Consider the following 115056-nt stretch of genomic DNA (forward strand, 5'->3'; position numbering starts at 1 on the left):
TGAATGAAGAAGTCCACGCGGATGGCGCCACAGGCCACCTCGACGCCATTGTCGTTCTGGTCGATTACCCCAGCGTCGACGAGCGCCTGGATGTCGTCCTGGACGACATGGGTGCCACGCCTGACCATTCTGGCAATCTGGCCGATGCTAAGCGCTCCCCTGCCTGCCATCGACTCAAGTATCCGGACGCGGTTTTCCGTGAGGAGCCTTGCCAGGTCGGCTGCCTCCTCGAAGACCACGTAGTCACCCTGCTTCTCGCCCTTGGCGGCGGAAATGAAGCGTGTTCGTGATGCATCACGAGATGACACGGTCAGGGTCACGACACGATCGATCACGGCGAATCCCTCATTGCTTCACGGCATCTGTCAGGGCGAGTCGAGCGTTCGGCGATATGTGACTCAGGGTTCCGGGCTCCAGAGGAGGGTGCCAAAGCGGACGACTGCGAGAGCTACCTCTTGCGCAGATCATCAAGGCGGCTCACGAGGTCTTCGGCCCTCAGGTGCGTATAGCGCCTGAGCATCTGCATCGACTTGTGCCCGCTGATGGCGGCCACCTCCTGGTCGCTGAGTCCCCCTTCCACGAGTCGGCTCACTGCTTCGTGGCGTAGATCGTGGAATCTCAGGTCACCGAGGCCCAGCTGAACCTTTATGCCCAGCCATGCCTTGTTGAAGTTGTACGGTCTCCGTCTGCCGTCTCTTCCCGGCTCACCAAAAAATACGAGATCGCAGTCATCCGGTCTCACCGGATTCGCCAGTGCCGCTGCGAGGACGTCCTTGGCTTTCTGGGTGAGCGGAACGGTGCGCGCGTTGTCGTTCTTGGTTTTGCTGAGGCGGACAATGCGGCGCGTGATGTCGATCTGGCGCATGGTCAGGCCGGTGATCTCGGACGATCGCATGCCTGTCTCGATGGCTAGCTCGAAGATCCATCGGAGCATCGGGTTGGAGTACGCCGACACGGCGGAGCGCAGCCGCTTCTCTTCGCTGCTGGAGAGTCTGCGGTCACGCCCTTCTCCCGCACTTGGCTTCCTGACGCTGGCCACGGGATTCTGGACGAGGCCGATCCTCCACTCGCGGATCACCGTGTTGAAGAGGTGGCTGGCCAGCGCCAGTTCGAGCCTGACCGTGTTGGGCTTCTTTCCCGCCGCAATGCGGTGGTCGCGGTACTTGGCCACGAGTTCGGGACTGACCGCAGCGAGGGAGTACTTGCCGAAGAAGGTGCGGAGAGGCACCGCCTTGAGCCGTTCGGCGCGCTGCGTCGATTCCTTCTTGGTTGGCGTAACTTCGGCGAGATAGCGATCGAGCGCCGCTCCAAAATTCGTCCGTTCCGAGGGGCCGCGCTCGATGAAGACGCCGCGGACCATCTCGTCCTCGACGCGGCGCGACCAGTCCTCGGCATCGCGCTTCGTGCGGAAACTCTTCGCCGCCGTGGGCCATCCCTGCTTGCGGATGACTGCCTTCCAAGTCCCAGAGGGGGTCTTTACGAGGGTTGCCATGAAGCTGCCGCATCCCGGTGATGTACCGAAATTGTACCACAAGGCAAGGGACTTGCAGGCGATTTGGCCTTAAATCCTTGTGGCATATGGTGGGCCCACCAGGACTCGAACCTGGAACCAAGGGATTATGAGTCCCCTGCTCTAACCGTTGAGCTATAGGCCCGTGCGTGCCCCGCGTTGCGCGGGGTATGCATCTTAGCGGCAGGTGGCGGAGGCGTCGACTTGGCGAGTCAATGCGGTGGGCATATCGCCCCTCCTTTGGCACTTGTGGGCATGCAGCCCTGACCAAGGACACGGGTATGGGTAGGATGGGTGGGCTTGCCTGCATGGGACTCTCGCGTATGCCGCGTCGCCGAGTTGTTCGAGCTGTTCTTGTCCTGGCCTGTCTCATGCTCTGGCCCGCGTGGGCCTGGGCGCTGGGAGAAACGCCTTATGTGAGCACGTCGCCGGCCGGTGGCGCGTTTGTGCTTGCCCGGCATGGCGCGGCGACACCGCTGCTGGTCAGCGAGGCGGATTGGCCGGGGGTGGTGCGCGCGGTCGGCGACCTGGGCCAGGACATCGGCCGGGTGACGGGGCAGGCGGCGACGGTGGAGCACGGGGCCAACGCGGCGCAGGGCGAGGTCGTGCTGGTCGGTACCCTCGGCAGGAGTCCGCTGATCGACGACCTGGTGCGCCGGCACAAGCTGGACGTGAGCGGCATCGCGGGCCAGTGGGAAGCGGCGGTGACCACCATCGTGGAGGATCCAGTGCCGGGCATCCGCCGCGCGCTGGTGATCGCCGGCGCGGACAAGCGCGGCACGATCTACGGCGTCTACGATCTTTCCGAGCAGATCGGCGTATCGCCCTGGTACTGGTGGGCGGACGTGCGCGTGCCACACCAGGATGCGCTGTACGTGCTGCCCGGCCGCCATGTGCAGCCGGTGCCGGCGGTGAAGTACCGGGGCATCTTCTTCAACGACGAGGCGCCGGCGCTGTCGGGCTGGACCAAGGAGAAGTTCGGCGGCATGAACCACGCCTTCTACACGAAGGTGTTCGAACTGCTGCTGCGCCTGAAGGCGAACTTCCTGTGGCCGGCGATGTGGGACAACGCCTTCGGTACGGACGATCCGTTGAACCAGCAGCTGGCCGACGAATACGGCATCGTGATGGGCACCTCGCACGAGGAGCCGATGATGCGCGCCGAGAAGGAATGGACGTCCGGCCACCACGGCGCCTGGGACTACGCCACCAATGCCAGGGAGATCGGCGCCTTCTGGCGCGAGGGCATGGAGCGCAGCAAGCACTACGAGCAGGTGGTGACGCTGGGCATGCGCGGCGAGGGCGACACACCAATGTCGGCCGAGGCCAACACGCAGCTGCTGGAGCGCGTCGTGGCGGACCAGCGCGAGATCCTGAAGCAAGTGGTGAACCCGGACATCACCCGTGTGCCGCAGGTGTGGGCGCTCTACAAGGAGGTGCAGGGCTACTACGAGCAGGGCATGCGCGTGCCCGACGACGTGACCCTGCTGTGGTCCGACGACAACTGGGGCAACCTGCGCCGCCTGCCCACGGCGGAGGAACGCAAGCGCGCGGGCGGCGCGGGCATCTACTACCACTTCGACTACGTGGGCGGGCCGCGCTCCTACAAGTGGCTGAACACCATGCCGATCACCAAGGCACAGGAGCAGCTGCACCTGGCGCTGGCCTACGGCGCGGACCGGTTGTGGGTGGTGAACGTGGGCGACGGCAAGCCGATGGAGTTCCCCATCGAGTTTTTCCTGGACTACGCGCGCACGCCGCAGCGCTGGGACAAGGACCACCTGGACGAGTTCACGCGCCTGTGGGCCACGCGCGAGTTCGGCCCGGCGCATGCCGGCGAGATCGCGACGGCGATCGAGCAATACACCAAGTACAACGGATGGCGGAAGCCGGAGCTGGTCGATCCATCCACTTTCAGCCTGGACAACTACCACGAGGCGGATCGCGTGGAAGCGGCATGGCGCACCCTGGCCCAGCGCGTCGACGCGCTGGCCGACAAGCTCCCTGCCGACGAGCGGACCGCATACTTTGAACTGGTGCAGTACCCGGTGGACGCCAGCGCCAACCTGGTACGGACCTGCATCACCGCCGCCCGCAACGCGGCGGATGCGCGCCTGGGCCATCCGAAGGCCAATGCCGAGGCGGACGAGGTGCGCGCGCTGTTCGCCAGGGACGCGGCGCTGGGCGACGCCTACAACCACCTGCTGGACGGCAAGTGGGACCACATGATGGACCAGACCCATTTCGGCTATGTCAGCTGGCGCGATCCGCCGGTGAACGTGATGCCGGCGGTGAGCTGGATCCAGGTGCCGCAGGCAGGATCGCTGGGTGTCCGCGCGGAGGATGAAGAACCCACGCCGAAAGGTGACATTCCGCTGGGCACCATCGATTCGGTCGCCAACGAAACCCGCACCCTCACCTTGTTCGATCGTGGCCGCACGCCGGTGGCCTATACGATCGCGGCCGACGCGCCATGGCTGCTGCCCACGCGCCAGGAGGGCACGCTGGGCGCCACCGAACAAACCGTGGTGTTGCGCGTGGACTGGAGCAAGCTGCCCGCCGGCACGGAAAGCGCCACGGGAACGGTGAGCGTCCGCTCGGGCGACGGGAAACCGATCCGCTACACGCTGCGCGCGCTCAGGCTGCCGGTGACCCGCGAGAACGCCACGGGCTTCGTGGAGAGCAATGGCTACGTGGCCATCGAGGCCGCCGACACCACGACGCGCACCGCGGATGGCAAGGAGGCCGATGCCCCGCATTGGGTCGAGCTGCCGGACTATGGCAAGACCCGCTCGGCCATGACGGTGTATCCGGTGACGATGGCGAGCGACACCGCTTCGGCAGCCTCCCTGCAATACCGCATGTATCTCTATGACGATGGCGACCTGCAGCTGCAGGCCACGCTGGCGCCCACGCAGAACTTCGTTCCAGGGCGAGGACTGCGCTTCGCCGTTTCCGTGGACGACGGCCCGCGCACGGTGGTCGATACGCTGGCGCGCAACAGCAAGGAGGACTGGGCGCGCAGTGTGGAGGATGGCGTGCGCCGCGTGACGCTGCCGCTAGCCATCGCCCGGCCCGGATACCACACGCTGAAGATCTGGGCGGTCGATCCCGGCGTGGTGCTGGAGCGGCTGGTGGTCAGCCGTGGGGAGCCCAGGCCCAGCGACCTGGGACCGCCGGAGAGTTTTCATCCCGGGCATGTCGCTGGGCGTTGAGGTGGACGCAAGCGGCGTGCGCCGGCCTATCGCGTAAACAGCGAGAGCGGCACCGCCTCGCCCATGGCGCGGTAGCCAGCCGGCGAGGGATGCAGGTGGTCACCGCAGTCGTCGCCGGGGCGCAGGCGGTCGGGGTGCCGCGGATCGCGCACCACGGCGTCGAAGTCCACCACCGCGTCGAAGTGGCCCGGCGCGCGGATCCACTGGTTGATGGCCGTGCGGTCGGCTTCGGTCAGCGCATCGGGATGGTAGTAGTCCGAACCGCCGAACGGCGTGATGGTCGCGCCGGTCACCTGCAGGCCGTGCGCGTGCGCGCGCAGGATGATCTGCTGGTAGGCGCCGATGATCCGCCGCACCAGGCGCTCATGCTCGGCGACGGGCGCGTGGTCCATGCGCGCCAGCAGGCCCAGGTCGTTGACGCCCTCGAACACGATCAGCCAGCGTGCACCGGCAGGTGCGAGCACGTCGCGGTCGAAGCGCGCCAGTGCGTTCGGTCCCAGTCCATCGGTCAACAGGTGGTTGCCGCCGATGCCCTTGTTCACCACGCCGACGTTGCGCGTGGCGGGCGACGCCAGCAATCGCGCGGCCAGCACGTCGGTCCAGCGATCGTTGCCGTTGGTGGTGGCGCCGTGCCCGTCGGTGATCGAGTCGCCCAGCGCCACCACGGCGGCCGTGTCCGCCGGGGCCTGCACGTCGATCTCGGCAAGGTGGTACCAGTGCTCCACCTTGCGCGGCGCGACCAGGTTGGCCGCGCCGGTGGCGTCGCCATGCACGTAGTAGGAGGTGGCGCGCGAGCCCGGGTGCCCGGTCTGCACCGCCGGCGCCTCGTCCAGGTGGAAACTGACCGCCAGGTTGGACAAGGCCGGCAACGGATAGTCGACCGGGTCGGAGCTGTACTCCGCACCGGGCGGGACGATCACGTCCGGCGCGCCGTCGAAGCTCAACGCCTTGTCGCTGGCCGGGTCGATCGCCGGCGAGTCCGCCGCCAGCGGCCGTGCGATATGCGCGGAAGTGACGTGCAGCGGCGTGGTGCCGAAAGCGTTGGATACTTTCACGCGCAACGTCTTGCCGCCGATCGACACGTGCACGATCTGGCGCAGCGTGGCATCGCGCAGGTCGGCGGTCGGCAAGGCGTTGTGCGGTTCCGGTACCTGCTGTGCCGCACCCCAGGTGGCCACCCAGGCCGGCGGCGCGTCGGCCGCATGCACCGCCGAACCGCCCCAGGCCGCCGCAAGGCACAGACATCCAAACATCCGCCAAGCCTTTTTCATGCAGGTAGATCCGTTGTCGTTGGTGGAAGGCCGCAAAGACGCGGGCGAGCATACCAGCCGGGCCCGCTCCGGCCGCCTTGCAGTGCCGCATGCGCTCTTGCTCGCCTTCTTCTGTCAGCGAATGCCGCTTCGATAGCGGCGCTTGATGCGTATCAAGACCTTGCCTTCGCGAAAGCGAGACGGTCGGGAAAGTCTTCAAGACCCACCGCGTGGCGGGCAACAAAGACGCTTTCGCAAGTTCCTGGAAAAGACCCCGCATGGTGGACAAGCACTACCACGACATCGACGTCCTCGAGGCCGCCAGGCAACGCATCCGCCTGGTGTTCGAGCATTTCGAGCGCGTGTGCGTGGCATTCTCCGGCGGCAAGGACAGCTCGGTCACCCTGCACCTGGCATTGGAAGTAGCGCGCGAGCTGGGGCGCGGGCCGGTGCACGCCTTGTTCATCGACCTGGAAGGGCAGTACCGGCCGACCATCGCGCACGTCGCGGAGATGTTCGACCGCCCGGACGTGCGGCCGTGGTGGATCTGCCTGCCGATCAACCTGCGCAATGCGTCGAGCCTGCGGGAGCCGTACTGGTGCGCGTGGGAGCCGGGGCGCGAGGCGGACTGGGTGCGGCCGATGCCGGCGCATCCGTCGGTCGTCCGCGACCCGGGCTTCTTTCCGTTCTATCGCTACCGCATGGAGTTCGAGGAGTTCGTGCCCGCCTTCAACGAGTGGCTGGCGCAGGACGCGAGCACGGCCTTCCTGGTCGGCATCCGCTCGGACGAATCGCTCAACCGCTATCTCGCGGTCAAGCGCCGCGCGCGGGTGAAGAAGTGCGCGTGGACACCACCAGGCGCGGAGGCGGCGGTGACCTGGAGCGCGCGCGACATGGCCGGCGGCCGGGCGGTGACCTTCTTCCCCATCTACGACTGGAAGTTCGAGGATCTGTGGCGCTACACCGGCGAGCACGGCCACGCCTACAACCGCCTGTACGACCTGATGCATCGCGCCGGCGTGCCGTTCTCGCAGATGCGCATCTGCCAGCCCTACGGCGACGACCAGCGCAAGGGCCTGGACCTGTTCCACAAGCTGGAACCGGACACCTGGTTCCGCGTGGTCGCACGCGTGGCCGGCGCCAACTACGCGGCGCGCTACTGCCGCCAGCGGCTGCTCGGCTATCGCGGCGGGCTGGGCCTGCCGCCTACCTTCGGCACCTGGCGGCAGTACAGCCAGTTCCTGCTGCACAGCATGCCGCTGCCGCTGCGCAGGGTTTACCTGCGCCGCATCGAGCGCTTCATCCAATGGTGGTCGCGGCACGATTATCCGCTGGGCAAGTGGCCGGACGCGGGCATTCCGGCGCTGGAGAACCGCAAGGCGCAACCTTCCTGGCGGCGCGTGGCGCTGTCCCTGCTCAAGCTGGACATGGCGCGCTCGCTGTCGTTCGGCTTCGCCCGCCGCGATCTCGATGCCCTGGCGGGCAGCGAGGAGCACACGGCATGATCCGCCTGGAAGATTGCGAGTTCGTCGCGTGGCGCTCGATCGACGACGAGGCGGCGTTCTTCGCCCAGATGGGCCGCTTCTTCGCCAGCGCCACGGTGCGGCGCGAATGCGGCGGCTATCCGCTGAACGACGGACCACGCTACCGCTGGCTGGTCGTGCGGCACAAGGGCGCGGCGCGCGTGCTGGGCTTCGTCAGCATGGAGATGCAGGCCGACCTGGTGCGCATCCGCGAAGGCTACGTGCGCGCCGAGGCCCGAGGCTGCGGCCTGTTCCGCGAATTGCGGCGCCGGGCGCTGGAGGACATCGACCGGCTGGGACTGGACTGCGCGATGCGGGTGCCACAGGCATGCGTGCCATTCCTGGAGCCACACGGATTTCACGTATGCAGCACCCGGGGACGCTGGGTGAGCTTGGAGAGGAAAGCGCATGCCGCAACCAGCCAGCCTGATGGAACGCGCCGAGGCACTGTTCCGCGAACTGGATCCCCTGCCCTTGCCGCAACGGGTGGAAGCCCTCAACCATCTTCGCCGGCTGCTGCATGAGCACAGCCCGTTCGCCGGCGAGCCGGTGGATTGCGTGCAATGGGTGCCGGGCGAGCAGGTCCAGGGCAACGACTACAACCCCAACACGGTGGCGCCACCGGAGATGAAGCTGCTGGCGCTGTCCATCGAGGCCGACGGCTTTACCCAGCCCATCGTGGCGCATCCCGAGCCTGCCGGGCGCTACGTGGTGGTGGATGGCTTCCACCGCCAGCGCGTGGCGCGCAAGCCCGGCCCCATCCGCCAGCGCCTGCACGGCTACCTGCCGGTGGCACTGGTCCGCGGCGAACGCGGCGACATGGCGGACCGCATCGCCGCCACCATCCGCCATAACCGCGCGCGCGGCGTGCACGGCGTGCTGCCGATGACCGATATCGTGGTCGCGCTGCTGCAGGCGGGTTGGAGCGAAGGCGAGGTGGCCCGGCAACTGGGCATGGACGACGACGAGGTGCTGCGCTTCAAGCAGGTATCGGGGCTGCCCGAGCTGTTCCGCGACCATCCGTATTCGAAGTCGTGGGATTGAGGGCCGGGAGCACCCCTCCCCTGCATGCAGGGGAGGGAGCGAACCCCGCCGCGATGGAATATCCTGAAGCCTCTCTGGGAAAATCATGGTCGATACGTGCGCGAACTGATCGAACGCTACCTCGCCGCCTACAACCGCATCGACGTGGAGGGCATGCTCGCCACCATGCATCGCGAGGTGGTGTTCGAGAACTACACGGCCGGCGTGCTCAGCGTGCGCACGCAGGGCCTCGCGGAACTGCAGCTGCTGGCGGAGCGCTCGCGCTACCTGTTCGCGGCGCGGCGGCAGGTGATCGTGGCCTATGAGGAACGCGACGGCCTGGCCACCGCGCACATCCTGTTCGACGGCACCTTCGCGGTGGACCTGCTCAACGGCGTGCGCGCGGGACAGTCGATCACCCTGAACGGGCGCAGCGAGTTCCGCCAGCGCGACGGGCTGCTGTCCTATATCGGCGATTACAGCGAATAGCCCGCCGCGCGCGCCTCGGCGCGCAGGCCGTCGTGCTCGGCGCGGCGCAGCAGGGCGTGGCGCCACTGTTGCTGCTGCGACGGCGTGCCTTCCACCAGCCATTGCGGCTTGCCGGCCACCAGCGCGGCCACCGGCACGCCGTCCTCGTAGAGCACGCGCGTGCCGGCCACGGCCGGCAGCTTGCCGCCGGGCAGCACGGTGCCCACCAGGTTGAGCGGGTCCGAGCCGCTGACGCCGACCAGTTCGCCATGGGCTTCCTGCTGGCGCACGGCGCGCAGCCGGGCAACCGCCTCGGGCAAGGCGAACTGCTCGCCCACCAGGCCTTCCACGAAGCGGCCGCCGCGGATCTCGCCACGCGCTTCCAGGCGATGGTAGACGCGCAGCAGTTCGCGCCAGCTCGGCAGCCACGACGCCTCGCGTTCCAGCAGTTTCCAGAACACCACGCCGTAGCGGCGCAGCAGGGTGCGGGCGACGTGTTCGATGGGATCGCCATCCGTGGGCGGGATACCGGCAGGTTCTCTCTTTTTGCCGCCTTCAGGCGGCTCATTGGCCCCGGCGGGAAGATCGGTACGCGGGCGCACCAGCGACCAGCGGCCGGCGTCCTCGATGCCGGTGAGCATGTGGCGGCGCAGGCGGCGATGGCGATGGGCGTCGCGCTTGGCGGCGGGCACCAGCAGGGCGCGCAGGCCGGCGAAGCTGTCGGCGGTGATGCGACCGGCGGCGACCAGTTCGCCGAGCGCATCCTCCAGCTCGGTGCGCAGCAGATGGGTGGCATCAAGCAATTCGTCGAAGAACAGCGCGCCGTGGTCGCGCAGGGTATCGAGCACGGCCTGGGCGCGAGAGGACACCAGGATTTCCTGCGTGCCTGCATCACGGGCGGCGAGGCCGGTCCACAGCAGCTGGCTGCGGCGCGGCAGCAGCACGATGGGCGTGGCGCGCACCGGGCCGCCGCCGCCACCGCTGCCGGTACGCAGGCGGCTCCAGCTGACGCGGCCGGCACGACATAGCTCGTCCAGCCAGCTGATGGCGTAGTCGTCGATGCGCGTGGGCAGCAGTTCGGTCTCCCAGGCGCCGGCGGCCGTCTCGTAGCCTTCCAGTTGGGCAAGCACCGCCGGCAGCGCGTCCGGGCCGCTGAGGCGCGCGCCGGGCGCCACGTGCTGCCAGTCGAACAGGAAGCGCATCAGGTCGCGGCGGCTGACCGGCTCGATCTCGCGGCGCAGGCGGCCGATGGTGTAGCGGTGGATGCGCGCGAGCAGGTGGCGTTCGCACCATTCCAGCTCGCTGATGCCTGGGGTGAAGTGGCCCTGCATCACGTAGCCTTCGGATTGCAGGCGCAGCAAGGCCTGGTCGATGTCGCCAATGGAAACGCCAAGCGCGGCGGCCAGCGCCGGCACGGTGACGGGACCCAGGCCGGTCAGGCGGCCGCGCACCAGTTCGAGCAGGGCGTCCTCGCGGGTCCAGGGCTGCGCGGCGTATTCGGCGGGCGCGGCGATGGGTGGATGCAACGTGGCATCCGGATGAACGGCCTGCCATTTCGGGAGGGATTCGGCGGTGGTCCAGAAGGACGACTGGGGCGAGGTTACCCCCTCACCCCAACCCTCTCCCCTGTGGGGAGAGGGAGTAAAGCGGGTGGCGCGATGGTTCTTCGCGAGCGACTTCAGCCAGCCGTTCCAGCCTTCGTTGGCGTCGGCCTCGGCCTGGGTGACGCCGCCGAGGATGCCCAGCGCCTCGTGCATTTCGTCGGCGCTGCGTACCTCCGGCCATGCTTCCCCGCGCACGGCGTCGATGGCCTCGGGATCGAGCCGGCCCAGGTCGTCCGTGCTTTCCGGATCGGACCAGCGGCGCGACTGCACGGCCTGGGTGCGGCGTTCCTCCAGCGGCGCGTCGTCCAGGTAGGCGTACGGCGCGGCGTTGAGCACTTCGCCGGCCAGCGGGCTGGGCGCGGCGAGGTCGCGCGCCACCACGGTGATCGAGCCCTCTTCCAGGCCGCGCAGGACGTGCAGCAGACCATCCGTATCCATCGCCTCGCGCAGGCAGTCGTGCAAGGTCTGGTTGACCAGCGGATGGTCGGGAATCTCACGCTCGCCCACGATGTTCTCCAGGCAGGCGACCTGGTCGGGGAACACGGTGGCGAGCAGGTCCTCGCTCTTCATGCGCTGTAGCTGCGGCGGCACCTTGCGTCCGCCCTGGAAGCGCGGCAGGGCCAGCGCGGTGGTGGCGTTCCAGCGCCAGCGCACCGGGAACAGCGGCGCATCGAGCAGGGCCTGCACCAGCACGTGCTCGGCGGAATTCGAATGCAGGTACCGGGCCACCTCCTCCAGCGGGAAGCTGTGGCTGGTGGACAGCGACAGCACGATGGCGTCCTCGGTCGCCGCCGCCTGCAGCTCGAAGTTGAACTGGCGGCAGAAGCGCTTGCGCAGCGCCAGGCCCCAGGCGCGGTTGATGCGGCTGCCCCAGGGCGTGTGGATGATGAGCTGGGTGCCGCCGGTTTCGTCGAAGAACCGCTCGAACACCAGCGTGGACTGCGTGGGCAGCACGCCCAGCGCGGCCTTGGCCGCCCCAAGGTAGCCGGCCAGTTGCTGCGCCGCCGCCTCGCCCAGGCCCAGCGTGTGTTCGAGCCAGTGCAGCAGGGCCGGCATGCCGCCTTCGTCCAGGCGCGTGGCGATTTCCTCGCGCAGGCGCGAGACGCCGTGGGAAAGCTCGTTGCTGCGGCCCGGCGCCTCGCCCAGCCAGAACGGGATGTTCGGCGGCACGCCGTGGGCATCTTCCACGCGCACGCGGTCGCGCTCCACGCGCAGGATGCGGTAGCTGGCATTGCCCAGTTGGAACACGTCGCCGGCCAGGCTCTCCACCGCGAAGTCCTCGTTGACCGTGCCGATGATGGTGGCCTGCGGCTCGAGCACCACCAGGTAGTCGGCGGTGTCGGGAATGGCGCCGCCCGAGGTGATGGCGGTGAGCCGGGCGCCACGCCGTGCGCGCAACTCGCCGTGTACGGCATCGCGGTGGATATACGCCGCGCGAGCGCCGCGCCGGGTGGTGAAGCCCTCGGCCAGCATGCGCACGGTGGCGTCGAACGCGTCGCGCGGGAGGTCGCGGTAGGGATGGGCGCGGCGGACCAGGTCGTACAGCGCGTCCTCGCTCCACTCCTGGCAGGCCACCTCGGCCACGATCTGCTGCGCCAGCACGTCCAGCGGCTGCGGCGGCTGCACCAGCGTATCCAGCTCGCCGCGGCGCACGCAGTCCAGCAGCGCGGTGCATTCGACCAGGTCGTCGCGCGTGGTGGGGAACAGCCGCGCCTTGGGCGTGCCGCCCACCGCATGGCCGGAACGGCCGGCGCGCTGCAGGAAGGCGGCGATGGAGCGCGGCGAGGCGATCTGGCATACCAGGTCGACGTCGCCGATGTCGATGCCCAGTTCCAGCGAGGCGGTGGCCACCAGCACCTTCAGCTCGCCCCGCTTGAGGCGCTGCTCGGCATCCAGGCGCTGCTCCTTGGCGAGGCTGCCGTGGTGGGCCGCCACCACCGCCTTGCCCAGGCGCTCGGACAGGTGGCGCGACACGCGCTCGGACAGGCGCCGCGTATTGACGAACACCAGGGTGGTGCGATGCGCCTGCACCAGTTCGGCGAGGCGGTCGTAGACCAGCGCCCAGCAGTCGTTGGACATCACCGCTTCCAGCGGCACCGGCGGCACCTCGATGGCGAGGTCGCGCTCGCGGCTGTGGCCGACGTCGACGATGCGGATCGCGTCGAGGCTGGCGTGGGAACCCACGAGAAATTTCGCCACCTCCTCGATCGGCTTCTGCGTGGCCGACAGGCCGATGCGCAGCAGGCGGCGCTGGCACAGCGCTTCCAGCCGTTCCAGCGACAGCGCCAGGTGCGCGCCGCGCTTGCTGGAGGCGAGCGCGTGGATCTCGTCGACGATCACCGTGCGCGTGCCCGACAGCATCGCGCGGCCCGACTCCGAACCCAGCAGGATGTAGAGCGACTCGGGCGTGGTGACCAGGATGTGCGGCGGCTGCTTGCGCATCCATGCCCGCTCGGCCTGCGGCGTGTCGCCGGTGCGCACGGCGGTGCGGATGTCCACGTCCGGCAGGCCCAGCTTGGCCAGTTCGGCGCGGATGCCTTCCAGCGGCGCTTCCAGGTTGATGCGGATGTCGTTGGACAGCGCCTTCAGCGGCGAGACGTAGACCACCGTGGTGGTGTCCGGCAGCTGGCCGCCGTTGGCCACGCCCTCGCGCACCAGCCCGTCGATGGCCGAGAGGAAGGCGGTCAGCGTCTTGCCCGAGCCGGTGGGCGCGGCCACCAGGGTCGGATGGCCGGCGCGGATGGCCGGCCACGCGGCGGCCTGCGGCGCCGTGGGCGCCGCGAAGGCGCCCTGGAACCAGGCGGCGACGGCGGGATGGAAATCGTGCAGTGGCATGGACTTGAGTGTGGCGCAGCGGCCTCTCACCCGGTGCGATATGGGGACGGGGCGGCCGGATGGCAACGCCGCGGAACCGCCGTGGCGCCGTTTCTGCCGCACCGCAACCCACGTCCGCGTGGCGTTCATGCAGAATGCGGCCTTTCACCTCGAGGGGCGCGAAGTGAACCAACTCGGCGAGCACGGCATCGAGCGCTCCCGCACCCTGGCCATGGCCGACGGCCAGGCCTTGTTCGTCCGCGACTGGCCGCATCCCCGCCCGCACGACGCCGTGCTGGTCGTGCACGGCCTGGGCGAGCACAGTGGGCGCTACCAGCGGCTGGCCGCCTGGTTCCATGCGCGCGGCTATTCGGTGCGGGCCTATGACCAGCGCGGCCACGGCCGCACGCCCGGCGCGCGCGGGGCGCTGTCCCATCCCGACGACCTGCTGGAAGACCTCGCCACGGTCTACCACGACTACGCCGCCGGCCTGCCCCGGCCCCCGCTGCTGCTGGGGCACAGCATGGGCGGGCTGGTGGCGGCGCGCGGCGTGCTGGACCGGCGCATCCAGCCGCCGGCGATGGTGCTGTCCTCGCCGGCCCTGCGTACCTGGGAGCCGCGCTGGCGCCAGCGCCTGGCCGCCGCGCTGGCGACGCTGCTGCCCAACCTGCCGCTGCCCAACGGCCTGCCGTTCGACAAGCTCTCGCACGATCCGCAGGTGGAGCCGGCCTACCGCGCCGACCCGCTGCGGCACGGGCGCATCACGCCCCGGCTGGCCGACTTCATCTTCCGCGCCGGCGAGGCGGCCATCGCCGACGCGGGCCGGCTGGCCACGCCCACGCTGCTGCTGGTGGCTGGCGCGGATCGCCTGGTGGACCCGTCGGGCAGCCGGGATTTCGCCGCCGGCGCCTGGGTCGGCAACCACCTCACCACGCGCTACTTCGACGCGCTGTACCACGAACTCTTCAACGAGGCCGAGCCTTCGCGCGGGCAGGTCCTCAAGCAATTGGGCGACTGGTTGCAGAGGCGCGCCTGAGCGTACCGTTTTTCACGCTTTGCATTCATCCGGCGAGCCAGCATGGCTGGGCGTTCTTACACGTCCGATGGGGATTGCCATGTCGAACAAGCCGAGGTCGCCCTCCCGGCGAGACTTCTTGCGACAGTCGATGGTGGCCGTGCCGGCCGTCACCCTCCTGGGTTCCTCGGCACTCGCGCCGGAGCCGGGCCACGCGGCGCCAGGCACCGGGGCCAAGACCTACGCGCCACGCTATTTCAACGCGGCGGAATGGGACTTCCTGCAGGCCGCCGTCGACCGGCTGATTCCGCCCAGTGAAGACGGCCCGAGCGCGGTGGAAGCGGGCGTGCCCGAATTCATCGACCGCCAGATGGACGCGGCCTATGGCCACGGCGGCTACTGGTACATGCAGGGCCCGTTCGTGCCCGAGTCACCGGCAACCCTGGGCTACCAGTTGCGCTACACGCCACGCGAGTTCTACCGCAAGGCCATCGCCGCCATCGACGACTGGTGCAGGCGACAGCACGGCAAGTCGTTCAGCGCGCTCACCCATGAGCAGCAGGATGACATCCTCGGCCAGATGGAGAAGGGACAGATCAAGCTGGAGGACGTGCCGACCGACACGTTCTTCTCCCAGCTCATCACCAATACCAAGGAAGGCTATTTCTCCGATCCGATGTACGGCGGCAACAAGCAGATGGGTGCCTGGAAGATGATCGGCTTTCCCGGCGCGCGCGCCGACTTCGCCGACTGGATCGAGCAACCCGGCAAGGCCTATCCGTTCGGCCCCGTGTCCATCGAAGGGGAACAGTCATGATCCGCATGAAACCGGTGGACGTGGTGATCGTCGGCTTCGGATGGACCGGTGCGATCATGGGCGCCGAGCTGACCGAGGCGGGCCTGAACGTGCTGGCGCTGGAACGCGGCAACTACCGCGACACCTCGCCGGATTTCATCTATCCGCGCAACGCCGACGAGCTGGCCTTCGGCATCCGCGGCGACCTGTTCCAGCCGCTGGCGCGCGAGACCATCACCGTCCGCCACGGCTTGAACGACACGGCCGTGCCCTATCGCCAGTATGGCTCGTTCCTGTTCGGCAACAACGTCGGCGGCGCGGGCGTGCACTGGAACGGGCAGCACTACCGGCCCTCGCCGGAGGACCTTGAGCTGGAAAGCCACATCGCCCAGCGCTACGGCCGCAAGTTCATGCCGGAGGACATGCAGATCCAGGACTATGGCGTCACCTACGACGAGCTGGAACCGTTCCTGGAGCACTTCGAGTACGTGTGCGGCACCTCCGGCAAGGCGGGCAACCTCAACGGCAGCCTGCAGGAGGGCGGCAACCCCTTCGAGGGCCCGCGCAAGCGCGAGTATCCCAACCCGCCGGTGCGCAGCAACTACGGCGCCGGGCTGTTCGCCGACGCGGCGCGCGCGCTGGGCTACAAGCCGTTCCCGCAGCCCTCGGCCAATGCCTCGCAGGTCTATACCAATCCGTACGGGGTGCGCCTGGGCCCGTGCAACCTGTGCGGGTATTGCGAGCGCTTCTCCTGCTACATGTATTCGAAGGCCTCGCCGCAGACCACCATCCTGCCGGTGCTGCTGCGCCGGCCCAATTTTTCGCTGCGCACGCAAAGCCACGTCACCCGCGTGAACCTGGACAGCACGCGCAAGCGCGCCACCGGCGTCACCTACATCGACGCGCAGGGCCAGGAGGTGGAGCAGCCGGCCGACCTTGTCATCGTGGCCGCCTTCCAGATGCACAACGTGCGGCTGATGCTGCTCTCGGGCATCGGCGCGCCCTACGACCCGGTGACCGGCAAGGGCGTGATCGGCAAGAACTACGCCTACCAGATGATGAGCAGCATCTCGGTGTTCTACGACCGGGACGTGGCCATCAACCCGTTCATCGGCGCCGGCTCGGGCGGCAACGTCATCATCGACGAGTTCAACTCCGACCATTTCGACCACGGCCCGCACGGCTTCGTGGGCGGCGGCTACATCCTGGGCGGGCAGACCGGCGGCCGCCCGATCCAGCAGCTGCTGCTGCCGCCGGGCACGCCGGCCTGGGGCGAGAAGTGGAAGCGCGCGGCGAAGGAGAGCTACCTGCACACCACCGGCGTGCAGACGCACGGCTCGGTGATGGCCTACCGCGACCGCTACCTCGACCTGGACCCGACCTACAAGGACGCCTTCGGCCTGCCGCTGCTGCGCATGACCTTCGACTGGCACGACAACGAATACAAGATGACGAAGTTCCTGACCGACCGTGCGCAGGAAATCGCCAACCAGATGAAGCCGCGGCAGACGTCCGCCACGGTGCGCCAGCCGGGCAGCCACTACGACGTGCGCCAGTACCAGACCACGCACACCACCGGCGGCGTGATCCAGGGTGCCTCGCCCGAGACCAGCGCGCTCAACCGCTACCAGCAAAGCTGGGACGTGCCCAACGTGTTCGTCACCGGCGCCTCGGCGTTCCCGCAGAACATCGGCTACAACCCCACCGGTCTCATCGGCGGCCTCACCTATTGGTCGGCCAAGGCCATTCGTGAGACCTACCTGAAACATCCCGGCCCCCTGGTGCAGGCATGAATACGGTAGCCCAGCCCCGCCGACGCGGTGGCGGCGCATTGCGCGCCCTGGTGATCCTGGTCGTCGTCCTGGTCGTGATCGTGGTGCTGGCCTGGCTGGCCGCCCAGCTGTTCCCCGGAGGCGGGGGCGATGCCTCCGCCACCGCGCCGGCGCCCACCGACGAGCAGATCAAGCAAGGCGAATACCTGGCGCACGTCGCCGACTGCGCCGCCTGCCATACCGCGCCGGGCGGCAAGCCGTTCGCGGGCGGCCTGCCGATCGGCTCGCCGATCGGCACCATCTACAGCTCCAATATCACGCCCGACCCCGTCACCGGCATCGGCAAGTACACCTATGGGCAATTCGAGCGCGCCGTGCGCCGTGGCATCAACGCGGCCGGGCACACGCTGTACCCGGCCATGCCCTATCCCTCCTACGCCAAGGTCAGCGACCAGGACATCCAGGCGCTGTATGCGTACTTCATGCACGGCGTGGCGCCGGTGACCCAGCCCAACCGCGCCGATGACATCGGCTGGCCGCTGTCGATGCGCTGGCCGCTCACCTACTGGCGCTGGCTGTTCGCACCGAAGGTGACGCCGATCGAGACCACCTCCACCGGCGACGTGGCGCTGGCACGCGGCCAGTACCTGGTCGAGGGGCTGGGCCATTGCGGCGCCTGCCATACGCCGCGCGCGGCCACGTTGCAGGAGACGGCGCTGGGCACCGGCGACGGCACCGCCTACCTCAGCGGCGGCGAGGGCGACAACTGGATCGCTCCCAGCCTGCGCGGCGAGCCGGCGACCGGCCTGGGCAGCATGGACGAGGAAGAGCTGGCCACCCTGCTCAAGTCCGGCCGTTCCGCGCGCAGCGCGATCTTCGGCGGCATGAGCGACGTGGTGCTGCACAGCACCCGCTACATGAGCGATCAGGACCTGGCGGCCATCGCGCACTTCCTCAAGTCGCTGCCGCCCGCGCGGCAGGAAGCACCGCTGGTCTACGACATGGCCACGCGCAAGGCCCTCTACGAAGGCAAGGCCGACAGTGCGGGCGCCCTGCTCTACATCAACAACTGCGCGGCCTGCCATCGCACCGACGGGCACGGCTACAACGCGGTGTTCCCGGCGCTGGCCGGCAATCCGGCGGTCAATGGCGACAACGCCGATTCCGTCATCCGCCTGGTGCTGCACGGCGGCACCATGCCCGCCGGCCGCGATGCGCCCACGCAGTTCACCATGCCCGCGTTCCGCGGGCGCCTGAGCGACCAGCAGGTCGCCGAGGTCATCACCTTCGTGCGTTCGAGCTGGGGCAACCGCGGCGGCGCGGTGAACGCGCAGCAGGTGGCCCGGCTGCGCAGCCTGCCGCCAGGTGGCCAGCCACTGATGAGCGGCTTCGACCCACGCGCGGGCGAGCCGCCGCGTTAGCTGCAGGCGCCCCTCCCCTGCAACGCAGGGGAGGGAGCAAGGGGGCACGGTATCTGGTTGCCGCGTTCCCGCCAGGGTGCCGCCTACGACCGAAGGAAGTCCCCGTGGGACGCGGCGGGCGTTTCGACGCCCTGCCGGCGACGCGAAGCTAGTCCCCGTGGGGCCGCCGAGTCACGTTTCTCTTGCTGGCCCAAGAGAAAAGTGTGTTGCTCTCAACGCCCGGCCACCGCGCCTTCGGTTGGCTGCACGGCGCTGCCGGTCCAGCCGCCACCCAGGGCCCGGAACAATGACACCGCCGCACGCGCATCGTCGGCATGCACGCGGGCCAGCTGGTCACGCGAGGCGAGCAACTGGCGGTCCTCCTCCAGCACGTCGAGCAGGCTGGCCGCGCCGCCCTTGTAGGCGTCCTGCGCGGCATCGCGCGCCTGCTGGTGCGCGGCCACCTCGTCGCGCAGCTCGCGATGCTGGGTCTCCAGCTCGGCCAATGACACCATGGCGTTCTCCACGTCCTCGGTGGCGCGCAGCATGGACTGGCGGTACTGCGCCAGCGCCTCGGCGTTGGCGCCACGGGCCTGCGCTACCTCGGCATCCACGCGGCCGAAGTCGAACAGGCGCCAGTGCAGGCCCAGCACGGCCTGCGGCTGGAACGCGGCGGACGAGAACAGCGAGCCGCTATGCAGGCTCTCGACGCCCAGCAGCCCGCCCAGCGATACCTTGGGGTAATACTCGGCCATCGCCACGCCGATGCGCGCATTGGAGGCGGCCAGCCGGCGCTCCGCCGCGATCACGTCGGGACGGCGGCGCAGCAGCGCCTGCGGGCCGCCATCGGCGCCAACCGCCGGCACGCTGAAGTCCGCGCCCGGCGCCTGCAGCTCGGCGGCGTAGGCGCCCGGCGTGACACCCATCAGCACGTCCAGGCGATGGAGCTGCTGGGCCAGCGCGATGCGCAGCGGCGGCAACGTGGCCCTGGCCTGCAGCCACAGCGCCCGGGCCTGGGCCAGTTCGCGCGCCGTGGCCAGGCCGCCCGCCAGACGCAGCCCGACCAGGTCCACCAGCTGCGCCTCGGTGTCGATCTGCTGCTGCGCCAGGCGCAGGCGCTCCTGCGCGCCACGCACCTGGAAGTAGCTGTCAGCCGCCTCGGCCGCCACCATCACACGCACGCCATCCTGGCTGGCCTCCGCCGCCTCGGCTTCCGCGCGCGCCGCCTCGGCGCCGCGATGCAGGCCACCGGCCAGGTCCAGTTCCCAGCTGGCGCCCGCGCCGAGGGTTTCCAGCGTCTGCGTGCGCCGGTAGCCGGGCAGGTTGCTGGCAATCTCGCCCAGCGTGCCTTTCGTGGACTGGTATTCGCGTGCCGCCTGGCCGTCCAGGCTGCCCTGCGGCGCCAGCCGCGCGCCGGCTTCGCGCGCGGCGGCACGGGCCTGCTCCACGCGCGCCAGCGCGGCGGCCAGGTCGAGGTTCTGCGCCAGCGCACGGCCGACGATGCGGTCCAACTCGGGGTCATCGAAGCCCGACCACCACGCATCCAGCGGCGGCTCGGGCCGGCCGGCCTCGCGCGCGGCCAGCATCGGCTGGTGTGCGTAGCCCGCGTTCACCGGGATCGCCGGGCGCACGTAGTCCGGTCCGGCCGCGCAGCCGGCCAGGGCGCCGAGCGCAAGCGACAGGACGAAACGATGGGCGGAACATGGATGGCGACAGGAGGATGGCATGGCGTTCATGGCGTGGTCCTGGGCCGCGAAGCACGGCAGGCGGACGAAGCGGGAGGGCGCATTCAGTGCGCATCGGCGGATGGCGCCTTGGGCGGCGTGACCTTGCGCATCAGCGGCACCAGCGCGGTGGCGATCACGAAGCACAGCATGATGGCGAGGAAGGCATCGGCGTAGGACAGTGTCTGCGCCTCGCGGTAGGCCAGCAGCCACAACTGGTGCAGCGCCCCGTCGCCCGCCTCTGCCGCGTTGGAGCCAAGCTCGGCGAGACGGCCGCCGGCCTGCGCCAGATAGCCGTCCATCGCCTCGTTGCCGGCATTGAGGTGCTCGGCCATGCGGTAGAAATGCAGGTTGGTGCGGTCGTTGAGTATCGTGGCGCATACCGCGATGCCGATCGCGCCGCCGAGGTTGCGCATCAGGTTGAACAGGCCCGAGGCCAGCCGCAGCCGCGCCGGCGCCAGGCCGCCCAGGGTCAGGGTCACCGTGGGCGGCACCGCCAACTGCTGCGCCATGCCGCGCAGCGCCTGCGGCAGCAGCAGCTCGTGGCCGCCCCAGTCGTGTGTGATCGGCGTGAAATCCCACATCGAGATGGCGAACAGCGCCAGCCCCGCCATCAGGATCCAGCGCAGGTCCACGCGCTGCGCCAGGTAGGAATACAAGGGAATGGTGAGGATCTGGAACACGCCGGTGGAGAACACCGCCTCGCCGATCTGCAGCGCGCTGTAGCCGCGCACGCGCCCGAGGAACAGCGGCGTGAGGTAGATGGTGGCGAACAGGCCGATGCCGGTGACGAAGGAGAACAGGCAGCCCAGCGCGAAATTGGGATCGCGCAGCGCGCGCAGGTCAACCACCGGATGCTCGTAGGTAAGGCCACGGACCACGAAGCCCACGCCCGCCAGGCCGGACAGCCAGGCGGTGGCGAGAATGGTCTGGTCGCTGAACCAGTTCCAGCGCGGGCCTTCTTCCAGCGTGTATTCCAGGCAGCCCAGGAACACCGCCAGCAGCACGATGCCGAGGTAATCCGCACGGCGCAGCAGCGAGAGGTCGGGCGCGTCGATGTTCACCAGCATCGGCACCGCGATGGTGACGAACAGCCCCGGCACCAGGTTGATGAAGAACAGCCAATGCCAGGACGAGTGGTCGGTGATCCAGCCGCCCAGCGTGGGCCCGAGCGTGGGCGCCAGCGAGGCCAGCGCGCCGATGGTGGCCGCGGCGATCACGCGCTGCTTGTCGTGGAAGAACACGAACGCGGTGGTGAACACCATCGGGATCATCGAGCCGCCCAGGAAACCCTGCAGGGCGCGGAACACGATCATGCTCTGGATATCCCAGGCCGCGCCGCACAGCAGGCTGGTGAGGGTGAAACCCAGCGCCGAGGCGGCGAACAGCCAGCGCGTGGACATCACCCGCGACAGCCAGCCGGACAGCGGGATCACCACGATCTCGGCGATCAGGTAGGCCGTCTGCACCCAGGCCGTCTCGTCCGCGCCCGCCGACAGGCCGCCGCCGATGTCGCGCAGCGAGGCCGAGACGATCTGGATGTCCAGCAGCGCGATGAACATGCCCACGCACATGCTGGCGAAGGCGAACACCTTCTGCGCCGTGCCCAGCGTGGCCGGGTTCACCGGCGCGGCGGCGAGGTTCACGGCGAGGCTTCCGCGCGGGCGCCGCGCGTATCCACGTCGGCCACCACCGATAGGCCCGGGCGCAGCACGCCCAGCGCGCCGTCGCGGTTATCCAGCGCCACGCGCACCGGCACGCGCTGCACGATCTTGGTGAAGTTGCCGGTAGCGTTCTCCGGCGGCAGCACGCTGAACTGCGCTCCGGTGGCCGGCGCGAGGCTGGCCAGGTGGCCATGGAACACGCGTCCCGGCATCACGTCGGCGCGGATCGCCACCGGCTGGCCGGCGCGCATGCGCGCGAGCTGGTCCTCCTTGAAGTTGGCGTCGACCCACAGGCCACGCGCGGGCACCACCGACAGCAGTTGCGTGCCGGCCGCCGCATAGGCGCCCACGCGGGCGCGGCGGTTGCCGACCACGCCGTCCACCGGCGCGCGCAGTTCGGTGTAGCCCTCGTTGAGGCGGGCAAGATCCAGTTCGGCCTGGGCCTGTTCCAGCGCGGCGCGCGCCTGCAGCTTTTGCGTGGCGATCACGTCGATCTGGCGCTGCGCCGCCTTCAGCGCGGCCTGCGCCCTCGCCGAGGCGGCCCGCGCGGTCTTGAAGTCGGCGTCGGCGCGCTGCGCGCTCTCGATCGACACCGCCGCGCGGCGGGACAGGTCGCGGTAGCGCGACTTGTCCTCGCGCGAGCGCTGGGTTTCCGCCTCCGCCGCCAGCACGCCGGCCTGGGCCTGGCCAATCACCTCCTGCTGCAGCCGTTCGGTGGCGTCGAGGTTGGCCAGCAGCGCCCGCTGCGCGGCGACCGCGCCCTCGGCCTTGGCCACGGCGGCGCGGTAGTCGCGGTCGTCGATCTTCACCAGCAGGTCGCCGGCATGCACGACCTGGTTGTCGGTGACGGCAAGCCGGGCGATGTAGCCGGAGACCTTGGGAGCGATCACAGTGATGTCGCCCCCCACGTAGGCGTCGTCGGTGTCCTCGATGAAACGGCCCACGCTCCACCAGTGGACGCCGTACCCGACGATGGCAAGCGCCGCCACGATGGTGGACAGGATCATCAGTTTGCGCCGGCCGCGCGGCGCGGGCCTGGGGAGCGCGGGCGCGCGCTCGGCGGCGGGATGGCTCATGGCTTTATCTGCTTGGCCCACTGGGCTTTAAATTATAATCATAATATAAATGACGATGCCAAGTCGCAAGCGACGCCTCCTGGCGCCGGCACCGGATGCTCTTAGTGCGCCTCCACCAGCAGGGCGAGCGCGGCCTTGCGGCCAGCGGCCAGGATCTCGTCGCTGACCGCCTCGTCGTCCACCGCGCGCGACAAGGCCAGCGCGCCGGCCATGGTGGAGAACATCGCCATGGCGGTAGCGCGACGCTGCCGGGGCTTGAGCGTCCTGGGCAGGGCATCGGCCAACAGGGCGGTGATCCGTTCGACGCCACGGCCGAATTCCGCGCGCACCGGCTCGGCGCTGCGCGCGATCTCGGGCGACAACGCGGCAGCCACGCAGCCCAGCGCGGCATTGCGGCGATGCGCCGGGCTGAGGTAGCTGTCGACCAGCGCCTCGATGCCGCCGCCTTCGGGATCGCGCAGCACCTTCTCCAGCCGCTCATAGGTGCCCTGCCAGGCCTTGGCGACCGCTTCGCGGGCCAGGTCGTCCTTGGACTCGAAGTGGTTGTAGAAGCCGCCCTGGGTCAGGCCGAGGTCGCCCATCAGGTTGGCCACGCCGACCGCGGCGATGCCTTCGCCGCGGAAGCGCCGCGAGGCGGTATCGATGATCTTCTGCCGCGTGGCTTCCTTGTGTCCCTTGCCGTAGCGCATGGCCTGCATTCCCGCCGGCATCGGCCGGCTATTGAAATTTCCGGCGCCGATCATATCAAATTATAGCCGTCATATAAAACGACAGCGCTCCTTCCTTCCGTTTCATTCATCGAGGCCACACTGCATGCATATCCAAGGTTCCGTCGCGCTGGTCACCGGCGCCAATCGCGGGCTCGGGCTCGCCTACGCCAAGGCCCTGCTCGCCGCCGGCGCACGCAAGGTCTACGCCGGCGCGCGCGATCCGGCCACCGTCACCCTGCCGGGCGTCATTGCGGTCAAGCTAGACGTCACGCGGCCGCAGGACATCACGGCCGCGGCCGCCCAATGTGCCGACGTCGATATCGTCGTCAACAATGCCGGCATCGCCGATACCACGCCGCTGCTCGATCCCGCCCACGGCGTCGCCGCGCTGCGCCGGCTGCTGGATACCAACCTGCACGGCGTCCATGCGATGGCGCTGGCGTTCGCGCCGGTGCTCAAGGCCAACGGCGGCGGCGCGCTGGTGAACATGCTTTCCGCATTGAGCTGGGTGAGCCTGGGGTCCTTGGACGCCTATTCGGTATCCAAGGCCGCCGCCTGGGCGCTGACCAATGGCCTTCGCAATGAATTGCGCGCGCAGGGCACGCAGGTGCTGGCGGTGCATGCCGGCTACATCGACACCGACATGGCCAGCCACGTCGACGCGCCCAAAAGCAGCCCCGACGACATCGCCCGCCGCACGCTGGAGGCGCTGGCCAGGGGCGAATCCGAGGTGCTGGCCGACCAGGCCTCGCAACAGGTGAAGGCGGGCTTCGCCGCGACCCCGTCGTACTACCTCGGCGCCGCCTGACGCGCCGTTCCGCCGGGCGTCCCGCACGCGGGGCGCCCGGACGATGCGGCTGCGAATGGACGCCAAGGCGGCCGCTGCCGCGGCGCACCACTGGACGAAAAAGCCCGGGGGAGTCACCCTTACCGTCTCCCCAAGCCAGGATCGTCCATGAGAACGCCAGCCCGTGCCGCCCCGACTTTGCTTGCTGATCTCGGCGGCACCAATGTGCGATTCGCCCTGGCCGACCCGAGTCGTACCGCGCCGCTGCTGGAAGACAGCGTGCGGCGCTATCGCGTCAAGGACTACGAATCGCTGGCCGAGGCCATCCGCCAGTATTTCCAGGACACCGGCCATACCGCGCCGCGCGCGGTGATCGCCGCCGCCGGCCGCGTGAGCGAGGGCGAGACGGTCAAGGTCACCAACAATCCCTGGCTGGTCGCCGCGCACGCCTTGCAGGCGGAACTCGGCATGGAAGCGGTGCATCTGGTAAACGATTTCGCCGCGCAGGCGATGGCGGTGCCGCTGCTCACCCACGACCAGCTTTCCCCGGTGGGCCCGCAGGCCATGCCGGTGCTGGGCCTGCGCGAGCCGCAGACCTTCGTGGTGATGGGCCCGGGCACGGGCCTGGGCGTGGCCGGCCTGCTGCGCCGCGAAAGCCACTGGATCGTGCTGGAGACCGAAGGCGGTCACGCCGGCTTCGCCGCGCACACGGCCGAGGACGTGGAGATCCTGCATCGCCTCAACGCGCGCTTCGGCCGCGTTTCCAACGAGCGCATGATCTGCGGCAACGGCCTGGTGAACCTCTACCTCGCGCTGGCCGACATCGCCGGCCAGAAGGCTGAGGAATACACGCCCGAGGACATCACCGCGCGCGCCGAGGCGGGCAGCGACCCGCTGTGCGTACGCACGGTGGAGACGCTGGCCGGCATCTTCGGCAGCGTGGCGGGCGACCTGGTGCTGAGCCTGGGCGGCTGGGACGGTGTCTACCTCACCGGCGGCGTGCTGCCGATCCTGCTGCCGTGGCTCAAGCGCGGCGGCTTCCGCGAGCGCTTCGAGGCCAAAGGCCGTTTCCGCGAGACGATGGAGCAGGTGCCTACGGTGGCGATGATGCATCCGGAACCCGGCCTGCTCGGCGCCGCCGCGCTGGCGGTGCTGGATGCGGGCAAGCCGCTGGTGCCGGGGCAATAAGCCCTCCCTGTAGGAGCGCACCCAGTGCGCGACCGCCGTACACCACGGTCGCGCACTGGGTGCGCTCCTGCAAGTCCCTGAAAAGGCGTTGCGCATTCGTCATCGCGGATCGGCGACACTAGACGTCCATACTGTATTGGAGCCCTCCCCATGCCCCGCACCGATACTGCCTTCCTGTTCGATCTCGACGGCACCCTGGTCGACAGCGTCTACCAGCACGTGCTGGCCTGGAAGGAAGCGCTGGACCGCGAGGGCGTGGAACTGTCCGTGTGGCGCATCCACCGCAAGATCGGCATGAGCGGCGGCCTGTTCGCCAACATCCTGTTGCGCGAGACGGGCCTGGAGATCACCGAGGAACGCCTGGTGCGGCTGCGCGACTGGCACGCCGAGGCCTACAACCGCCAGGCCACGCAGGGCGCGGTGCGTCCCCTGCCCGGCGCGCGCGAGCTGCTGGCCTTCCTCACCGACGAGGAGATCCCTTGGGCCATCGCCACCAGCGGCCGCATGACCACCGCCGCGCACAACCTGGAAGCACTGGGCGTGGACCCGTCCAAGGTGCCGGTGGTAACGCGCGACCAGGTGCGCCACGCCAAGCCCGATCCCGACCTGTTCATCACCGCCGCGCAGCGCCTGGGCATGGACATCCACTATTGCCTGGTGATCGGCGACAGCATCTGGGACATGCTGGCCGCGCAGCGCGCCCGTTCGCTTGGCGTGGGCCTGCTCTCCGGCGGCTATGGCCAGGAGGAGCTGGAAGATGCCGGCGCGTTCCGCGTCTACGAGGATCCGGCGGACCTGCTGCGGCATATCGACGAGGTGGCCGCCAGGCGCTGATGGCAACGGATTACGGCTTCCTTCCCGCCCGCTTCACCCGTTCCTAACCTTGCCATGTCAGGTGGGATTCATCGCCGCCGGAGCGCCAGCGGTTAGGCTCGGAAGCCGATGCTCGCTCTTCACTTGACCTGCGCAAACAAGCTCCCGGCGCGGGCCACGTGGAGACCGCAAACAGGCTCTCAGACCGGAGGCCGCCATGCGCCGCACCATCGCCATGCTTCCGCTCGCCCTGCTGGTGGCGTGCTCGCCCTCCGCGCCGCCGCCCGAGCAGAAGCCGCCCAAGCCGCAGGCCGAGCAGAGCACCCCGGACAACGCCACGCTGGGCTCGCCCGGATGGTATGCGTGGGTGGACCAGCGCTTGCACGTCAGCGACGACGGCCACGGGCCGGATCGCGGTTCCACCGAATGGAACCATGCCGTGCAGCGGAAGCTGGGCCAGGAGGCACCGCAGTCGCCGCCGGGCTCGCCGCAATGGCAACAAGCGGTGGATGCCCTGCTGCGCACACGGCCGGCGTTGTAGCGGCGAGCATTCTGTGGGATGCGCACCCTGTGCGCGATGGTTCCTTGCGAGGCCTGTCGCGCACAGGGTGCGCTCCCACGGCTCAACCCGGCGCCAGCAGTTCGTCCAGGTCTTCCTGGTCGAAGCTGAGCCGCTCACGCGTGCCGCCGCCTTCCAGCACCGCCTCGGCCAGCTCGGCCTTGCGAGCCTTCAGTTCCTCGATGCGCTCCTCCACCGTGCCGGCGGTGATCAGGCGGAACACGAACACCGGCTTGTCCTGGCCGATGCGGTGCGCGCGGTCGGAAGCCTGCGCCTCGGCGGCGGGGTTCCACCACGGGTCGTAGTGGATCACCGTATCGGCCGCGGTGAGGTTGAGGCCCACGCCGCCCGCCTTCAGCGACAGCAGGAACAGCGGCACCTCGCCTTCCTGGAACTGGCGCACCGGCTCGGCGCGGTCGCGCGTCTCGCCGGTGAGCGTCACGTAGGGAATGCGCTGGCGGTCCAGCTCGTTCGCGATCAGCTTGAGCATCTCGGTGAACTGCGAGAACAGCAGCACCTTGCGCCCTTCCGCCAGCAGCGCGGGCAGCATGTCCATCAGCAGCTCGAACTTGGCCGAGTCGCGCACGCCGCGCGCGGCCTCCAGCTTCACCAGGCGCGGATCGCAGCAGACCTGGCGCAGCTTGAGCAGCGCGTCGAGCACAACGATGCCGCTGTGCGCGATGCCGCGCTGGGCGATCACTTCGCGCAGTTCCTCCGCCAGCGACAGGCGCAGGCTCTCGTACAACTCGCGCTGGCGGCCTTCCAGCACCACGCGGCGGGTGATCTCGGTCTTGGGCGGCAGCTCGCTGGCCACCTGCGACTTGGTGCGGCGCAGAATGAACGGCGCCAGGCGGCGGTTGAGGCGGTCCTGGCAGTCGGTGTCGCGATGGCGCTCGATCGGGATGCGGTAATGGCGGCGGAACGCACCCTCGTCGCCAAGCAGGCCCGGCACGGCCAGGTCGACCTGCGACCACAGCTCGCCCAGGTGGTTTTCCAGCGGCGTGCCGGTGAGGCAGATGCAGCGTGGCGCGCGCAGGCTCAGCACGGCGCGGCGCGCCTGCGTGCGCGGGTTCTTCACCTGCTGCGCCTCGTCCAGCACGATCAGCGCGAACGGCTGCTTGCGCAGGCTGACCACGTCGCGCGGCAGCAGCGCGTAGCTGGTCAGCACGATGTCCTGCGCGCCCAGCTGCGAGAAGTCGCCGCCGCGTTGCGGCCCGTGCAGCGCCAGCACGCGCAGCGCGGGGGCGAAGCGGGCGATCTCGGCCTGCCAGTTCGGGATCAGGCTGGTGGGCACCACCACCAGCGCGGGCTGGGTGAGCGCGCCGCATTCCTTCAGCGCCAGCAGGTGGGTGATGAGTTGCAGCGTCTTGCCCAGGCCCATGTCGTCGGCGAGTACGCCGCCCACGCCGGCCTCGGCCAAGGCGTTCAACCAACGCAGACCTTCGCGCTGGTAGGGGCGAAGCTCGACAGTGAGTCCCTGCGGCACGGCATCGCTGGCGCGTTCGGCAGCGTCGCGCAGGCGCGCGGTGAAGCCGCGCAGCGCCTCCGGCGCCACCAGTTCGCCACCGGTGGGCAGCGCCTCGGCCAGTTCCTCCAGGCGCCCGGCCTGCACGCGCGGCAGGTGCAGCTTCCGGCGCGGGCGTTCCAGGTATTCGGCCAGCGGCGCCAGCAGGCCGCGCAGTTCCTTCAGGCGCACCGGCACGCGGCGGCGCTCGTCCACCGGGGCGTACCACACCGCATCCTCCGGCTCGTTCGGCACCGGACTCAGGTTCAGCTGGTGATCGGCCAACGCCTGCGCCACCGCGGGCAGCAGGTTGTGGCGCTTGCCTTCCAGCTCGATGCCGATCTCCAGGTCGAAGGCGTGGTCGTCGGTGTCCTCCACCGCGTTGCCGTACCAGCGCACCGGGCCTTCCAGCACCTCGAACGGAAAGCTGGGCGCGTAGTCGAGCAGGAAGCCCTCGGCCTCCAGCTTGGGCCGCAGCGCCAGCCAGCGCGCGGGCGTGTTCACTTCCAGCGCGCCCGCGTAGCCCTTGCCGGGGAACAGCCAGGCATCGTCCGGCAGGGTATCGGCCAGGTCCCAGGGCAGGCCCTCGGTGTCCACGCCGGGGGTGAGTCCGGCGCGCTCGAGCTGCTCCATCGCGGAGAGCTCCTCCGCCCGGCGGCGGGTGATCTCCACCAGGTGGCCATTGCGCACGCGCCGCACCAGCGGCTCGCCGCCGCGGCTGGGCAGGCGCTCGCCGGCGTAGTCGAAGGCCAGGCGCGCATAGGCCAGCGGCGGCGTGCCGGCGGCCAGCCGCGCATGGCGGGTCAGCGCATGCAGGGTCAGCACCGGCTTGGGCACCAGCTCGGCGCGGCGCAGTTCGCCCAACACCTGCGGCAGCGGCAGGCGGTGCGACAGGCGGCTTGCCGGCAACGCCTCGCGCAGGCTCTGGGTGTATTCGTGCTTGAGCGGCGGCAGGTCCAGCCACTGCGATTCTTCCGGCGGCGCCTCCAGGTGGCCCAGCTCGGCGCGCTCGGCATCCAGGTACCACAGGCCGTCGATGCGCAGCAGGCGGTGGTTGGCCGGCAGCGAGGGCAGTAGGCGCTGGCTGCCATCCTGTTCGAGCTGCCATTGCCAGTTGAGCTGGTGCGCCTTGCCGCGCGACAGGCGCAGGCCGGCCAAGCCACCCAGGAAGCACGGTGTGGTGTCCAGGATCTCCGCCAGCAGGGCGTCGCCCACGTGGCCGGCCAGGCGTGCATAGCTGCGGCTTTTGCGCAGGCTCTGCGGCAGGCCCAGCACGGTGGCGGCCAATCGCTGCTCGTGCGGTGCCAGCGGCAGCTGCGACAGGTGCTTGCTGTCCAGCGGCGCCGGCCGCGCATAGCGGCCCTGCTCGGCCACGGTGAGCAGTACCGGAGCCACGTCCAGATGCGCGTAGGGCGCGCCCTCTTCGGGCATCACCTCGAGGAAGAAGCCCAGCACCGCCGTCTCCTGCGGCGCCGCCGCGACCGGCGAGGCCAGCAGTCGGCGCCACACGCCGGGCAACGGCTCGGCACCGCTGTCGCCGCGCTGCGGGGGCGGATGGTCGTGCCGTTTATCGTCCGGTGACTGCATGCGCATTCGGTCCGTAGGGGCGACCAAAAGATTCAGCTTAGCAAGGCTCTTGCACGCGTGCGCGTCTCAACGCCCGGTTTTTTCATACCGGACGTTGAAACAAAGGACGACGCATTTCGGCGTGGACCGCCGACAGTGGCTGGGTTATTCAGCCGACGTGAACAGGCCCTTGGGATATTCGGGCTTCTGCTCGCGGCTCATCAGCCGCTTGAGCCCCTCGGCCGGCGTCACCTCGCCGTGCAGCACGGCGCGCACGCCGCTGCTGATGGGCAGGTCGAGCCCATGCTTGGCGGCCAGGCGCACCACCTCGTCGGCGGTGAGCACGCTTTCCACCACCTGGCCGATCTCGCGCACGGCCTCGTCGATGGCCTGCCCGCGCCCCAGCGCCAAGCCCAGCCGGCGGTTGCGCGAGAGGTCGCCGGTGCAGGTCAGCACCAGGTCGCCCAGGCCGGCCAGCCCCATCAGCGTTTCCGGCCGGGCGCCCAGCGCCACGCCCAGGCGCAGCATCTCGTTCATGCCGCGGGTAATCAGGCCGGCGCGGGCGTTGAGGCCCAGCGCCATGCCGTCGGCCACGCCGGTGGCGACCGCCAGCACGTTCTTCATGGCGCCGCCCAGCTCCGCGCCCAGCACGTCGCGGCCCGAGTAGGCGCGGAAGTTCGGCGCGTGCAACAGGGTGGCCAATTCGTGCGCGAAGGCATCGTCGTCGGAGTGCACGGTGACCGCGCTGGGCATGCCGGCCGCCACTTCCCTGGCGAAGGACGGACCGGTGACCACCGCCGCCGGGCGGCCCGGGAAGCGGTCGGCCACCAGTTCGTGCAGGAAGCGGCCGGTGCCCGGCTCGAAACCCTTGGTGGCCCAGGCGATGCGCGCGCCGGGTTCCAGCCACGGGGCGATCTCCTCCAGGAGGGAGGCGAAGGCGTGGCTGGGCACCACGATCAGCACGATCTGCGCGCCGCGCAGGGCGGCGGCGAGATCCGGCTCGTAGGACAGCTCGGGCGGCAGCTCGACGTCGGGCAGGTAGCGCTGGTTGCGATGGGACTGGGCCATCGCCGCGAGCGCGACGGGATCGCGCCCCCACAGCCGGGTCGGCACCTGGTTGCGGGCCGCCAGGGCCGCCAGCGCGGTGCCCCACGAGCCGGCCCCGAGGACGGCCAGGGTCGGACGCTCAGCCATGAGCAGACTCGTCTTGGATCAGCTGTTGAGCGTGGGCACGGCGCTGCCGCCGAGCATGCGGCGCTGCTGCTCGGCGTAGAGCGCGTCGAAGTTGATCGGCTGCAGCAGGAACGGCGGGAACCCGCCCTCCAGCACCAGCGAGGACAGCATCTGGCGTGCATAGGGGAACAGCAGGTTCGGGCAGTAGCTGTTGAGGATGCCCGCCTGGTCTTCCTCGCTGAACCCGGCGATGCCGAACACGCCGGCCTGGTGCACCTCGGCCAGGTAGGCGGTGCGCTCGCCCAGGGTGCAGGTCAGGGTGAGGCTGAGCACCACCTCGAACAGGTCGTTGCCCATGTCCATCGACTTCTGGCCCAGGTTCAGCTGGACCTGCGGCTGCTGTTCGGTCTCCCCCACTTCCTGGAAGATCTGGGGGGCGTTGGGGGCCTCGTAGGAGACGTCCTTCACGTAGATCTTCTGCAGCACCAGCTGCGGCTGGCTGGCCTGGCCGTTGGTGGCGACATCTGCCATGGGGTATTCCTCGTCAAGTATGCGGTGCGTGAAAACGCAAAGGACTGGGATTGTTCCATACATCCCCGCAGGCTGCCATGCGCCGCAGCGCCCGGATGGGCCAAATCTTGCGCACAGCCCTGTTTTTCTGGGAGAATAACCGGCTCGACCATGCCGACCCGGGGTTCCGGGCACGTCCGCGACGCGATGCGGGCCTCACGGCGGACGCGAAAAGCTCCATCTCCAGCATCGCGTGGCGCCCGGCGCCGCTGGGCCGATGTCGCCCTGGCCAACGGGCGGTCAACGAAATTACGGAGGTCATCATGGCCCGCATTTGCCAAGTCACCGGAAAGGGTGTGCAGACCGGCAACAACGTCTCGCATGCCAACAACAAGACCCGCCGCCGCTGGTTGCCGAACCTGCACGAGCGCCGCTTCTGGGTCCCGAGCGAGAACCGCTGGGTGAAGCTGCGCGTTTCCAACCACGCCCTGCGCACGATCGACAAGAATGGCATCGAGGCCGTGATCGCCGACCTGCGCGCCCGCGGCGAAAAGATCTGAGGATTGAGCCATGGCCAATAGCAAGCAAGACAAGATCCGCCTGATCTCCTCGGCCGGTACCGGCCACTTCTACACCACGCAGAAGAACAAGAAGAACACGCCGGAAAAGTTCGAGTTCAAGAAGTACGATCCGGTGGTTCGCAAGCACGTGATCTACAAGGAAGGCAAGATCAAGTGACCTCGCCCTACCCACAAAAAACCCGCCGCAAGGCGGGTTTTTTGTTACTCCCCAGCCGCCGACTCCGGTCCGATGTTGTCCAATGCGGTGAGGGACTGTGCGCCAACGTCGATGCCAGGGCACCGCGCGTGGGCGACAAGCAACAATACGTACCAGTTAAATCGCGCGATTGATCCACTCGTTCGCTATAACGAATGCTTCCGAGCCGGGCAAGCTCACCAGGCGATGAACGAGCCCACATCCGTCGGCAAATTCACTTGCACGCCGACGATGCGATAAACGCCAGAACATACTCGGTGGAAGCTTCCGTAAAAAGCCCGCCTTGCGGCGGGCTTCTCGTTTCAATGCGTCACGGCGCTCAGGCCGTCGCGACCGCATACCCTTTCAGGCGCTGCGCGAATTCCTGCAGCGCGCGGATGCCGCTCTGCTCGGCCTCGGCGATCCACTGCTGAAGGCCCTTGAGCGCCTGGTCGGCGCCGCGCTGCTCCATCAGGGCGGCGAGACGGGCGCGGAAGTCGCACACGGTGCTGAGGGTCGGACGCTTGGCCAGCACCGCCTGCATGCGGTCGCGGCCTTCGTTGTCCAACCAACGGCCACCATCGGCCAGCGCGCGGCGCAGGCGGCGCGGCACCGACTTGATGTTCTCGCCGGCGTGCTGCGCTTCGTCGCGCAAGGTCGGCATGATCACGTTGCGATAGTAGTCGGTCATCGCGGCGAAGCGATGGGTCAGCACGCCCTTGAGCGTCTCGGCGTCCGGCAGGTGCACGTTCGGGCGCACGTCCAGCGAGGGCGCCACGCGCAGCACCTTGGCCAGGCCCAGCGCGCGCAGGGCGCAGATGGCGGCCCAGCCGATGTCGAACTCCCACTTGCGCAAGGCGAACTTGGCCGAACTGGGGAAGGCATGATGGTTGTTGTGCAGCTCCTCGCCGCCGATCCAGAAACCCCAGGGGATGAGGTTGGTCGCGGTGTCGGCGCTCTCGAAGTTGCGGTAGCCCCACCAGTGGCCCACGCCGTTGACGAAGCCGGCGGCCCAGAACGGGATCCAGATCATCTGCACCGCCCACAGCGCGGCGCCGATGACGCCGAACAGGGCAAGGTTGATGACGAGCATCAGCGACGGACCCCAGTACGGATGGCCGGCATAGAGCTTGCGCTCGATCCAGTCGTCCGGGGTGCCGCGGCCGTACTTCTCCAGGTCTTCCTTCACGTAGCTGGCGTCGCGGTACAGCGAAACGCCGTCCCAGAACACCTTCTTGATGCCGTAGATCTGCGGGCTGTGCGGATCTTCCTCGGTCTCGACCTTGGCGTGGTGCTTGCGATGCACCGCCACCCACTCCTTGGTGACCATGCCGGTGGTGAGCCAGCCCCAGAAGCGGAAGAAATGCGAGATCGACCAGTGCAGGTCGACGCCGCGATGGGTCTGGCAGCGATGCAGGTACAGCGTCACCGTGAAGATGGTGAGCTGAGTCATCACCAGCAGGTAGATGAGCATGCCCACCCAACTGGCGTGCGTGAGGCCGTTGGACAGGAAATTGAGTACTGCGTCGAGCATGGTGAAACACCCAGGGATATGGAAAGTCAGTCTAAGCGAGGGGTTTCCGTACCCGCCAGCATGGACGGCGCAAGATATTGTCGCACCTCCCGGGCGCGGCAAAGTTAATGTGCTGTGTCACGCAGATGAAGCCCTCACCCGTTGTATGAAGGTGAGGGCGCCGTGACAATCATGCAATGAGCGCGCCTACCGCGGTACTGGAACTGGTTCACATCACCCGCCATCGGGCCGGCCGCCCGGCCGTGGCCGATCTCAGCCTGCGGCTGGACGCGGGACAGGTGCTGGGCCTGCTGGGCGTCAACGGCGCCGGCAAGTCCACCACCCTGGCCATGGTCGCCGGCGCGCTGGTGCCCGACGGCGGCGGCATCCGCCTGCAGGGCCGGGACTTCATCGAGCATCCGGAGCTGGCGCGGCGCGTGGTCGGCTGGCTGCCCGAACGTGCCCCGCTGTGGCCGGAACTGACCGTGCGCGAGCACCTGGACGCCCACGGCCGCCTGCGCGGCCTGCGCGCCGCCGAACTGGCCCAGGCCCGCGCCCGCATCGTGGAGCGGCTGGAGCTGGGCCCGCTGGCGCGGCGCCTGGCCGGCGTGCTGTCGCAGGGCCAGCGCCAGCGCCTGGGCCTGGCCTGCGCATTGCTGCACCAGCCCGCGCTGCTGGTGCTGGACGAGCCGGCCAACGCGCTGGACCCGGTGCAGGTGGCCTCGCTGCGCGCGCTGATCCGCGAGCAGGCGGCGGCGGGCACCGCGATCATCCTTTCCACCCATCTGCTGGCCGAGGTGACGGCCGCCTGCGACCGCGTGGCGATCCTGCACGAGGGCCGGCTGCGTCACGACGCCCCGGTCCAGAGCGAGGACCACAAGCAGTTGGAACAGGTCTTCTTCGACATCGCCATGCGCGGCGACGGGAACCCCGCCAGGATGCAGGCCGCATGAGCGTGTTCGCCGTGACGCGGCTGGAGCTGCGCCGCCTGCTGGTCCGTCCGCTGGCCTGGGTGCTCGCCGCCCTGACGGTGGCCCAGCTGGCCGGGCGCTTCATGCTGCTGCTGCAGATCTTCCTCACCAACCAGATCCGCCTGGCCGCGCAGCCCGGCGGCCCCGGCTACACCGACCTGGTGGCCATCCCGATGCTGAGCAGCATCCTTACCAGCGGCCTGCTGCCCATGCTGCCGTTCGGGCTGGCCGAGCTGGCCCTGGTGGTGGTGCCGCTGCTGACCATGTCCACGCTGGCCAGCGAGCGCGGCAACGGCACGCTGCCGCTGTGGTTCGCCGCCGGCCTGCCGGCCTCGCGCATCGTGCTGGGCAAATACCTCGCGCTGCTGCTGTGGCTGGTGCCATGGCTGCTGGTGACGCTGGCCATGCCGCTGAGCCTGGCGCACGGCCTCGCGCTGGACTGGGGCAAGCTGGCCAGCGCCAGCCTGGGCCTGCTGCTGATGCTGGCCGCGCTGGTCGCCATCGGCGTGGCCTGTTCGGCCTACGCCTCGCACCCGGCCATCGCCGCCACCGCCAGCCTGATGCTGGGCCTGGCCCTGGTCAGCGCGAACGTCGGCGCGCTGGTGGCCGGCATCGACAACGGCATCGTCAACTGGCTGTCGATGAGCACGCACCTGGACACGCTGATCCGCGGACTGGTGTCCAGCGCGGACGTCGCCTGGTTCGTGCTGGTGATCGCGGTGGCGCTGGCCTTGGCCACCCAGCGGCTGGCCGCCGAACGGGAGCGCGGCTGATGACGCGCCTGTTCCGACGCCTGAACGGCTGGCTGTTCGCGCTGCTGCTGCTGGCCTGCGCGGGCGCCCTCGGCTACTTCGCCACGCGCTACGACCGCGTCGCCGACTGGACCTACGGCGGCCGCGCCTCGCTCTCGGCCGAGAGCCGCGCCGTGCTGGCCGCGCTGGACGGCCCGGTGGAGATCGTCAGCTACGCCAACCCCCAGGGCGACCTGCGCAACACCATCGCCTCCTTCCTGCAGCGCTACCAACGGCTGAAACCCGACCTCACGCTGCGCTTCGTCGACCCGGAACAGGACCCGGCCGCGATGCGCGAGCTGGGCGTCACGGTGGACGGCATGATGATCGTCCACTACCGCGGGCATGAGCAGCGCCTCACCGAGCTGTCCGAGCGCGGCCTCACCAACGCCTTCGAGCGCCTGCTGCGCGGCGGCGACCGCATCGTCGCCTTCGTCACCGGCGACGGCGAGCGCCATCCGGCCGACAAGGGCAACGCCGACCTGGGCGCCTTCATGGCGCAGATGGAAGGCAGCGGGCTGCGCGCCGTGCCGCTGAACTTCGCCCAGGCCACCGCCGTGCCGCTGCACACCGACCTGGTGGTGCTGGCCAGCCCCCGGCGCGCCCTGCCCGAGGGCGCGGTGAAGGCGCTGGCCGACTACCTGGCCAACGGCGGCAACCTGCTGTGGCTGGCCGAGCCGGGCAACGACGACCTCGGCCTCAAGCCGCTGGCCGATGCGCTGGGCATCGGCGTGCTGCCCGGCGTGCTGGTGGACGGCCAGGGCGCGGCGCTGGGCCTGCACGACCCGCGCGTGATCGCGCTGGGCGACTACCCGCCGCACGCCATCACGCGAGGCTTCACGCTGACCACGCAGTTCCCGCAGGTCGCCGCGCTGGCGCTGGCCTCGCGCAGCGACTGGCATGCCACGCCGTTCCTGCGCTCGGGCGCGCAGAGCTGGACCGAGTTCAAGCCGATCGACAACGCCCAGGCCTCCACCATCCGCTACGACGCCGGCGCGGGCGAGCTGAAGGGCCCGCTGGACTTCGGCTTCGCGCTGTCGCGCCTGTCGCCCAGCCCGGACAAGGCCGAGCAGCGCGCGGTGGTGATCGGCGACGGCGACTTCCTGTCCAACGGCTACCTCGGCAACGGCGGCAACCGCGTGCTGGGCGAGCGCATCTTCGACTGGCTGCTGGGCGACGACGTGCTGGTGAACCTGCCGCCGGCGCGCGGCGCGCCGGACCGCGTGCTGCGCATTTCACAGGCCCAGCTCAGCATCGCCTCGCTGGGCTTCCTGGTGGCGCTGCCGCTGCTGCTGCTGGGCCTGGGCGGCTGGGTCGCCTGGCGCCGGCGCCGCGCGTGAAGCGGGCGATGCGCCAGCGCCTATGGCTGGCCGGCGCCGCCGTGGCGCTGGTGGCCGCGGCCGCCTGGCAATGGCGGCGTGACGCCGATGCAGCGCCCGGCACGTTGCTGCGCATGGCGCCCTCGGCCGTGACCGAGGTGACCCTGCAGCTCGGCAACGGCCCGGCCGAGCACTACGCCAGGCGCGATGGTCACTGGTGGCGTACCGACGGCACCGCCGTCCGCGCCGACGATGGCCGCCTGGGCGAACTGGCCGACACCGCCGCCGCCGAGGTCCTGGGCTGGCGAGCGGCCGGCGACTTCGAACCGGCCCGGATCGGCCTGGTGCCGCCGCTGGCCGTGCTCAGCTTGAACGGCCAGCGGCTGGATTTCGGCGAGACCGCGGTCACCGGGCCGCAACGCTACGTGCGCGTTGGCGATCGCGTCGCGCTGATCTCGGTGCGCTACACGCCCAGGCCGGCGACGAACGAGGCCCAGGCGGTGCCCCACGGCAAGTGACCGGCCTTGCACTGGCACGGCCGCTCCCCATATCGATGGGACCCTCTTCCGGACTGGAGCGACGACATGGCTAAGCAGGCGATCGGTGTGATCGGCATGGCGGTGATGGGCAGCAACCTCGCCCGCAATATCGAGAGCCGCGGCCACGCGGTGTCCATCTTCAACCGCCACCGCGAGCGCACCGACGAAGTGGTGGCGGAGAACCCCGGCAAGCGGCTGGTGCCCACCTACACCCTGCAGGAGTTCGTCGATTCGCTGGAAAAGCCGCGCCGCATCCTGCTGATGGTCAAGGCCGGCGATCCCACCGACGCCACCCTCGCGCAGCTCAAGCCGCTGCTGGACAAGGGCGACATCGTCATCGACGGCGGCAACACCTTCTTCAAGGACACCATGCGCCGCGAGAGCGAGATGAGCGCGGCGGGTCTGCACTTCATCGGCACCGGCGTCTCCGGCGGCGAGGAAGGCGCGCTGCACGGCCCCTCGATCATGCCCGGCGGCCCGCGCGAGGCCTACGACCTGGTCGCGCCCATCCTCACCGAGATCGCCGCGCGCGCGCCGGACGGCGAGCCCTGCGTGGCCTACATGGGCCCGAACGGCGCCGGCCACTACGTGAAGATGGTGCACAACGGCATCGAGTACGGCGACATGCAGCTGATCGCCGAGAGCTACGCGGTGCTGCACCGCGTGCTCGGCCTGTCCAACGAGGAACTGGCCGAGGTCTACGCCGACTGGAACAAGGGCGAACTGGACAGCTACCTCATCAGCATCACCGCCGACATCTTCACCAAGAAGGACCAGGAAACCGGCAAGGCAATGGTCGACATCATCCTCGACCGCGCCGCGCAGAAGGGCACCGGCAAGTGGACCAGCCAGAGCGCGCTGGACCTGGGCGTGCCGCTGCCGCTGATCACCGAATCGGTGTTCGCGCGCCTGCTGTCGGCGCTGAAGGACGAGCGCGCGGCGGCCAGCAAGGTGCTCAAGGGCCCCGAGGGCGGCCGCTTCGCCGGCGACCGCAAGGCCTTCGTCGAATCCGTGCGCCGCGCGCTGTACCTCAGCAAGATCGTCTCCTACGCGCAGGGCTTCGCGCAGTTGCGCGCCGCTTCCGACGAATACCAGTGGAACCTTCCCTACGGCACCATCGCGCGCATCTTCCGCGCCGGCTGCATCATCCGCGCGCGCTTCCTGCAGAAGATCACCGATGCCTACGCGCACGACGCGCAGCTGAACAACCTGTTGCTCGATCCGTACTTCCGCGACATCGCCGCGCAGTACCAGGACGCGCTGCGCGACGTGGTGGCCGCGGCGGTGAAGGCCGGCGTGCCGGTGCCGTGCTTCTCCTCCGCCATCGCCTACTACGACGGCTACCGCGCCGAGCAGTTGCCCGCCAACCTGCTGCAGGCGCAGCGCGACTACTTCGGCGCGCACACCTTCGAACGCGTGGACAAGCCCGGCAGCTTCCACAACGACTGGAGCTGACACAACACCGTCCCCTTGTGGGAGCGCACCCTGTGCGCGACAACCCAGCGAAACGGCGAGATCCGACGACGCCGTCGCGCACAGGGTGCGCTCCCACATTGAACCGCAGAACCGAGGCGCCTCGTGCCCGAACTTCCCGAAGTCGAAACCACCCGGCGCGGCATCGCCCCACACCTGCTCGGCCGGCGTGTCACCGGCGTAACGCTGCGCCGCCCCGACCTGCGCTGGCCGATCCCGCCGGAAGTCGGCGAACTGCTGCCCGGGCAACGCATCCTCGACGTGGAGCGGCGCGCCAAGTACCTGCTGCTGCATACGCAGGCGGGCAGCGCGCTGCTGCACCTGGGCATGACCGGCGTGCTGCGGGTGCTGCCGCCGGACGCGCTGGTGGGCAAGCACGACCACGTGGACATCGCCCTGGAACCCACCGCCACCGAGGGACCGCGCGTGCTGCGCTTCACCGACGCGCGTCGCTTCGGCTGCCTGCTGTGGCAGGCGCCGGGCGAGACGCATGAACTGCTTGCCTCGCTAGGCCCCGAGCCGCTCACCGACGATTTCGACGGCGATCTGCTATGGCGCCTGTCGCGCGGACGCACGGCCGCGGTGAAGCTGTTCCTGATGGACAACGCGGTGGTGGTCGGCGTGGGCAACATCTACGCCAGCGAGGCGCTGTTCGCGGCCGGCATCGATCCGCGCCGGCCGGCGGGCGAGGTGTCGCGGGCACGCTATGCACGGTTGGCGGCGGAGGTGAAGCGCATCCTGGCCTGGGCGATCGAGCGGGGTGGCACGACCCTGCGCGATTTCATCAATCCGGATGGGGCGCCGGGGTATTTCTTTCGCGAGTTGCAGGTGTATGGGCGGGAGGGGGAGGCCTGTCATGCGTGTGGCGCGCAGGTGCGGCAGACGGTGTTGGGGCAGCGGTCGACGTTCTGGTGTGGGCGTTGCCAGCGGTAACGCCCACGCCCCCCCTGTAGGAGCGCACCCTGTGCGCGACCGCCTTTCGCCCCGGTCCGCTCTTGCTCGTCATCCCGGCGAAGGCCGGGATCCCGCGGCCCCTTACCAAGCCAGCTCACTCCGGCCAACGAAACTCCACATACGTATTGTTGAACTGCGGGTCCTCATACCCACCGCCCAGCCGCGCCACCAGCGTCCCCGGCAATCCATCGGCGTCCAGTTCCTGGCCGTCGCTGAAATGCGCCCCCAGCGCCTCCAGTTCCACCAGGCGTTCGCACAGCAGGCCGGCGCGGTCGCTGTCGGCTTCGGGCACATCGCGCAGGCTGATGTCCGGGCGGCCGAACTTGCGCAGGCCGCGGGTGTGGATCCAGTAGCGGCCCTTTTGCTCTTCCGCATCGCGCAGGATCAACAGGTGGTTGCGGATCGGCGCGCCCTCGCGCACCACGAAGCGGCGACGCCATTCGTCGGCGTCATGGAGGCTGAGCGACTGCGGATCGAGGATGGCGACGCCGCCCACGTCCAGCAGCGCGGCCAGCACGCCGAGGGTGTCGCGCAGGTAGCCGGTGTCGGCGCTGTCCGGAAGGCGGCCGCGGATCACCAGCACCTCGGGCGCGTCCAGGGCCTTCCTGTAGGCCTCCGGTGCGTCGTCCTTGAACATGCGGCCCAGGCCGCCCTTGAGCGGATAGCCTTCCCACTGGCGCAGCGCGCTGTGGTGGTGGCTGGTCAGTTCCACGCCCTCGGGCAGGCCTTCGCTGCCGTAGTCCAGGGAGGGCGCGCGGCCCGGCTGGAACTTGCCGAACACGTAGAATTGCAGCAGCACTTCCTCGTTGCTGGGCTGCCAATGCGGGCGCTGCCAGGCGGGAAAGGGAATCTTGGACATGCGGTTCCTTGGGGTGGTTGCGAGGGACGCGCCGTCACTCGCCCAACGGCAGCACGGGCTGTTGCAGCTCGATCCTGCCGCGGCCTTCCGTGATGTTCTTGAACTCGGCGCGACTCACCGAGACATAGCGGTCGTTGCCGCCGATCTCAACCTGCGGGCCCTCGGTCACCGCGCGGCCATGCTCGTCCACGCGCACCACCATGGTGGCCTTGCGGCCGCTATGGCAGATGGTCTTGATCTCTTCCAGGTCGTCGGCCCAGGCCAGCAGATAGCGGCTGCCTTCGAACAATTCGCCACGAAAATCGGTGCGCAGCCCATAGGCCAGCACCGGCACGTTCAACTTGTCCACCACGTCGCTGAGCTGCCAGACCTGCGACTTGCCCAGGAATTGCGCCTCGTCGACGAACACGCAATGCAACGGCCCGCGCACGGCCACGTCGGCCTGCACCAGTTCGAACAGGTCCTCGTCCCTACCGAAGCGGCGCGCGTTCGCCTTCAGGCCGATGCGCGAGGCCACCACGCCCTCGCCGAAGCGATCGTCCAGCATCGGGGTGAGGATGAGCGTGCGCATGCCGCGCTCGTGGTAGTTGTAGGCGCTCTGCAGCAGGGTGGTGGTCTTGCCGGCGTTCATCGCCGAGTAATAGAAGTACAGCTTGGCCATAGCGGATCCCGGGAACAGGCGTCCATGGTAGCGCCTGCCGCCGCGGAACCGCCCCCCACGAGCGTCGCGACGCGATCCGGGTCAGCCTGGTGGCGGAATGTCGTGTGGCGCGGCACCGGCGGGCATCGGCACGATCTCGGGATCGCCCACCTTCACATCGCCGCGCAGGGACGACTTGATCGTCCATTCCAGGTCCTTCAACTTGGCATAGGTCTGGACGTCCGTCAGGTTGGCGCTGTAGACCTGGTCAAACCGGTAGACACCGAACAGGCTCTTGTCGAGCACCGAAGACCCTCCCCGATCACCGAAGAACCCTGGGCCGCTCACGGTGCCGGTCGGCCCCGGCACCAGCACGTTGCCAATGCCGACATAGCCGGTATGGCTCCCGGTGACCTGGCTGCGGGCCCGGGCCAGCTTCATGTCGAGGCGGTGCAGGCCCTTCTCGTCGGCATACTCGTCGTAGATCGACTTGCCGATACGCAAGGCTTCGGCGCGCTCCTGCGCGCTGAGCCGGCTCCAGTAGGCTTCGCGCTGAAGGGCCAGGTCGCGGTAACCGCGGTCGGCGGCCAGGTCCATCCAGGCATAGGCACGCGGCCGATCCACCGCCGTGCCGTCGCCGTTCCAGTACATCGCCGCCAGCAGCGCCTGGGCGGGCTTGTCGGCATAGCGCGCGGCCTCGAGGAAGAAACCGAGCGCCCGTGTCTTGTCGCCGCCACGATAGGCCTCGATGCCCAGGTCGCGGTAGCGCAGGTCGAGGTGTTCCCATGCCACGCTGGGAATCGACAGCAACTCATCCTGCGCCTCGATCTGCGTTCGCTGCGCGGGACTGATCGATGCCGCCGAGGGCGGCGCGTCCTGGGCCGAGGTCGCAAGGCTCGCCAATGCCAGCAGGCTCGTGGCGATCATCCCCTGAATCGCGTGCATGTCCGTCTCTTTTCCCGTGAAACGACAAAGCGCTTGGGCCACCATAGCACAAGGGCGGATGGAGGGCCGGAGGCCCTCTGCTACCATCGTGCGCCGCCTCCGCCCCTTGCGCACGCCCATGCTCAATCCCCAACAATTGGCCGCCGTCGAACACTGCGACGGTCCGCTGCTGGTACTGGCCGGCGCCGGGTCGGGCAAGACCAGCGTGATCACTCAGAAGATCGCGCACCTGATCGCCCGCCGGAAGCTGGCGCCCTCGAAGATCGCCGCCATCACCTTCACCAACAAGGCGGCCAAGGAAATGCGCGAGCGCGTGGCCAAGCTGCTCAGCAGCGAGGACGCCGCCGCGCTCACCGTGTGCACCTTCCATGCGCTGGGGCTCAAGTTCCTGCAGATCGAGCACGAGCGCGCGGGCCTGCGCAAGGGTTTCTCGGTGCTCGACGCGGACGACAGCGAGGGCATCATCAAGGAACTGGCGCCCAAGGGCATCAAGCCCGACGTGCTGTTCGGCATCCGCAACCTGATCAGCCGCGCCAAGAACGGCGGCCTGTCGCCGGAAGAGGCGCTGGCCGCCGCGCGCAGCCCGCGCGAGCTGGACGCGGCCACGATCTATCAGCTCTACCAGCAGCGCCTGGCCGCGTTCAACGCGGTGGACTTCGACGACCTGATCCGCCTGCCGGTGCGCATCCTGGAAGTCGACGAGGCGTGCCGCACGGCCTGGCGCGAGCGCCTGCGCTACCTGCTGGTTGACGAGTACCAGGACACCAACGACGCGCAGTACCGCCTGCTGCGCGCCCTGGCGGGCGAGCGCGGCCGCTTCACCTGCGTGGGCGACGACGACCAGTCGATCTACGCCTGGCGCGGCGCCAACCCCGAGAACATCGAGCAGCTCGGCAAGGACTGGCCGTCCCTGCGCGTGATCAAGCTGGAGCAGAACTACCGCTGCGGCAAGCGCATCCTGCGCGCGGCCAACGCGCTGATCGCGCACAACCCGCACGTGCACGTGAAGAAGCTGTGGAGCGAGCATCCGGAAGGAGCGCCGATCCGCGTACTCGAATGCAGGGACAACGAGCACGAGGCCGAGCGCGTGGCCGCCATCGCCACGACGCTGGCCGAGAAGCACAAGGCGCGCTGGCACGACATCGCCATCCTCTACCGTGGCAATTTCCAGGCGCGACCGCTGGAAAAGGCGCTGCGCCTGGCGCGCGTGCCCTACCACTTGTCCGGCGCGTTGAGCTTCCTCGACCGCGCCGAGGTGAAGGACCTGCTGTGCTACCTGCGCCTGCTGACCAATCCCAGCGATGACGCCGCGTTCCTGCGCGTGGTCAACGTGCCCAAGCGCGAGATCGGCGCCACCACGCTGGAGAAGCTGGGCCAGATCGCGCAGACCCGCCACGCGCCCTTGCTGGAGGCGGCGCGCAGCGATGCCGTGCTGCGCCAGCTGACCCCACGCCCCGCCGCCGCGCTGGCCTCCTTCACCACGCTGATGGACGAATTGCGCAGCGCCTCGCTGCACCAGAGCGCGGCCGACCTGGTCGACACCGTGCTGCAGCGCACCGGCTATGCCGGGCACATCGCCGCCAGCACCACCGATCCCGCGCTGCGCGAGCGCCGCCTGGGCAACCTGCGCGAGCTGGCCGACTGGTTCCGCGCCATGCAGCGCAGCGACAGCACCACCGGCGACCTGGCCGCCCAGCTGGCCTTGCTCACCCATGCCGACCGCGACGAGCCCGGCAACGCCGTGCGCATGATGACGATGCACGCGGCCAAGGGCCTGGAGTTCCGCTTCGTCTTCATCGTCGGCTGCGAGGAAGGCACATTGCCGCACGACGGCGCCATCGACGAGGGACGCATCGATGAGGAACGCCGCCTGATGTACGTGGGCATCACCCGAGCCAAGGAGATGCTCACCCTGTCGTGGTCGTCCAAGAGCAAGCGCTACGGCGAGGTGCACAGCAACCAGCCCAGCCGCTTCCTGCACGAGCTGCCGCAGGACGACCTGCACTGGCAAGGCAAGGACCCGGACGCGGACAAGGAAGTGGTGCGCGAGACGGCCGAATCGCACCTGGCGAAGATCGCCGCCATGCTGGCGGGCTGAGCGCGATGAGCGAACACGCCTTTTCCGAAGAACAGCGCGCCGGGCTCTATCGCGCCATCCACGAGCGGCGCGATGTGCGCTCGCAGTTCCTGCCCGATCCCATTCCCGTGGACGTGCTGGCCCGGCTGCTGCGCGCCGCGCACCATGCGCCCTCGGTCGGCTTCATGCAGCCGTGGGACTTCATCCTTATCGACCGCCCGTCCACCAGGCAGGCGGTGAAGGCGCTGTACGAACGCGCCAACACGCAGGCCGCGGACCGCTTCGAGGGCGAGCGCGCGGCGCTGTACCGGCGACTGAAGCTCGAAGGCATCCTCGACAGCCCCATCAACCTGTGCATCACCTGCGACCGTACGCGCGGTGGACCGCACGTGCTGGGGCGCAACACCATGCTGGACGCCGACCTGTTCAGCACCTGCCTGGCGGTGCAGAACCTGTGGCTCGCCGCGCGCGCCGAGGGCATCGGCGTGGGCTGGGTCAGCATCGTCGACCCCGGCGAACTGGCCGGGCTGCTGGGCCTGCCCGCCCACGTGGTGCCGGTGGCCTACCTGTGCCTGGGCTACGTCAGCCAGTTCCTCGCCCGTCCCGAACTGGAAACCGCCGGCTGGCGCGCACGCCTGCCGCTGGCGGAGCTGATGCACGGCAACCATTGGGACGAGCCGCTGGCCGACGGCCCGCTGCTGGACGCCGTGCGCGCCACCGGCGCCGAGCCGCCTGGCTGAACGATCAGATCAGCCGCTCGGCCTCCAGCTCGCTCTTGAGGTAGGCGTAGTAGATCGGCCCCGCGATCAATCCCGGCAGGCCGAAGGCCGCCTCCATCACCAGCATCGCCACCAGCAGCTCCCAGGCGCGGGCGCGGATCTGCCCGCCGACGATGCGCGCGTTGAGGAAGTATTCGAGCTTGTGGATCAGGATCAGGAAGCCCAGCGCGGCCACGCCCACGCCCAGCGAGATCGACAGGCCGGCGATGGTGATGGCGGTGTTGGAGATGAGGTTGCCGATCACCGGCAGCAGGCCGACCACGAAGGTAACCACCACCAGGGTCTTGGCCAGCGGCACGTGGATGTCCATCAGCGGCAGCACGCCAAGCAGGAAAATCGCGGTGAACACCGTGTTGAGCAGCGAGATCTTGATCTGCGCGAACACGATGTTGTGGAACGCCTCGGCCAGGCGCTGCGCGCGCAGGCCCAGCGCGGTGGCCAGCGGGCCCACCTGGTGCGCCGGGCGTGCCCGGCTCAGCGCCACGATGGCGCCCAGCACCATGCCGATCAGGATGTGCACGAATACCCGCGCCGCCTCCTTGCCGATGGTCTGCAGGCTGACCGAATGCCTGCGGGTCAGCTCCATCGCCATCATGCGCAGGTCGTCCACCGTGTCGGGCAGCCAGCCCACCACGGCGGCGGGCAGTTGCTCGCGAGCCTTCTCCACCAGCGGCATCAGCTGTTCCTGCCACAGCACCTCGGGGTTGCCGATCTCGTTGCGCAGGAAGCTCACCGCGCTGAGGATCAGCAGCACCAGCAGCCCTACCACGATGGCCGCGAGCACGGCCACCACCAGCACGCGCGCGCGGTCGCTGGGCACGCGCTTGCCCAGCAACGGCGCGGTGGACTGCACCAGTTCATAGACCAGCAGGCCGGCGAACAGGGCCGGCAGCAGGTGCAGCCCCAGCACCAGCGCCAGCGTGGCGCCGGCCAGCACATAGCTGGTCAGGCGGACGGCGAACGACGGCGGGCGGATCGGCGAATGGGATTCCATGCAAGTTCATGCGTCCAGTCAGGGCAGCCCGAGTCTGTCAGCAGACCGTGACACCTACCAGCCCCGAGCGCAGGATCGACACGGCCCTGTCGTAAACTTGTCCGATCCTGATCGTTCTGTCTCATACGGGAATCCCTTCATGTCCGTTCGCCTGCCGGCGGCTCTTGCCGCCCTGGTCCTGCTTGCCGGTTGCTCCACCCAGCCCGCCAAGGCGCCCGCCGCCCCCACCGCTCAGACGCCGCCGCCCGCCGCCGCAGCGGCGCCAGCCACGCCGGCCGACGACAACCTCAACGCGGTGGCCTGGACCCAGACCGCGATCGAGCACGACCTGATCTACCTGCAGACCTACCGCGACGCCGAGTCGCGCCTGCTGGCCGCCCTGGCGGACCCCACCTGGGACGCCCTGCCCAAAGACGACCGCGTCGCCCCCATCCAGGGCCTGAAGCCTGCGGTGGTGCTGGACATCGACGAGACCGTGCTGGACAACTCGCCCTACCAGGCCCGCCTGGTGAAGAGCGGCGGCGAATACAACGAGGCCGACTGGGCTGCCTGGTGCAACGAGCAGCGCGCCCGCGCCCTGCCCGGCGTGGTGGAGTTCACCCAGTTCGCCGCCAAGCACGGCATCGCGGTGATCTATATCTCCAACCGCGCCAAGGACCTGGACCAGGTCACCCTGGCCAACCTGCGCAAGGAAGGCCTGCCGGTGTCGGGACCGGATGCCTTCCTGGGCCTGGGCACCTTCGTCGAGGATTGCGAGCAGGTCGGCACCGAGAAGGGCTGCCGCCGCCAGCTGATCAGCCGCAAATACCGCGTCCTGATGCAATTTGGCGACCAGATCGGCGATTTTGCCAGCGTATTGGCCAATAATGCCGAGGGTCGCGAGAAGGCCATGGCGCCTTACATGGGCTGGATCGGCACCCGCTGGTTCGTGCTGCCCAACCCCACCTATGGTGCCTGGGAGCCGGCCTTGTTCAATAATGACTGGACGGCCCCGCGCGAGGAGCGCCGCCGGCAGAAGATTCAATCGCTGCGTTACAACTAATTCAATCAATAAGTTGCGTGCTTATATCTAAAGTATTGCCTTAACTTTAACGGGGAAGTAAGATCTTCCCCGCCAACACCTGCTGACCTTGATAATTCCGCAGGCAAGGCCATTTCCCTTCCGGCACTGCCGGATTACCCCGCGAGGCCAACGCCCGCGGGGTTTTCTTTTGCGCTGACACACAGCCTGGTCGTCCGGCTCTTGTTCACGCCAAGCTCACGCCCTTACCCTCCCGGTGGCCGCCCCGGCCCCTAAGGGCCACGGGCATTACCTGTCGAGACCCCATGCGTCGCTCCTCCGTCTTCTACGCCGTCGGCGCGTTCGTCGCCCTGCTCGTACTGGCCACGATCGCCGCCCTGCTCATCAACGCGCATCCGCGCCCATCCCCACCCGTCGTGGCGGGCGGCGACACGCCGGAAGCCTCGGTGCAGCAATCGGCGGCCCTGGTCAAGGCGGGCGACTTCGCCGGCTTCTGGAAGCACGCCCTGCCGCCGGCCGATTACGACACCCTGCGCGCCGACTGGACGCGCCCGCGCCCCGACGAGCACCCGATCTCCCCCGAGGACCGCGCCGAGTTCATCAGGAACATGCAGCAGCTGACCGAGCCGGACGCGGAGAACAAGCTCTATGCGCTGGCCAAGCCCAGACTGATCCAGCTGCAGCAGCAGTATCACGACCAGTTGCCGGTGATGATCGGCATCGCGCAGGCGATCGCGGCCACCGGCGTGGCGCAGAGCAAGGAGCTCACCAATACCCAGAAGCAGCAGGTCACCGAGGTCATCAACGTGCTGGCACCGTGGGCGCAGCAGGCACCCTGGTTCGACCAGGGCAAGGCCCGGCAGGCCATCGCCATCGCGGTGGATACGGCGCGCAAGCTCGACCTGAAGACGCCCGAGCAGTTGCGCGCGATGGATTTCGATACGGCCATGCGCAAGTACAGCGCGGGCTTCCTGGGCATCAAGCAGGCGCTGGCGATCTACGGGCTGTCGATCGACGCCACGCTCGATTCGGTGAAGGTCACCACGCTGGAGAACCGCAACGGCCATGCGCACGTGCGCATCGACTATGTGCTGCTGGGCAAGCCGTTGTCCACCGAGTCGGATCTGATCCTGCAGGACGGCCGCTGGTACAGCGCCGACATGCTGCAGAACGTGCGCGATGCGCACGCCCGCCTGCTGGCGCCGCCGCCCGCCGGCAGCAGCGCGCCGCCCAGCAGCCTCCAGGCCCTGTCGCGCCCGGCCGGCGCCGGGCACTGAGAGCCTGTTCACGATCTCCCCGTAGCCCGCGGGGAGATCGTGAACAGGCTCTGAGGCCGGCCCGGGGCAGATGCTCCCGGCACATTCGCGTGCTAGGGTCCGCCGCGTACGGCGGAACCCAGCATGACGGCCCCATCGGGGATATTTCGAGCCACCGGTTACAATCTGCCTATGCTGAATATGTCGACCACGGACACTCCCGCCCGTAGCCGCGCGCCCTGGTGGTTCAACCTCGCCGGGCACCTGCTCGAACCCTGGGTGCGCATCCGCCGCGATCCCGCCGAACCCGCCGCCCTGCTCCAGGCCGGCGTGCCGGTGTGCTACGTGATCGAGCGCGACGGCTTTTCCGATGCGCTGATCCTGGACCGCGCCTGCCGCGAGGCCGGCCTGCCCACGCCCATGCAGCCGCTGTCCGGCACCCGCCGCAAGCGCTCGGTATTCGCCCTGGCCCGCCGCGATGGCTGGCTGTTCGGACGCAACCGCCAGCGCTCGCCCAACGAGCCGCTGGGCCAACTGGTGCGCTCGCTGGATGGCGACCCGGCGCGCGATATCCAGATCGTGCCGGTCTCCATCTACGTCGGCCGCGCGCCCACCCGCGAGTCGGGCTGGTTCAGCGTGCTGTTTTCCGAGAACTGGGTGGTGGTGGGCCGCTTCCGCCGCATGCTGGCGCTGCTGCTCAACGGCCGCGACACGGTGGTGCACTTCTCCACGCCGGTGTCGCTGCGCACGGTGGTGAACGAGGCGGGCGAGATCCGCCCCGAGCGCCTCACCCGCAAGATCGCCCGCGTGCTGCGCACCCATTTCCGGCGCATCCGCGCCGCGGTGATCGGGCCGGACCTGTCGCACCGGCGCACGGTGGTCGATGCCGTGCTCAACGCCGAGCCGGTGCGCACCGCCATCGCCGCCGTCGCCGCGAAGGAAAACATCAGCCACGCCAAGGCCTGGCGCCGCGCGCACGACATGGTGATGGAGATCGCCGCGGACTATTCGCACCCAGTGGTGCGCTCGGTGTCGTTCCTGCTCTCCAACTTCTGGAACAAGCTGTACGACGGCATCGCCATGCACCACTTCGACAAGGCCCGCGCCGCCGCGCCGGGCCACGAAGTGGTGTACGTGCCCTGCCACCGCAGCCATGCCGACTACCTGCTGCTGTCCTACCAGTTGCACATGTCCGGCGTGGTGGTGCCACACATCGCCGCGGGCGTGAACCTCAACCTGCCCGGCATCGGCCCGATCCTGCGCCGCGGCGGCGCGTTCTTCCTGCGCCGCAGCTTCAAGGGCAACGCGCTGTACCCGGTGGTGTTCAACGAATACCTCGCGCAGCTGATCGACCGCGGCGTGCCCATCGAGTACTTCATCGAGGGTGGCCGCTCGCGCACCGGCCGCCTGCTGGCGCCGCGCGCCGGCATGCTGGCGATGACCGTGCGCGCCTTCCTGCGCGCGCCGCGCCGCCCGGTGCTGTTCCAGCCCGTGTACATCGGCTACGAGAAGCTGATGGAAGGCACGAGCTACATCGGCGAACTCTCCGGCAAACCCAAGGAGAAGGAATCGCTGCTGGGCCTGCTGCGCGGACTGAAGGTGCTGCGCCAGCGCTACGGCCACGTGGCGCTCAACTTCGGCGAGCCGATCGAGCTCAACCCGCTGCTGGAGGCGGCCAGCCCCGGCTGGCGCGCCGCCGCCAACGACCCGGATGCCAAGCCCGAATGGCTCAACCGGGTGGTGGACGACCTGGCCGAGCGCATCCAGGTCAACATCAACCGCGCGGCGGACGTGAACCCGATCAACCTGCTCGCGCTGGCTATCCTCGCCACCCCCAAGCACGCGATGGCGGAGAACGACCTGCTGGCGCAGCTGGAACTGATGAAGGCGCTGCTGGAAGCACTGCCCTACTCCGACCGCATGACGCTCACCTCGATGGACCCGCCCGGCATCGTCGCCTACGGCGAGCAGATGGGCTGGATCCGCCGCGTGCGGCATCCGCTGGGCGACGTGCTGGTCACCGAGGGCGAGCAGGCGGTGCTGCTCAGCTATTTCCGCAACAACGTGCTGCATCTGACGGCTACCGCCGCCTGGGTGGCCTGCTGCTTCCTCAACAACCGCCGCATGTCGCGCGCCTCGGTGCAGCGCCTGGGCCGCATCATCTACCCGTTCATCCAGGGCGAACTGTTCCTGCCCTGGGACAGTGAGGGCTTCTGCCAGCAGTTGCAGGCCACCATCGACTTCTTCGTGCGCCGCGGCCTGCTGGAAGCCACCGGCGAGGGCCGCGTGCTCGAACGCGGGCCGGGCCAGGACGACGCGGCGTTCCAGCTCAAGATCATCGCGCGCAGCCTGATCCAGGCCTTCGAGCGCTACTACATCACCATCGCCGCGCTGGTGAAGAACGGCCCGCATACCCTGACCGCCGCCGAGCTGGAGAATGCCTGCGCACTCACCGCGCAGCGCCTGAGCCTGCTCAACGAGCTGTCGGCGCCGGAGTTCTTCGACAAGGCGCTGTTCCGCGGCTTCATCCAGAAGCTGCGCGAGAACCGCATCGTGTGGACCGACGACGCCGGCAAGCTCGACTACGACCGCGCGCTGGAGGACATGGTGCGCGATGCGCGCGTGATCCTTTCGCGCGAGGTGCGCCACTCGATCCTCAAGATCACCCCGGGCGGCGACGGCGACAGGGACGCCGCCGGCAAGCCGGTACCGGCGGATGCCACCAGCGAGGCGCTGCACGAGCGCCACGTGGCCGCCGAACACCACGAGCATGCGCCGGCCGAGGCGGCGACGGTGCCGGAAGACGCCGGCCCGGCCAGCAAGGACTGACACGGAAGGGGTGCCGAAAGTCACCCCTGTGCCCATGGATCGCTCCCCTAAGATGGATGCTTCACCTCGGGGAGCCCACCATGACCACACGCGTTGCCTTTGCCCTCGCCACCGCGCTCGCGCTCACGCCCGCCTTCGCCGCCAGCGACAACGTCATCCGTAGCGACCACGACGTCACCGTGCTGCGCTGCGCGCACGTGGTGGACACGGCGGCGGGCCGGCTGCTGGGCGAGACCACCCTGGTGATCGAGGGCAAGCGCGTGAAGGAGATCAAGCCTGGCGCGATCGATCCCAAGCCCTACGAGGATGCCGCCAGGGCGGCGCAGGCCAACTTCGCCTATCGCAACCTCCTCAACGCGACCTGCCTGCCCGGCCTGATCGACGCGCACACCCACCTCACCTCCGAGACCAGCCCCACCGGCTACACCGACCAGTTCCGCTGGAACACCGCCGACTACGCGATCCGCTCCACCGTCTATGCGCGCCGCACCCTGCTGGCCGGCTTCACCACGGTGCGCAACCTGGGCGACGGCGACAACGAATCGATCGCGCTGCGCAATGCCATCAACGCCGGCCTGGTGCCGGGCCCGCGCATCTTCACCGCCGGCAAGCCGATCGGCACTACCGGCGGCCACGCCGATCCCACCGACGGCTACCGCATGGACCTGGCCGGCGATCCCGGTCCGAAGGACGGCATCATCAACAGCCCCGAGGATGCCTACAAGGCCGTGCGCCAGCACTACAAGGACGGTGTGGACGTCATCAAGATCATGCCCTCCGGCGGCGTGCTCGACGAGAGCGCCAGCGCCGACAACGCGCAGATGACCCTGGAGGAGATCAAGGCCGTGGTCACCGCCGCGCACGACTACGGCTTCACCGTGGCCGCGCACGCGCATGGCGCCGAGGCCATCCGCCGCGCCGTGCTGGCCGGCGTGGACTCGATCGAGCACGGCACCTTCATGAGCGACGAGGACATGAAGCTGATGAAGGAGCATGGCACCTGGTACGTGCCCACCATCATCGCCGGCAAGTACGTGCAGGAAATGGCCGCCAAGCCCGGCTATTACCCGCCGCAGGTGGCGGCCAAGGCGCTGCAGGTGGGACCGATCATCCAGGCCACCGCCGGCAAGGCCTACAAGGCCGGCGTGAAGATCGCCTTCGGCACCGACGCGGCGGTGTACCCACACGGCCAGAACGCCAGGGAATTCGAATACATGGTGCAGGCCGGCATGCCACCGATGTTCGTGCTGCAGGCCGCCACCACCCATGCCGCCGAGCTGCTGCACAGGCAGAACGAGCTGGGCCAGATCGCGGTAGGCCGCGTCGCCGACGTGATCGCCGTGCCCGGCAACCCGCTGGACGACATCACCCTGATGCAGAAGGTCAGCTTCGTGATGAAGGACGGCGTGGTCTACAAGGCGCCCGGCGAAGCCCTGGCCGATTGAACCCCGCTCCTGCAGGCCTCCCGCCTGGGTGCAGGGCCGCCCGATCCGCTACCATGCGCGGATGAGCGAACAGCAGCCCCAGACCACCCACTTTGGCTTCCGCGACGTGCCCGTCGCTGAGAAGCAGAAGCTCGTCGGCCAGGTATTCACCTCCGTCGCGCGCAGCTACGACCTGATGAACGACCTGATGTCGTTCGGCATCCACCGCCTGTGGAAGCGCCATTTCGTGGCGGTCAGCGGGGTACGCCGGGGCGACCGCGTGCTTGACCTGGCCGGCGGTACCGGCGACATCGCCGCGCTGCTCAAGCCGGTGGTCGGCGCCGAGGGCGAGGTGGTGGTGGGCGACATCAACGCCGCCATGCTCGGCGTGGGCCGCGACCGCCTGACCGACCGCGGGCTGGTCGCCGGCCTGCGCTGGGCCCAGCTGAACGCCGAATGCCTGCCCTTCCCCGACAACAGCTTCGACGCGGTGACCATGGCCTTCGGCCTGCGCAACGTCACCGACAAGGACAAGGCGCTGGCCGACATCTGCCGCGTGCTCAAGCCCGGCGGCCGCGCCCTGGTGCTGGAATTCTCGCGGGTGCAGAGCGAGCTGTTCGGCAGGCTCTACGATTTCCATTCCTTCAAGGTGCTGCCCAGGCTTGGCCAGCTGTTCGCCGGCGACGCCGACAGCTACCAGTACCTGGCCGAGTCGATCCGCAAGCACCCCGACCAGGCTACCCTCAAGGGCATGATGGAACGCGCCGGCTTCGGCCGCGTGGATGTGCGCAACCTGAGCAACGGCATCGTCGCCATCCATCGCGGCTACAAGTTCTGAGCGGACGGTTCCGCCTCGCCAGTCGGCGAGCCCGACATGCCTGCCTCATCTTCGTGTCAGTGATCGCCTAGGCAGCCGTACGACAACTACGGCATCTTCAACAGGCCCCACTGCACGCTCGCGTAGGCCGCCATCTGGCGACATCGCCGGGCAAATACCATAAGCGCATGACGGATGCGCTGATGCCACGCCACCGATGGCGCCGCTGCGCGGTTCCGGCGTTCCCGCCGCGATGATGCCGATGCACGGCCGCCACCTCGGCCATCCCCCTCTTCCCACTGTCTTGCCGCATTGACGCTGCCCGATCCCGCGGAAAGGATCGAAACGAGAACCACTCTCGTTACAGGGGAATCCCATGGCTCGACGCCATTCCTTTCCATGGCCTTCGCTCGCCATCGCGCTGGCGGCGATCGCCGCCTATGCACCGGCCACGCCAGCGGGCGAAGCCGTGTTCGGCTACGTCTACACCACCGATACGCTGCCTCGCGGCAAGAGCGAGGTGGAGCAATGGATCACCGATCGCCGCGGCCAGGCCTATCGCCACTTCGATGACTTCAACCTGCGCACCGAATACGAATACGGCCTCAGCGACAACGTGCAGCTGGGCGGCTACCTCAACTATTCCTACCAGTACGCGCACGGCAATAGCGTGCGCCATGCGACCGAAGGGCTGGACCTGCCCTGGAACCACGATGCTTCACGCTCCTACAGCGGCTCGCGCTTCGATGGCGTGTCGGTGGAGATGCTCTGGCGCGTGCTCAGTCCGTTCAAGGACCCGATCGGCCTGGCCTTCTACCTGGAGCCGGAATACGGTCAGCGCGAGCGCGGCCTGGAATTCCGCGCCATCGTGCAGAAGAACTTCCTGGACGACCGGCTCACCCTCGCCGCCAACCTGATGATCGAGCCGGAACGGGAACGCGCCAGCAACCTGGTCGACCCGGCCATGCCCGACGAGATGCCCGACAGCCGCCGGCAGAAGATCACCTATGCGGAGATCGACCTCGGCGCCAGCTACCGCTTCGCGCCGAACTGGTCGGTGGGCCTGGAACTGCGCAACCACAACGAATACAGCGGCTATTCGCTGGCGCACAGCCACCAGGAACACACGGCGTTCTTCCTCGGCCCCAACATCCACTACGGCGGCAAGCGCTGGTTCTTCACGCTGAGCGCGCTGCGGCAGGTGGATTCGATCACCTACAGCGCCGAGCAGGACCACCAGAAGCACCACAACATGCTGTACGGCGACGAGCATACGCGCTGGGACGGCATCCGCCTCAAAGTCGGCTACAGCTTCGAGTAGGGGGACGCCATGGACCACCGTTTCCACCTGCTGCCCGCCGCCGCGCTGGTGATCGCCGCGCCCGCGCTGCACGCCACCACCTACCTCAGCGCCGACCAGGCGCGCGAACTGATGTTCCCGGGCCTGGCCTTCACCCACGAGGAAGTGATCCTCGCGCCCGAGCAATTGCGTGCGATCGCCCAGGCCTCCGGCGTGAAACCCTTTTCCACCCGCCTGCAGGTCTGGCGCGGCGCCGCGGGCGAGCTGTTCATCGTGGACGAGGTGCTGGGCCGCCACGAGTTCATCACCTTCGCGCTCGGGCTGGACGCTACCGGGGCGGTGAAGGACGTGGAGATCTTGCAATACAACGAGAGCTACGGCGACGAGATCCGCAACGCCGCCTGGCGCGCGCAGTTCACGGGCAAGCAGCACGGCGCGACGCTGAAGCTGGACAAGGACATCCAGAACATCTCCGCCGCCACGCTGTCGTGCAAGCACATCACCGAAGGCGTCAAGCGCCTGCTGGCCACCTATGCGCTCGTGCTTGGCAAGCCTGCCGCTTGAGCGCGCCCAGCCGTGGCTGGGCACCCGCGTCGCCATCCGCGTGGACCGGTGCCGGCCCGGGGCCAGTGCGCAGCGGGCGATCTCGCATGCTTTCCAGGAAGTCGCGCAAGTGCACGCCCTGATGAGCTTCCGCACGGCCGATAGCGACGTGGCGCGCTTGAACCGCGAGGCCCACCGCCACGCCGTAGCCGTGGACCGGCATACGCTGGCGGTGATTCATGCCGCGCGGGCCTTGTCGCATGCCAGCGAGGGCGCCTTCGACATCACCCTCGCCGGGCGCTGGGTTAGCGCGGGCCTGCTGCCGCCTCCCGCCGGTGCACCGTGGCCCGATCCCGCGGCGAGTTTCCGCGACGTGCGCATCGAGGACGACGCGGTACGTTTCCTGCGGCCACTATGGATCGACCTCGGCGGCATCGCCAAGGGTTATGCCGCCGATTGCGCCGCCGCCGCATTGCGCCGCCATGGCGTACTCGAAGGCCGGGTGGATGCGGGCGGCGACCTGGTGACGTTGGGGCACGGTCCGCATTGCATTGCGCTGCACGATGGCCGGGGCCGCAGCGACACGCTCGCCCTGGTCGAGATCGGCGAAGGCGCGGTGGCGACCAGCAGCAATCGCCCCGACGTGCGCCGCCACAACGGCCACGCGGCGGTCGCCCACTGGGACGGTCGCCGGGGCGATGCGTTGGGGCCGCCATGCAGCGTGAGCGTGCTGGCGCCGGAAGGCCTGTATGCCGACGCCTTGACGAAAGTGGTGATGGCGATGGGCGACGATGCCTTGCCGCTGCTGGTCCGCCATGGCGCGGTCGCCTACCGGCACGATGACGTCCATGGCTGGCGCTCATTGGGAGCGGCGGCATGACCCCGCCACGCGGACCCTTGCGGCTGTCGCCGCGCCGCCGGCGCTTCTGCTATGCGGTGGGCCTGGGCCTATGGTCGAGCGGCGTGGGCTGGCTGCTGTTTCACTATGGCCTGCAGCAGCCCGGCCCGTTCGGGCCGCAGCCCCACCCACTGGAAATCTGGTGGCTGCGCGTGCATGGCGCCTTCGCGTTCGCCATGCTGTGGACCTTCGGCATGGCATGGAGCGCCCATATCGTGGGCGGCTGGCATGCCGGGCGGCACCGCTGGTCCGGCGGCGCGGGCGTGGCGGTGCTGCTGGCGCAGATCCTCGGCGGCTACCTGATCTACTACCTGGTGGATGACGACTGGCACGACGGCGTGGCCACGGTCCATTGGATCGTCGGGCTGACACTGCCCTTCGTGGTGGCGACGCACATCGTGCTCGGCCGGCGGCGGCGGCCGCTTACCGGCGAGCGTCGAGGGCCGGCGCACGCCGATCCTCGATGATGTCGCCATGGCGCAGGACGTCGCCCTCATGGCCCTGGTCGCGCCAGGCCTCGGCCAGTGCCGCGTCATACCAGCGCCGCATCGACGGCAGCGCCAGCATCCGCCGGGCATAGTCCGAAGCGGGACCTTCGATCATCAGGCCATAGGTCTGCGCGCGGAACACCACCGGCGCGAAGAACGCATCGACTGCGGTGAACGCCGGCCCTGCCAGGAACGGGCCGCCGAAGCGGGCCAGGCCCTCGTTCCATAATTCGACGATGCGCGCCACGTCCGCCCGCAAGGCGGGACCGGCCTCGCGCAGGCGCACGCGGATGCCGCAATTCATGCCGCACTGCTCGCGCAGCGTGGCAAAGCCGGCATGCATCTCCGCCGCGGCACAGCGCGCCCAGGTACGCGCCGCACGATCGGACGGCCAGACGGCCGGATGGCTTTCCGCGAGGTACTCGGTGATCGCCAGCGAATCCCATACCGCGGTATCGCCGTCCACCAGGCATGGCACGCGGCCGTTGGGCGAGAAGCGGCGAAAGACGTCCCAGTTGGAACCCGGGCCGAACACCTGCAGCCGCTCCTCGAACGGCAGGCCCAGTTCGCTCAGCAGCACCCAGGGGCGCAGCGACCACGATGAATAGTTCTTGTTGGCGATATACAGGATCGGCATCGGCTCACATCCTCAGGGCATCTTGGCGGTTGCCGCGGCAGCAGGGGCGGGAGACGCCGGCGTGCGGCGGCGCGCATTGGCCAGCACCACGCCGCCCACGGTGACCACGCCGCCTGCCAGGGTCAGCAGAGTCGGGCGTTCGCCAAGCCATGCCCAGCCGATCAGCACCGCGATCGGCGGCGAAAAGTAGATGAAGCTGCTGACCTGCGAGGCGGGAGCACGATGCAGCGCCGCGTTCCAGGCGATGTAGCCGATGAAGGTGGGCGCGATGCCCAGCCACAGCAGCGCGCCGATGCGCGCGGCTGGCGCTACGGCCAAGGCATGCGGCAGGCCAAGGCCGAACGGCAGTGCGCCGAGCGCGCCCGCGAAGAAGGTGAAGCCGGTGACGCCCAGCATGCCGTGGCGCACGAAGAACGGCTTCTGGCCGACGAAGAACACCGAGCACGCCAGCACGCTCACCAGCACCAGCGCCGCCATCGGCTCGATCTTCAGGTCCTTGCCGCTGGTCAGCACCACCATCACCACGCCCAGCAGGGCCACGGCCAGGCCGGTGAGCGTGCGCGGCGACAGGCGTTCGCGCAGCCAGATCGCCGACAGCGCCGCGGTGGTGGCCGGCACCAGCGAGATCAGGATGGCGGCGGTGCCACTGGCGACGCGGGTTTCGGCCATGTTGAGACACAGGTGATAGACAGTGAGGCCGATCACGCCCAGCGCCGCCAGGGCCGGCCAGTCGCGCCGTGCCGGCAATGGCACCCGCCGGGCCACCAGCAGCGCGGCGAAGCACAACGAACCGATGGCCAGGCGCGCCAGCGCCACTTCGCCCGGACTGAACGAGGCCAGCGCATAGGCGATCGCCGCGTAGGCCGAGGACCAGGTGAGCAGGGCGATGCCGATATAGGCGAGGGCACGCCCGTCCAGGCGTTCCGGGGTTGGCATGAGGAAGGATTCCGGTGGGGAAACGAGCGCATCGTAAGTCCCTTCACGGCGCGCTTGAATGACGAATCAGCGTAGGATTCCAGTGTTTCTCTTCGGATCGAAATTGTCATGAACGCTGCCGCCTTTGAATCGAAACCTACTTGGGACGCCACCGACTGGCAGTTGCTGGAAGCCCTGCAGCAGGACGCTCGCCTGGGCTATGCGGAACTGGGACGCAAGGTGCGCCTGTCCGCCCCGGCGGTGGCCGAGCGCGTAAAGCGGCTGGAAGAAGCCGGGGTGATCGCCGGCTACCGGGCCGTGGTGAACCCGCGCAAGCTCGGCTATGAGATCGACGCGATGATCCGCCTGCGTTGCGACGGCGGTATCTGCGCCCGCGTGGGCGCACTGGTGGCCGATATTCCCGAGGTGCTCGACTGCCGCCGCCTGGCCGGCGAGGACTCGGCCCTGCTGCGCGTGGTGGCCATGTCCATCCCGCACCTGGAAACCGTGCTCGACCGCCTGCTCAAGCTTCATCACAGCATCAGCACCACCACCCTGGTGGTATTGCAGGCGCCCCACGAGAATCGGCCAGTGACGCGGGCCATGTGGCAGGCAGGACGCGCCCTGCTGCGGGATTGATTCGCGAGAACTTGCCGACACCCTGTCTCAGGTCCAGTACCGGGAAACGCATGCCCGCGTGAACTTCATCACACTTCCAACCAATCATCCTTCAGTTGGGTGACTGGCTGCCGCTTCCAATCGAAAGGTGCATGCCACGCTTGGCCAATTCCGAGGAAGCGCACGATCATGGCTCGGGTGCAAGAGCATGGCACCCGACAAACCCGTAAGTCGCAATCAATTGCGAGGGTAGGCGCGTTCCGATTGGGTTAGCATGCTCCGCACGGGGCGGCCTGATGAACATCATGGTGAACCTACAAGCGATTCGGTCGTCAGCTGTGGATGGTCGAGGAAAGGACGCTCTGTCCAGCAAGGGGTTGGATATGCGTAGGGGAACAGGAGTGGCTTTCTGGCTCTGCCAAGTCGCGATCGCCGTGGCGTACGCCCTGGGCGTATCGCTATTCCGCGAGCTTTCGATCTCGCACTGGCTCGTCCTGTGTGGCCTGCACATGTCGGCGCTGCTGCTGGTGCCTTATCGCTATTGGCCGGCACTGCTGGTGGGCGAGTTCGCCTCGCTGGCTTACTTGAGCGTGACGTGCGTGGATCAACTGGGTCCGACCTGGGCCTGGTGCAACGCGGTGCCCTCGATCGCATTCGCCATGCCCGTTGTCTACCTCGCACGCGAGCGGTGGAATGTCCTCCCCACCAGGACCACCGTCAACATGGGAACCCTGCTCGTCTGCGCTCTGGCCGTCGCAGCGATAAGGACCGGCTATAGCCTCGGCCTGGTGGCGACCGCCAGGCTCCCGGTGGGTTATGCCCCCATTCATTACGGCGTCGTGGCTGGCCGCTGGATGCTTGGCAACTACATGGGCATCCTGACCGTGGTGCCCTTCGTGCTGGTGATCCGCCAACTTCTGTCGGAAACGACGTGGACGATGTGGAGCGCGCGCTTCCTCAAGAGCAAGCTGGGCATGGAATCCGTGTTCTTGCTGGTGCCCATGCTGATCATCCTGATGTGGATGGGCTTGAGCGCGGCGCCGGAAAGCAGCACCCGCCAGATTGCCCAGGTCGCGATGTTCCTGCCCGTGGTCTGGCTCACGCTTCGCTATGGCTGGCAGGGCGCTGCCCTGGGCGGTACGTTTGGCAGCTTTGCCGTCATCGTACTGATGCCGACCAAATACGACGTCAGCACGCTGGATGCGCAGGTATTCATCGCCTTCACCATATCCACGATGTTGCTTACCGGCGCGCGCATTCGCGTGCTGGACGAACAGGCGCAACAGGAACGCTCCGACACGCGCTTCGCCCTGGCATTGGCGCAGCGCAACGTGCACCTGGGCGAAATGCAGCTGCGCTCGACCTCCCAGGCGCTCGAACAGGTACGCGAGACCGTGCAATCGGTCTACAACATGATGCTCGGGCGCCTGCACCACATGACCCCGGTCATCGACGACCGCCACTATCGCCGCCAGGCGTTGGTGGCGCAGGACCAGTTGTATCGCCTCGCCGACAGCTTGTGTCCGGTGACCTGGCGCGAGCGCGGGCTGCACGCCGTGCTTCGCGAAGGCCCCATGGCACGGGTGCTGGACGAGTCCGGCGTGTCCTACTGGTGCGACCTGCGCGGCCCGGTGAGCACGCTGTCGCCGACGATCCATCTGGCGATCTATCGTGTCGTCTGTGAGGCCATCGCCGATGGCTGCACGCGGGGCGACGTCAGCGACATCCGGGTGCAGGTTCGCTGCGGCGGCCGAAACAGTCAGCGCAAGTGGAGCGTAGTCCGAATCAATCTGCGCTCCACCGCGGAGCAGGTGGCGAACGTCAGGTGGGATGAACTGCTGCCACGCGTGCTACGCACCGCAACAGGCTTGGGCTGGCCGGCCATCGAGGACCGCGCCGCCACCTTCGAGGGCCGCGCGCGCGAGCACCTGATTTCCGGGGGACGCTGTATCAGCGTGATCCTGTTCGACCCCGAGAACCCCGGCAGTGAGCTACGCCGCCGGGGTTGAGGAGCGCGGGCGCGCATTCACTGGGCGTGGTTGCTGCATTCGATCGGATCGCAGGTCGAGGCGGCCGTCAGCCTGACGGTGCCATCGGTCTGCGGAGTGGCCGTGACCTGCACCGTATCGTCCTGGTAGACCGTGGTCGGCGTCGAGGCCGGCTGGGATGTGGTCGCCACGGCGGCCGGCTGCTGCGGGGTGCTCACCAGCTGGGCGAAGGTGCCGATCGGCAGCGTGATGAACTGGCCGCTGGAGGTGCCCACGGCGCCGATGACGTTGCCGTTGCGGTCGTTGACCTGGATGTACTTCACGCCACCCAGCATGAACACGTAGGCGTGCCAGTTCGGGCTGGCGCTGACGTCGGTGGTGTTCGGCCAGGCCTGGCCCAGGCCCGTGGCGGCCGGCTGGGCGGCAAGGGCGGCGCCCGACAGACCCGCAAACAGCAGTCCGGCGAGCGCGACGCGGCACAGTGTTGTCTTCGTCATGGTCATTCCCCTTTTCCTTCGTGGTGGCGACGCCTTCAGGCGCCCGGGCAATGTAGCACCACGATCCTGGCCCGTCGGCAACGCCCATCGCGGAACCTTGCGATGGGCGGAGCCCGACGCCTACCCAGTACTTTTGTCACGGTCGTGACGGCGCCGTGATGCGCATACTCGGGCGTTACATCGATCCAATCGCCACCAGGGGAAGTTGCATGCGCCGTCTGTTGTACCTGCTGCTGGCCGGCAGCCTCGTGCTGTCGCCCTGCTCCGCCGTGCTGGCCAAGGATGCCCATGCCGATAAAACCACACCCGCCGGCAAGGACGAGGACGTCCAGGCGCCATCCACCGAAACGGCCGTGCGCACCCGGCACAGCGTCAGCATCGGCGGCCGCTCGGTCAGCTACACGGCCACCGCCGGCACGCTGATCATCCGCGACGACAAGGGCGAGCCGCAGGCCAGCGTGTTCTACGTGGCCTACACGGTGGACGGCGGCAAGCCGGAGCAGCGCCCGGTCACCTTCCTCTACAACGGCGGCCCCGGCTCCTCCAGCATGTGGCTGCACATGGGCTCGTTCGGCCCGGTGCGCATCGAGACGGCCAGCCCCGCCGCCACCGCGCCAGCGCCCTACCAGCTGGTGCCCAACAAGGACAGCCTGCTCGACAAGACCGACCTGGTGTTCATCGACGCCGTGGGCACGGGCTATTCGCGCCCGCTGGGCAAGGCCGAGGGCAAGGACTTCTGGGGCGTGGACCAGGACGTGTCCGCCTTCAGCCGCGCCATCCAGCGCTACGTGTCGATCAACAACCGCTGGAATTCGCCCAAGTTCCTCTACGGCGAGAGCTACGGCACCACGCGCTCGGGCGCGCTGGTGGACGCGCTGCAGGACAAGGGCATGTATTTCAACGGCGTGATCATCATGTCCTCCATCCTCAACTATGGCGTGCGCATGCCGGGCTACGACGAAATGTACGTCGGCTACGTGCCCAGCTACGCCGCCGCCGCGTGGTACCACAACAAGCTCGCCAACAAGCCCGCCGACCTCAGGGCCTACCTGGACCAGGTGCGCACGTTCGCGCAGGGACCGTATGCCGCCGCGCTGGCCAAGGGCCAGGACGTGCCGCCGGCCGAGGCCGATGCGGTGGCGCGTCAGCTGGCCGCCTATACGGGCCTGTCGGTGCAGTACATCAAGGAAGCCAACCTGCGCGTCGAGCCCTCGCGCTTCCGCAAGGAGCTGCTGCGCGACGAGCGCCGCACCCTCGGCCGCTACGACGCCCGCTTCGAAGGCGTGGACGAGGATGCCGCCGGCGAGGTGCCTGGCTACGACGCCTCCGACACCGGCATCAGCGGCGCCTTCGTCAGCGCCTTCCACGACTACGTCACCGACCAGCTCAACTACCACAGCGACCTGGACTACCGGCCCACCTTCGGCGACATCAACAAGGACTGGGACTGGAAGCACAAGGCCGCCGGCGCGCGCCGCCCGCTGCCCACCGCCTACGTGGCGGGCGACCTGGCGCATGCGATGCGCACCAATCCCCACCTGCAGGTGCTGTCGGTCAACGGCTGGTACGACTTCGCCACGCCGTTCTTCATCACCGAGTACGACCTCTCGCACATGAACCTGGAGCCGTCGCTGCGCGGCAACCTGCATTTCTTGTACTACCCGTCGGGCCACATGATCTACCTGAACACCGAAGCGCTGCAGCAGCTCAAGGGCGACCTGGCGCGCTACTACGACGCCACCACCCACTCCTGATCCCGGAGACGACCGACCATGCGCACGCTTCCGCTCGCCTCGCTGGCCTTCGCCATCACCCTCGCGCTGGGCGCCCTGCCCACGCACGCCGACGACAATCCGCCCAAGGACGCGCCCAAGGCGCAGGCCGACAAGGACGGCAAGGACAAGAAGGCCGACGAGCAACCCGTTCCCGCCGACCGCGCCGTGGCCACCAAGCACAGCGTGCGCATCGGCGGCCGCAGCATCAGCTACACCGCCACCGCCGGACGCCTGCTGATCCGCGACGACAAGGGCAAGCCGACGGTGAGCTTCTTCTACGTCGCCTACACTGCCGACGGCGGCAAGGGCGGCAAGCGCCCGGTGACATTCTTCTACAACGGCGGCCCGGGTTCGTCCTCGATGTGGCTGCACATGGGCTCGTTCGGCCCGGTGCGCGTGGCCAACGAGGGCGACAAGCCGGTGCCGCCCGCGCCTTACCACCTGGTGCCCAACGAGGACAGCCTGCTCGACAAGACCGACCTGGTATTCATCGACGCGCCGGGCACCGGCTACTCGCAGCTGGTCGGCAAGACCGAAGGCAAGGACGTGTGGGGCGTGGACCAGGACGCCGATGCGTTCACCCGCTTCATCACGCGCTACGTCAGCGTCAACAACCGCTGGAACTCGCCCAAGTTCCTGTTCGGCGAAAGCTACGGCACCACCCGCTCGGCGGTGCTGGTGAAGTCGCTGCAGGAAACGGGCATGGAGTTCAACGGCGTGGTGCTGATGTCCTCCATCCTCGACTTCTCGGTGGCCGCGCCGGGCATCGACCACGGCTACATCGTGAACCTGCCCACCGAAGCGGCGATCGCCTGGTACCACAACAAGGTGCCGAACAAGCCGGCCGACATCGGCGGCTTCCTCGCCGAGGTGCGCCGCTTCGCCTCCGGCGATTACACGCTGGCCCTGGCCAAGGGCGACGCCATCGACCCTGCCGAGGCCGACCGCATCGCCAACCAGCTGAGCCGCTACCTCGGCCTGTCGCCGCAGTACATCAAGGAGGCCAACCTGCGCATCGGCCCCAGCCGCTTCCGCAAGGAACTGCTGCGCGACGAGCGCCTGACCGTCGGACGTCTGGACGGCCGTTTCCAGGGCATCGATCCGGATGCCGCCGGCGAGACGCCCGATGGCGACACTGCCAGCGATGCCGTGACCGGCGCCTATGTGGCCCTGTTCAACCAGTACGCGGCCAACGAGCTGAAGTTCACCGAGGACCGTCCGTACCTGCCCAACAACTACGGCGCCATCAACCGCAACTGGGACTGGAAGCGCAAGAAGAACGGCGGCTGGCTGCAGGCCACCTACGTGGCTGACGACCTGGGCGATGCCATGCGCCGCAACCCGCACCTGAAGGTGTTCTCGGCCAACGGCTACTACGACCTGGCCACGCCGTTCTACGCCACCGAGTTCGATCTCTCCCACCTGGGGCTCGAATCCGCGCAGCGCAAGAACATCACGTTCGGCTTCTATCCGTCCGGCCACATGATCTATCTCGACCAGCGCTCGCTGGAGCAGGCCAAGGCGGACCTCGCCCGCTTCTACGACGACGCCGCGCCGTGAGCAAGCAGCCGGCCGACACCGCAGCGGGCGAGGAGCAGCCGCTCGACCCCGCGCGCCGCCGCCTGCTCGGCGGCCTCGCGCTTACCGGCGCCGCGCTCGCGGTCGGCGGGCGCGAGGCATTGGGCGGCACATCGTCCGCCGCATCCCCGCCCGACGCGCTGGACGCGGCCCTGCGCCGGCATATCCAGCGCGTGGTGGTGATCTACGCCGAGAACCGCAGCTTCAACAACCTGTTCGCCGACTTCCCCGGCGTGGAACAGCCACTGGGCACGCTCAAGCCGGAGCAATACCAGCAGCGCGACCGCGACGGCTCGCTGCTCACGACCTTGCCGCCGATCTGGCATGGCCTGGCGCCGCACCAGCAGGTGGTGAACCATCGCAGCTACCAGGTGTTGCAGGACGACCTCAAGGACCTGCCGAACGCGCCGTGGGCGCTGCGCACCGGCAGCGGCGAGCCACTGCCGCACGGCGTGGTCACCCGCGACCTGGTGCACGCGTTCTACGAGAACCAGCGGCAGATCAACGGCGGCAGGAACGACGGCTTCGTCGCCTGGGGCGACACCGGCGCGATGGTGATGGGCCACTATGGCGACAGCGCGGCCAACCTACGGCTGTGGCAGCTCGCGCGCCAGTACACGCTGTGCGACAACTTCTTCATGGGCGCCTTCGGCGGCTCGTTCCTCAACCACCAATACCTGGTGGCCGCGCAGCCGCCGTTCTATCCGGACGCGGACAAGAGCCCCGCGCAGTTCAACATCGCGGTGACCGAAAGCGGCCGCGCGGACGACCCGCGCCTGAAGCTCTCGGAGGAATCGCCGGCCAGCGCCATGCAAGGGCGCCCGAAGTTCGCTTCGCGCAGCCAGCTCACGCCCGATTTCTGGGCGGTCAACACCATGATGCCGCCGTACCAGCCAACCAGCACGAAGTCGGACAAGGACCCGCTGCTGGCCAGCGCGGACAGCCCCAACACGCTGCCGCCGCAGTTGCACAAGACCATCGGCGACGTGCTGTCCGAGGCGGGCGTGGACTGGGCCTGGTATGCCGGCGCCTGGCAACTGGCGCTGGACGGCAAGGGCGACGGCGACGAGCACCAGTTCCCGCAGCGGCCGAACTTCCAGATCCACCACCAGCCGCTGAACTACTTCAAGAGCTTCGCCCCCGGCACCGAGGCGCGCGCCAGGCACCTGCGCGACGGTGGCGTGGGCAAGACCGCGCAGACCAACAAGTTCCTCGCCGATATCGAGGCCGACTGCCTGCCGGCGGTGAGCTTCTACAAGCCGGAAGGCGACCTCAACATGCACGCCGGCTATTCCGACGTGGATGCGGGCGACCGCCACATCATGCGCATCGTCGACGCCTTGCAGAAGTCGCCCTCGTGGAAGCACACGCTGGTCGTCATCACGGTGGACGAGAACGGCGGCTGGTGGGACCACGTGGCCCCGCCCAAGGGCGACCGCTGGGGGCCGGGCTCGCGCATCCCCGCCATCATCGTGTCGCCGTTCGCCAGGAAGGGCCACGTGGACCACACCATCTACGACACCGGCTCGATCGCCCGCTTCCTGACCCGCCGCTTCGGGCTGGCGAAACTGCCGGGGCTGACGATGCGCGAGCAGGCCATGGTGGCCGCCGGGGGACCGGCGCCGGGGGACCTTACCAACGCGCTGGCGTTTGGGGGTTGAGGCCAGACTGGTCGCGCACAGGGTGCGTTCCTACAGCGACCGCTTTTCGCCCCGCTCACATCCCCGGCGCCATACTCCGCGCACTCGTTCAAGGAGGGGAGAACCCATGCATCGCCTTCGTATGCTTTTCCTTGCCGGCGCCCTTGCGCTTGTCGCCACCGCCCATGCCCAGACCGGCCTCGGCGGCATCGTCAACCAAGCGCAGAACGCGATGAAGAACTTCGACATCGCCGACAAGAACCGCGACGGGCTGCTGACCCGGCAGGAGGCGGAGGACGGCCCGGTGCCCTTCATCCGCGCCCACTTCGACGCCATCGACAAGAACCATCGCGGCGCGGTGTCCAAGCAGGACGTGGCCGACTACCTGCAGTCGCTGCACCGCACGCCCGCGGCCGCCGCCAGTAGCGGGCACTGAAGCAGCCCACCGGGCGCCACGGCACCACCCTCATGACCATCCGCACCGGCCGGGAGCGGGCCGTCGATGGCATACTCGGCGTTCCTGCTGATGGAGTTTTCCCTCGATGCGCCCGTTCCATGCCCTCGCCCTCGGCGCCCTGGTGCTGCCGCTGGGCGCCCATGCCGCCGATCCGCATTCCTACGCCCAGCCCGACCAGGTGCGCGTCACCCACCTGGACCTGGACCTGAAGATCGACTTCCCGCACCGGCAACTCGATGGCCGGGCCACGCTGAAGCTGGACTGGAAGGATCCCAGGGCGCAGTCGCTGGTGCTGGACACGCGCGACCTGAAGATCGCCAGCGTCGAGGGCATCGACGACGCCGGCAAGGCGAGCGCGCTCACCTACGCCCTGGCGCCGCGCGACAAGGAACTGGGCAGCAAGCTGACCATCGCCGCGCCGAAGCATCCGGCGCAGGTACGCATCGTCTACTCGACCGTGCCCACCGCCTCGGGCCTGCAGTGGCTCAGCCCGGAACAGACGGCCGACAAGAAGCTGCCCTTCATGTTCTCGCAGTCCGAGTCCATCCACGCGCGCTCGTGGGTGCCGCTGCAGGACTCGCCCGCCATCCGCTTCACCTACGACGCGCATGTCACCGCGCCGAAGGACGTGCGCGTGGTGATGAGCGCGCTCAACGACGCGCACCATCCGCTCGACGGCGACTTCTCCTTCGACCAGCCGCACGCGATTCCCTCCTACCTGCTCGCCATCGCCGCCGGCGACATCGCCGTGCGCGAAACCGGCCCGCGCAGCGCGGTGTACGCCGAGCCCGCCGTGGCCGACAAGGCCGCCAGGGAATTCGAGGACACCGAGAAGCTGATCGCCACCGCCGAGACGCTCTACGGCCCCTACGCCTGGGGCCGCTACGACCTGCTGGTGCTGCCGCCCTCGTTCCCGTTCGGCGGCATGGAAAACCCCAACATGACCTTCGCCACGCCCACCATCGTGGTCGGGGACAAGAGCCTGGTCAGCGTGATCTCCCATGAGCTGGCCCATTCCTGGTCCGGCAACCTGGTGACCAACGCCGACTGGCGCGACGGCTGGCTCAACGAGGGCTTCACCACCTACGTACAGGGCCGCATCACCGAGGCCGTGTACGGCAAGGCGCTGGCCGACGAGGAAGCGCTGATCTCGGCCCGCGCGCTGCAGAAGAAGATCGGCGAGATGCCGGCCAACGCGCAGAAGCTCGCGCCCGACCCGCGCGGCATCGGCGCCGACGATGCGCTCTCCGACGTGGCCTACGACAAGGGCTCGTGGTTCCTGCGCACGCTGGAGCAGCGCTTCGGCCGCGCCACCTTCGACGCCTACCTGAAGGGCTATTTCGCGCACTTCGCCTTCCAGAGCATCACCACCGAGCAGATGCTGGACTACCTCAAGGCCAACCTGTTCGACACGAATCCCGGCAAGATGAGCTGGGACGAGGTGACGCAGTGGGTGTACCAGCCGGGCGTTCCGAAGGACGCGCCGCTGCCGGATTCGCCGCGCTTCGACGCCATCGACAGACAGCGCGCGTCGTTCCTCGCCGGCTCGCTCGGCGCGGACAGGCTCGACGCGAAGGGCTGGAACACGCAGGAATGGATGTACTTCCTCGACGGCCTGCCGGACGTGACGCCGCTGGACAGGATCAAGGCGGTCGACGCCGCCTGGCACCTCACCGGCACGCCCAACGCCGAGATCGGCATGCGCTGGTACAGCCACGCCATCGCCGCCGGCGACAAGGACGTGTGGAGCGCTGCCGCCGAGCACATGACCCGCATCGGCCGCCTCTACCTGACCATGCCGCTGTACAAGGCCTTCGCCAGGACGCCGGACGGCCTGGCCTATGCCGAGCAGGTCTATGCCAAGGCCAAGCCGGGCTACCACCCGATGACGCAGGAAGCGGTCGAGGCGGTGTTCGCCAAGGCGAAGAAGAAGAACAGCCCGTGAGCCCGGACGCGCCGCCTTGCAAAAGGCGGCGCGCGTCGCCATCGATGCCCATCGTCCCCATGATGCCCCGCCCATGAACGCCAAGAACGCCAAGCCCATTCCCGCCGCCTCCGACCGACCGCTATGGCAGCGGCTGGCCCTGCGCCGGCTCAAGTTCCTCGCCTTCGTGGCGGTGCTGCTGGCCGTCGTGCTGGGTGGCTCCTACCTGTTCGCGCCACAATGGCTGGTGCAGGCCGACGCCAAGCGGCAGGCGATGGCCGCGCACGTGGACAAGCACTCGGTGCAGGTGGGCGATACCACCTGGGTGTACTTCGAGGGTGGCCAGGGCCCGACCCTGCTGGTGCTGCACGGCTTCGACGCCAGCAAGGAAGTGTGGCTCAAGCAGATGGAGCAGCTGACCCCGCATTTCCACGTGATCGCTCCCGACCTGCCGGGCTGGGGTGAATCCACCCGCGAGGAAGGCGCCAGCTACAACATCGACGCCCAGGTCGCGCGGCTGGATGGCTTCGTGCAGGCCTTGCGGCTGCCGCGCTTCGTGCTGATCGGCCACTCCATGGGCGGCGCCATCGCCGGCGTCTACGCCGCCGAGCATCCCGAGCACGTGGCCGAGCTGGCCCTGATCGACTCGTTCGGCCTCAAGGCCGACGAGAACGACTTCGCGCGCGGCGCCCTGGCCGGCAAGAACCCGTTCATCTACGACGACCGCGAGCAGTTCGCCACGGCCACCGCACTGGCCTTCGCCAAGCCGCTGGACCTTCCCGGCCGCTTCCAGGACGTGCTTATCAAGCGCAACCAGCAGAATCGCGCCTTCATCGAGCGCACCTTCGACGAACTGCGCGACCCTTCGCAATACCTGGCGCTGCAGAACCGCCTGGACAAGCTGTCCATGCCGGTACTGGGTCTGTGGTGCCATGACGACAAGATCATCGACATCTCCGCGCTGGACAGCCTGCGCAACGGCCTGAAGAACGCCAGCGCCATCAGCACCAGCACGCTCAACGGCTGCAACCACATGCCGATCCTGGAGAAGCCGGACGAGACGGCGCGCATCCTGACCTCGTTCGCGCTGTCGCACTGACGCTCTCCACACGGACGCGACGCCTCACGGCGGGGACGCATCCACTACGTGCTCCGCCGTCAATCGGCCACGTCGGCGATCAGGCGATCCAGTTCCGTCTTCAACCAGGCGCCGTTCAAGCGCAGCCAGTCGCGCTGCTCGCGCCAGTCGGGAAAGAGCTGCTCCACCTGGGCCCAGAAGCGCGGCGCGTGACTGCGCACCTTCAGGTGGCACAGCTCGTGCGCCAGCACGTAGCGCAGGGCGGCCGGCGGCGCGAGCGCCAGCGCGAGGTCGAGGTTGATGCGGTCGCGGGTGTCCAGGCTGCCCCACAGGCTCTTCATCGGGCGCACGCGCAGCGCGGTGGGCGCCAGCCCAAGCTGCGGCACGTAGCCGGCCAGCCAGCGCGAGACGTCACGGCGGATCTGCGTTTCGAAGTACGAGGCGAGCAGGCCACGCGCCACCGGCAGCGCCCGCGTGTGCGGCCGGGGGATCACCAGGGTCAGGCTGCCCTCGCCCGCCTCCACGCGCGGGTATGGGCCTTCCGCCCAGTCGAGCAGCACGGTCTCGCCGCGCAGCGGAAATTCGGTGGGCGTGCCCAGCCGCAGCGGCGGCAGCGGCTTGACGATGAGGTGCAGCTCGTCAAGCTTGCGCTCCAGCCAGTCGGCATGGTGCCGCAGGAAGGCGCTGACCTGGGCCGGATGGGTGCCGTGCGGGTACGACACGCGGGCACCCTTCGGCGTCACCGTCAGGCGCAGCCGGCGCGCACGCGGATGCGCGGCCTTGAGCACGCGGATCGTGCTGCCGCTGGTGGTGGCCAGTTCCAGCCAGTCGCCTTCGAGATGCTGCGTCATGTCCCCGCCTTGATACTGCCCGGCGTCCAGGCCCGCTAGTGTCCCTCGGACAATGTGGGGGGAGCATGCAGTCTTCGCAAGACGAGCCTGTGACTAACTTCCCGCGCCCTCCCCTGCCTGCAGGGGGGGCGCAGCCAAGCTTCAGCCCTCGGCTGGCCGGGGCAGGCCGAACCATTCCTCCAGCTTGCCCAGCAGCCGCTCCAGCTCCAGGGTAAGCAGGGCGAAGGTGGCGTCGGCCTCGGCGGCGGCATCCGGGTGGCTATCGCCCAATTCGTCGGTGACCACGTCCAGGAACTTCAGCTTGCGCACGATCAGGTCCTCGCCCAGTACGAAGCTCATCCTCTCATCGAAAATGAGACCGAGTTGGAACACCTGCTTGCCATTGCGCAGGTGCTCCTTGATCTCCTCGCTGTCCAGGTCCTGGCGGCGGCACTTGGCGATGGCCCCGGTGGCGCTGGCCGGGTCGCGCAGCTCCACCTCGTCGCCCAGGGCCAGGCCGGCCGGCAGGTTGCCGTTGGCCAGCCAGTCGGTCATCAGCACGCGCGGACCTTCCTCGGGCGCCAGCGGCACGGCCGGGAAACTGCCCAGGGCCTCGCGCATCTGGGTCAGCGCGTTCTCGGCGGACTTGCGGCTGGAGGTATCCAGCACCAGCCAGCCGTGCTTCTTGTCCACGTAGGCACGCAGACGCGAGCTGCGGATGAAGGCGCGTGGCACCAGTTCGTTGAGCACGTCCTCCTTCAGGCGCTTGCGCTCGCGGCCGCCGACCTTGCGGCCTTCTTCTTCGGCGATCTTCTGCACGCGGCGGGCAAGTTCGTCGTTCACCACGGAACCGGGCAGCAGCTTGTCCTCACTGCCCACGGTGACCAGGGTGCAGGCATGGACGGCATGGGTGAGCGGCGCCTCCTCGCCCCGGCCCACCGGCGGCACGAAGCCCTTGGTACCCATCTCCATCGGCCCGCAGGGGCGCAGGCGATGTTCGCCCAGGGCCTCGTCCAGGCGGTCGAGGTCGGTGGCGACGGCGGGGGAAAAGCGGAACAGCGTGAGATTGCGAAAGAACATAAGTGGGTCGTATCCGGCCTGCATGGTCCACGCCCGCAGTAACGGACGAAGCGAAACCACCATCATACCGGATGCATCCGCTCGCCCCTGCCGGCGGCGCCCTGTTCCAGCTCCGGCTGCCGTTGCACCTACAGCCGCCATCGCCATGCGCTTTCGCCAGCGAGCGCCTTTCACGGCTACGCGCCCCAAAACCCGCCTCCTATAACTGAAATCAGGCGCTGCGACGCAGCGCCCGAGGGGAAATCGGTAGCGGTACTTACCTTGCGGCCGGCGGGTTCTACACCGGCGCCGGCAAGGCTTCGCGGCCACCCGTGGCGTCCAACGACCTTCGAAGCATGCGCGGACTGAAAGGTTTGCCGCGCAACGGGATTCGCTGTCGCCACGGCCCGGCCTGGACATGTCCATGGGAGGAACGCGCGTGACGAAAAACCTGACAAGGCAAAGCCATATTCACCACAAACCAGCGCGGCGTACGCCGCTGGCGCTGGCGCTGGCAATAACGCGCGGGGGGGGGGTACCACTAGGATTGGCGTTGGCGCTGGCCAGTACGGCGGGCATGGCGCAGTCCAATATCACCGGTAGCATTTTCGGCCAGGTGGCCGGCCATGCCGACGACGCCAGCGTGGTCATCCAGAACACGGACACCGGCCTGACCCGCACCACTGCGGTCGACAAATCGGGCCGCTACCGGTTCTCCTCGCTGCCGGTCGGCCGCTACAAGGTCACCTTGCAAGGCGCCGACGGCGCGCCGATCGGCACGCGCGACAACGTTGAATTGAACATCGCCGGCGGCACCGAGGTGTCGTTCGACGCCAGCGCCGCGGCCCAGGCGCAGAACCTGGGTACCGTCATCGTCACCGCCAATGCGTTGCCGGCCATCGACGTTTCCACCATCGACACGCGAACGGCGCTGACCTCGGAGCAACTCGCCAAGTTGCCCATGGGGGAGCGCGGCGTGGCCGCGGCGGCCATGCTGGCACCCGGCGTGGTGGCCAATGCCAGCTACGGCGTGCCTAGTTTCGGCGGCGCGGCCTCCTCGGAGAATGCGTATTTCATCAATGGCTACGCGGTAACCAATCCACTCACGGCCATCGGCTTTTCCACGCTGCCGTTCGATGCGATCGACCAGGAACAGGTGCTGACGGGTGGCTATGGGGCGGAGTTCGGCCGCTCCACCGGCGGCGTGATCAACCTCATCACCAAGCGCGGCGGCAACCAGTGGAAGGGCGGCGTCTACACCATATGGGAACCGCAGGCGCTGCGTGCCAACCCGCGCAACAACTATTACCCCAACACCGGGGCCTATCCCGCCAACGACCCGGACCCGAGCCACCGCACCGACAGCACCCTGTACCAGTACCGCGACAAGAACCAGTACTGGAAATCCACCTATGGCGCCTACGCCAGCGGCCCGCTGATCAAGGACCGCCTGTTCTTCTATCTCGACGCGGAAATGAACCGGCGCGAGGGCACCAGTGTGGCGTCCTATGCCAACTCCTCGGCGGCAACCGCGCGCTTCGGCTGGAACGACTACAGCTACGAGATGCCGCGCTGGACTGGCAAGCTCGACTGGAACATCACCGACAACCACCTGCTGGAACTGACCGGCGTTTCCGACAAGACCCAGTACTGGTCGGATCGCTCCACCTTCGACTACGGCAGCCTGAGCCACGGCGACAGCCAGACCGGCGGTGTCTATACCAAGAACGGCGGCGAGCTGTACGTCGGCAAGTACACCGGCTACCTGACCGACAATCTGACGGTGTCGGCGCTGTACGGCACGCAGAAGATCAAGCATGTGGAAACGCCCGACGGCTACGATCCGAACTGCCCGTACATTTCCGCCTCGACCCAGTCGCAGGTGCCGGGGCTGGTCTACAACAGCTGCCAGACCGCGATCAGCTCCACCACCCTGATACCTGGCGCCAACGACTCCACCCATGGCTGGCGGCTGGACATCGAGTACCAGCTCGGTGACCACGACCTGCGGGTGGGCTACGACGCGCAGACCGCCAAGTCGTTCACCGGCTCCAGCTACGTCGGCGATTACGCCTGGGCCTACGGCCGCCAGACCAATCCGAACACACCGATCAACAGCGGCCTGGGCGTGATCGGCTCGCCCGCATCGGCCGGTGGCTACGGTACCCAGGGCTATTACGTCTACAAGGCCTACAGCACGCGCAGCGCGGCGGTGAAAACCGAACAGGAGGCGCAGTACATCGAGGATCGCTGGCAGATCAACGAGCGCTGGCTCCTTTCGGTGGGCCTGCGCAACGAGCAGTTCAGCAACTTCAACAAGAACGGCGAGGCCTATATCCGCCAGCGCCACCAGTTGGCGCCGCGCATCGGCGCCGCCTGGGACGTGTACGGCGACGCCAGCCTCAAGCTGTTCGCCAATGCCGGCCGCTACCATCTGGCCATTCCCAACAACGCGGCCACGCGCAGCATTTCCGGCTCGCTGATCACCAGCCAGTACTTCACCTATACCGGCGTGGACCCGGTGACCGGCGTACCTACCGGCCTGAACCCGATCGCGGTCAACCCGAACAGCCCGTACCTGTGCCCCAACGGCGGCGTGTCCTCCAACCTCGAATGCGGCCAGGCACCGGACCCTCGCACCGTGGCGGCCAAGAACATCCGTTCGCACTACCAGGACGAATACATCCTGGGCATGCAGCAGCGGCTCGGCGACCGCTACAACTGGGGCGCCAAGCTGACTTATCGCAAGCTGCAAAGCGCCATCGACGACACCTGCGCCCAGGTGCTCGGTGGAAGCTGCATCGCCTTCAACCCCGGCCAGGGCAATACCTTCGTGTTCCTCGAACCGGACGGCAGCTATCGCACCGAGTATTTCAGCAAGGAGCAGCTCGGCATGCCCGATCTCAAGCGCAAGTACTACGCGCTCGATCTCTACCTGGAGCGTCCGTTCGCCGACAAGTGGTACGGCAAGGTGGAATACACTTTATCGCGCAACTACGGCAACACCGAAGGCCAGCTCGCCTCCGACCTGGATACCGGCTCAGGCGGACAGGAAGACGTCGGTCGCACCCAGGACTGGGACCTGCCCCAGCTGATGGTCGGCGCCAACGGGCCGCTACCGAATCATCGCGCCCACCAGATCAAGGCGTTCGGCTACTACCAGCTGACCCCGGAATGGCGCTTCGGCACCACCTTGATCGCCGCCTCGGGCCGCCCGAAGAACTGCACCAGCTACTACCCCACCGCTGATGCCGGCCTATACAACGGCTCCTACTATTACTTCTGCGGACTAGCCGGATCGGGTACGGCCGTAGGTTCGTCGAACTACGTCGCGCCCTCGGCGGACTATCGCTTTTCACCACGCGGCTCGCAGGGCACCACGCCATGGACCTACCAGCTCAACCTCAATGTGGCCTACACGCCAGACTGGGCCGGGCTGAACCACAAGCTGACCCTTCAGGTCGACGCGATCAATGTGCTCAATCGCCAGACGCCGACGATGTACAACTGGCGTTATGCATCGAACCGCACCACGGTAAACCCGCTATACGGCCGCGAGCTGAACTACACCGACCCACGCTATTTCCGGCTTACCGCACGCTACGACTTCTGAACTTCACCAGCGGCTTCGGAGAGAGGGGGCGGCCATTGGCCGTCCCCCTTGCCGATGGCGTTGACCATGTCGCGCTTCTGCTCGCGAGATAAATCGCCCGGATCTCGTTTGTGTTGTTCGTTGTAGGAGCGCACCTAGTGCGCGATCCATCCTGCCGCAATGTGGGTCGCGCACCAGGTGCGCTCCTACAAAAGCTCGCCACAAACGTCCTGGCGTGACTCAAAGACCCATCGGGGTGCCGTCGACATAGCCCTCGAAGATATAGTCGTTGAGAAACTGGCGCCGCCAGAGCAATGCCCGATCCACCTTGCTCAATTCGGCCTCATCGCAGACGAGGTTCCATTGGTGACGAATGCCGGAAATCTGCGCCGCGATAAGTTCGCGAGCCTCTTGATCGGTGAGCAAGAAGTGACGTGCTGAGAGCCGGCAGATCTCTAATTGGCTGCGTTTATCATCACCGCTAATAAACATAGCCTGGTTGGCTTCACGCCCCATGCGAGACTGAGGGCAGATGTCGTACGCCGGTGTTAGCGTCAGATAGGCCCCATCCCAGAACGCGGCATGGTTCCGGGCATGATCATCGGTGTTTCCCGTCAGTATGTTGAACACCATGCGACCGAACAGTTCGCGAAGCGTGGTCTGGGGGTCTGTAAACCGTGCCCGAATGATGTCGGCAAGTTCGCTGTAACTGGCATAGCGTGCCTCCATCTCGCTAAGACCAAGGATGGTGAGTGCCGATACCATGGAGCGACGCGTCCATCCCTTGTCCGTATGTTCGCGATCGAATCGGCGCACGAGCAGAACATCCTTGCCGCTCGCCTTTTTCAGATGTACCGGAGCCACATCCAGATTGGCGGCTTCTTTGGCGAGCCGCATAGCGATGAATTCGGCTTTCACGACCGCGTAGGTATCGTTCGACGCGGAAAACTTGGCAATGTACTTGTCGCTTCCCTGCTGGATCAGCGCTTTTGGACGTGCCCCGCCAATGGAACTGCCATGGTAGAGGGCTTTCTCGAGCGCCGGGGGAATGGGCTCCCCCCTGTCAACGCGCTCGGCGGCTTCCAACAGGTCTTCCAACGTCGCATTTTCCAGCTCACGAGGCTCGTACCGTTCCGGGGACTGCTGAAAATCCAGTGCGCCGATTCGGTCAGAGCCGGAGTAGAGCATGAAGGTCAGTTCGTCGAACTCGACATCGCGGGCCGCGTCGCCTCCGAGGCCGGTAAGTCGATTGATGATGACTCTGCGTCCCCAGGCGTCGGGTGAACCATCACGCAGACAGCTCGCCATATCGAGCGGAGCTTTGGGCGTGAACGCGCCACGTTGCAAAGGCAATTCCGGGGAGTAAATGGGGATAGCGGCGTCGCGCTCGAGGTAAGAGCGGCCGTAGTTGAAGACATAAATCCGGCCTTGACTCGCGATTCGGCCAGCCACCACCGGCTCCAGCGCACCGGGGAGCCATATCCAGACAAACGCTTCGGTAGCGGCGGCCGGTTGGCCGAAGATCGCCTTTTGATCAGAAGTCATCCTTTACCCCTGAGAGTGGGCGCCGAACTGATTGAGGCAGCAGCGCCAACTTGTCTTCCACCCTCTCGATTGCCGCAGTGACGCCAGCCGAATCCTGTAGGAACAGCGGAACGCCCACCAGAACGGCAGCCTCGAATGCCAGGCCGATCTCGACTTTCGCGCTCCCCTTTTCAATGGATTGCATCGTGCCCCGGGAAATGCCAATCCTGGCCGCCAGATCGGCCTCCGACATCAGCCGCTGTTTGCGGGCCAAGCGAATCTGCGCCCCCAGCAGCTTGAGGGCGTCCATGGTGGCGCGGGAATAAGTACGTGGAATGGCAGGCATGACCGTCTCAATGGCTAATATAGCGACCATAAATGGCCTTTATGCCCGTTATATTAGCCATTTCATCCAGGCACGCAACCACAAGAATGACTGCCCTGGCGATCTTGGGAACCATAACTGGCCCAGTATCCGCGCCCCTTCGGGTGGAGTCCCGCTACTCCCGGCCTGCTTTAGGTATCCGTTTACCGCGCGACATGACTTCTAAGCCTGTAGAGAGGGACGGTACGATAAAAAGAGGCGGCCAGTTGGCCGCCTTTTTTTGCCGCCGCGCATCCTCGCGCAAGTCAGTGCTTGCTGACCGCCGCGACCGCGTTCACCACGGTATCGAGATTGGCGCGGTTCAGCGCCGCCACGCAGATGCGGCCGGTGCCGATCGCATAGATGGCGTACTCCTCGCGCAGGCGGTCGACCTGGGCCTTGCTCAGGCCCGAGTAGGAGAACATACCGGCCTGCTGCTGGATGAAGGCGTACTGCGGCGCACCCGCCGCGGCCAGCTTCTCCACCATGCCGGCGCGCATGGCGTGGATGCGCTCGCGCATCTCGGCCAGTTCCTGCTCCCACATCGCCTTCAGCTCGACGCTGTTGAGCACGCCCGACACCAGCGCGCCGCCATGGGTGGCGGGGCTGGAGTAGTTGGAACGGATGGTGCGCTTGACCAGCGACTGCACGCGCAGCGCCTCGTCACGATCCTTGCCCACGATGGACAACGCGCCCACGCGCTCGCCATACAGCGAGAACGACTTGGAGTACGAGTTGGCCACCACGAACGATTCGAGGCCAGAGGCGGCGAACAGGCGCACGGCGGTGGCATCGGCGTCGATGCCTTCATCGAAGCCCTGGTAGGCCATGTCGATGAAGGGCATCAGCTTGCGCTCCTTCACCAGGTCCACCACCTGCTGCCACTGGCCAGCGTCAAGGTCCACGCCGGTGGGGTTGTGGCAGCACGCGTGCAGCAGCACCACGGTGCCCGGTTCCAGCTTGCCCAGGTCCGCCAGCATGCCGGCGAAGTCCAGCCCGTGGGTGGCGGCGTCGTAGTAGGCGTAGTCCACCACCTCGAAGCCGGCGGCGGTAAACACCACGCGATGGTTTTCCCAGCTCGGGTTGCTGATGGCGACCTTGGCGTTGGGCAGCACCTTCTTCAGCAGGTCCGCGCCGATGCGCAGCGCGCCGCTGCCGCCGATGGTCTGCGAGGTGGCCACGCGGCCGGCGGCCAGCAGCGGCGAATCCTCGCCGAACACCAGCTTCTGGGTGGCGACGTTGTAGGTCGGCAGGCCATCGATCGGCAGGTAGCCACGCGGCTTGGCCTCGGCGGCCAGGGCCTGCTCCACCTCGCGCACCGCGCGCAGCAGCGGGATGCGGCCCTGCTCATCGTAGTAGATGCCCACGCCCAGGTTGACCTTGCCCGGGCGGGCATCGGCCAGGTAGGCCTCGGTAAGTCCAAGGATCGGATCGCCCGGGGTCATTTCAACGGATGCAAAGTGCGACACGGCGTTACTCGACTGGTAGATGGTTGGAATCACGGCGCATCCGGCGAACCGGCGAGCCACTGGTGCGCGTCGGCGCGTGGAGCATCCTCGCGCGCGCCCAGCGCGGCGAAGTCGAACAGGTTGCGGTCCGCGAGTTGGGACGGCGATACGCTGCCCAGCGCGCGGAAGATGTTCTCGGCACGGCCGGGCTGGGTCTTCTCCCAGTCCTCCAGCATGCGCTTGACCGCCTGGCGCTGCAGGTTTTCCTGCGAGCCGCACAGGTTGCACGGGATGATCGGGAACCGGCGCGCCTCGGCGTACTCGGCGATGTCGCTTTCCCTGCAGTAGGCCAGCGGGCGGATCACCACGTGGCGACCGTCGTCCGAACGCAGCTTGGGCGGCATCGCCTTCAGCTGCGCCTGGTAGAACAGGTTGAGGAAGAAGGTGCCCAGGATATCGTCGCGATGGTGCCCAAGCGCGATCTTGCTGACGCCATTGGCCGCCGCCCACTGGTACAGCGCGCCGCGCCGCAGGCGCGAGCACAGGCTGCACATGGTCTTGCCCTGGGGGATCACCCGCGTCACCGTGCTGTAGGTGTCCTGCTCGATGATGTGGAAGGGCACGCCGCGCGCAGCGAGGTACTCCGGCAGCACGTGCGCGGGGAAACCCGGCTGCTTCTGGTCCAGGTTCACCGCGACCAGCTCGAAGCGCACCGGCGCCTTGGCCTGGAGCGAGAGCAGCACGTCCAGCAGGGTGTACGAGTCCTTGCCGCCCGACAGGCACACCATCACGGTGTCGCCATCCTCGATCATGTTGAAGTCGGCGATGGCCTGGCCCACCTGGTGACGCAGGCGCTTGGCCAGCTTGGCGGCCTCGTACTGGTGCTTGCGGGTGGTCTCGGGCTGGGCGGACATGACGGGGATCGGGCGGGACGGCCCCCCATTGTAGCGATCTGGCCGCCAGGGGTACGCCCCATGGCCGTCGGCGTTACACTTGCAGGCCTGTTTCCCCACCGCACGCCGCCATGCAGGTCCAGGACCAAGCCGCGATCGCCCATATGCTGGCCGAACTGCGCGTCGAGCACCGCGACCTCGACGTGGCCATCGAGCACCTGGCCTCCTCGTTCAGCCGCGACGAGCTGCAGCTCACCCGGCTGAAGAAGCGCAAGCTGCAGCTGAAGGACCATATCGCGCGGCTGGAAAGCAAGCTGATTCCCGATCTGGATGCCTGAACGTCCAAGTGTGCGCGACATCGCCCCGCGCCGGGAGACCACGATGCCGCCTCGCCGTTGGCATGACGAGTCCCGTCGTTTGTCGCCCCTCCCACGCCATGCCAACGATCACCACCGGAGTCGCCATGCCCTCGCTTTCCCCGATCCGCCTGGAAGACGGCCACGTCGCCCTGGAACCCCTGGCCCCGGACCACGCGCCGGCACTGGAAGCGGCCGCGGCCGACGGCGAACTGTGGAAGCTGTGGTTCACCAGCGCCCCGGCGCCCGGCGAGGCGGCGGACTATGTCGCCAAGGCGCTGGCCGGCCAGGCGGCCGGCACCATGCTGCCGTTCGCGGTGCGGGAGAAGGGCAGCGGCGACATCGTCGGCACCACCCGCTTCTATGACTTCGTACCAGAGCTGCCGCGCATCGCGATCGGCTACACCTGGTATGCCAGGCGCTGGCAGAAGAGTCATCTCAACACCGCCTGCAAGCGCCTGCTGTTCCGGCACGCGTTCGAGGCGCTGGGCTGCGTGGCGGTGGAGTTCCATACCGATCGCCGCAACCTCGATTCGCAGCGCGCGATCGAACGCCTGGGCGCGCACCGCGACGGCGTGCTGCGCGCCCACAAGCGCCGCCCTGACGGCACGCTGCGCGATACGGTGTGCTACAGCGTGATCGCCAGCGAATGGCCGGACGTGTCGCGCTGGCTGGCGATGCGACTGGATCGGCTGGCGGGTTAACCGTATCCCTCTCTGTAGGAGCGCACCCAGTGCGCGATCATGTGCTTCGGACTCACCTCATCGCCGAAAATCGCGCACTGGGTGCGCTCCTACAGGGAGGACGGCCCGTGCTCAGAGCAATCGCCCGATCAGGCGGTCGAGCCGCACGCGGCGCAGGCGATGCAATAGTCGGCGCACTTCGGGCGGATAGCTGCGCGTGCCGGGCAGCTGCCGATAGTGGTCCAGCCGTGTGGCGTGGCGGCGCAGCGATTGCCACTCCGCCTCATGCTGCGCGGCGAGCCGGCGCGAAGGGCCGCGCAATAGCAACCCGTTCTCCAGGTCCAGCGCCCAGGCACGCGGATTGAGGTTGTTGCCGGTGAGCACGGCGATGTCCTCATCCACGAACAATCCCTTGAGGTGATAGCTGTTGTCGCCGTCGCGCCACAGCCACAGGTTCAGCTGTCCGCGGTCGATGGCGCCCTGGTGCAGGCGCGCGAAGCGGCGCAGGTTGGCCTCGTACAGGTAGGGCAGCAGGCCGATGCGGTTGAACGGCTGGTCCGGCGGAATATAGAAGTCGTTGGCCACCTTGTCGCCGACCATGATCTCCAGCTGGCAGCCACGTCGCAGCAACTGGCCGATGACGCCACGCACCGGCCGGGGCAGGTTGAAGTACGGCGTCAGCAGGACCACCCGCCGCCGCGCGCCGCGCAGCAGGGCCAGCAAGGCATCGTTGAGCGCGTTGTCGCCGCGGCCGAAGCCCAGCAGCGGGATCACCGCCACCTCGCCCTCGCCGGGCGTTTCGCTGGCGCCCCCGTAGCGGGCCTGCTGCAACGACTGGCGCAACCGGCGGATCGGTTCCTGCAGTTCGCGCGGCCGGGGCAGCGGCCAGCGGTCGAAGCGCGGCACCGCGTCGCTGTCGCGAAAATACCGTTCCACGAAACCGGCCATGCTGTCGGCCAGGGCGGCATGCCGGACCAGATGATAGCGGTCCAGGCGATAGCGGCCATGCCTGGCAAGGTAGACGTCGTTGAGGCTGGCGCCGCTGTACAGCACGGCATCGTCGATGACGAAGCCCTTCACATGCAGCACGCCGAACAGCTCGCGCGTCTGCACCGGCACGCCGCGCACCACCACGCCCTCGCCCATGCGTCGGGCATAGTCGCGGTACATCGCCGCATTGCCTTCGCTGGCGCCCTTGCCGATCAGGCCGCGCCGCGCGCGGTGCCAGTCCACGTAGACCTCCACGCGCAACCCGGGATGCGCGGCATGGGCCGCATACAGCGCATCCATCACCTCGCGGCCGGCATCGTCGTCCTGCAGGTACAGCGCCACCAGCACGATGCGACGGCGCGCGCCCGCAATCAGCGAGAACAGCGTTTCACGGAAAGCCTGCGGACCGTCGAGCGTGGCGATGGCCGCGGCGGGCACGGCGAAACCTGGATGGCCGGTCAGGTCCGGTTCCCGGCGGCGGCGCAACGGCAGCCATCGGCTGGCCAGGGCGCGCGGCGAGGGCAAGGGTCGATTCATGGGCGTCCATGGTAATCAAGCGCGCCGCGCTTTGTTGCACGAGCGCGCCCGGTGCGCGACCGATGGCATCGGGTGCCGGTCGCGCACTGGGTGCGCTCCTACACAGGTCACCTGGGCGGGGCGCTGTCGAGCACGCGGCGCGGCTGCACGTCGATGCTCGCGGTCATGCCCGCGGCCAGCACCACGTCCTTGGGCACGCTGGCCTCGTCGATGGCGATGCGCACCGGCACACGCTGGGCCAGGCGCACCCAGTTGAAGGTGGGATTGACGTCGGCCAACAGGTCGCGCCCGGTAGGGTTGTCGCGATCGGTGATGCCGCGCGCCAAGCCGATGATGCGTCCCTTGAGGTGCACGCCGCCGCTCATCAGGCGGATGTCCACCGGATCGCCCACGCGCACGTGCGGCAGCTTGGTTTCCTCGAAGTAGCCGTAGATGTAGTAGCTGTGGCGGTCGATCAGGGCCAGCCGCGGGCTGCCGGTGGCGGCGTAGTCGCCCACGCGCACGTCGAGGTTGGTCACATAGCCATCCACCGGCGCGCGCACTTCGGTGCGCTGCAGGTCGAGCCTGGCGCGATCGACCGCCACCTGCGCCTGCACCACCGCGGCCTCGGCCTGCTCGCGCGCGGCGTTGGCCTGGTGGCCGCTGGCCTGGGCCTGCTCCCAGATTGCCCGCGCGGTCTCGGCGGCGGACCTGGCGTCGGTGCGCTCCTCCTTCGGCACCACGTCGGCCAGCGCCTGGCGGCGCTTGGCCTGCTCCTGGCGCATGTCGTACTCGGCCTTGCGCGCGGCGGCGCTGGCCAGCACGGCGTCGATGTTGGCGCCGGCGGCCCTGGCGCTGGCCTTGGCGGCATTGAGGTTGGCCTCGGCCTGCGCCAGGGCGATGCGGTAGCGCTCCGGGTCGATCTCGAACAGCACGTCGCCCTTCTTCACTTCCTGGTTGTCCAGCACTGCCACGCGCGTCACCAGGCCCGACACGTCGGGCGCGATGCGCACCACCTCGGCGCGCACGCGGCCGTCGCGGGTCCATGGCGAGTACATGTAGTGGTCCCACAGCGCCCGGCACAGCAGGAGCGCCACGATGACGACGACGGCGGTGATGCCGAAACGGAGCAGGGCTTGGGGTTGGATCTTCATGGGCAAGGGCTCACGGGTACAGCAGGAGGCCGGCCGCGCCGAACAGCACGAAGAACACGGCGACGCGGAACAGGGACGGATGCCAGACGTAGCGGTACAGCCCGTAGCGGCCGACGATGGTGTCGATCAGCAGCAGCACCACCAGGCAGCCGAGGTAGACCAGCAGGATGCCGGGCACCAGCGCGTCGGCAAGGGCAATTTCACGGGGCATGGGCGGACTCCGGGACCTTGGCGATATAGGGAGCGAGCGCGGACTCGTCGTCGCGCAGCGCGGTACGCAGCTGCAACAAGTGGGCCAGCGCCGGCCGGCAGCTGGCGCGGGCCTGGGGCATGGTCTGGGTGGTGAGCGTGATGGCCTGGTCGACCGCATGGTCGGCCACCTGCCAGCGGTCCCGGTCCGGCGAATCGTACAGGTACCCCAGCGTTTCCACCGCCAGTTGCATGGCCTCGCGCACCGGCGGCGGCAGCTCGGCATGCTGCATGTCGTGGCGCAGCTCGATCACCGCGCGACCGCTGTCGTGCACGGCCAGCGCCCAGGCCAGCAGGCTGCGCTGTTCCTGGCTGTCGGGCGGGGTGAACTGCACGATCTGGTGGAACAGATCGCGGTTGACGCTCTCGAAGCTGTACACCAGCCCCTGCAGCGGCGCGGTGGCCGCCATCGTCACCTGGCGGCGCAGCTGCACCAGCTGGCGCCGGCGCAGCCAGGCGGTGCCGATCACGGTGGGAATGACCATGAAGGCCGCCCCGCTCATCATCAAGCCGAACAGCGAGGCGATCGCGTCGTTGAAGAAGTGCTCGGGGCTGTACACCATCGGGTTCTTCAGTGCCAGGATGTACACGAAGCCCAGCGTGTAGCCCGCGCCGATGCCCGGCAGGGTGGCGTTGCGGGTGGTCAGGTACGGCCCGAGCGCCAGCAGCGGCGCGGTGACCAGGATCAGCATCAGGAAACCGTCGCTGCCCGGCATCAGCCAGAACACCACGGCATAGCAGGCGAGCATGCCCACCGCATAGCCGATCCAGGTGTTGGCGGTCGCCGCCAGCGGCGAGGGCGAGGTGGCCAGCAGGCCGCTGAAGATGGTGGCCAGCAGCATCGCGTTGGGGCCGAACGGCCAGCCCGTCTTGATCCAGAACACGCTCAACGTGACCATGGTCAGGAAGGTGCGCAGCACCGACACCAGCGGCGCGGCATAGTCGTTGGCGCGCTTGAAGCTCACCCGCTCGACGCTGCCGGCGAAGCCGCCCTGCGTCTCGCGCAGCGTCGCCTCCAGCGCGGTGAAGTCGCGCAGCTCGCTCACGAAGCGGTACAGCAGCGCGGCACCACTGTCGAATTCCAGCAGCAGCTCCGGGTCCTGCCGCAGTTCCTCGCGCAGCTCGGCCGCCAGCGACGGTAGCGTGGGCTCGCACGCCGCCAGCCGCTCGGCCAGCAGGCGCGGCTTGGACTGGTCCGCGGGCGAAGGCGCCAGCGCGCGGCCGACCGGCGCGTACAGCTTGATCAGCGCGCCCGCCGTGCGCGGATGGTTGCCGCGCTGCAGCCGGTTTATCAGGTGGTGCAGCGACTGGAAGCTGGTGGCCGCGGCCATGTAGCGCACGTTGAGCAGCTGCATGCGGCTGCTGCGCGCGCGCGCCTCCGGATCCTCGAAGATCACCGAGGAACGCAGGTCCTCGATCTGCACCGCCGCGCGCACGAAATGCAGGTGCGCCTGCTCCATCTGCGCGCGCGGGATCACGCCGCCCAGGCTGCTGCGCGCGAAGTCGATGAAATGCGCATAGTGCTCGCGCGCGCTGCGGCGCAGGACCTGGCGCAGGCGCTCGGGCAGCACCACGTCGCTGACCAGGCCGGCCACCACGATGCCCAGCAGCACCTCGCTCACGCGCATCATGGCCGAATCGAACACGGTATAGGGATCGTTGATGGCCGGCAGCGCCACGATCGCCGCGGTGTAGCCGGCCAGCACGAAGCCGTAGGACATGAAGTTGCGGTACAGCACGGCGCCGCCCGCGCACAGGCCCACCCACAGCGACAGGCTGAGCAGGAACAGCTCGCGCTGCTGCGGGAAGGCGGCCATCAGCAGCACGCCGCACAGGCTGCCCGCACAGGTGCCGATGGCGCGATAGAAGCTCTTGGCCAGCACCATGCCGCTGTGCGGATGCATCACGATGGAAACCGTAATCATGGTGGTGGAGGGCTGTTCGAGCTGGAACAGCATCGACAGCCACGCGGCGATGTAGAACGCCAGCATGCACTTGAGCACGAAGATCCACGCCTGGCGCTCCGTGACCAGGAACTCGCCCAGCCAGGACGGGCGGCGGGCGAACAGGCGGGAGGGCACGGCGGACATGGCCTAGGCCTGCTCCAGCTGGACCAGGAATTTTTTCAGCAGCCGCTCCAGCTGCGCCATCTCGCGCGGCGACAGGCCGTTCGCCTGCCGCTCCAGCAGGCCGCAGATGTCCGGCAGGAAGCTCTCGACCGTGGCGATGCCCTGCGGGGTCAGCGTGAGCGTCACCTTGCGGCGGTCCTCGTCGCTGGCGTTGCGTGCGATCAGGCCCTTCTCGCACAGCTCGTTGGTGAGCCGGGTGATGTTGGCCGACTTCTCCCCGGCGGCGTCGGCCAGCTCGGTCGGATGCAGCGCCTGGCCCTCGGTGCCGTACAGCATCATCAGCAGGTTGTATTCGGGATGATTGATGCCGTAGGGCCGCAGCACGGCGTTGGCATCGTCATGCACGCGCTTGTAGATGTGCTTGATCAGCCGCACCAGCACGGCCGGCTCCCGCGGAAACGCGGGATGCCGCTGGCAGGTGATCGCCAGCCGCTGTTCGGTGGGTAGGAAGCTGCTCACGGCGCGCGATCCATATAGTACATATATGTAATATATACATCTGAATTTTAGACCGGCCCGGCGAGACCCGCAAGAGCGTCGACCCGCGGACGTGAAAAAGGCGCCACGAGGCGCCTGCCGATCCGCTGCGGGAGCGCCCCCTGTGCGCCGACATGGCGTGGGAATGGAGGATGGGTAGCGGGGGCGCCAAGTCCACCGGGGCCAGCTTGCATGTCACGACAAAGATGCGGGCTTGCTCCCCCACGATCCGCCCCCGCTTCTTGGAGCCTGTTCACGATCTCCCCGTAGCCCGCGGGGAGATCGTGAACAGGCTCTCACCCATCGCGCACAGGGTGCGCTCCCACAGGGTGGTAGTGGGGACAACGCCGTCAGTGATCCTTGACCGGATAGGTCTCGAACGCGCCCGGGGTGGTCTGCGGGTTGGGCGCGATGGACGGGCTGGCGGGGTTGCCCGGGCGGTTGGCCGGCGCCAGCGGGGCGTCGCCGCACTGGTAGGCGCCCCAGGGCTGCGAGCCGTCGGTGGGATCGGCCAGCGGCTTGATGGTGTCGGCGTGCATCTTGGCGGCCTCGTTGCGCGCCATCACTTCCAGCTCGTCGCGCACCTTGATGTCGTTGCGGTTGACCGGGCCGACGTGGTCCATCACCGAGACGGTGACTTTGCCCAGGTCGCGGCAGGTCGCGGCCAGGTCCCCGCCCCAGGCCGTGCGGACGTGCTTGCCACCCTCGTCCAGCGTGATGCCGTAGGTACAGGCGCCGAGCAGCGCCAGGGGAACGAGCAACAGCAGGGTCTTGCGCATGACGGAACTCCGCGACGTGGACATGAAGAGGCCGGGCGGTCGCCCGCCCGGCCTCCATCCTAACCCGGGGACGTGAACGGTCCCCACAGAAACTTACTTCACCGGCTTGCCGTCGCCATCGATCACCTGGACCTCGCCCAGCTTGAGCGCGCGCACCGGCTGCTCGATCTTCTTCAGGTCGCCCACGATGACCCAGGTCAGCGCGCCGGGCTGGACGATCTCCTTGATCGCCGCCTGCGCATCCGGCTGGGTGACCGCCTCGGTGCGGGCCTTGAGGGTCTGCACGTAGTCGTCGGGGCGGGCGTACTGCACGATCTCGTCCATCGCGCCCAGCACCTGCGAGGTGGTCTCGAAGCTGCCCGGCAGGCCGCGCACGTTGGAGTCCTTGATCTTGTTCACTTCCTGCTCGGTGAGCGGGCGGGCCCCCACCACCTCGGTGGCCTCCTTGAACACCTCGTGCGCGGACTCGGCGGTCTTGTCGGTCTGCACTGGCGCATACATCAGGAACGGGCGCTGGCCGACCGCATCGCGCATGAAGCTGAAGGCGCCATAGGCCCAGCGCTTGTCCTCGCGCAGGTTCATGTTCAGGCGCGAGGTGAAGCTGCCGCCGAAGGCACCGTTGGCCACGTCGATGGCCAGTTCGTTGGGCGCCTTGCTCGACGGGGCCAGCAGGCCGGCGAGGATCAGCGACTGCGGCGCATCGGGCTTGTCGATCAGGAACACGCGGGGCTTGGACTGCGCGGCCACGGTGGCGATGTTCTTCTTCGGCAGCGCGCTGGAAGGCGCCGTCCAGTCGCCGAAGGCGGCATCGAGCTGCGGGATGATCTGCTGCAGCGTGGTGTCGCCGGCCACCAGGATCCTCACGTTGTCCGGCCGCAGCCAGTCGCGCTGGAAGGCGCTAAGGTCCGTCGCCTGCATGGACTTGACCGCCTCTTCCGTGCCCGAGCCGGTGAATGGGATGCCGTAGGCGTGGTTCGCGCCGTACAGCAGCGGCGGCAGCGTGCGCAGGGCCAGCGCGGTGGGCTGGGTCTTTTCCTGGGCGATGCCGGCCAGCCACTGGCCGCGGATGCGCTCGATGTCGTCCGGCTTGAAGGCCGGATTGCGCACGATGTCGGCGAACAGGGCCAGCGACGGCTGCAGCTGGTCGTTGAGCGCGTTGAGCGAGGCCGAGCACGAGTCCAGCCCGCAACCGACGCGGGTGATCGCGCCCAGGCGCTGCTTGCGCTTGGCCACTTCCACCGAATCGAGCGCCTTGGTGCTCTCGTTCATCAGCGTGGTGGTGAAGCTGGCGGTGCCGAGCTTGCGGCCCTGGTCGGCGGCATAGCCGGCGTCGAACATCAGCTGCACCTGGGTCACCGGGATGGTGTGGCGCTGGGCCAGGACCACCTCGATGCCGTTCTTGAGCTTGCCGCGTTCGAGCGCGGGGAAGCTCAGGTCCGGGAACGCCTCGACCTTGGGCACGCCCTGGGCGCGGTCCACCTGGCTCTTGGCCACCGCGTAGTCGTGCCTGGGTGGCAGTTTCGGCGCCGGCCGGCCCTCGGCGGGGCCGAGCGCCGCCACCTTGGCGTCCTCCGCGTCCGGATTGAAGTCGTTGCCGGCGGGCAGCACGGTCAGAAGGTAGTCGCCCTTGCTGAGCCACTTGCCGGCGGCGGCCTTGACGCTGGCCTGGGTGGCGGCGTCGGCACGCTGCAGGTCCTTCTTGTAGGCGCCCGGATCGCCGCGATAGACCTGTCCCTCGGCCAGGATCACCGCCTTGCCGCCAAAGCCGCCCACCTTCTCCAGGCCGCGCACGAAGCTGGCGCGGTTGCCGATCTTGGCGCGGTCGAGTTCGTCGGCGGTGGGACCCTCGGCGAGGAATTTCTTCAGCTCCTCCTGGATCACCGCCTCGACCTTGGCCGGGTCCACGCCCGCCTTCACGTCGGCCTGGACCTGGAACTGGCTGGCCAGCGCGAACGGCGCGATGCTGGCCGAGACGTCGTCCACCAGCTTGTCCTGGTAGACCAGGCGCTGGTACAGGCGCGAGGTCTTGCCGCCGCCGAGCACGGTGGAGGCGAGGTCGAGCTGGATCGCGTCGTCCGTGCCCAGCTGCGGCACCACCCAGGTGCGGTAGATGCGCGGCTGCGCCACGTGGTCGTGCTGCACGCCGCGGGTGGACTGGGCCAGCGGCGTGATCCACGGCTGCTGGCGCGGCACCGGCGGGCCGGCCGGGATGTCGCCGAAGTATTTCTCCGCCTTGGCCCTGGCCTCGGCGACGGTGATGTCGCCGGCCAGCACCAGGGTGGTGTTGGCGGCGCCGTAGTAGTCGTGGAACCACTGCTTCACGTCGGCCAGCGAGGCCGCGTTGAGGTCGGCCATCGAGCCGATGGTGTCGTGCTGGTACGGATGGTTGCCCGGGTAGGTGTTGGACAGGATGTTCTGGTCCACGCGGCCGTACGGGCGGTTCTCGCCCTGGCGCTTCTCGTTCTGAACCACGCCGCGCTGGGTATCGAGTTCCTTCTGGCCGATGGCGCCCAGCAGGTGGCCCATGCGATCGGACTCCATCCACAGCGCCATGTCCAGCGCGGTGGTGGGCACCGTCTCGAAGTAGTTGGTGCGGTCGAACCAGGTGGTGCCGTTCATGTCGGTGGCGCCCGCCAGCTCGAACGGCTGGAAGTAGGTGCCCTTGTGGTTTTCCGAGCCGGAGAACATCAGGTGCTCGAACAGGTGCGCGAAGCCGGTCTTGCCCTTGGGTTCGTCGGCCGAGCCCACGTGGTACCAGATGCTCACCGCCACCACCGGCGCCTTGTGGTCCTCATGCACCACCACGGTCAGGCCGTTGGGCAGGGTGAAGCGCGTATAGGCGATGTCCGGCACGGCCGCGGCGGCCACTTCGACGGCGGCGCCGGGAGCTGCTACGGCGGGCAGGCCCGCCGACATGCTGAGCAGGCCTGCCACGAGCAGGGCGAGGGGCTTTCTTGCCATCACGACACTCCTGTTGTTTGCGGATCGATCACCGGAGGCTAGCCACGCCCCCGAACCTTGGCAAATGACCAATGGCACAGCGTCCGGTACCCGGCGGACTGTCCGGATCGCTGTCCGTCCGCGGCCGGGCGTTGTCCGCGGACAATCACCCCAGCACCGGGATTCCAACAAATATCAAACAAAAACAATCAATTGGATATGAATACGGGCTTGGCACGAGGCTTGCCATATCTACATCGCAGGACCCTCACCCACTTTCATCGGAGACATGATCATGAAATTCGAAGCCTTGATGCTGCGCAGCCTGTTCGTCGCCTGTCTGCTGGTCTGTGGATTGGTGCTGGGCGCCATGGTGAATGCCTCGCCGGAAGCCGTGCGCCTTGCCGCCGCGGGCAGCGCCGGCCAGCTGATAGCCACTCCGGTCGCCTGCGCGCTGCCGCCCGACGGCGTGGTGTGCCCGCGCACCAACGGTTGAGCAAGGACGCTCGCCGTTTCGCGGGCCACAGAGAAACCCGATAATGGCTGGATGCTGCATGTCATCCTTTACCGACCGGAAATACCGCCCAACACCGGCAACGTAATCAGGCTGTGCGCCAACACCGGCGCCACCTTGCACCTGGTTCGTCCCCTGGGATTCGCGCTGGACGATGCCCGCCTGCGCCGCGCGGGCCTGGACTATCACGAATACGCGCAGCTGGCGGTGCACGACGATTTCGCCAGCTGCCTGGAAGCCATCGGCCACCCGCGCGTGTTCGCGTTCTCCACCCGAGGGCGCGTGGCCCACGTCGATGCGCGCTTTGGCGAAGGCGACGCCCTGCTGTTCGGCTGCGAGACCGCCGGCCTGCCCGGCGAGGTGCTCGACACGATTCCCGAGGCGCAACGCCTGCGCCTGCCGATGCGGCCGCATAGCCGCAGCCTCAACCTGTCCAACACCGTGGCCGTGGCGGTGTACGAGGCCTGGCGGCAGCTGGGCTTCACCGGCGCGGCGTAGCCCTCGTACGCCGTAATCGCTGTGGGAGCGCACCCTGTGCGCGACTGCCGAAAGGTATGGTCGCGGGAATCTTGAGTCACGCACAGGGTGCGCTCTCACAGAGGGCAGGCGCATGCTGCGAGGTAACCGGCCCTCACCCGCTACAATCGCCGCATGACCGCCTCTCCCCGCTCCCTGCTGCCCCGCCCGCTGCGCACCCTCGCTGGCCGCGCGCTGGAAACCGCGCTCAACCATGCGCTGTCGCTGGATCATGACACCGTCGAGCGCCTCGCCGCGCTCGATGGCCGCAGCGTGCAGTTGCATCTGCGTGGTCCCGAGCTGGCCCTGGCGGTGACGGTGGAGGGCGGACGCCTGAAGGTCGGCCCGGCGCAGGCGGACGATCACCTGCGCGTGGCCGCCACGCCCGGCAGCCTGCTGGCCATGCTGGCCCGGCGCGACGACGAGGGCGTGGCGCCCGGCAAGGTGGAGATCGCCGGCGACGCCGACCTGGCGCGACGCCTGGAAAAACTCGCCGGCAAGTTCGCGCCCGATGTCGAGGAAGCCTTCGCGCGCACCTTCGGCGACGTGCTCGGGGTGCCGCTGGCCAGGGCGGTGCTCAAGGGGCTCGCCCATGCGAAGGAAACCGCCGGCCATCTCGCCACCGACACCGCCGACTGGCTGCGCGACGAAGCGCGCGTGGCCGCGGCGCCGGGTGAAGTGGAAGGATTTCTTGACGGCGTCGATGTCCTGCGCGAGCGCGCAGAGCGCCTGGAGGCACGCGTGGCCCGCCTGGAAGCACGCCTGAAGAAGGGCTCCGCCGCGTGACGACGCCCTTGAAGGTCGTGCCTCGCGTGATGCGCGTCGCCGCCGTGCTGCTGGCCTACCGGCTCGATGAGCTGGTCGATGCCGCCCACCTGTTCCGCCCGCTCAAGCTGGTGCGTCCGTTCGTGGCCAAGCCGCGCGTGGATGTCGGGCAGCTGTCGCGCGGCGCGCGCCTGCGCCTGGCACTGACCGAACTGGGTCCGATCTTCGTCAAGGCCGGCCAGGTGCTTTCCACCCGCCGCGACCTCGTGCCGGCCGACATCGCCGACGAACTGGCCCAGTTGCAGGATCAGGTGCCGCCGTTCCCCGGCGCCGAGGCGCGCGCCATCGTGGAGCAGCAACTGAAGGCGCCAATCGGCACGCTCTACGCCAGCTTCGACGAGACGCCGCTGGCTTCCGCCTCGATCGCCCAGGTGCATGCCGCCACCCTGTACGACGGCAGCGCGGTGGTGGTGAAGGTGCTGCGGCCCGGCATCGAACGGCGCATCCAGCAGGACGTCGGCCTGCTGCGCTCGCTGGGCGAACTGGCCCAGCGCTGGCATCCCAACGCCGACAAGATCCGCCCGCTCGACGTGGTGGCCGAAGTCGAGAAGATGCTGGAGAACGAACTGGACCTGCAGCGCGAGGGCGCCAGCGCCAGCCTGCTGCGCCGCAATTTCGAGAGCGGCGTGGATATGTACGTGCCGGCGGTGTTCTGGGACCACACCGCCGAACGCGTGCTCACGCTGGAGCGCGTGCACGGCGTGAGCTGCGACGACATCGCCGCGCTCGACGCCGCCGGCATCGACCGCAAGGCGCTCGCCGTGAAGGGCGTGCGGCTGTTCTACGAGCAGGTGTTCCGCGACAACTTCTTCCACGCCGACGCCCACCCCGGCAATATCTGGGTGGATACCGCGCGCCCGGGCGAATCGCGCTTCATCGCGCTGGACTTCGGCATCATGGGTTCGCTGCCGGAGCAGGACCAGTACTGGCTGGCGCAGAACTTCATCGCGCTGTTCGAGCGCGACTATGCGCGCATCGCGCAGCTGCACGTGGACGCGGGCTGGATGCCCGCCACCGTGCGCCTGGACGAACTCACCGCCGCCGTGCGCACGGTGTGCGAACCCTACTTCACCCGCCCGCTGTCGCAGATCTCGCTGGCCGAGCTGGTGGTGAAGCTGTTCCAGACCGCGCGTCGCTACGAACTGACCCTGCAGCCGCAGCTGATCCTGCTGCAGAAGACCCTGCTCAACATCGAGGGCGTGGGCCGCATGCTCGATCCGGAGATCGACATCTGGGCGGTGGCGCACCCGGTGCTCAAGCGCATCCTGCGCGAGCGCTACAGCCCCCGCCGGACCCTGCGCGAAGTGCGCAGGCGGCTGCCGGAGTGGTTCCACGCGGCGCCGCAGTTTCCCGAACTGGTGCGCGACGCGCTGCGCCAGGCCGCCAAGGGCGAACGCCTCGCCGTGGCCGATCCGCGCGAACTCGCGCAGCGCCGCGAGGAGGCGTATCGCTCCCGCCGCTCGCTCGCCTTCGGACTGCTGGGTGGCAGCTTGCTGGTCGGCAGCGCGGTGTTGTGGACGCAGGGCATGCTGGGGACGTGGCCGCCGACGGTCACCGCTGCAGCGGGCCTGTTGGCCTTCGCGGCCGGCTGGCCCCGCCGCGCCTGACGACCCGGCGCCGATACCACCGCACGCCGGCCAGGACGGCGACGAAAGGCTCTCCATGCTCGACATCCTCTACCAGGACGACGCCCTCATCGCGGTCAACAAGCCCGCAGGCCTTGCCGTGCATCGTTCGAAGATGGTGGGCAACACCGAGGATTTCCTGGTCGATGCGCTACGCGAGCAGGTCGGCGGCACCACCTGCCTGGCGCACCGGCTCGACCGCGCAACCAGTGGCGTGCTGCTGGTCGCGCGCTCCACGGAGATCGCCGCCGCCCTGGGCGAGCAGTTCATGGGACGTGGCGTGCGCAAGCACTACCTGGCCGTGGTGCGCGGCTGGCCGGAACCCGCGGAGGCCCTGGTCGACTATCCCCTGCCCGGCTCGCGCGAGACCGGCCCGCGCCGCGAGGCCAGCACCAGCTATCGGCGGCTGGCCACGGTGGAGGTGTCCATCGCGCTGGGCCGCTATCCGCGGCAGCGCTATGCGCTGGTGCTGGCCGAACCGCACACCGGCCGCTTCCGCCAGATCCGCAAGCACATGGCGCACATCCACCACCCGATCATCGGCGACAGCCAGCATGGACGCGGCGACCACAACCGCCTCTACAAGCAGTATTTCTCCTGCCACCGCATGCTGCTGCATGCCTGGCGGCTCGGCTTCGCCCATCCGGTCACCGGCCAGGCCATGCGCATCGAAGCGCCGCTGGACGAGGCCTATCGCATGCTGCTCACACGCTTCGGCTGGTCGCTGCCGGAAGACTGATGCACCGCCGCATGGCGGCGTGTCATGCGGCCCCGCTAAACTTTGCCGCATGCTCACTGTCAGCCGATCCATCGTCCTGCCCGAGACCGAGCTGACCGAGCGTTTCCTGCGCGCGGACGGTCCCGGCGGCCAACACGTCAACCGCACGGAAAGCGCCGTCGAGCTGCGCTTCGACGTGGCGCACTCGCCTTCGCTGCCCGAGCCGCTGCGTGCGCGATTGCTGGCGCGGCGCGACCGCCGGCTCACCGACGAGGGCGTGCTGGTGATCCAGGCGCGCCGCTTCCGCGACCAGGCGCGCAACCGCGAGGATGCACGGGAACGCCTGGTCGAGATCATCCGCGGCGCCCTGGTCGTACCCAAGGCGCGCATCGCCACCAAGCCCACCCGCGGCTCGCAGGAACGCCGCCTCACCGGCAAGCAGCAGCGGGGCAAGCTCAAGCAGACGCGTTCGCGCGACTGGAGTCGTGAATGAGCACGCCGATGCTTCCCCCCGCCCCGCCCGAGGCGCCCAGGCTCAACAGCCGCTTCTGGCCCTGGCTCGCGCGCAGTGTGCTGCGGCTGTCCGGCTGGAAGCTGCTCGGCCAGCTGCCCGACGTGCCCCGGCTGATCATCATCGGCGCGCCGCATTCCTCCTATTGGGATGGCGTGTGGGGCCTGCTGATGAAGATCGGCCTGGGCATCGACGTCAACATCATGATCAAGCGCGAGGTGCTCGATGGTCCGCTGGGCATCATCCTGCGCCCGATCGGCATGATCCCGATCAACCGCAGCGCGGCACTCAACGTGGTCGGCCAGATGGTGCAGCGCTTCGGCGAACGCGAGCGCATGTGGCTGGGCATCACGCCCGAGGGCACGCGCAAGAAGGTCACCCACTGGAAGTCCGGTTTCCTGCGCATCGCGCACGACGCCGGCGTGCCGATCCAGACCGTGTTCATCGACTACCCCAGCAAGACCTTCACGCTGGGCCCGCTGGTGCAGGCCAGCGGCGACCACGACGCCGACATGGCGAAGATCCGCGCCCTGTTCACGCCCTACCGCGGCAAGCACCGCAACGCCAACGACTGACGGCCGCTCCCACATACATCCAAGCCAGGTACCGACCATCAACGCTCCGAGTGCCCCGATTCATCGTAGTCGCGATGGGTCAGCAGGCCCGGCCGCACCAGGTCCACGAAGGCGCGCGCCTCGGCGCTGAGGAACTTGCCCTTGCGCATCACCACGCCGTAGCTGCGCTGCGGGAAATACTGCTTCATGTTCCGGACGGCCAAACGCGAGCGGTCCGCCTCGGTGGTGCAGATGCCGGTGACGATGGAGATGCCCAGGCCCATCGCCACGTATTCCTTGATGACTTCCCAGCCGCCCACCTCGATGGCCACGCGGTAGGGCACCTGCCGCTGCTGGAACACCAGGTCCACCAGGCGATAGGTCGACAGCCGCTGCGGCGGCAGGATCAGGCCGTAGGGCGAGAGATCCTGCAGGGTCACCGAGGGCTGGGAAGCGAGTGGATGATCCCGCGGCGTGATCAGCATCGGGTCGTAGTGGTAGACCGGCGCCCAGGCGATGTCGTTGGGCACGTCCAGCATCGAGCCCACCGCGAAGTCCGCCTCGTCGGCGCGCAGCAGGGCCAGGCCGTCCTTGCCGGTGACGTTGGCCAGTTGCAGCTGCACCTCGGGAAAGCGCTCGCGGTAGCGGCGCACCAGTTCCGGCAGCAGGTATTGGATGGTGGAGCTGCCCGCCGCGATGGTCAGGCGGCCGCCCTGCAGGCCCTTCACCTTGGCCTGGAAATCGCGGTCGAGGTTCTCCCAGCCCTCCACCAGCGGACGAGCCAGCTCGTACAGCGCCTCGCCCGCGTCGGTGAGGTTGATGCGGCGGCGCCGACGCTCCAGCAGGCTCGTCCCCAGCTCCCGTTCCAGCGCCTGCAGCTGCAGGCTCACGGTGGGCTGGGACAGGAACAGCGCCTCGGCGGCGCGGGTCAGGGTGCCCAGCTTCACCGTATAGACGAAGGCCCGCATCTGCTTCTGCCGGTTGCCCTTGTAGTAGAAGCGGCCGGCATCGCCCGCCTCGGCCTCGCCGCCTTTTCGGCGCTTCGAGGCGATGACGCGCGTTTTTTTCGGCTTGTTCAGCCGCTTGCCGATGGTTTTCATCTCGTTGATTCAGTGATTTACAAAAATCATTAAGAAATACAATATCAAAAATTGAAACATTTGCTTTGTCAAAGCGATTTGCCGTGACCTAGTGTCATCCCATCGTCATCACGGAGATTCGCCAATGGCCGTCCCCAGGGAACGCATCGCCCCGCTCCAGGCCCAGGTGTCCGGCGCCATCCGCCCGGAGCACCACGCCATCCTCACGCCGGAGGCGCTGGCCTTCCTGGCCGAGCTGCACCAGCGCTTCGAGGCGCGCCGCCTTGCCCTGCTGGCCGAGCGCGAGGCCCGCCAGGCCGGCTACGACGCCGGCCAGCTGCCCGACTTCCGCGCCGATACCGCCGCCATCCGCGAGGGCCGCTGGACCGTCGCCCCGATCCCGGCCGCGCTGCGCGACCGGCGCGTGGAGATCACCGGACCGGTCGAGCGCAAGATGATCATCAACGCGCTCAATTCCGGCGCGAAGGTGTTCATGGCCGACTTCGAGGATTCCTCCGCGCCCACCTTCGCCAACCAGCTCGATGGCCAGGTCAACTTGCGCGACGCGGTGAACGGCTCGATCGCATACACCTCGCCCGAAGGCAGGCACTACCGCGTCAACGACAACCCAGCCGTGCTGGTCGTGCGTCCGCGCGGCTGGCACCTGCCGGAGCGCCACATCACGGTGGATGGCGCGCCCATGTCCGGCGCGCTGGTGGACTTCGGCCTGTTCGCCTTCCACAACGCCCGCAAGCTGCAGGCGCGCGACCGCGGTCCGTACTTCTACCTGCCCAAGCTGCAGGCGATGGAAGAGGCCGCGCTGTGGAACGAGGTGATGGCTGCCGCCGAGGAAACACTGGACTTGCCACCCGACTGCATGAAGGCCACCGTGCTGATCGAGACGCTGCCCGCGGTGTTCCAGATGCACGAGATCCTGCACGCGCTGCGCGGCCGCGCGGTCGGCCTCAACTGCGGCCGCTGGGACTACATCTTTTCCTACCTGAAAACCTTCCGTGCGCACCGCGACCGCCTGCTGCCCGACCGCAGTCAGGTGCAGATGACGGTGCCGTTCCTGAAGACGTATTCGGAGCTGCTGATCCAGACCTGCCATCGCCGTGGCGCCTTCGCCATGGGCGGCATGGCCGCGCAGATCCCGATCAAGGGCGACGAGGCCGCCAACGAGGCCGCGCTGGCCAAGGTACGCGCCGACAAGCTGCGCGAGGTGCAGGCCGGCCACGACGGCACCTGGGTGGCGCATCCGGCGCTGGTGCCGGTGGCGCAGGCGGTGTTCGACCAATACATGCCTTCGCCCAACCAGCTCGGCGTGCTGCGCGAGGACGTCCACGCCACCCGCGACCAGCTGATCGCGCCCTGCAGCGGCACCATCACCCGCGCCGGCTTCGACAACAACGTGGAGGTGGCGCTGCGCTACACCGCCTCGTGGCTGGACGGCCAGGGCTGCGTGCCCATCCATCACCTGATGGAGGACGCCGCCACCGCCGAGATCGCCCGCGCCCAGCTATGGCAATGGCTGCACCTGGGGCCGCTGGAATTCACCGACCACGCACCGATCGACCTTGCCCTGTTCGACCACGCGCTGGCCAAGTACACGCATCGCCTGATCGAAAGCGGCAGCTCCATCGCGCACCGCGCCGAGCAGGCCGCCGCGCTGCTGAAGCAACTGACGCACGCCGACGAACTCGGCGACTTCCTCACCCTGGCCGCCTACGGGCAGATCGACTAACGCACCGCCTTTCGCTGTAGGAACGCACCCTGTGCGCGACAGCCGACCGCACGGTGAACATCAACGCTACGGTCGCGCACAAGGTGCGCTCCTACAGAAAACATGAATCCCACGGAGTCATCCATCATGAAGAACACGCTGCCCACCGCCGACCAGATCGCGCTCGACTGGAAGAACAATCCCCGCTGGGCCGGCATCCAGCGCAACTATGGCGCGGAGCATGTGGTACGCCTGCGCGGCACCGTGCCGGTGGAATACTCGCTCGCCCGCCACGGCGCCGAACGCCTGTGGAAGTCGCTGCACCAGGAAGACTTCGTCAATGCCCTCGGCGCGCTTACCGGCAACCAGGCCATGCAGCAGGTGAAGGCCGGCCTGAAGGCGATCTACCTCAGCGGCTGGCAGGTGGCCGCCGATGCCAACCTCGCGGGCGAGATGTACCCCGACCAGTCGTTATATCCGGCCAATTCGGTGCCGGCGGTGGTCAAGCGCATCAACAACACGCTGCTGCGCGCCGACCAGCTGCACCACGCCGAGGGCCTGGACGAAATCGACTGGATGGTGCCCATCGTGGCCGATGCCGAGGCCGGCTTCGGCGGCGTGCTCAACGCGTTCGAGCTGATGAAGGCGATGATCGAGGCGGGCGCCGCCGCCGTGCACTTCGAGGACCAGCTCGCCTCGGTGAAGAAGTGCGGCCACATGGGCGGCAAGGTACTGGTACCCACCCGCGAGGCGGTCGACAAGCTCACCGCCGCGCGCCTGGCCGCCGACGTGCTCGACGTGCCGACCCTGATCGTGGCGCGCACCGACGCCGACGCCGCCGACCTGCTCACCTCCGACATCGACGACAACGACCGGCCGTTCGTCACCGGCGAACGCACCGTGGAAGGCTTCTTCCGCGTGCGCGCCGGGCTGGACCAGGCGATCAGCCGCGGCCTTGCCTACGCGCCATACGCCGACCTGGTGTGGTGCGAGACCAGCAAGCCCAACCTGGACGACGCGCGCCGCTTCGCCGAGGCGATCCATGCGAAGTATCCGGGCAAGCTGCTGGCCTACAACTGCTCGCCCAGCTTCAACTGGAAGAAGAACCTCGACGACGCCACCATCGCCAGATTCCAGAAGGAACTGGGCGCGATGGGCTACAAGTTCCAGTTCATCACGCTGGCCGGCTTCCACAGCCTGAACTACGGCATGTTCGACCTCGCCCACGGCTACGCCCGCCGCCAGATGAGCGCCTTCGTGGAGCTGCAGGAGCGGGAGTTCGCCGCCGCCGAGCGCGGCTTCACCGCGGTGAAGCACCAGCGCGAGGTGGGCACCGGCTACTTCGATGCCGTGACCCAGGCCATCCAGCAAGGCCAGTCGTCCACCACCGCGCTCAAGGGTTCCACCGAGGAGGCGCAATTCCACGCCTCGCGCCATGCCAGCGCAGCCTGATGCGATAGACCGTTCGCGCATGCCGGCAGGGAAGCCGGCATGCGCGGGGCACGTGCCTCACACGGCTGGCCGCAGGTGCTCCGGTGGCACCAGCGCCATCACCAGCCAGCCCGGGCGCGGCTCCAGTTCCCGCTTGACCGACGCCACGCGCAGCGCCCCCTTCTCCTCCACGCCGAACAGCAGCACCGTATCGGAGCCGTACTGCTCGATGAAGTGCGGCCAGTCGAAGGTGGCGGTGAGCCGGGTCGTCTTGATGCTCCAGCCCGCGGCCAGGCATTCAGCGAAGCGCTCGTGCGTCATCCGCGCATCGAACAGCGGTGGCGCCTGCAGATAGCCGCCCCATTGCACGCGGTCGTGGGTTTCCTGCGGCGGCTCGCCCTGCAGGCGATAGATCCGCCCGCGCCCGAATTCCTGCCGGTAATACACGCAGGCCAGCGCGTTGCGTTCGCGATGGACGGACATCGCCAGCAGCCGGCCAATGCCGGTCAGGTCGAGGTGGCGCTCGGCATAGGCCGTGGCGGGATGGCCGTAGAACGTGGCGAGTCCCTCCATGCGCGCGTCGCGGATATCCGCCCATTGCTCGTCCGCCACGATCACCCGGAACCCCGCATCGGCCAATGCGTGCGCCACCGCGCGCGCCACCTGGTCCGCGCCGTAGACCAGCACGCCAGTCGGATCGGGCTCGGCCACCTTCAGCCAGCGCGCCAGCGGACGCGCCGTCGCGCTCTGCAGCACCACCGTGCCAATGATCAGGATGAACACCAGCGGCACCAGCTCCCGGGCGCCCGGCATGCCCAGCGCATCCAGCTTCAAGGCGAACAGCGCGGAAACCGCCGCGGCGACGATGCCGCGCGGCGCGATCCAGGCGATCAGCGCGCGCTCGCGCCAGCCCAGCGCGCTGCCCATCGTGGCCACCGTCGCCGTCAACGGCCGCACCACCAGCTGCGCGACGAGAAAGATGGCCAGGCCCGACCACAGCACCCCATCCGGCGGCGGCCACGACAGCCGCGCCGCCAGCAGAATGAACAGGCCCGAGACCAGCAGGGTGGTGAGGTTCTCCTTGAAATCCAGGATGTCGTCGATGTGCACGCCGCGCATGTTGCCCAGCGCGATGCCCATCACCGTCACCGCCAGCAGACCCGATTCCGAACTCAGCGCATTGGACAGCGAGAACGCCAGCAGCACCGTCACCAGCGTGCCGTAGTTGTGCAGGTATTCGGGAATCATCTGCCGGCGCAGCAGGAAGGCCAGCAGCCAGGCCAGGCACAGGCCGGTCAGCATGCCGCAGGCGATCACCGCCAGGAATACGCCGATGGTGTGGCCTTCCCGATGAGAGACGATGGCCTCGAACACCAGCACGGCGAACAGGGCGCCGAGCGGGTCGATCACGATGCCTTCCCAGCGCAGCGTGTTGGCGATGCGCGCGTTCGGACGCACTGTGCGCAGCATCGGCGCGATCACGGTCGGCCCAGTCACGCAGGTCAGCGCGCCGAACAGCAGGGCGACCTCCCAGCTCAGTCCCGCCAGGTAGTGCGCCGCCGCGCCCAGCAGGAACACCGCCATCACCGCGCCATAGCTCACCAGCCCGCGCACGGCGCGACCGATGCCCGGCAACTCGCCGAAGCGCAGGGTCAGGCTGCCCTCGAACAGGATCAGCGCCACCGCCAGCGACACCACCGGAAACAGCAGCGGCCCCAGCAGCCTGTCCGGATGCAGCACGCCCGCCACCGGCCCCAGCAACAGGCCAGCCAGCAACAGGAACAGGATGGCCGGCAACCGCACCCGCCAGGCCAGCCACTGGGCCAAGAAGCCGGTGCCCAGCATGCAGACCAGCAGCAATCCGATATCCGCCGACATGCACGATCCCTCGAGCGCCCACGACAGCCCTATCGGACCATGCGCCCGCGATGCCGTCCAGTTTCAAGGGAGGTACAAAAGGGGAGAGGCCAGACCCCGGTATCGGACGGGGGGAGGGGGAGGGAGTACCGATACCGGGGTGGCGGGCTGAGTTCAATAAAGAACTAGCGGGTACAGATAATACGCCGGCACCAAATCAAGTCAATACCCATCAGTTCAAAAATTATGGGCCAGCCGTACCAGGCGCCTTCCCGGTACGCATCAGAACCGGCGATACATCAGCGCTTCGGCCAGGTGGGAGCGGTCCAGCAAGGCCGCGCCGCCGTCGAGGTCGGCGATGGTGCGCGCCACCCGCAGGGTGCGGTGGTAGGCACGGGCGGAAAGGCCCAGCCGTTCCAGGGCGCCGTCGAACCAGCGCCGTTCGGCCGGTCCCAGGGCGCAGTCGCGCTCCAGCTCACGCGTGCTGATTTCCGCATTGGAACGGCCGGCGCGCATCAGCGCATGGGTCCGCGCCTTGACCACGCGCGCTCGCACCATGGCCGAATCCTCGTCCTGGCCGGTGCGTGGCGCACCCAGCTCGCCCACCGGCAACTGCGGCACTTCCACTGCGAGGTCGATGCGATCCAGCAACGGCCCGGATATGCGTCCCCGGTAGCGCTGCACCTGGTCGGGCGTGCACTGGCAGCGCTGGCGGGGATCGCCGGCATAGCCGCACGGACAGGGGTTCATCGCGGCCACCAGTTGGAACTGGGCGGGAAAGGTCGATTGCCGCGCGGCCCGCGAGACGACGATATGGCCGGATTCCATCGGCTCGCGCAGCACGTCCAGCACATGCCGGCCAAACTCCGGCAACTCGTCCAGGAACAGCACCCCGTTGTGGGCCAGGGAAATCTCTCCCGGCCGCGGTATCCCACCGCCACCCACCAGGGCCACTGCCGAGCTGGTGTGATGCGGGGCCCGGAAAGGCCGCCGGCGCCATTGCGCGGGATCGACCGAATGCCCTGCCACCGACAGCACGGCGCAGGTCTCCAGCGCCTCCAGCTCGGACAGCGGCGGCAGGATGCCGGGCAGGCGCTCGGCCAGCATGCTCTTGCCGGTCCCCGGCGGCCCGTACAGCAGCAGGTGGTGTCCACCCGTGGCGGCGATTTCCAGCGCACGCCGCGCCTGCAGCTGGCCGCGCACATCGATCAGGTCCGGCCCGGGGCCCTCCGCGGCCATGTCGGGCGCCCCGCCCGGCTGTCCCAGCTCTTGCGCCCCACGCAGCCAGCCGCATACCTCGGCCAGCGTATCGGCCAGCAGCACGTCGGCATCGGCGACCAGGGCGGCTTCGGCGGCATTGGCCCGGGGCACCACCACCCGGCGTCCGCGTGCCCGCGCCCGCAGCAGCGCCGGCAGCACGCCCGACACGCCACGCAGGGCGCCGGACAGCGCCAGCTCGCCGAGGAATTCGCAGTCGTCCAGCTTTTCCCGGGGCACCTGGCCCCCGGCGGCGAGGATGCCCAGCGCGATGGCCAGGTCGAAGCGTCCGCCGTCCTTGGGCAGCTCGGCCGGCGCCAGGTTCACGGTGACCTTGCGGTTGGGGTATTCGAAGGCGGTGTTCTGGATCGCCACGCGCACGCGGTCGCGTGCTTCGCGCACGGCCGCTTCGGGCAGGCCGACGATATTCGTGCCCGGCAGGCCGCCGGAGAGGTGAACCTCCACCATGACCTGCGGCGCCGCCACGCCTTCCTGGGCACGGCTGAGCGTGACGGCAAGGCTCATGGAGCGGCGGCTGAGGAACCAGCGTGAGGGCGGCTGCCAGGTTCGAACATGGAGCAACGCCCTCCAGCGGCCTACGATAAAAACAGCCGCCCCCGATCGTTCTCGGGGTGAGGGTGACGGATCGGGGGCGGCTCCCGGGACGTGGGCCCGCGCCCCCGCTATTCAGCCGTGGACGCCAGCCTCGAGTTCTGCGATTCGCTTTTCCAGGACCTCGACCTTGGCGCGGGTGCGCGCCAACAGCTGGCTTTGGACCTCAAACTCCTCGCGGGTGACCAGATCAAGGCGGCGCAATCCCTGCGCCAGGACATCGCCAAAGTTGGTGCGCAGATCCTGGTGCGCCTGAGCCAGTCCAGTTGGAACCAACGAAACGAGACGCTGGGCAAGTTGATCGATATCCTGCCTATCCATCATGGATAGCACCTCGAACTCGTCGGGGATGAGTGTAGATTCATGTCTTTAAATGCCACCATCAGCATGCTCCGCTTTTTCTTGTAGGCATTGTCCTACACGGGGGACGCCCCAGGCGACAGCCGCCGGTCAACCCGGGCAGAATGCGCTCCGGCGGCGCCCGCGCCGATACGTCACGATTGTCGAGGAATCTCCATGAAGCTGGTGGTTGCGGTCATCAAGCCGTTCAAGCTGGACGATGTACGCGAGGCGCTGGCCGAGGTGGGCGTGCAGGGCATCACGGTGACCGAGGTGAAGGGTTTCGGCCGCCAGAAGGGCCATACCGAGCTGTACCGCGGCGCCGAGTACGTGGTCGACTTCCTGCCCAAGATCAAGCTGGAAGTGGCGGTGAGCGACGAGCAGTTGGACCGCGTGGTGGAGGCCATCCAGTCCTCGGCGCGCACCGGCAAGATCGGCGACGGCAAGATCTTCGTGCACCCGCTGGAACAGGTGATCCGCATCCGTACCGGCGAGCTGGACAACGACGCGCTGTAGTCGCGCTAGCCTGCCGGCGAGGCCGCCTGCGCCCGCTCGAAGCGGCGGTGGTGCACCAGCAGGCCGCTGAAATAGCAGACGTAGTAGCCGATCATCAGCCCGAAGATGGCCAGGGTCAGCGGACTGTTGCCCAGCGCGGGCGCGGAGTGGGTCATGGCCGGATCCTGCAGCTGGGGCATCGCCACCAGGAGGCGCCAGGCCAGCCGCGCGACCAGCAGCACGGTCAGCAGGCTGCCGATCCAGGCATTGGGGATATAGAGATCGGCGCCGCTGGCGTCGCGTTCGAAGCGGGTCAGGCGCAGGCCCACGATCCCCAGCACGGCACCGGCCAGGACGCCGCCGAGCAACCCCTCGAGCAGCCGCAGGTTGTGCAGTCCGCCGAGCGCCAGCAGCAGGCCGATCACGGCGAAGACGGCGATGCGGCCGGTCATCCGGTGACGGCGGATCGGCTGGCGACCGAAGCTGCCGCGCACGCGGCGCCACACGGCGAAGGCCATCAGCGGGATCAGGATCGCGTAGATCATCGGGGGAGTCATCGCCGTCGCCTCCTGGAAAGGAATGAGCCTAGCCTACCGGCCCGGCCGCCGCCCCACGACTGATGGCATGCAGCCATCGCGCATGACGCCTGTCATCCGCGATGGCTCGGGGCGACCTACCTGGCCTTGCCCTGGTTGGCCACGGCGGCCATCTTGGCGGCGATGGCGTCGGCATCGCCCAGGTAGTAGTGGCGGATCGGCTTGAGCTCGTCGTCGAACTCGTACACCAGCGGCACGCCATTGGGGATGTTCAGTTCGACGATGGCCTCGTCGGAGATGCCGTCCAGGTACTTCACCAGCGCGCGCAGCGAGTTGCCGTGGGCGGCCACCACCACGCGCTGGCCCGAGGCCACCGCCGGCGCCAGCACGTCGTGCCAGTACGGCAGCACGCGGGCCACGGTGTCCTTCAGGCACTCGGTGTCGGGAATCATCGAGGGGTCGAGCGAGGCGTAGCGCGGATCGTGCACGGACTCGTTGCTGGCGCGGTCCAGCGGTGGCGGCGGGATGTCGTAGCTGCGACGCCAGATCTTCACCTGGTCCTCGCCGTACTTGGCCGCCGTCTCGGCCTTGTTGAGGCCGGTGAGGCCGCCGTAGTGGCGTTCGTTGAGGCGCCAGTCGGTCACCACCGGCAGCCACATCTGGTCCATCGCGTCGAGCACGCCCCACAGGGTGCGCACGGCGCGCTTGAGCACCGAGGTATGGGCGATGTCGAAGGCATAGCCTTCGGCCTTGAGCAGGCGGCCCGCCTCGGCGGCCTCGGCCTGGCCCTGCTCGGTGAGGTCCACGTCGGCCCAGCCGCTGAAGCGGTTGTCGAGGTTCCACTGGGACTGGCCGTGACGGATGAGGACGAGTTTGTGCATGGCGGGGATTCGTGGCGGAAACCCGGAAATGGTGAGGCCCCGCCCCGGCCCCGTCAATTCGGCCGCCCCTGCCGAAGGTCACGCTAAACCCCCGGGGCGGCGGGTGCATCCTAGGGAGGCATCCATCCAACTGACCGGAGTCCCGTCATGCGCCTGCACCGTCTCGCTCTCGCCCTCGCCCTGATCGCGCCACTGGCCGCCCACGCCGACGACGACATCAGCAAGGTCAATGGCACCGTGCACCTAGACGCCGGCCAACATGCCGGCAAGGTCAGCACGGTCAACGGCGCCGTCCGCATCGGCGACAACGCGGTAGCGGAGAAGGCCAGCACGGTGAACGGCTCGGTCGAGCTGGGCGAGCATGCCCAGGTCGGCGACGTCGACACCACCAACGGCTCGGTCACGCTCGGCCCGAACGGTCGCGTCAGCGGCGACGTGGATACCACCAACGGCGGCATCCGCCTGGGCAAGGGCGCTGACGTGCGTGGCAGGGTCGGCAACGTCAACGGCAGCATCAGCCTCGACGCCGCCCACGTGGGCGGCGGCCTGCGCACCACCAATGGCGACGTCACCGTGGGCGCCAACTCGCGCGTGGAAGGCGGCATCCTGGTCGACAAGCCCGGCGGCTGGTTCAGCTGGAACAGCAACCACCGCCCGCCGCACGTGGTGATCGGCCCGCACGCGGTGGTGCAGGGCACGCTGGAGTTCCGCCGCGAAGTGGTGCTGGAAGTGAGCGATACCGCGCAGATCGGCCCGGTGAAGGGCGCCACGCCAGTGAAGTTCAGCGGGGACGCGCCGGCGGAGTGATCACACCCAGTCGCGCGGCTTGAGGTAGTCCTGCAGCCGCGCCTCGGGCGATGCCGGCTCGGGTTGGTAGGCGTATTCGAAGCGCACGCGCGGCGGCAGACTCATCAGGATGGATTCGGTACGGCCACCCGACTGCAGGCCGAACAGGGTGCCGCGGTCGTAGACCAGGTTGAACTCGACGTAGCGGCCGCGCCGGTAGAGCTGGAACTCGCGCTCGCGCTCGCCGTAGGGCTCGTCCCTGCGGCGCTCCACGATGGGCAGGTAGGCGTCGAGGAAGCCCTGCCCCACGTCGCGCGTGAAGGCGAAGCAGCGCTCGAAGCCGCCTTCGTTGAGGTCGTCGTAGAACAGGCCGCCGACGCCGCGCGTCTCGCCGCGGTGCTTGAGGTAGAAATACTCGTCGCACCATTGCTTGTAGCGCGCGTAGACATCCGCGCCGTACGGCGCGCACAGCTCGCGCGCCACCGTATGCCAGTGCACCACGTCCTCGTCGCGGGGGTAGAACGGGGTCAGGTCGAAGCCGCCGCCGAACCACCACACCGGCTCGACGCCCTCCTTGCTGGCCTCGAAATAGCGCACGTTGGCGTGCGTGGTGGGCACATGCGGATTGCGCGGATGCAGCACCAGCGAGACACCGGTGGCGACGAAGCCGCCGCCGGCCAGGTCCGGGCGGTGCGCGGTGGCGCTGGGCGGCAGCTGGTGGCCGTAGACGCGCGAGAAATTGACGCCCGCCTGCTCGAAGACGCCGCCGTCGCGCAGCACGCGCGTGCGCCCGCCGCCGCCGCCGGGCCGGGTCCAGGCGTCCTCGGCGAAACGGGCCTTGCCGTCGATGCGCTCGATGGCCGCGCAGATGCGGTCCTGCAACTCGCGCAGGAAGGTTTCGGCTCGGTCGGCTTGCTGGCTCATCGGGCGGCTCGTGCGGTGTCGAAATGCGGCAAGCTTAGCAAGTGCGCCAAAACAGGCTGCTGTGGCGACGCGTTGCGCCAGCGCACGGTTTCAGCTGACCCGCGCACGCATGCGCCGGTGGCCGATCAGCGATGCCCAGCGCAGGCCGACATCGATCCACATCAGGTAGCCCGATTCGGCCAGCAGGCGCACCAGGTAGCGGCGATCGAGCACCAGCTCGGGCTCGGCCGCCACCGGCACGCAATCGAAACCCAGCCGGCGCGCGAGCAACTGGCAGCGCGCCAGGTGATAGCGGCTGGAGACCAGCGCCACCGGCGGCAGCACGCAGGTGATGGGACCGTCCTCCTGCAGCAGGCTGCGCGCATGGCGCAGGTTCTCCAGCGAATCGACCGAAGCCTGCTCCAGCTGCAGCACCACGCCGGGCGGCAGCCCCTGGCCGGCCAGCCAGGCCTGCCCGGCCGCGGCCTCGCTGAGGCTGCCGCCGCCACGTCCTCCCAGCAGCAGCACGCGCTCGGTCTGGTGGGCGCGCATCAGCGCCAGGGCGCGGCGCAGGCGTTGCTGGTAATCCGCCTCGGGCCGGTCGCGCACCAGGCGGCGGCCGAACACCAGCACGGTCATCGGCCGCGCCGGCGCCAGCGGGCTGCGTGCCGCCACCCGCCAGACATGGACCAGGTAGCCCACCCACAGCAGGCCCAGGCTCAACGCCAGTGCGACCAGGGTGACCAGCGCCGCATGCCATACGTCGCGGTCGCTCAGGTAGCGCCAGGGACCACGTTTGAACGGAGCGGTAATAGGCAGCACGAGAGGGCGGGGCGACCGGGGGGGCCGAGGGCGCAGTGTGCGCAGCCGCGCACCGTCGCGCAATCCACGCCGGTACCCGCCACGGCAAAGATGAACGCCACCTTCGCCGTAAATTTTCCAGACTAGGCAATGGCACAGGTGCTGGTTAGGCTCGTTGGATGCCTGTACCGATCCAACCCCTTGCTGTCAGTGCCAGCACGGCCACTTCCGCGCTGGGCCAAGGGCTCGAAAGCCATCTCGACGCCCTGTCCGGCGGCCGCGGCGGCCTCCGCGAAAACGATTTCAGCAGCGCCCCGCTGGCCTGCTGGATCGGCCGCGTGGCAGGCGTGGAGGACGCCCCGCTGCCGGCGGCCCACGCCATGTGGGAATGCCGCAACAACCGCCTGGCCTGGCTGGGACTGCATCAGGACCGCTTCATCGAGCATGCGCTGGACGCGCGCCAGCGCTACGGCGCCGCGCGCGTCGCGCTGGTGCTGGGCACTTCCACCGCCAGCATCGGCGCCACCGAGGAAGCCTACCGCCGGCTCGATGCCAACGGCCGCATGCCGCCGGAGCTGCGCCGCCCGCCGATCCACGCGCCCCATTCGCTGGCCGGCTTCGTGGCGGAGGCGCTGGGGCTGGAAGGCCCCTGCCTCACCATCTCGACCGCCTGCTCGTCCAGTGCCAAGGTGTTCGCCAGCGCCGAGCGGCTGATCCGGTTGGGTCTGGCCGACGCGGCCGTGGTCGGCGGCGTGGATACGCTGTGCGACAGCGTGCTGTTCGGCTTCAACGCCCTGGAACTGGTGTCGCCGGAGCCGTGTCGTCCCTTCGACCAGGCACGCCGGGGCATCTCCATCGGCGAGGCGGCGGGTTTCGCGCTGCTGGAACGCGTGGAAGCCGCTCCCGCGGCGCCGCGATTGCTCGGCTATGGCGAATCGAGCGATGCGCACCACATGTCCACCCCGCACCCGGAGGGACTGGGGGCGGAGCTGGCCCTGCGCGATGCCCTGGCGCGGGCGGGGCTGGAACCCGGGCAGGTCGGCTACGTCAACCTGCACGGCACCGCCAGCCTGAAGAACGACGAGGTGGAGGCGGCGCTGATCGATCGTCTTTTCCCCGCCACCACGCGCGCCAGTTCCACCAAAGGCTTCACCGGCCACACGCTGGGCGCGGCCGGCATCTTGGAAGCGGTGTTCGCACTGCTGGCCATCGGCCACGACCTGGTGCCCGGCAACCTCGGCTGCCTCGCGCCCGATGCCGCCTGCGGCCCGCAGCTGGCGCTGCGCGGCGAACGGCGGCGCGTCGGCGTGGCGCTGAGCAATTCCTTCGGCTTCGGCGGCAACAACGCCTGCCTCGCCTTCGGGAGCGCGCCGGCATGAGCGCTCTGCACGTCCATGTCGACGGCATTGGCCTGTGGTCGCCCACGCTGGGCGATTTCGCGGCGCTGCGCGCCCAATGGCAAGGCGCTGACGTCAGCGTGCCTCCCTCGCGTCCGCGCGCCGCGGCGCTGCCCGTCAACGAACGCCGCCGCGCGCCGGAAAGCGTGCTGCTGGCGGTCGAGGTGGCCGGCCAGGCGGTGGCGATGAGCGGCTGCGCCGCCAGCGAACTGCCGTGCGTGTTCAGTTCCATGTATGGCGACCAGCTGATCTCCGACTACATGTGCACGACGCTGGCGCAGGCGCCGCACGAGCTGTCGCCCACGCGCTTCCACAACTCGGTGCACAACGCGCCGGCCGGCTACTGGACCATCGCCTCCGGCTGCCGCGCGGCCTCCCATGCCATCAGCGCCGGGGACGCCAGCTTCGGCGCCGGCCTGCTGGAAGCGGCCACGCTGTGCCTGGCCGAACAGCGGCCGGTACTGCTGGTGTGCAGCGACATCGCCGGCAACGGCCCGCTGGGCGAGATGAGCGGCATCCGCGCCGCGTTCGGCTGCGCCCTGGTGCTGTCGCCGCGCGCCGGCCCGCGGTCGCTCGCCCATCTCGCGCTTACCTTGACGCCGCATGCCGGGGACGCCCTGCGCCCCGCGCCGCCCACCGGGGCCTGGCACGAGGCCAACCCGATCGCCACGGCCGCTTGGCCGCTGCTGCAGAATCTCATCGATGGCGGCGGCCAGTGCACCCTGGCCGCCGCCGAAACCCTGGCCATGCGCGTTGTACTGGAGACGCTCGCTTGAATACGCCCGATGTCCGCTGGTGCGTGCTGATTCCCTGCCTCAACGAGGAGGCGGCGATCGGCGACGTGGTGCGTTCGGTGCTGGCCCTGGAAGTGCCGGTGATCGTGGTGGACGACGGCTCGGACGACCGCACGCCCGAGATCGTCGGCGCGCTGCCGGTCACCCTGCTGCGCCATCCGCAGCGCAGCGGCAAGGGCGAGGCCCTGCGCACGGGTTTTCGCGAAGCGCTGCGGCAAGGCTTCGACGCCGTGCTGACCATGGATGGCGACGGCCAGCACCTGGCCAGCGACATTCCGCGCATCCTCGCCGCCGCCAGGCGCTATCCCGGCCACATCGTGATCGGCGCGCGCCTGCTGGAACGCGAGCAGCAGCCCAAGGGCCGCCGCCGCGCCAACGCGGTGGCCGACTGGGGCATCTCCTGGGCCTGCGCCCAGCCGGTGGCCGACACGCAGAGCGGGCAGCGCTGGTATCCGCGCGCGGCACTCGACCTGGTGGACCTGCCGGCGGAGAACTTCGTGTTCGAGGCGGCCATCCTGATCGCCGCCTCACGCGAGAAGGGGCTGGGCGTGGTGTCGGTGCCGATCGCCTCGCGCTACCAGGGCGAGTTCCGCCTCAGCCATTTCAGCCCGGTGCGCGACGTGGCGCGCATCACCCTCTACACCATCGGCCAGGTGATACGGCACGGCGACGTGGTGGCCAGCTACCGCCGCTCGCGGGCCTCGCGGCCAGTGGTGTTCGACACGGCCACGACCTAAGAGCCTGTCAGGCCATGCCGCCATTCACGCCGATCACCTGGCCGTTGATGTAGCCGGCCGCCTCCGAGCAGAGGAACGCCACCAGCGCGGCGACTTCCTCCGGCTTGCCGGCACGCTGCGCGGGCACCAGCTCGCGGATGCGCTCGGGCGGGAAGTCCTCTCCGATCATGCGCCCCTCGATCACGCCGGGCGCGACCACGTTGGCGGTGATGCCGCGCGAGGCCATCTCGCGCGCCAGCGAGCGCGTCGCGCCATGCAGCGCGGCCTTGGCGGCGGCGTAGTTGGCCTGGCCGCGGTTGCCCAGCTGCGCCGCCACCGAGCTTACCGACACGATGCGGCCGAAGCGCGCGCGCGCCATCGGCAGCAGCAGTGGCTGGGTGACGTGGAAGAAGCCGTGCAGCGACACGTCGATCACATGCCGCCACGCTTCCTCGGACAGGCCCGCCAACGGACCGTCCCGGTGCACGCCAGCATTGTTGACCACGGCATGGACCGGCCCATCGGCAAGCAGGCCCTCCAGCGCATGGCGGGTGGCCGCGCCATCGGTCACGTCGAACGCCACCGACTGCGCGCTGCCGCCCAGCTCACGGATGGCGGCGGCCACGTCGTCCGCGCGCCCCAGTGCGCTGTTGGCATGCACGATCACGTGGTAGCCGCCGACGGCCAGAGCCTGGCAGATGGCCCCGCCGAGGTCGCCGCTGCCGCCGGTCACCAGGGCACGCCGGGAAGAAGAGGTCTGCGACATGGAATCCCTCGCGTTCAAGTGGCGACGTAGAGCACGGCGGCGCGCCCGCTGGCCAGCCGCCGGCCGGCCTGCTCGACGCGGAATGCGTATTGCGCCCCGCCGCTATCCGCGTAGAGCCGTTCGGCATGGACGTCCAGACGTCCATGCCCGGCGTCCACGTACTCGATCCACAGCTCGACATCGCGCAGGCCGACCAGCCGGCCTGGACGCGCCGCCTCCACACCCCGCCCGCGTACCAGCAAGGCGCCGTGCAGCGCCATGGCCTGCGCGCCGTACTCGGCCAGGTGCACGGCATGCAGGCCCAGCGCGCCCCGTAGGGGATGCCCGTCGGCGACGCTGGCCACGGCATGGAGGCCGGCATCATCCCACGACAGCACGGCATCCAGCAGGCACATCGCGCCCCGGTGCGGGATCAGGTGGGCCCAGTCAGCCTTGGCGAGCATGGGGAGCCATCAATATCGAAAGGCAGAAATGGAAGGCGACGCCCAGGCTGACGGTCAGCCCGATCGCGCGCAGCACGGGGATCGGGCTCCACGCCAGCATGCCGAACACCAGCAATGCCGAGGCCACGCACACCAGCGTCGCATGCAACGTGCGCCGCTGCTCGGCGGCATCGCCGGTGTCGCGCTCGAAGAACAGCGCGTAGTGCAGCCCCAGCCCCGCGGCGAGGATCAGCGCCACCAGGTGGAACAGCGATATCTCCACGCCCGCCGCGCGCTCCACCGCCAGCACCAGAAAGGTGGCCAGGGTCATCGGCGCCAGCACATGCCAGGCGCGCCGCAGGCTGCGCAGGGCCAGCGCGATGGCCAGCACCAGCAGCGCCGTCGCCACCAGCAGGGCATGCAGGATGCGCGTGCGGTAGTCCACCACCAGCGACTCGGCGGTCGCCTTCAGATCGAGCAGGCGCACCATGCCGTCGCTTTGCGACGCCAGCGCCCGCAGGGCCGCCACGTCATGCACGCCGCTCAGCGTGCCCAGGCCCAGCCAGTGGCCGTCGCGCGACACCAGCATGGTGGACAGTCGCTGGCCCAGCGGGCTGGCGGCAAAACGTGCCGGGGTCAGGGCCGGCAACTGCCGCGCCTGCTCCACGTCGTCGGCGAACGGCGCGAACAGTCCGGGCTGGAATGGCAGGCCCTGTTGCGCTTCGCGCAAGGCCTGCCCCAGCGTGGCGCGGTCCGGCAGGCGCCGCTGGCGCGCCTGCTGCACCGCCACGCTGGGCAGGTAGCGCGACGGCAGTTCCACGGCATCCACCGCGTGGCGCGCCACCAGGGCTTCCAGCGACGGCTCCAGCCGCTCGGAAAGCGCCAGCACGCCCTGCTCGTCCACGGCCTGCAACACCAGCAGGTAACGCACGTCGGGCGCCCCCAGGTCGGCGCGCAGGCGCGCATCGCGCAGCAGCAGGTCCTTGGGCAACGGGGTGAGCGCCGACAAGTCGTTCTGCCAGAACGGTCCTGGCGCCACGGCAAGCATGATGGCGGCGGCCAGCGCCACCAGCGGCGGTAGCCAGCGCGGACGCGGCAAGGCCTCCGCCAGCCGCCGTGCGCGAAGCAACCATGGCATCGCCGCCACGTCGTGTACGCGCGCCGGCAGCAGGCGCGGCAACAGGTAGCGCGTGCTGAAGCCAGCCACCAGCAGTCCGGTCACCGTAAAGACGGCCAGTTGCTCCAGGCCGCCCACGCCGGACGCATAGAAGGCCAGATAGGCGATGCATGCGGAGGCGATGGCCGTCAGCAACAGCGGCCAGAGGTCGCGCACGCTTTGCACCGCGTCCTCGCCGGCGCGGCGATGGCTGAGCACGCGGATCGGGTATTCCTGCGCCACGCCGAGCAAAGTGAAACCGAAGGCCAGCGTGATGCCATGCACCTGCGGAAACGACACGATCAGCGCCACGATGCCCGCCAGCGCCGCGCTGGCGATAGGCAGCGCCGACAGCAGCAGCGAGCCGATGCTGCGGTAGGCCAGCAGCAGCAGCAGCACGAAGCCCACGGTGGAAACCCGGCCGATCCACTCGGCCTGCCCGCGCGTCTGCGCGTTGGCCACCACGCTGAAATAGCCGGGACCGCTGAAGGTCAGGGTAGCGCCGCCGTGGTCGGGCAGGCGATCGAAGGCCTGGCGAATGCCGTCGATGGCTTGCACCTGCGCCTCGGGATCGAAGCCGGGCGCGCGCGTCTGCACCAGCAGCAGCGCCTCATCCTGGGCGGAGAACCACACGCCGTCGCGCGTTTCCGGCGATTTTGGCGGCGACCAGCGCTCAGCGAGCTTGAGCACCTCCAGCGTGGGATCGCGCGGCAGCAGTCCCTTCAGCAAGGTGGCCGCCGGCGAGGACAGGTCGTCCAGCCGCTGTTCGAGTTCATCGCGCAGGAAGGCCGCATCCATCCGCTGGTGGTCCAGCGTGGGCGAGAGCAGGTAGCGGTAGGGCAGCAGGCGCTCGTCCAGCGCGCCGATGTCGAAGCTGCCGTTGAGCACCTGGGTATAGCGCGGGTCCTGGCGCAGCGCGGCGGCAAGCTGCCGGCTGAGTGTCGCCAGCCGCTCGCCGGGCTGGCCGGCGATGGCCAGCAGCAGCAGGCGCGAACCTGGACCCTCGCCCAATTGCTCCATCAGCAGGCGCTGGTCGGGCGTGGCCGGCGCGGGCATGAAGCTGCGCAGGTCGGTGCTGACGCGCAGGCGCTGCCATGCCACCGCGCCAAGCAGGGCCAGTGCGGCCAGCCATGCCACCAACAGGAGCCACCGGCCGCCGTGCCGCACGTTCAGCTGTCCTGGCAAAGCGCAGCCAGCGCCTCGCGCGTGGGCGCCACGGGCATCTTCGCGGCAAGCGTGCCGAGCAGGTCGACCGAGAGATCGCCATCGGCCTCCTGCATGCGCAGGCAGCGCGGCTCGCGGCCGTGACCATCGATGTCGATATGGCCGATCGTGCGCGCGAGCGCCGCATCGCGCGGCGTGAGCGAAAGCGTCCAGTCCTCGCCGCGAGCGTCGTGCCGGATCAGGAAGGACTGTTCCAGGCGCGCGGCGTCGCCGCCCAGCAAGGCCACGAAGCTGTCGAGCAGCAGTTGCAGCTGGGGGGCGCGCCTGAGCGAGAAATGGCGCGCTTCGCGGCCCTCCCGCTGCTGCGTCACCTCGCCATCGGCGATGGTCGAGATCTCGCGGCTGGGATGGTCGACGCGGCGCTCCAGGCGGTCGCCGCCCAGCCAGGCCAGCTCGCCGGACACCACCAGCGGCTGGGCCAGCATCTTCATGAAGCGGGCTTCGGTGAACGCCGTGCGCGCGGGCGCGGGCCGGCCGAGCGAGGCGACCAGTTCGCGCGCGGCGGCGGTGTCCTCAGGCGCCGACGCGTTCGCGCACAGCGACAACATCAGGCCGCTCAGGAGCGCGCACGTCTTGCTGCCAGAAGTCATAGAAGTTGAACCAATTGTAGGGAGCGGCGTGCACGTAGTGTTCCACGCGGCGGGCGTAGCGGGCGAGCAGCTCATCCAGCATGTCCGC

The 115056-nt window shown here is 68.6% G+C and carries 102 protein-coding genes and 1 tRNA gene (2 of these 103 running past the window's edge); 57 read left to right on the forward strand and 46 right to left on the reverse strand.

The window, feature by feature from the left end; translation table 11 throughout:
* The 3 genes from MJ605_RS05775 to MJ605_RS05785 all read right to left on the reverse strand — a co-directional run.
* Positions 1-335, reverse strand: partial view of an HVO_A0114 family putative DNA-binding protein gene (locus MJ605_RS05775; protein ID WP_243040109.1) — the 5' portion only. 28 nt of this gene lie to the left of the window's left edge; only the first 335 of its 363 coding nucleotides appear in the window; its start codon is at positions 333-335; the stop codon falls past the left edge of the window.
* A 113-nt stretch (positions 336-448) separates the two neighbouring features.
* A complete protein-coding gene (locus MJ605_RS05780; protein WP_243040110.1) occupies positions 449-1492 on the reverse strand; it encodes a tyrosine-type recombinase/integrase in 1044 nt (347 codons plus the stop codon).
* An 87-nt stretch (positions 1493-1579) separates the two neighbouring features.
* Positions 1580-1655, reverse strand: a tRNA-Ile gene (locus MJ605_RS05785).
* A 271-nt stretch (positions 1656-1926) separates the two neighbouring features.
* Between MJ605_RS05785 and MJ605_RS05790 the strand changes: the two genes are divergently transcribed.
* Positions 1927-4725 (forward strand): glycosyl hydrolase 115 family protein, encoded by a 2799-nt coding sequence (locus MJ605_RS05790; RefSeq protein ID WP_243040111.1) that lies wholly within the window; start codon positions 1927-1929, stop codon positions 4723-4725.
* A gap of 26 nt (positions 4726-4751) precedes the next feature.
* On the opposite strand, the gene MJ605_RS05795 is transcribed toward MJ605_RS05790, so the two are convergent.
* Positions 4752-5978, reverse strand: coding sequence for an SGNH/GDSL hydrolase family protein (locus MJ605_RS05795; protein ID WP_243040112.1), 1227 nt, complete (start codon positions 5976-5978; stop codon positions 4752-4754).
* Positions 5979-6253: 275 nt separating this feature from the next.
* Here MJ605_RS05795 and MJ605_RS05800 point away from each other — a divergent pair, with 275 nt between their 5' ends.
* The 4 genes from MJ605_RS05800 to MJ605_RS05815 all read left to right on the forward strand — a co-directional run bounded on the left by MJ605_RS05800 (position 6254) and on the right by MJ605_RS05815 (position 9010).
* On the forward strand, positions 6254-7480 hold the full coding sequence (locus MJ605_RS05800; RefSeq protein WP_243040113.1) for a DUF3440 domain-containing protein: 1227 nt from the start codon (positions 6254-6256) through the stop codon (positions 7478-7480).
* Complete coding sequence (locus tag MJ605_RS05805; protein WP_243040114.1) at positions 7477-8022, forward strand: GNAT family N-acetyltransferase; 546 nt, start codon at positions 7477-7479, stop codon at positions 8020-8022. The genes MJ605_RS05800 and MJ605_RS05805 overlap by 4 nt, the downstream gene beginning before the upstream one ends.
* Positions 7907-8542: an IbrB-like domain-containing protein gene (locus tag MJ605_RS05810; RefSeq protein ID WP_243040115.1), complete on the forward strand. Its 636-nt coding sequence runs from the start codon at positions 7907-7909 to the stop codon at positions 8540-8542. The genes MJ605_RS05805 and MJ605_RS05810 overlap by 116 nt, the downstream gene beginning before the upstream one ends.
* Before the next feature lie 96 nt (positions 8543-8638).
* Positions 8639-9010 (forward strand): nuclear transport factor 2 family protein, encoded by a 372-nt coding sequence (locus MJ605_RS05815; protein WP_243040116.1) that lies wholly within the window; start codon positions 8639-8641, stop codon positions 9008-9010.
* Here the strand turns inward: MJ605_RS05815 and MJ605_RS05820 are convergent.
* The gene (locus MJ605_RS05820) at positions 8998-13428 is read right to left on the reverse strand and encodes a DEAD/DEAH box helicase (protein WP_243040117.1); all 4431 of its coding nucleotides are present in this window, start codon (positions 13426-13428) and stop codon (positions 8998-9000) included. The two genes, MJ605_RS05815 and MJ605_RS05820, sit on opposite strands and share 13 nt — an antisense overlap.
* Before the next feature lie 211 nt (positions 13429-13639).
* Between MJ605_RS05820 and MJ605_RS05825 the strand changes: the two genes are divergently transcribed.
* From MJ605_RS05825 to MJ605_RS05840, 4 genes are all read left to right on the forward strand, one after another.
* Positions 13640-14443: an alpha/beta hydrolase gene (locus MJ605_RS05825; RefSeq protein ID WP_243040732.1), complete on the forward strand. Its 804-nt coding sequence runs from the start codon at positions 13640-13642 to the stop codon at positions 14441-14443.
* Between the two features lie 118 nt (positions 14444-14561).
* On the forward strand, positions 14562-15239 hold the full coding sequence (locus MJ605_RS05830) for a gluconate 2-dehydrogenase subunit 3 family protein (protein WP_243040118.1): 678 nt from the start codon (positions 14562-14564) through the stop codon (positions 15237-15239).
* Positions 15236-17011, forward strand: a complete 1776-nt coding sequence (locus MJ605_RS05835) for a GMC family oxidoreductase (RefSeq protein WP_243040119.1) — start codon at positions 15236-15238, stop codon at positions 17009-17011. The genes MJ605_RS05830 and MJ605_RS05835 overlap by 4 nt, the downstream gene beginning before the upstream one ends.
* A complete protein-coding gene (locus MJ605_RS05840; RefSeq protein ID WP_243040120.1) occupies positions 17008-18411 on the forward strand; it encodes a c-type cytochrome in 1404 nt (467 codons plus the stop codon). The genes MJ605_RS05835 and MJ605_RS05840 overlap by 4 nt, the downstream gene beginning before the upstream one ends.
* A 212-nt stretch (positions 18412-18623) precedes the next feature.
* Here MJ605_RS05840 and MJ605_RS05845 read toward each other — a convergent pair whose 3' ends face one another.
* The 4 genes from MJ605_RS05845 to MJ605_RS05860 all read right to left on the reverse strand — a co-directional run bounded on the left by MJ605_RS05845 (position 18624) and on the right by MJ605_RS05860 (position 23543).
* A complete protein-coding gene (locus tag MJ605_RS05845) occupies positions 18624-20126 on the reverse strand; it encodes an efflux transporter outer membrane subunit (protein ID WP_243040121.1) in 1503 nt (500 codons plus the stop codon).
* A 53-nt stretch (positions 20127-20179) separates the two neighbouring features.
* Positions 20180-21760 (reverse strand): DHA2 family efflux MFS transporter permease subunit, encoded by a 1581-nt coding sequence (locus MJ605_RS05850; RefSeq protein WP_243040122.1) that lies wholly within the window; start codon positions 21758-21760, stop codon positions 20180-20182.
* Complete coding sequence (locus MJ605_RS05855) at positions 21757-22854, reverse strand: HlyD family secretion protein (protein ID WP_243040123.1); 1098 nt, start codon at positions 22852-22854, stop codon at positions 21757-21759. The genes MJ605_RS05850 and MJ605_RS05855 overlap by 4 nt, the downstream gene beginning before the upstream one ends.
* Before the next feature lie 101 nt (positions 22855-22955).
* Entirely contained in the window at positions 22956-23543 is a 588-nt protein-coding gene (locus tag MJ605_RS05860; protein ID WP_243040124.1) for a TetR/AcrR family transcriptional regulator, read from the reverse strand.
* A 124-nt stretch (positions 23544-23667) separates the two neighbouring features.
* Between MJ605_RS05860 and MJ605_RS05865 the strand changes: the two genes are divergently transcribed.
* The 4 genes from MJ605_RS05865 (at position 23668) to MJ605_RS05880 (ending at position 26893) form a co-directional block, all read left to right on the forward strand.
* The gene (locus MJ605_RS05865) at positions 23668-24372 is read left to right on the forward strand and encodes an SDR family oxidoreductase (RefSeq protein ID WP_243040125.1); all 705 of its coding nucleotides are present in this window, start codon (positions 23668-23670) and stop codon (positions 24370-24372) included.
* Positions 24373-24519: 147 nt separating this feature from the next.
* Positions 24520-25539, forward strand: a complete 1020-nt coding sequence (gene glk, locus MJ605_RS05870; protein WP_243040127.1) for a glucokinase — start codon at positions 24520-24522, stop codon at positions 25537-25539.
* Positions 25540-25689: 150 nt separating this feature from the next.
* Entirely contained in the window at positions 25690-26373 is a 684-nt protein-coding gene (locus tag MJ605_RS05875; RefSeq protein WP_243040129.1) for an HAD family hydrolase, read from the forward strand.
* 196 nt (positions 26374-26569) lie between these two features.
* A complete protein-coding gene (locus MJ605_RS05880; RefSeq protein ID WP_243040131.1) occupies positions 26570-26893 on the forward strand; it encodes a hypothetical protein in 324 nt (107 codons plus the stop codon).
* An 82-nt stretch (positions 26894-26975) separates the two neighbouring features.
* Here the strand turns inward: MJ605_RS05880 and MJ605_RS05885 are convergent, their stop codons facing one another.
* From MJ605_RS05885 to secB, 3 genes are all read right to left on the reverse strand, one after another.
* Complete coding sequence (locus MJ605_RS05885; RefSeq protein ID WP_243040133.1) at positions 26976-30002, reverse strand: DEAD/DEAH box helicase; 3027 nt, start codon at positions 30000-30002, stop codon at positions 26976-26978.
* 144 nt (positions 30003-30146) lie between these two features.
* Complete coding sequence (locus MJ605_RS05890; RefSeq protein ID WP_243040135.1) at positions 30147-31175, reverse strand: NAD(P)H-dependent glycerol-3-phosphate dehydrogenase; 1029 nt, start codon at positions 31173-31175, stop codon at positions 30147-30149.
* An 18-nt stretch (positions 31176-31193) separates the two neighbouring features.
* Positions 31194-31685 (reverse strand): protein-export chaperone SecB, encoded by a 492-nt coding sequence (gene secB, locus MJ605_RS05895; protein WP_243040143.1) that lies wholly within the window; start codon positions 31683-31685, stop codon positions 31194-31196.
* Between the two features lie 302 nt (positions 31686-31987).
* Here secB and rpmB point away from each other — a divergent pair, with 302 nt between their 5' ends.
* Both rpmB and rpmG read left to right on the forward strand, forming a co-directional pair.
* The gene (rpmB, locus tag MJ605_RS05900; protein WP_131410712.1) at positions 31988-32224 is read left to right on the forward strand and encodes a 50S ribosomal protein L28; all 237 of its coding nucleotides are present in this window, start codon (positions 31988-31990) and stop codon (positions 32222-32224) included.
* Between the two features lie 10 nt (positions 32225-32234).
* Positions 32235-32402: a 50S ribosomal protein L33 gene (rpmG, locus tag MJ605_RS05905; RefSeq protein WP_008211962.1), complete on the forward strand. Its 168-nt coding sequence runs from the start codon at positions 32235-32237 to the stop codon at positions 32400-32402.
* A gap of 358 nt (positions 32403-32760) precedes the next feature.
* Here the strand turns inward: rpmG and MJ605_RS05910 are convergent, their stop codons facing one another.
* Positions 32761-33954, reverse strand: a complete 1194-nt coding sequence (locus tag MJ605_RS05910; RefSeq protein WP_243040145.1) for a DesA family fatty acid desaturase — start codon at positions 33952-33954, stop codon at positions 32761-32763.
* 176 nt (positions 33955-34130) lie between these two features.
* Here MJ605_RS05910 and MJ605_RS05915 point away from each other — a divergent pair, with 176 nt between their 5' ends.
* The 6 genes from MJ605_RS05915 (at position 34131) to mutM (ending at position 39959) form a co-directional block, all read left to right on the forward strand.
* On the forward strand, positions 34131-34886 hold the full coding sequence (locus tag MJ605_RS05915; RefSeq protein ID WP_243040147.1) for an ABC transporter ATP-binding protein: 756 nt from the start codon (positions 34131-34133) through the stop codon (positions 34884-34886).
* Entirely contained in the window at positions 34883-35677 is a 795-nt protein-coding gene (locus MJ605_RS05920) for an ABC transporter permease (RefSeq protein WP_243040149.1), read from the forward strand. The genes MJ605_RS05915 and MJ605_RS05920 overlap by 4 nt, the downstream gene beginning before the upstream one ends.
* On the forward strand, positions 35677-37035 hold the full coding sequence (locus MJ605_RS05925; protein ID WP_243040151.1) for a GldG family protein: 1359 nt from the start codon (positions 35677-35679) through the stop codon (positions 37033-37035). Before MJ605_RS05920 ends, MJ605_RS05925 begins: the two co-directional genes overlap by 1 nt.
* Before the next feature lie 8 nt (positions 37036-37043).
* Positions 37044-37532 carry a hypothetical protein gene (locus tag MJ605_RS05930; protein WP_243040152.1) on the forward strand — a complete coding sequence of 163 codons (489 nt, stop codon included), beginning with the start codon at positions 37044-37046 and terminating at the stop codon, positions 37530-37532.
* 66 nt (positions 37533-37598) lie between these two features.
* The gene (gndA, locus tag MJ605_RS05935; RefSeq protein WP_243040154.1) at positions 37599-39008 is read left to right on the forward strand and encodes an NADP-dependent phosphogluconate dehydrogenase; all 1410 of its coding nucleotides are present in this window, start codon (positions 37599-37601) and stop codon (positions 39006-39008) included.
* Between the two features lie 123 nt (positions 39009-39131).
* Positions 39132-39959, forward strand: a complete 828-nt coding sequence (mutM, locus tag MJ605_RS05940) for a bifunctional DNA-formamidopyrimidine glycosylase/DNA-(apurinic or apyrimidinic site) lyase (RefSeq protein ID WP_243040156.1) — start codon at positions 39132-39134, stop codon at positions 39957-39959.
* Positions 39960-40074: 115 nt separating this feature from the next.
* On the opposite strand, the gene MJ605_RS05945 is transcribed toward mutM, so the two are convergent.
* From MJ605_RS05945 to MJ605_RS05955, 3 genes are all read right to left on the reverse strand, one after another.
* A complete protein-coding gene (locus MJ605_RS05945; protein ID WP_243040158.1) occupies positions 40075-40839 on the reverse strand; it encodes a hypothetical protein in 765 nt (254 codons plus the stop codon).
* A 34-nt stretch (positions 40840-40873) separates the two neighbouring features.
* On the reverse strand, positions 40874-41500 hold the full coding sequence (locus MJ605_RS05950; RefSeq protein ID WP_243040159.1) for a thymidine kinase: 627 nt from the start codon (positions 41498-41500) through the stop codon (positions 40874-40876).
* 81 nt (positions 41501-41581) lie between these two features.
* Positions 41582-42424: a tetratricopeptide repeat protein gene (locus MJ605_RS05955; protein ID WP_243040161.1), complete on the reverse strand. Its 843-nt coding sequence runs from the start codon at positions 42422-42424 to the stop codon at positions 41582-41584.
* A gap of 118 nt (positions 42425-42542) precedes the next feature.
* Here MJ605_RS05955 and MJ605_RS05960 point away from each other — a divergent pair, with 118 nt between their 5' ends.
* On the forward strand, positions 42543-44522 hold the full coding sequence (locus MJ605_RS05960) for a UvrD-helicase domain-containing protein (protein WP_243040163.1): 1980 nt from the start codon (positions 42543-42545) through the stop codon (positions 44520-44522).
* Between the two features lie 5 nt (positions 44523-44527).
* A complete protein-coding gene (gene bluB, locus MJ605_RS05965; protein ID WP_243040165.1) occupies positions 44528-45241 on the forward strand; it encodes a 5,6-dimethylbenzimidazole synthase in 714 nt (237 codons plus the stop codon).
* Between the two features lie 4 nt (positions 45242-45245).
* Here the strand turns inward: bluB and MJ605_RS05970 are convergent, their stop codons facing one another.
* Positions 45246-46274 carry an AI-2E family transporter gene (locus MJ605_RS05970; RefSeq protein ID WP_243040175.1) on the reverse strand — a complete coding sequence of 343 codons (1029 nt, stop codon included), beginning with the start codon at positions 46272-46274 and terminating at the stop codon, positions 45246-45248.
* Positions 46275-46413: 139 nt separating this feature from the next.
* Between MJ605_RS05970 and MJ605_RS05975 the strand changes: the two genes are divergently transcribed.
* The 9 genes from MJ605_RS05975 to MJ605_RS06015 all read left to right on the forward strand — a co-directional run bounded on the left by MJ605_RS05975 (position 46414) and on the right by MJ605_RS06015 (position 56829).
* A complete protein-coding gene (locus MJ605_RS05975) occupies positions 46414-47316 on the forward strand; it encodes a 5'-nucleotidase, lipoprotein e(P4) family (protein ID WP_243040183.1) in 903 nt (300 codons plus the stop codon).
* Between the two features lie 284 nt (positions 47317-47600).
* Complete coding sequence (locus MJ605_RS05980; protein WP_243040185.1) at positions 47601-48572, forward strand: hypothetical protein; 972 nt, start codon at positions 47601-47603, stop codon at positions 48570-48572.
* Between the two features lie 171 nt (positions 48573-48743).
* Positions 48744-51380: a glycerol-3-phosphate 1-O-acyltransferase PlsB gene (gene plsB, locus MJ605_RS05985; RefSeq protein ID WP_425600984.1), complete on the forward strand. Its 2637-nt coding sequence runs from the start codon at positions 48744-48746 to the stop codon at positions 51378-51380.
* Between the two features lie 80 nt (positions 51381-51460).
* Positions 51461-52825: a metal-dependent hydrolase family protein gene (locus MJ605_RS05990; RefSeq protein ID WP_243040186.1), complete on the forward strand. Its 1365-nt coding sequence runs from the start codon at positions 51461-51463 to the stop codon at positions 52823-52825.
* Positions 52826-52886: 61 nt separating this feature from the next.
* A complete protein-coding gene (ubiE, locus tag MJ605_RS05995; RefSeq protein ID WP_243040187.1) occupies positions 52887-53642 on the forward strand; it encodes a bifunctional demethylmenaquinone methyltransferase/2-methoxy-6-polyprenyl-1,4-benzoquinol methylase UbiE in 756 nt (251 codons plus the stop codon).
* A 355-nt stretch (positions 53643-53997) separates the two neighbouring features.
* Entirely contained in the window at positions 53998-54942 is a 945-nt protein-coding gene (locus MJ605_RS06000; protein WP_243040190.1) for an autotransporter outer membrane beta-barrel domain-containing protein, read from the forward strand.
* 9 nt (positions 54943-54951) lie between these two features.
* Entirely contained in the window at positions 54952-55485 is a 534-nt protein-coding gene (locus MJ605_RS06005) for an FMN-binding protein (RefSeq protein WP_243040192.1), read from the forward strand.
* Positions 55466-56344, forward strand: coding sequence for an FAD:protein FMN transferase (locus tag MJ605_RS06010; RefSeq protein WP_243040195.1), 879 nt, complete (start codon positions 55466-55468; stop codon positions 56342-56344). The genes MJ605_RS06005 and MJ605_RS06010 overlap by 20 nt, the downstream gene beginning before the upstream one ends.
* On the forward strand, positions 56341-56829 hold the full coding sequence (locus tag MJ605_RS06015; protein ID WP_243040196.1) for a hypothetical protein: 489 nt from the start codon (positions 56341-56343) through the stop codon (positions 56827-56829). The genes MJ605_RS06010 and MJ605_RS06015 overlap by 4 nt, the downstream gene beginning before the upstream one ends.
* Here the strand turns inward: MJ605_RS06015 and MJ605_RS06020 are convergent.
* On the reverse strand, positions 56786-57487 hold the full coding sequence (locus MJ605_RS06020) for a glutathione S-transferase family protein (RefSeq protein WP_243040202.1): 702 nt from the start codon (positions 57485-57487) through the stop codon (positions 56786-56788). The genes MJ605_RS06015 and MJ605_RS06020 overlap by 44 nt on opposite strands.
* Positions 57488-57499: 12 nt before the next feature.
* The gene (locus MJ605_RS06025) at positions 57500-58423 is read right to left on the reverse strand and encodes a DMT family transporter (protein ID WP_243040204.1); all 924 of its coding nucleotides are present in this window, start codon (positions 58421-58423) and stop codon (positions 57500-57502) included.
* A gap of 108 nt (positions 58424-58531) precedes the next feature.
* On the opposite strand from MJ605_RS06025, the gene MJ605_RS06030 reads away from it, so the two are divergent.
* Together MJ605_RS06030 and MJ605_RS06035 are read left to right on the forward strand one after the other, a co-directional pair.
* A complete protein-coding gene (locus MJ605_RS06030; protein ID WP_243040208.1) occupies positions 58532-59041 on the forward strand; it encodes an Lrp/AsnC family transcriptional regulator in 510 nt (169 codons plus the stop codon).
* A gap of 380 nt (positions 59042-59421) precedes the next feature.
* Complete coding sequence (locus MJ605_RS06035; protein WP_243040216.1) at positions 59422-61029, forward strand: MASE1 domain-containing protein; 1608 nt, start codon at positions 59422-59424, stop codon at positions 61027-61029.
* Between the two features lie 17 nt (positions 61030-61046).
* On the opposite strand, the gene MJ605_RS06040 is transcribed toward MJ605_RS06035, so the two are convergent.
* Complete coding sequence (locus MJ605_RS06040) at positions 61047-61505, reverse strand: hypothetical protein (RefSeq protein ID WP_243040218.1); 459 nt, start codon at positions 61503-61505, stop codon at positions 61047-61049.
* Between the two features lie 209 nt (positions 61506-61714).
* Here MJ605_RS06040 and MJ605_RS06045 point away from each other — a divergent pair, with 209 nt between their 5' ends.
* From MJ605_RS06045 to MJ605_RS06070, 6 genes are all read left to right on the forward strand, one after another.
* Complete coding sequence (locus MJ605_RS06045; RefSeq protein ID WP_243040219.1) at positions 61715-63259, forward strand: S10 family peptidase; 1545 nt, start codon at positions 61715-61717, stop codon at positions 63257-63259.
* Between the two features lie 18 nt (positions 63260-63277).
* Positions 63278-64840 (forward strand): S10 family peptidase, encoded by a 1563-nt coding sequence (locus tag MJ605_RS06050; RefSeq protein WP_243040221.1) that lies wholly within the window; start codon positions 63278-63280, stop codon positions 64838-64840.
* Entirely contained in the window at positions 64837-66519 is a 1683-nt protein-coding gene (gene acpA / locus MJ605_RS06055) for an acid phosphatase (protein ID WP_243040224.1), read from the forward strand. Before MJ605_RS06050 ends, acpA begins: the two co-directional genes overlap by 4 nt.
* 106 nt (positions 66520-66625) lie before the next feature.
* Complete coding sequence (locus MJ605_RS06060) at positions 66626-66934, forward strand: EF-hand domain-containing protein (protein WP_243040229.1); 309 nt, start codon at positions 66626-66628, stop codon at positions 66932-66934.
* A gap of 106 nt (positions 66935-67040) precedes the next feature.
* On the forward strand, positions 67041-68900 hold the full coding sequence (locus tag MJ605_RS06065; RefSeq protein ID WP_243040231.1) for a M1 family metallopeptidase: 1860 nt from the start codon (positions 67041-67043) through the stop codon (positions 68898-68900).
* 73 nt (positions 68901-68973) lie between these two features.
* Positions 68974-69978: an alpha/beta fold hydrolase gene (locus MJ605_RS06070; protein WP_243040238.1), complete on the forward strand. Its 1005-nt coding sequence runs from the start codon at positions 68974-68976 to the stop codon at positions 69976-69978.
* Between the two features lie 59 nt (positions 69979-70037).
* Here MJ605_RS06070 and MJ605_RS06075 read toward each other — a convergent pair whose 3' ends face one another.
* Together MJ605_RS06075 and MJ605_RS06080 are read right to left on the reverse strand one after the other, a co-directional pair.
* A complete protein-coding gene (locus MJ605_RS06075; RefSeq protein ID WP_243040240.1) occupies positions 70038-70808 on the reverse strand; it encodes a M48 family metallopeptidase in 771 nt (256 codons plus the stop codon).
* Positions 70809-70949: 141 nt separating this feature from the next.
* Positions 70950-71867: a recombination-associated protein RdgC gene (locus tag MJ605_RS06080; protein WP_243040246.1), complete on the reverse strand. Its 918-nt coding sequence runs from the start codon at positions 71865-71867 to the stop codon at positions 70950-70952.
* 532 nt (positions 71868-72399) lie between these two features.
* Here MJ605_RS06080 and MJ605_RS06085 point away from each other — a divergent pair.
* A complete protein-coding gene (locus tag MJ605_RS06085; RefSeq protein WP_243040247.1) occupies positions 72400-75459 on the forward strand; it encodes a TonB-dependent receptor in 3060 nt (1019 codons plus the stop codon).
* A 219-nt stretch (positions 75460-75678) separates the two neighbouring features.
* On the opposite strand, the gene MJ605_RS06090 is transcribed toward MJ605_RS06085, so the two are convergent.
* From MJ605_RS06090 to ttcA, 4 genes are all read right to left on the reverse strand, one after another.
* Positions 75679-76983, reverse strand: a complete 1305-nt coding sequence (locus tag MJ605_RS06090) for a type II toxin-antitoxin system HipA family toxin (RefSeq protein ID WP_243040248.1) — start codon at positions 76981-76983, stop codon at positions 75679-75681.
* A complete protein-coding gene (locus MJ605_RS06095; RefSeq protein ID WP_243040249.1) occupies positions 76973-77308 on the reverse strand; it encodes a helix-turn-helix transcriptional regulator in 336 nt (111 codons plus the stop codon). Before MJ605_RS06095 ends, MJ605_RS06090 begins: the two co-directional genes overlap by 11 nt.
* 284 nt (positions 77309-77592) lie before the next feature.
* Entirely contained in the window at positions 77593-78795 is a 1203-nt protein-coding gene (locus tag MJ605_RS06100) for an amino acid aminotransferase (protein WP_345779521.1), read from the reverse strand.
* Positions 78796-78824: 29 nt separating this feature from the next.
* Positions 78825-79688, reverse strand: a complete 864-nt coding sequence (gene ttcA / locus MJ605_RS06105; protein WP_243040255.1) for a tRNA 2-thiocytidine(32) synthetase TtcA — start codon at positions 79686-79688, stop codon at positions 78825-78827.
* Positions 79689-79798: 110 nt separating this feature from the next.
* On the opposite strand from ttcA, the gene MJ605_RS06110 reads away from it, so the two are divergent.
* Both MJ605_RS06110 and MJ605_RS06115 read left to right on the forward strand, forming a co-directional pair.
* Positions 79799-80005, forward strand: a complete 207-nt coding sequence (locus MJ605_RS06110; protein WP_243040257.1) for a YdcH family protein — start codon at positions 79799-79801, stop codon at positions 80003-80005.
* Positions 80006-80130: 125 nt separating this feature from the next.
* Entirely contained in the window at positions 80131-80727 is a 597-nt protein-coding gene (locus MJ605_RS06115) for a GNAT family N-acetyltransferase (RefSeq protein ID WP_243040259.1), read from the forward strand.
* Between the two features lie 111 nt (positions 80728-80838).
* On the opposite strand, the gene pssA is transcribed toward MJ605_RS06115, so the two are convergent.
* The 7 genes from pssA to MJ605_RS06150 all read right to left on the reverse strand — a co-directional run bounded on the left by pssA (position 80839) and on the right by MJ605_RS06150 (position 89961).
* On the reverse strand, positions 80839-82233 hold the full coding sequence (pssA, locus tag MJ605_RS06120; protein WP_243040261.1) for a CDP-diacylglycerol--serine O-phosphatidyltransferase: 1395 nt from the start codon (positions 82231-82233) through the stop codon (positions 80839-80841).
* A 107-nt stretch (positions 82234-82340) separates the two neighbouring features.
* Complete coding sequence (locus MJ605_RS06125; protein ID WP_243040263.1) at positions 82341-83366, reverse strand: HlyD family secretion protein; 1026 nt, start codon at positions 83364-83366, stop codon at positions 82341-82343.
* Positions 83367-83376: 10 nt separating this feature from the next.
* Positions 83377-83577, reverse strand: a complete 201-nt coding sequence (locus MJ605_RS06130) for a DUF1656 domain-containing protein (RefSeq protein ID WP_243040264.1) — start codon at positions 83575-83577, stop codon at positions 83377-83379.
* Positions 83567-85705 (reverse strand): FUSC family protein, encoded by a 2139-nt coding sequence (locus MJ605_RS06135; protein ID WP_243040265.1) that lies wholly within the window; start codon positions 85703-85705, stop codon positions 83567-83569. The genes MJ605_RS06130 and MJ605_RS06135 overlap by 11 nt, the downstream gene beginning before the upstream one ends.
* A gap of 3 nt (positions 85706-85708) precedes the next feature.
* Positions 85709-86203 carry a MarR family transcriptional regulator gene (locus MJ605_RS06140; protein WP_243040267.1) on the reverse strand — a complete coding sequence of 165 codons (495 nt, stop codon included), beginning with the start codon at positions 86201-86203 and terminating at the stop codon, positions 85709-85711.
* Positions 86204-86571: 368 nt separating this feature from the next.
* Complete coding sequence (locus MJ605_RS06145) at positions 86572-87000, reverse strand: DUF4156 domain-containing protein (RefSeq protein ID WP_243040269.1); 429 nt, start codon at positions 86998-87000, stop codon at positions 86572-86574.
* A 93-nt stretch (positions 87001-87093) separates the two neighbouring features.
* Positions 87094-89961: a M16 family metallopeptidase gene (locus MJ605_RS06150; protein WP_243040271.1), complete on the reverse strand. Its 2868-nt coding sequence runs from the start codon at positions 89959-89961 to the stop codon at positions 87094-87096.
* A 274-nt stretch (positions 89962-90235) separates the two neighbouring features.
* On the opposite strand from MJ605_RS06150, the gene MJ605_RS06155 reads away from it, so the two are divergent.
* The 7 genes from MJ605_RS06155 (at position 90236) to MJ605_RS06185 (ending at position 95224) form a co-directional block, all read left to right on the forward strand.
* Positions 90236-90436: a hypothetical protein gene (locus tag MJ605_RS06155; protein ID WP_243040273.1), complete on the forward strand. Its 201-nt coding sequence runs from the start codon at positions 90236-90238 to the stop codon at positions 90434-90436.
* A 51-nt stretch (positions 90437-90487) separates the two neighbouring features.
* A complete protein-coding gene (trmL, locus tag MJ605_RS06160; RefSeq protein ID WP_243040275.1) occupies positions 90488-90952 on the forward strand; it encodes a tRNA (uridine(34)/cytosine(34)/5-carboxymethylaminomethyluridine(34)-2'-O)-methyltransferase TrmL in 465 nt (154 codons plus the stop codon).
* A gap of 153 nt (positions 90953-91105) precedes the next feature.
* Entirely contained in the window at positions 91106-91756 is a 651-nt protein-coding gene (locus MJ605_RS06165; protein WP_243040277.1) for a ubiquinone biosynthesis accessory factor UbiJ, read from the forward strand.
* A gap of 29 nt (positions 91757-91785) precedes the next feature.
* Entirely contained in the window at positions 91786-93402 is a 1617-nt protein-coding gene (gene ubiB, locus MJ605_RS06170; RefSeq protein ID WP_425600988.1) for a ubiquinone biosynthesis regulatory protein kinase UbiB, read from the forward strand.
* A 55-nt stretch (positions 93403-93457) separates the two neighbouring features.
* The gene (locus MJ605_RS06175) at positions 93458-94159 is read left to right on the forward strand and encodes a pseudouridine synthase (protein ID WP_243040283.1); all 702 of its coding nucleotides are present in this window, start codon (positions 93458-93460) and stop codon (positions 94157-94159) included.
* 49 nt (positions 94160-94208) lie between these two features.
* Positions 94209-94631 (forward strand): alternative ribosome rescue aminoacyl-tRNA hydrolase ArfB, encoded by a 423-nt coding sequence (arfB, locus tag MJ605_RS06180; RefSeq protein ID WP_243040285.1) that lies wholly within the window; start codon positions 94209-94211, stop codon positions 94629-94631.
* A complete protein-coding gene (locus MJ605_RS06185; protein WP_243040287.1) occupies positions 94628-95224 on the forward strand; it encodes a 1-acyl-sn-glycerol-3-phosphate acyltransferase in 597 nt (198 codons plus the stop codon). Before arfB ends, MJ605_RS06185 begins: the two co-directional genes overlap by 4 nt.
* Before the next feature lie 38 nt (positions 95225-95262).
* Here MJ605_RS06185 and MJ605_RS06190 read toward each other — a convergent pair whose 3' ends face one another.
* Positions 95263-96303, reverse strand: a complete 1041-nt coding sequence (locus tag MJ605_RS06190) for a LysR family transcriptional regulator (protein WP_243040289.1) — start codon at positions 96301-96303, stop codon at positions 95263-95265.
* A gap of 124 nt (positions 96304-96427) precedes the next feature.
* Here MJ605_RS06190 and aceB point away from each other — a divergent pair, with 124 nt between their 5' ends.
* Both aceB and aceA read left to right on the forward strand, forming a co-directional pair.
* Complete coding sequence (gene aceB / locus MJ605_RS06195; protein WP_243040290.1) at positions 96428-98026, forward strand: malate synthase A; 1599 nt, start codon at positions 96428-96430, stop codon at positions 98024-98026.
* Between the two features lie 126 nt (positions 98027-98152).
* Positions 98153-99457 (forward strand): isocitrate lyase, encoded by a 1305-nt coding sequence (gene aceA, locus MJ605_RS06200; protein WP_243040291.1) that lies wholly within the window; start codon positions 98153-98155, stop codon positions 99455-99457.
* A gap of 57 nt (positions 99458-99514) precedes the next feature.
* Here aceA and MJ605_RS06205 read toward each other — a convergent pair whose 3' ends face one another.
* The 3 genes from MJ605_RS06205 to MJ605_RS06215 all read right to left on the reverse strand — a co-directional run bounded on the left by MJ605_RS06205 (position 99515) and on the right by MJ605_RS06215 (position 103486).
* Positions 99515-101314, reverse strand: coding sequence for a cation:proton antiporter (locus MJ605_RS06205; RefSeq protein ID WP_243040297.1), 1800 nt, complete (start codon positions 101312-101314; stop codon positions 99515-99517).
* A 261-nt stretch (positions 101315-101575) separates the two neighbouring features.
* Positions 101576-103075 (reverse strand): YifB family Mg chelatase-like AAA ATPase, encoded by a 1500-nt coding sequence (locus tag MJ605_RS06210; protein WP_243040299.1) that lies wholly within the window; start codon positions 103073-103075, stop codon positions 101576-101578.
* A 162-nt stretch (positions 103076-103237) separates the two neighbouring features.
* Entirely contained in the window at positions 103238-103486 is a 249-nt protein-coding gene (locus tag MJ605_RS06215) for an accessory factor UbiK family protein (protein WP_243040301.1), read from the reverse strand.
* 192 nt (positions 103487-103678) lie between these two features.
* Here MJ605_RS06215 and glnK point away from each other — a divergent pair, with 192 nt between their 5' ends.
* Positions 103679-104017, forward strand: a complete 339-nt coding sequence (gene glnK / locus MJ605_RS06220; protein ID WP_243040314.1) for a P-II family nitrogen regulator — start codon at positions 103679-103681, stop codon at positions 104015-104017.
* A gap of 5 nt (positions 104018-104022) precedes the next feature.
* On the opposite strand, the gene MJ605_RS06225 is transcribed toward glnK, so the two are convergent.
* Both MJ605_RS06225 and gpmA read right to left on the reverse strand, forming a co-directional pair.
* Positions 104023-104553 carry a CcdC protein domain-containing protein gene (locus MJ605_RS06225; protein ID WP_243040315.1) on the reverse strand — a complete coding sequence of 177 codons (531 nt, stop codon included), beginning with the start codon at positions 104551-104553 and terminating at the stop codon, positions 104023-104025.
* Between the two features lie 116 nt (positions 104554-104669).
* A complete protein-coding gene (gene gpmA, locus MJ605_RS06230; protein WP_243040317.1) occupies positions 104670-105413 on the reverse strand; it encodes a 2,3-diphosphoglycerate-dependent phosphoglycerate mutase in 744 nt (247 codons plus the stop codon).
* Positions 105414-105560: 147 nt separating this feature from the next.
* On the opposite strand from gpmA, the gene MJ605_RS06235 reads away from it, so the two are divergent.
* The gene (locus tag MJ605_RS06235; protein WP_243040319.1) at positions 105561-106220 is read left to right on the forward strand and encodes a DUF4097 family beta strand repeat-containing protein; all 660 of its coding nucleotides are present in this window, start codon (positions 105561-105563) and stop codon (positions 106218-106220) included.
* Here MJ605_RS06235 and hemF read toward each other — a convergent pair whose 3' ends face one another.
* Both hemF and MJ605_RS06245 read right to left on the reverse strand, forming a co-directional pair.
* On the reverse strand, positions 106221-107123 hold the full coding sequence (hemF, locus tag MJ605_RS06240; protein WP_243040324.1) for an oxygen-dependent coproporphyrinogen oxidase: 903 nt from the start codon (positions 107121-107123) through the stop codon (positions 106221-106223). It lies immediately after the preceding gene.
* 90 nt (positions 107124-107213) lie between these two features.
* Positions 107214-107924, reverse strand: a complete 711-nt coding sequence (locus MJ605_RS06245; protein ID WP_243040329.1) for a YdcF family protein — start codon at positions 107922-107924, stop codon at positions 107214-107216.
* 158 nt (positions 107925-108082) lie between these two features.
* On the opposite strand from MJ605_RS06245, the gene MJ605_RS06250 reads away from it, so the two are divergent.
* Genes MJ605_RS06250 through MJ605_RS06260 form a run of 3 tightly spaced genes read left to right on the forward strand, consistent with a single transcriptional unit; the run spans position 108083 to position 110831 of the window.
* A complete protein-coding gene (locus tag MJ605_RS06250) occupies positions 108083-109282 on the forward strand; it encodes a beta-ketoacyl-[acyl-carrier-protein] synthase family protein (protein ID WP_243040331.1) in 1200 nt (399 codons plus the stop codon).
* Positions 109279-110076 (forward strand): beta-ketoacyl synthase chain length factor, encoded by a 798-nt coding sequence (locus MJ605_RS06255; protein ID WP_243040333.1) that lies wholly within the window; start codon positions 109279-109281, stop codon positions 110074-110076. The genes MJ605_RS06250 and MJ605_RS06255 overlap by 4 nt, the downstream gene beginning before the upstream one ends.
* Positions 110073-110831: a glycosyltransferase family 2 protein gene (locus MJ605_RS06260; protein WP_243040338.1), complete on the forward strand. Its 759-nt coding sequence runs from the start codon at positions 110073-110075 to the stop codon at positions 110829-110831. Before MJ605_RS06255 ends, MJ605_RS06260 begins: the two co-directional genes overlap by 4 nt.
* A 7-nt stretch (positions 110832-110838) precedes the next feature.
* On the opposite strand, the gene fabG is transcribed toward MJ605_RS06260, so the two are convergent.
* The 5 genes in view from fabG to MJ605_RS06285 are tightly spaced (at most 26 nt apart) and all read right to left on the reverse strand, a layout consistent with a single transcriptional unit that may run on beyond the window.
* A complete protein-coding gene (gene fabG / locus MJ605_RS06265; RefSeq protein ID WP_243040340.1) occupies positions 110839-111576 on the reverse strand; it encodes a 3-oxoacyl-ACP reductase FabG in 738 nt (245 codons plus the stop codon).
* A 14-nt stretch (positions 111577-111590) separates the two neighbouring features.
* Positions 111591-112019, reverse strand: coding sequence for a hotdog family protein (locus MJ605_RS06270; RefSeq protein WP_243040342.1), 429 nt, complete (start codon positions 112017-112019; stop codon positions 111591-111593).
* Positions 112003-114297 (reverse strand): MMPL family transporter, encoded by a 2295-nt coding sequence (locus MJ605_RS06275; protein WP_425600989.1) that lies wholly within the window; start codon positions 114295-114297, stop codon positions 112003-112005. The genes MJ605_RS06270 and MJ605_RS06275 overlap by 17 nt, the downstream gene beginning before the upstream one ends.
* A gap of 26 nt (positions 114298-114323) precedes the next feature.
* Entirely contained in the window at positions 114324-114926 is a 603-nt protein-coding gene (locus MJ605_RS06280; RefSeq protein ID WP_243040352.1) for an outer membrane lipoprotein carrier protein LolA, read from the reverse strand.
* Positions 114892-115056, reverse strand: partial view of a lysophospholipid acyltransferase family protein gene (locus MJ605_RS06285; RefSeq protein ID WP_243040374.1) — the 3' end only. Its footprint extends 789 nt past the window's final position; 165 of the gene's 954 nt are visible here — the last part of the coding sequence; its start codon lies off the right edge, out of view; the stop codon is at positions 114892-114894. Before MJ605_RS06285 ends, MJ605_RS06280 begins: the two co-directional genes overlap by 35 nt.

This window comes from Dyella sedimenti (genome assembly GCF_022760995.1).
GTDB lineage: Bacteria > Pseudomonadota > Gammaproteobacteria > Xanthomonadales > Rhodanobacteraceae > Dyella > Dyella sedimenti.

Bases quoted from the DNA above. Each gene is read 5' to 3' on its own strand.
- MJ605_RS05910 (WP_243040145.1), bottom strand. From the start codon at position 33,954: ATGCTCGACGCAGTACTCAATTTCCTGTCCAACGGCCTCACGCACGCC.
- MJ605_RS06090 (WP_243040248.1), bottom strand. From the start codon at position 76,983: ATGACTTCTGATCAAAAGGCGATCTTCGGCCAACCGGCCGCCGCTACC.
- MJ605_RS06210 (WP_243040299.1), bottom strand. From the start codon at position 103,075: ATGAGCCTTGCCGTCACGCTCAGCCGTGCCCAGGAAGGCGTGGCGGCG.
- MJ605_RS05960 (WP_243040163.1), top strand. From the start codon at position 42,543: ATGCTCAATCCCCAACAATTGGCCGCCGTCGAACACTGCGACGGTCCG.
- MJ605_RS06050 (WP_243040221.1), top strand. From the start codon at position 63,278: ATGCGCACGCTTCCGCTCGCCTCGCTGGCCTTCGCCATCACCCTCGCG.
- MJ605_RS06000 (WP_243040190.1), top strand. From the start codon at position 53,998: ATGGCTCGACGCCATTCCTTTCCATGGCCTTCGCTCGCCATCGCGCTG.
- MJ605_RS05835 (WP_243040119.1), top strand. From the start codon at position 15,236: ATGATCCGCATGAAACCGGTGGACGTGGTGATCGTCGGCTTCGGATGG.
- MJ605_RS06150 (WP_243040271.1), bottom strand. From the start codon at position 89,961: ATGGCAAGAAAGCCCCTCGCCCTGCTCGTGGCAGGCCTGCTCAGCATG.
- plsB (WP_425600984.1), top strand. From the start codon at position 48,744: ATGCTGAATATGTCGACCACGGACACTCCCGCCCGTAGCCGCGCGCCC.
- MJ605_RS05975 (WP_243040183.1), top strand. From the start codon at position 46,414: ATGTCCGTTCGCCTGCCGGCGGCTCTTGCCGCCCTGGTCCTGCTTGCC.
- trmL (WP_243040275.1), top strand. From the start codon at position 90,488: ATGCTGCATGTCATCCTTTACCGACCGGAAATACCGCCCAACACCGGC.
- bluB (WP_243040165.1), top strand. From the start codon at position 44,528: ATGAGCGAACACGCCTTTTCCGAAGAACAGCGCGCCGGGCTCTATCGC.
- MJ605_RS05865 (WP_243040125.1), top strand. From the start codon at position 23,668: ATGCATATCCAAGGTTCCGTCGCGCTGGTCACCGGCGCCAATCGCGGG.
- MJ605_RS06065 (WP_243040231.1), top strand. From the start codon at position 67,041: ATGCGCCCGTTCCATGCCCTCGCCCTCGGCGCCCTGGTGCTGCCGCTG.
- MJ605_RS05845 (WP_243040121.1), bottom strand. From the start codon at position 20,126: ATGAACGCCATGCCATCCTCCTGTCGCCATCCATGTTCCGCCCATCGT.
- MJ605_RS06020 (WP_243040202.1), bottom strand. From the start codon at position 57,487: ATGCCGATCCTGTATATCGCCAACAAGAACTATTCATCGTGGTCGCTG.
- secB (WP_243040143.1), bottom strand. From the start codon at position 31,685: ATGGCAGATGTCGCCACCAACGGCCAGGCCAGCCAGCCGCAGCTGGTG.
- MJ605_RS06130 (WP_243040264.1), bottom strand. From the start codon at position 83,577: ATGCCCCGTGAAATTGCCCTTGCCGACGCGCTGGTGCCCGGCATCCTG.
- MJ605_RS06125 (WP_243040263.1), bottom strand. From the start codon at position 83,366: ATGAAGATCCAACCCCAAGCCCTGCTCCGTTTCGGCATCACCGCCGTC.
- MJ605_RS05925 (WP_243040151.1), top strand. From the start codon at position 35,677: ATGACGCGCCTGTTCCGACGCCTGAACGGCTGGCTGTTCGCGCTGCTG.
- MJ605_RS06270 (WP_243040342.1), bottom strand. From the start codon at position 112,019: ATGCTCGCCAAGGCTGACTGGGCCCACCTGATCCCGCACCGGGGCGCG.
- MJ605_RS06280 (WP_243040352.1), bottom strand. From the start codon at position 114,926: ATGTTGTCGCTGTGCGCGAACGCGTCGGCGCCTGAGGACACCGCCGCC.
- ttcA (WP_243040255.1), bottom strand. From the start codon at position 79,688: ATGTCCGCCCAGCCCGAGACCACCCGCAAGCACCAGTACGAGGCCGCC.
- MJ605_RS05880 (WP_243040131.1), top strand. From the start codon at position 26,570: ATGCGCCGCACCATCGCCATGCTTCCGCTCGCCCTGCTGGTGGCGTGC.
- MJ605_RS06015 (WP_243040196.1), top strand. From the start codon at position 56,341: ATGACCCCGCCACGCGGACCCTTGCGGCTGTCGCCGCGCCGCCGGCGC.
- MJ605_RS06250 (WP_243040331.1), top strand. From the start codon at position 108,083: ATGCCTGTACCGATCCAACCCCTTGCTGTCAGTGCCAGCACGGCCACT.
- MJ605_RS05805 (WP_243040114.1), top strand. From the start codon at position 7,477: ATGATCCGCCTGGAAGATTGCGAGTTCGTCGCGTGGCGCTCGATCGAC.
- MJ605_RS05930 (WP_243040152.1), top strand. From the start codon at position 37,044: ATGCGCCAGCGCCTATGGCTGGCCGGCGCCGCCGTGGCGCTGGTGGCC.
- hemF (WP_243040324.1), bottom strand. From the start codon at position 107,123: ATGAGCCAGCAAGCCGACCGAGCCGAAACCTTCCTGCGCGAGTTGCAG.
- MJ605_RS05990 (WP_243040186.1), top strand. From the start codon at position 51,461: ATGACCACACGCGTTGCCTTTGCCCTCGCCACCGCGCTCGCGCTCACG.
- MJ605_RS05950 (WP_243040159.1), bottom strand. From the start codon at position 41,500: ATGGCCAAGCTGTACTTCTATTACTCGGCGATGAACGCCGGCAAGACC.
- fabG (WP_243040340.1), bottom strand. From the start codon at position 111,576: ATGTCGCAGACCTCTTCTTCCCGGCGTGCCCTGGTGACCGGCGGCAGC.
- MJ605_RS06165 (WP_243040277.1), top strand. From the start codon at position 91,106: ATGACCGCCTCTCCCCGCTCCCTGCTGCCCCGCCCGCTGCGCACCCTC.
- MJ605_RS05780 (WP_243040110.1), bottom strand. From the start codon at position 1,492: ATGGCAACCCTCGTAAAGACCCCCTCTGGGACTTGGAAGGCAGTCATC.
- MJ605_RS06075 (WP_243040240.1), bottom strand. From the start codon at position 70,808: ATGACGCAGCATCTCGAAGGCGACTGGCTGGAACTGGCCACCACCAGC.
- ubiB (WP_425600988.1), top strand. From the start codon at position 91,786: ATGCGCGTCGCCGCCGTGCTGCTGGCCTACCGGCTCGATGAGCTGGTC.
- MJ605_RS05860 (WP_243040124.1), bottom strand. From the start codon at position 23,543: ATGCGCTACGGCAAGGGACACAAGGAAGCCACGCGGCAGAAGATCATC.
- MJ605_RS05795 (WP_243040112.1), bottom strand. From the start codon at position 5,978: ATGTTTGGATGTCTGTGCCTTGCGGCGGCCTGGGGCGGTTCGGCGGTG.
- MJ605_RS06235 (WP_243040319.1), top strand. From the start codon at position 105,561: ATGCGCCTGCACCGTCTCGCTCTCGCCCTCGCCCTGATCGCGCCACTG.
- MJ605_RS06185 (WP_243040287.1), top strand. From the start codon at position 94,628: ATGAGCACGCCGATGCTTCCCCCCGCCCCGCCCGAGGCGCCCAGGCTC.
- MJ605_RS05955 (WP_243040161.1), bottom strand. From the start codon at position 42,424: ATGCACGCGATTCAGGGGATGATCGCCACGAGCCTGCTGGCATTGGCG.
- MJ605_RS06045 (WP_243040219.1), top strand. From the start codon at position 61,715: ATGCGCCGTCTGTTGTACCTGCTGCTGGCCGGCAGCCTCGTGCTGTCG.
- MJ605_RS05840 (WP_243040120.1), top strand. From the start codon at position 17,008: ATGAATACGGTAGCCCAGCCCCGCCGACGCGGTGGCGGCGCATTGCGC.
- MJ605_RS06110 (WP_243040257.1), top strand. From the start codon at position 79,799: ATGCAGGTCCAGGACCAAGCCGCGATCGCCCATATGCTGGCCGAACTG.
- aceB (WP_243040290.1), top strand. From the start codon at position 96,428: ATGGCCGTCCCCAGGGAACGCATCGCCCCGCTCCAGGCCCAGGTGTCC.
- MJ605_RS06225 (WP_243040315.1), bottom strand. From the start codon at position 104,553: ATGACTCCCCCGATGATCTACGCGATCCTGATCCCGCTGATGGCCTTC.
- MJ605_RS06175 (WP_243040283.1), top strand. From the start codon at position 93,458: ATGCTCGACATCCTCTACCAGGACGACGCCCTCATCGCGGTCAACAAG.
- MJ605_RS05890 (WP_243040135.1), bottom strand. From the start codon at position 31,175: ATGGCTGAGCGTCCGACCCTGGCCGTCCTCGGGGCCGGCTCGTGGGGC.
- MJ605_RS06255 (WP_243040333.1), top strand. From the start codon at position 109,279: ATGAGCGCTCTGCACGTCCATGTCGACGGCATTGGCCTGTGGTCGCCC.
- MJ605_RS06095 (WP_243040249.1), bottom strand. From the start codon at position 77,308: ATGCCTGCCATTCCACGTACTTATTCCCGCGCCACCATGGACGCCCTC.
- rpmG (WP_008211962.1), top strand. From the start codon at position 32,235: ATGGCCAATAGCAAGCAAGACAAGATCCGCCTGATCTCCTCGGCCGGT.
- pssA (WP_243040261.1), bottom strand. From the start codon at position 82,233: ATGAATCGACCCTTGCCCTCGCCGCGCGCCCTGGCCAGCCGATGGCTG.
- MJ605_RS06040 (WP_243040218.1), bottom strand. From the start codon at position 61,505: ATGACGAAGACAACACTGTGCCGCGTCGCGCTCGCCGGACTGCTGTTT.
- MJ605_RS06005 (WP_243040192.1), top strand. From the start codon at position 54,952: ATGGACCACCGTTTCCACCTGCTGCCCGCCGCCGCGCTGGTGATCGCC.
- MJ605_RS05875 (WP_243040129.1), top strand. From the start codon at position 25,690: ATGCCCCGCACCGATACTGCCTTCCTGTTCGATCTCGACGGCACCCTG.
- MJ605_RS06190 (WP_243040289.1), bottom strand. From the start codon at position 96,303: ATGAAAACCATCGGCAAGCGGCTGAACAAGCCGAAAAAAACGCGCGTC.
- MJ605_RS06115 (WP_243040259.1), top strand. From the start codon at position 80,131: ATGCCCTCGCTTTCCCCGATCCGCCTGGAAGACGGCCACGTCGCCCTG.
- glnK (WP_243040314.1), top strand. From the start codon at position 103,679: ATGAAGCTGGTGGTTGCGGTCATCAAGCCGTTCAAGCTGGACGATGTA.
- arfB (WP_243040285.1), top strand. From the start codon at position 94,209: ATGCTCACTGTCAGCCGATCCATCGTCCTGCCCGAGACCGAGCTGACC.
- MJ605_RS06155 (WP_243040273.1), top strand. From the start codon at position 90,236: ATGAAATTCGAAGCCTTGATGCTGCGCAGCCTGTTCGTCGCCTGTCTG.
- MJ605_RS05855 (WP_243040123.1), bottom strand. From the start codon at position 22,854: ATGAGCCATCCCGCCGCCGAGCGCGCGCCCGCGCTCCCCAGGCCCGCG.
- MJ605_RS06025 (WP_243040204.1), bottom strand. From the start codon at position 58,423: ATGCCAACCCCGGAACGCCTGGACGGGCGTGCCCTCGCCTATATCGGC.
- MJ605_RS05970 (WP_243040175.1), bottom strand. From the start codon at position 46,274: ATGGAATCCCATTCGCCGATCCGCCCGCCGTCGTTCGCCGTCCGCCTG.
- rpmB (WP_131410712.1), top strand. From the start codon at position 31,988: ATGGCCCGCATTTGCCAAGTCACCGGAAAGGGTGTGCAGACCGGCAAC.
- MJ605_RS06145 (WP_243040269.1), bottom strand. From the start codon at position 87,000: ATGCGCAAGACCCTGCTGTTGCTCGTTCCCCTGGCGCTGCTCGGCGCC.
- MJ605_RS06205 (WP_243040297.1), bottom strand. From the start codon at position 101,314: ATGTCGGCGGATATCGGATTGCTGCTGGTCTGCATGCTGGGCACCGGC.
- ubiE (WP_243040187.1), top strand. From the start codon at position 52,887: ATGAGCGAACAGCAGCCCCAGACCACCCACTTTGGCTTCCGCGACGTG.
- MJ605_RS05980 (WP_243040185.1), top strand. From the start codon at position 47,601: ATGCGTCGCTCCTCCGTCTTCTACGCCGTCGGCGCGTTCGTCGCCCTG.
- MJ605_RS05820 (WP_243040117.1), bottom strand. From the start codon at position 13,428: ATGCCACTGCACGATTTCCATCCCGCCGTCGCCGCCTGGTTCCAGGGC.
- MJ605_RS06070 (WP_243040238.1), top strand. From the start codon at position 68,974: ATGAACGCCAAGAACGCCAAGCCCATTCCCGCCGCCTCCGACCGACCG.
- gndA (WP_243040154.1), top strand. From the start codon at position 37,599: ATGGCTAAGCAGGCGATCGGTGTGATCGGCATGGCGGTGATGGGCAGC.
- MJ605_RS06080 (WP_243040246.1), bottom strand. From the start codon at position 71,867: ATGTTCTTTCGCAATCTCACGCTGTTCCGCTTTTCCCCCGCCGTCGCC.
- MJ605_RS05810 (WP_243040115.1), top strand. From the start codon at position 7,907: ATGCCGCAACCAGCCAGCCTGATGGAACGCGCCGAGGCACTGTTCCGC.
- aceA (WP_243040291.1), top strand. From the start codon at position 98,153: ATGAAGAACACGCTGCCCACCGCCGACCAGATCGCGCTCGACTGGAAG.
- MJ605_RS05885 (WP_243040133.1), bottom strand. From the start codon at position 30,002: ATGCAGTCACCGGACGATAAACGGCACGACCATCCGCCCCCGCAGCGC.
- MJ605_RS05800 (WP_243040113.1), top strand. From the start codon at position 6,254: ATGGTGGACAAGCACTACCACGACATCGACGTCCTCGAGGCCGCCAGG.
- MJ605_RS06060 (WP_243040229.1), top strand. From the start codon at position 66,626: ATGCATCGCCTTCGTATGCTTTTCCTTGCCGGCGCCCTTGCGCTTGTC.
- glk (WP_243040127.1), top strand. From the start codon at position 24,520: ATGAGAACGCCAGCCCGTGCCGCCCCGACTTTGCTTGCTGATCTCGGC.
- gpmA (WP_243040317.1), bottom strand. From the start codon at position 105,413: ATGCACAAACTCGTCCTCATCCGTCACGGCCAGTCCCAGTGGAACCTC.
- MJ605_RS05945 (WP_243040158.1), bottom strand. From the start codon at position 40,839: ATGTCCAAGATTCCCTTTCCCGCCTGGCAGCGCCCGCATTGGCAGCCC.
- MJ605_RS05825 (WP_243040732.1), top strand. From the start codon at position 13,640: ATGGCCGACGGCCAGGCCTTGTTCGTCCGCGACTGGCCGCATCCCCGC.
- MJ605_RS06215 (WP_243040301.1), bottom strand. From the start codon at position 103,486: ATGATGGATAGGCAGGATATCGATCAACTTGCCCAGCGTCTCGTTTCG.
- MJ605_RS05920 (WP_243040149.1), top strand. From the start codon at position 34,883: ATGAGCGTGTTCGCCGTGACGCGGCTGGAGCTGCGCCGCCTGCTGGTC.
- MJ605_RS05915 (WP_243040147.1), top strand. From the start codon at position 34,131: ATGAGCGCGCCTACCGCGGTACTGGAACTGGTTCACATCACCCGCCAT.
- MJ605_RS06030 (WP_243040208.1), top strand. From the start codon at position 58,532: ATGAACGCTGCCGCCTTTGAATCGAAACCTACTTGGGACGCCACCGAC.
- MJ605_RS06135 (WP_243040265.1), bottom strand. From the start codon at position 85,705: ATGTCCGCCGTGCCCTCCCGCCTGTTCGCCCGCCGCCCGTCCTGGCTG.